This window comes from Ornithinibacillus scapharcae TW25 (assembly GCF_000190475.1).
GTDB lineage: Bacteria > Bacillota > Bacilli > Bacillales > Amphibacillaceae > Ornithinibacillus > Ornithinibacillus scapharcae.
In genome coordinates this window covers 1-100,723 of the sequence record NZ_AEWH01000046.1, presented here as the reverse complement: position 1 = coordinate 100,723, position 100,723 = coordinate 1, and the positions used below count along the sequence as shown (strand labels likewise).

The 100,723-nt window shown below is 35.7% G+C and carries 103 protein-coding genes, 6 tRNA genes, 8 pseudogenes, 3 riboswitches and 1 other annotated feature; of the genes and pseudogenes, 97 read left to right on the top strand and 20 right to left on the bottom strand.

What is annotated here, in order from left to right:
* Positions 1-28: 28 nt before the first annotated feature.
* The gene (gene rpsT, locus G5W_RS0112405) at positions 29-295 is read right to left on the bottom strand and encodes a 30S ribosomal protein S20 (protein WP_010097075.1); all 267 of its coding nucleotides are present in this window, start codon (positions 293-295) and stop codon (positions 29-31) included.
* A 201-nt stretch (positions 296-496) separates the two neighbouring features.
* On the opposite strand from rpsT, the gene gpr reads away from it, so the two are divergent.
* From gpr to G5W_RS0112205, 39 genes and pseudogenes are all read left to right on the top strand, one after another.
* Complete coding sequence (gpr, locus tag G5W_RS0112400; RefSeq protein ID WP_050801675.1) at positions 497-1,576, top strand: GPR endopeptidase; 1,080 nt, start codon at positions 497-499, stop codon at positions 1,574-1,576.
* A 118-nt stretch (positions 1,577-1,694) separates the two neighbouring features.
* Positions 1,695-2,858 carry a stage II sporulation protein P gene (gene spoIIP, locus G5W_RS0112395; RefSeq protein WP_010097072.1) on the top strand — a complete coding sequence of 388 codons (1,164 nt, stop codon included), beginning with the start codon at positions 1,695-1,697 and terminating at the stop codon, positions 2,856-2,858.
* Between the two features lie 14 nt (positions 2,859-2,872).
* Positions 2,873-3,205 carry a hypothetical protein gene (locus G5W_RS0112390; RefSeq protein ID WP_010097071.1) on the top strand — a complete coding sequence of 111 codons (333 nt, stop codon included), beginning with the start codon at positions 2,873-2,875 and terminating at the stop codon, positions 3,203-3,205.
* 193 nt (positions 3,206-3,398) lie between these two features.
* Positions 3,399-5,207: a translation elongation factor 4 gene (gene lepA, locus G5W_RS0112385; RefSeq protein WP_010097070.1), complete on the top strand. Its 1,809-nt coding sequence runs from the start codon at positions 3,399-3,401 to the stop codon at positions 5,205-5,207.
* A gap of 214 nt (positions 5,208-5,421) precedes the next feature.
* Positions 5,422-6,591 carry a radical SAM family heme chaperone HemW gene (hemW, locus tag G5W_RS0112380; RefSeq protein ID WP_010097068.1) on the top strand — a complete coding sequence of 390 codons (1,170 nt, stop codon included), beginning with the start codon at positions 5,422-5,424 and terminating at the stop codon, positions 6,589-6,591.
* A 66-nt stretch (positions 6,592-6,657) separates the two neighbouring features.
* Positions 6,658-7,689 (top strand): heat-inducible transcriptional repressor HrcA, encoded by a 1,032-nt coding sequence (gene hrcA / locus G5W_RS0112375; protein WP_010097066.1) that lies wholly within the window; start codon positions 6,658-6,660, stop codon positions 7,687-7,689.
* Positions 7,690-7,707: 18 nt separating this feature from the next.
* On the top strand, positions 7,708-8,280 hold the full coding sequence (gene grpE / locus G5W_RS0112370; protein ID WP_010097064.1) for a nucleotide exchange factor GrpE: 573 nt from the start codon (positions 7,708-7,710) through the stop codon (positions 8,278-8,280).
* Between the two features lie 29 nt (positions 8,281-8,309).
* Positions 8,310-10,139: a molecular chaperone DnaK gene (gene dnaK / locus G5W_RS0112365; protein ID WP_010097063.1), complete on the top strand. Its 1,830-nt coding sequence runs from the start codon at positions 8,310-8,312 to the stop codon at positions 10,137-10,139.
* Between the two features lie 266 nt (positions 10,140-10,405).
* Entirely contained in the window at positions 10,406-11,533 is a 1,128-nt protein-coding gene (dnaJ, locus tag G5W_RS0112360) for a molecular chaperone DnaJ (protein WP_010097062.1), read from the top strand.
* Between the two features lie 76 nt (positions 11,534-11,609).
* Positions 11,610-12,548: a 50S ribosomal protein L11 methyltransferase gene (gene prmA / locus G5W_RS0112355; RefSeq protein WP_010097061.1), complete on the top strand. Its 939-nt coding sequence runs from the start codon at positions 11,610-11,612 to the stop codon at positions 12,546-12,548.
* A 10-nt stretch (positions 12,549-12,558) separates the two neighbouring features.
* Positions 12,559-13,329: a 16S rRNA (uracil(1498)-N(3))-methyltransferase gene (locus G5W_RS0112350; RefSeq protein WP_010097059.1), complete on the top strand. Its 771-nt coding sequence runs from the start codon at positions 12,559-12,561 to the stop codon at positions 13,327-13,329.
* Complete coding sequence (gene mtaB, locus G5W_RS0112345) at positions 13,317-14,672, top strand: tRNA (N(6)-L-threonylcarbamoyladenosine(37)-C(2))-methylthiotransferase MtaB (protein WP_010097057.1); 1,356 nt, start codon at positions 13,317-13,319, stop codon at positions 14,670-14,672. Before G5W_RS0112350 ends, mtaB begins: the two co-directional genes overlap by 13 nt.
* 120 nt (positions 14,673-14,792) lie before the next feature.
* Positions 14,793-15,464 (top strand): deoxyribose-phosphate aldolase, encoded by a 672-nt coding sequence (gene deoC, locus G5W_RS0112340; protein ID WP_010097055.1) that lies wholly within the window; start codon positions 14,793-14,795, stop codon positions 15,462-15,464.
* 139 nt (positions 15,465-15,603) lie between these two features.
* Positions 15,604-15,780 carry a 30S ribosomal protein S21 gene (rpsU, locus tag G5W_RS0112335; RefSeq protein WP_010097053.1) on the top strand — a complete coding sequence of 59 codons (177 nt, stop codon included), beginning with the start codon at positions 15,604-15,606 and terminating at the stop codon, positions 15,778-15,780.
* 15 nt (positions 15,781-15,795) lie between these two features.
* Positions 15,796-16,242 (top strand): GatB/YqeY domain-containing protein, encoded by a 447-nt coding sequence (locus G5W_RS0112330; RefSeq protein WP_010097051.1) that lies wholly within the window; start codon positions 15,796-15,798, stop codon positions 16,240-16,242.
* Between the two features lie 268 nt (positions 16,243-16,510).
* Positions 16,511-17,845 (top strand): NfeD family protein, encoded by a 1,335-nt coding sequence (locus G5W_RS0112320; protein ID WP_010097047.1) that lies wholly within the window; start codon positions 16,511-16,513, stop codon positions 17,843-17,845.
* A gap of 47 nt (positions 17,846-17,892) precedes the next feature.
* On the top strand, positions 17,893-18,882 hold the full coding sequence (gene floA / locus G5W_RS0112315) for a flotillin-like protein FloA (RefSeq protein WP_010097045.1): 990 nt from the start codon (positions 17,893-17,895) through the stop codon (positions 18,880-18,882).
* A 35-nt stretch (positions 18,883-18,917) separates the two neighbouring features.
* Positions 18,918-19,442 carry a large conductance mechanosensitive channel protein MscL gene (locus G5W_RS0112310; RefSeq protein ID WP_010097043.1) on the top strand — a complete coding sequence of 175 codons (525 nt, stop codon included), beginning with the start codon at positions 18,918-18,920 and terminating at the stop codon, positions 19,440-19,442.
* A 99-nt stretch (positions 19,443-19,541) separates the two neighbouring features.
* Positions 19,542-19,823: a sporulation protein YqfC gene (yqfC, locus tag G5W_RS0112305; RefSeq protein ID WP_010097042.1), complete on the top strand. Its 282-nt coding sequence runs from the start codon at positions 19,542-19,544 to the stop codon at positions 19,821-19,823.
* A gap of 23 nt (positions 19,824-19,846) precedes the next feature.
* The gene (gene yqfD / locus G5W_RS0112300; RefSeq protein WP_010097041.1) at positions 19,847-21,085 is read left to right on the top strand and encodes a sporulation protein YqfD; all 1,239 of its coding nucleotides are present in this window, start codon (positions 19,847-19,849) and stop codon (positions 21,083-21,085) included.
* A gap of 2 nt (positions 21,086-21,087) precedes the next feature.
* Positions 21,088-22,056: a PhoH family protein gene (locus G5W_RS0112295; RefSeq protein ID WP_010097040.1), complete on the top strand. Its 969-nt coding sequence runs from the start codon at positions 21,088-21,090 to the stop codon at positions 22,054-22,056.
* A gap of 89 nt (positions 22,057-22,145) precedes the next feature.
* On the top strand, positions 22,146-24,278 hold the full coding sequence (locus tag G5W_RS0112290; protein ID WP_010097039.1) for an HD family phosphohydrolase: 2,133 nt from the start codon (positions 22,146-22,148) through the stop codon (positions 24,276-24,278).
* Positions 24,278-24,742, top strand: coding sequence for an rRNA maturation RNase YbeY (gene ybeY / locus G5W_RS0112285; protein WP_010097038.1), 465 nt, complete (start codon positions 24,278-24,280; stop codon positions 24,740-24,742). The genes G5W_RS0112290 and ybeY overlap by 1 nt, the downstream gene beginning before the upstream one ends.
* Complete coding sequence (locus G5W_RS0112280) at positions 24,732-25,085, top strand: diacylglycerol kinase family protein (protein WP_010097037.1); 354 nt, start codon at positions 24,732-24,734, stop codon at positions 25,083-25,085. The genes ybeY and G5W_RS0112280 overlap by 11 nt, the downstream gene beginning before the upstream one ends.
* 252 nt (positions 25,086-25,337) lie before the next feature.
* Positions 25,338-26,240, top strand: a complete 903-nt coding sequence (gene era / locus G5W_RS0112275; RefSeq protein WP_010097036.1) for a GTPase Era — start codon at positions 25,338-25,340, stop codon at positions 26,238-26,240.
* A 168-nt stretch (positions 26,241-26,408) separates the two neighbouring features.
* Positions 26,409-26,561, top strand: coding sequence for a YqzL family protein (locus G5W_RS23335; protein WP_010097035.1), 153 nt, complete (start codon positions 26,409-26,411; stop codon positions 26,559-26,561).
* Positions 26,562-26,587: 26 nt separating this feature from the next.
* Positions 26,588-27,331, top strand: coding sequence for a DNA repair protein RecO (recO, locus tag G5W_RS0112265; RefSeq protein ID WP_010097034.1), 744 nt, complete (start codon positions 26,588-26,590; stop codon positions 27,329-27,331).
* A gap of 119 nt (positions 27,332-27,450) precedes the next feature.
* Positions 27,451-27,626: a binding site (T-box leader), on the top strand.
* Between the two features lie 97 nt (positions 27,627-27,723).
* Positions 27,724-28,602: a glycine--tRNA ligase subunit alpha gene (glyQ, locus tag G5W_RS0112260; protein WP_010097033.1), complete on the top strand. Its 879-nt coding sequence runs from the start codon at positions 27,724-27,726 to the stop codon at positions 28,600-28,602.
* Positions 28,602-30,686 (top strand): glycine--tRNA ligase subunit beta, encoded by a 2,085-nt coding sequence (gene glyS / locus G5W_RS0112255; RefSeq protein ID WP_010097032.1) that lies wholly within the window; start codon positions 28,602-28,604, stop codon positions 30,684-30,686. The genes glyQ and glyS overlap by 1 nt, the downstream gene beginning before the upstream one ends.
* A gap of 170 nt (positions 30,687-30,856) precedes the next feature.
* Positions 30,857-31,497 (top strand): annotated as a pseudogene (ccpN, locus tag G5W_RS22255) (transcriptional regulator CcpN).
* 21 nt (positions 31,498-31,518) lie between these two features.
* Positions 31,519-32,319, top strand: coding sequence for a pyruvate, water dikinase regulatory protein (locus G5W_RS0112245; protein ID WP_010097027.1), 801 nt, complete (start codon positions 31,519-31,521; stop codon positions 32,317-32,319).
* Positions 32,320-32,864: 545 nt separating this feature from the next.
* The gene (gene dnaG / locus G5W_RS0112240; RefSeq protein ID WP_010097026.1) at positions 32,865-34,676 is read left to right on the top strand and encodes a DNA primase; all 1,812 of its coding nucleotides are present in this window, start codon (positions 32,865-32,867) and stop codon (positions 34,674-34,676) included.
* Positions 34,677-34,704: 28 nt separating this feature from the next.
* Positions 34,705-35,826, top strand: coding sequence for an RNA polymerase sigma factor RpoD (rpoD, locus tag G5W_RS0112235; RefSeq protein ID WP_010097025.1), 1,122 nt, complete (start codon positions 34,705-34,707; stop codon positions 35,824-35,826).
* Positions 35,827-35,905: 79 nt separating this feature from the next.
* On the top strand, positions 35,906-36,457 hold the full coding sequence (locus tag G5W_RS0112230; RefSeq protein ID WP_010097024.1) for a hypothetical protein: 552 nt from the start codon (positions 35,906-35,908) through the stop codon (positions 36,455-36,457).
* 76 nt (positions 36,458-36,533) lie between these two features.
* On the top strand, positions 36,534-36,896 hold the full coding sequence (gene cccA / locus G5W_RS0112225; protein WP_010097023.1) for a cytochrome c550: 363 nt from the start codon (positions 36,534-36,536) through the stop codon (positions 36,894-36,896).
* A 177-nt stretch (positions 36,897-37,073) separates the two neighbouring features.
* On the top strand, positions 37,074-37,787 hold the full coding sequence (locus tag G5W_RS0112220; protein ID WP_010097022.1) for a tRNA (adenine(22)-N(1))-methyltransferase: 714 nt from the start codon (positions 37,074-37,076) through the stop codon (positions 37,785-37,787).
* The gene (locus tag G5W_RS0112215; protein WP_010097021.1) at positions 37,768-38,889 is read left to right on the top strand and encodes a Nif3-like dinuclear metal center hexameric protein; all 1,122 of its coding nucleotides are present in this window, start codon (positions 37,768-37,770) and stop codon (positions 38,887-38,889) included. Before G5W_RS0112220 ends, G5W_RS0112215 begins: the two co-directional genes overlap by 20 nt.
* A 152-nt stretch (positions 38,890-39,041) precedes the next feature.
* Positions 39,042-40,349: a DEAD/DEAH box helicase gene (locus G5W_RS0112210; RefSeq protein ID WP_010097019.1), complete on the top strand. Its 1,308-nt coding sequence runs from the start codon at positions 39,042-39,044 to the stop codon at positions 40,347-40,349.
* A 15-nt stretch (positions 40,350-40,364) separates the two neighbouring features.
* On the top strand, positions 40,365-41,258 hold the full coding sequence (locus G5W_RS0112205) for a deoxyribonuclease IV (RefSeq protein ID WP_010097017.1): 894 nt from the start codon (positions 40,365-40,367) through the stop codon (positions 41,256-41,258).
* A 32-nt stretch (positions 41,259-41,290) separates the two neighbouring features.
* On the opposite strand, the gene G5W_RS0112200 is transcribed toward G5W_RS0112205, so the two are convergent.
* Positions 41,291-41,575: a DUF2624 domain-containing protein gene (locus tag G5W_RS0112200; protein ID WP_010097015.1), complete on the bottom strand. Its 285-nt coding sequence runs from the start codon at positions 41,573-41,575 to the stop codon at positions 41,291-41,293.
* Between the two features lie 175 nt (positions 41,576-41,750).
* Between G5W_RS0112200 and G5W_RS0112195 the strand changes: the two genes are divergently transcribed.
* The gene (locus G5W_RS0112195; protein WP_010097014.1) at positions 41,751-42,128 is read left to right on the top strand and encodes an MATE family efflux transporter; all 378 of its coding nucleotides are present in this window, start codon (positions 41,751-41,753) and stop codon (positions 42,126-42,128) included.
* A gap of 49 nt (positions 42,129-42,177) precedes the next feature.
* Here the strand turns inward: G5W_RS0112195 and G5W_RS0112190 are convergent, their stop codons facing one another.
* Positions 42,178-42,498 (bottom strand): hypothetical protein, encoded by a 321-nt coding sequence (locus tag G5W_RS0112190; RefSeq protein ID WP_010097012.1) that lies wholly within the window; start codon positions 42,496-42,498, stop codon positions 42,178-42,180.
* An 81-nt stretch (positions 42,499-42,579) separates the two neighbouring features.
* Between G5W_RS0112190 and G5W_RS0112185 the strand changes: the two genes are divergently transcribed.
* From G5W_RS0112185 to phoU, 13 genes are all read left to right on the top strand, one after another.
* Positions 42,580-43,206, top strand: a complete 627-nt coding sequence (locus G5W_RS0112185; protein ID WP_010097010.1) for an NfeD family protein — start codon at positions 42,580-42,582, stop codon at positions 43,204-43,206.
* A gap of 191 nt (positions 43,207-43,397) precedes the next feature.
* Complete coding sequence (locus G5W_RS0112180; RefSeq protein ID WP_010097008.1) at positions 43,398-45,026, top strand: Na/Pi cotransporter family protein; 1,629 nt, start codon at positions 43,398-43,400, stop codon at positions 45,024-45,026.
* A 280-nt stretch (positions 45,027-45,306) separates the two neighbouring features.
* A tRNA-Asn gene (locus G5W_RS0112175) sits at positions 45,307-45,381 on the top strand.
* 8 nt (positions 45,382-45,389) lie between these two features.
* Positions 45,390-45,466 (top strand) — tRNA-Met (locus tag G5W_RS0112170).
* Between the two features lie 27 nt (positions 45,467-45,493).
* Positions 45,494-45,569 (top strand) — tRNA-His (locus G5W_RS0112165).
* Between the two features lie 10 nt (positions 45,570-45,579).
* Positions 45,580-45,656 (top strand) — tRNA-Ile (locus G5W_RS0112160).
* Between the two features lie 9 nt (positions 45,657-45,665).
* A tRNA-Ser gene (locus G5W_RS0112155) sits at positions 45,666-45,758 on the top strand.
* A gap of 24 nt (positions 45,759-45,782) precedes the next feature.
* A tRNA-Phe gene (locus tag G5W_RS0112150) sits at positions 45,783-45,858 on the top strand.
* A 159-nt stretch (positions 45,859-46,017) separates the two neighbouring features.
* On the top strand, positions 46,018-46,629 hold the full coding sequence (sodA, locus tag G5W_RS0112145; protein WP_010097007.1) for a superoxide dismutase SodA: 612 nt from the start codon (positions 46,018-46,020) through the stop codon (positions 46,627-46,629).
* 119 nt (positions 46,630-46,748) lie between these two features.
* Positions 46,749-48,023 (top strand): MFS transporter, encoded by a 1,275-nt coding sequence (locus G5W_RS0112140; protein ID WP_010097006.1) that lies wholly within the window; start codon positions 46,749-46,751, stop codon positions 48,021-48,023.
* A 66-nt stretch (positions 48,024-48,089) separates the two neighbouring features.
* Entirely contained in the window at positions 48,090-48,494 is a 405-nt protein-coding gene (locus tag G5W_RS24695) for a penicillin-binding protein 2 (RefSeq protein ID WP_337445668.1), read from the top strand.
* A gap of 47 nt (positions 48,495-48,541) precedes the next feature.
* Complete coding sequence (locus G5W_RS22250) at positions 48,542-50,143, top strand: peptidoglycan D,D-transpeptidase FtsI family protein (RefSeq protein ID WP_337445667.1); 1,602 nt, start codon at positions 48,542-48,544, stop codon at positions 50,141-50,143.
* A 208-nt stretch (positions 50,144-50,351) separates the two neighbouring features.
* Positions 50,352-51,011, top strand: coding sequence for a phosphate signaling complex protein PhoU (gene phoU, locus G5W_RS0112130; protein ID WP_010097005.1), 660 nt, complete (start codon positions 50,352-50,354; stop codon positions 51,009-51,011).
* Positions 51,012-51,064: 53 nt separating this feature from the next.
* On the opposite strand, the gene G5W_RS22850 is transcribed toward phoU, so the two are convergent.
* Complete coding sequence (locus G5W_RS22850) at positions 51,065-51,631, bottom strand: hypothetical protein (protein WP_010097004.1); 567 nt, start codon at positions 51,629-51,631, stop codon at positions 51,065-51,067.
* A gap of 23 nt (positions 51,632-51,654) precedes the next feature.
* The gene (locus G5W_RS0112120; RefSeq protein WP_010097002.1) at positions 51,655-51,870 is read right to left on the bottom strand and encodes a hypothetical protein; all 216 of its coding nucleotides are present in this window, start codon (positions 51,868-51,870) and stop codon (positions 51,655-51,657) included.
* Positions 51,871-52,047: 177 nt separating this feature from the next.
* On the opposite strand from G5W_RS0112120, the pseudogene rpmG reads away from it, so the two are divergent.
* From rpmG to G5W_RS0112100, 6 genes and pseudogenes are all read left to right on the top strand, one after another.
* Positions 52,048-52,195, top strand: a pseudogene (gene rpmG / locus G5W_RS23330) (50S ribosomal protein L33).
* A gap of 227 nt (positions 52,196-52,422) precedes the next feature.
* Positions 52,423-52,653 (top strand): hypothetical protein, encoded by a 231-nt coding sequence (locus G5W_RS24690; protein ID WP_010097000.1) that lies wholly within the window; start codon positions 52,423-52,425, stop codon positions 52,651-52,653.
* Entirely contained in the window at positions 52,619-54,478 is a 1,860-nt protein-coding gene (locus tag G5W_RS22245) for a penicillin-binding transpeptidase domain-containing protein (RefSeq protein ID WP_010096999.1), read from the top strand. Before G5W_RS24690 ends, G5W_RS22245 begins: the two co-directional genes overlap by 35 nt.
* 80 nt (positions 54,479-54,558) lie before the next feature.
* Positions 54,559-55,116 (top strand): 5-formyltetrahydrofolate cyclo-ligase, encoded by a 558-nt coding sequence (locus G5W_RS0112110; RefSeq protein ID WP_010096998.1) that lies wholly within the window; start codon positions 54,559-54,561, stop codon positions 55,114-55,116.
* A gap of 71 nt (positions 55,117-55,187) precedes the next feature.
* Positions 55,188-55,385, top strand: coding sequence for a hypothetical protein (locus tag G5W_RS0112105; protein ID WP_010096997.1), 198 nt, complete (start codon positions 55,188-55,190; stop codon positions 55,383-55,385).
* 166 nt (positions 55,386-55,551) lie between these two features.
* Positions 55,552-57,105: a rhomboid family intramembrane serine protease gene (locus G5W_RS0112100; protein WP_010096996.1), complete on the top strand. Its 1,554-nt coding sequence runs from the start codon at positions 55,552-55,554 to the stop codon at positions 57,103-57,105.
* 133 nt (positions 57,106-57,238) lie between these two features.
* On the opposite strand, the gene G5W_RS0112095 is transcribed toward G5W_RS0112100, so the two are convergent.
* Positions 57,239-57,949, bottom strand: coding sequence for a hypothetical protein (locus G5W_RS0112095; protein WP_010096995.1), 711 nt, complete (start codon positions 57,947-57,949; stop codon positions 57,239-57,241).
* 121 nt (positions 57,950-58,070) lie between these two features.
* Here G5W_RS0112095 and G5W_RS0112090 point away from each other — a divergent pair, with 121 nt between their 5' ends.
* The 4 genes from G5W_RS0112090 to G5W_RS0112075 all read left to right on the top strand — a co-directional run bounded on the left by G5W_RS0112090 (position 58,071) and on the right by G5W_RS0112075 (position 62,849).
* Positions 58,071-59,528, top strand: a complete 1,458-nt coding sequence (locus G5W_RS0112090) for a spore germination protein (RefSeq protein ID WP_010096993.1) — start codon at positions 58,071-58,073, stop codon at positions 59,526-59,528.
* A 108-nt stretch (positions 59,529-59,636) separates the two neighbouring features.
* Positions 59,637-59,846: a YqgQ family protein gene (locus G5W_RS0112085; protein WP_010096991.1), complete on the top strand. Its 210-nt coding sequence runs from the start codon at positions 59,637-59,639 to the stop codon at positions 59,844-59,846.
* Positions 59,846-60,811: an ROK family glucokinase gene (locus G5W_RS0112080; protein ID WP_010096989.1), complete on the top strand. Its 966-nt coding sequence runs from the start codon at positions 59,846-59,848 to the stop codon at positions 60,809-60,811. The genes G5W_RS0112085 and G5W_RS0112080 overlap by 1 nt, the downstream gene beginning before the upstream one ends.
* A 157-nt stretch (positions 60,812-60,968) precedes the next feature.
* Positions 60,969-62,849: an LTA synthase family protein gene (locus G5W_RS0112075; RefSeq protein ID WP_010096987.1), complete on the top strand. Its 1,881-nt coding sequence runs from the start codon at positions 60,969-60,971 to the stop codon at positions 62,847-62,849.
* A gap of 36 nt (positions 62,850-62,885) precedes the next feature.
* Here G5W_RS0112075 and G5W_RS21070 read toward each other — a convergent pair whose 3' ends face one another.
* Positions 62,886-63,071 carry a DUF2759 family protein gene (locus tag G5W_RS21070; protein WP_010096985.1) on the bottom strand — a complete coding sequence of 62 codons (186 nt, stop codon included), beginning with the start codon at positions 63,069-63,071 and terminating at the stop codon, positions 62,886-62,888.
* A 175-nt stretch (positions 63,072-63,246) separates the two neighbouring features.
* Between G5W_RS21070 and G5W_RS0112065 the strand changes: the two genes are divergently transcribed.
* Positions 63,247-63,873 (top strand): MBL fold metallo-hydrolase, encoded by a 627-nt coding sequence (locus G5W_RS0112065; protein ID WP_010096983.1) that lies wholly within the window; start codon positions 63,247-63,249, stop codon positions 63,871-63,873.
* A 52-nt stretch (positions 63,874-63,925) separates the two neighbouring features.
* Here G5W_RS0112065 and G5W_RS0112060 read toward each other — a convergent pair whose 3' ends face one another.
* The 8 genes from G5W_RS0112060 to comGA form a co-directional block, all read right to left on the bottom strand.
* Positions 63,926-64,168, bottom strand: coding sequence for a DUF2626 domain-containing protein (locus G5W_RS0112060; RefSeq protein ID WP_010096981.1), 243 nt, complete (start codon positions 64,166-64,168; stop codon positions 63,926-63,928).
* A gap of 96 nt (positions 64,169-64,264) precedes the next feature.
* Positions 64,265-64,672, bottom strand: a complete 408-nt coding sequence (locus G5W_RS0112055; RefSeq protein ID WP_010096979.1) for a hypothetical protein — start codon at positions 64,670-64,672, stop codon at positions 64,265-64,267.
* Positions 64,641-65,057 (bottom strand): competence type IV pilus minor pilin ComGF, encoded by a 417-nt coding sequence (locus G5W_RS22845; RefSeq protein WP_010096977.1) that lies wholly within the window; start codon positions 65,055-65,057, stop codon positions 64,641-64,643. The genes G5W_RS0112055 and G5W_RS22845 overlap by 32 nt, the downstream gene beginning before the upstream one ends.
* Positions 65,041-65,376, bottom strand: coding sequence for a prepilin-type N-terminal cleavage/methylation domain-containing protein (locus G5W_RS0112045; RefSeq protein ID WP_010096976.1), 336 nt, complete (start codon positions 65,374-65,376; stop codon positions 65,041-65,043). The genes G5W_RS22845 and G5W_RS0112045 overlap by 17 nt, the downstream gene beginning before the upstream one ends.
* The gene (gene comGD / locus G5W_RS0112040) at positions 65,363-65,803 is read right to left on the bottom strand and encodes a competence type IV pilus minor pilin ComGD (protein WP_010096975.1); all 441 of its coding nucleotides are present in this window, start codon (positions 65,801-65,803) and stop codon (positions 65,363-65,365) included. The genes G5W_RS0112045 and comGD overlap by 14 nt, the downstream gene beginning before the upstream one ends.
* Positions 65,778-66,092, bottom strand: coding sequence for a competence type IV pilus major pilin ComGC (gene comGC, locus G5W_RS0112035; protein ID WP_010096974.1), 315 nt, complete (start codon positions 66,090-66,092; stop codon positions 65,778-65,780). The genes comGD and comGC overlap by 26 nt, the downstream gene beginning before the upstream one ends.
* A gap of 12 nt (positions 66,093-66,104) precedes the next feature.
* On the bottom strand, positions 66,105-67,157 hold the full coding sequence (comGB, locus tag G5W_RS0112030) for a competence type IV pilus assembly protein ComGB (RefSeq protein WP_010096973.1): 1,053 nt from the start codon (positions 67,155-67,157) through the stop codon (positions 66,105-66,107).
* Entirely contained in the window at positions 67,117-68,127 is a 1,011-nt protein-coding gene (comGA, locus tag G5W_RS0112025; RefSeq protein WP_010096972.1) for a competence type IV pilus ATPase ComGA, read from the bottom strand. Before comGA ends, comGB begins: the two co-directional genes overlap by 41 nt.
* A gap of 101 nt (positions 68,128-68,228) precedes the next feature.
* On the opposite strand from comGA, the gene G5W_RS0112020 reads away from it, so the two are divergent.
* Both G5W_RS0112020 and G5W_RS0112015 read left to right on the top strand, forming a co-directional pair.
* Positions 68,229-68,741: a shikimate kinase gene (locus G5W_RS0112020; RefSeq protein ID WP_010096970.1), complete on the top strand. Its 513-nt coding sequence runs from the start codon at positions 68,229-68,231 to the stop codon at positions 68,739-68,741.
* The gene (locus G5W_RS0112015) at positions 68,734-68,961 is read left to right on the top strand and encodes a YqzE family protein (protein WP_010096968.1); all 228 of its coding nucleotides are present in this window, start codon (positions 68,734-68,736) and stop codon (positions 68,959-68,961) included. The genes G5W_RS0112020 and G5W_RS0112015 overlap by 8 nt, the downstream gene beginning before the upstream one ends.
* 26 nt (positions 68,962-68,987) lie before the next feature.
* Here G5W_RS0112015 and G5W_RS0112010 read toward each other — a convergent pair whose 3' ends face one another.
* Together G5W_RS0112010 and G5W_RS0112005 are read right to left on the bottom strand one after the other, a co-directional pair.
* Positions 68,988-69,761, bottom strand: a complete 774-nt coding sequence (locus tag G5W_RS0112010; protein ID WP_010096966.1) for a YqhG family protein — start codon at positions 69,759-69,761, stop codon at positions 68,988-68,990.
* Positions 69,751-71,415: a DEAD/DEAH box helicase gene (locus G5W_RS0112005; protein WP_010096964.1), complete on the bottom strand. Its 1,665-nt coding sequence runs from the start codon at positions 71,413-71,415 to the stop codon at positions 69,751-69,753. Before G5W_RS0112005 ends, G5W_RS0112010 begins: the two co-directional genes overlap by 11 nt.
* Before the next feature lie 147 nt (positions 71,416-71,562).
* Positions 71,563-71,663: riboswitch (glycine riboswitch) on the top strand.
* A 2-nt stretch (positions 71,664-71,665) separates the two neighbouring features.
* A riboswitch (glycine riboswitch) is annotated at positions 71,666-71,753 on the top strand.
* A 134-nt stretch (positions 71,754-71,887) separates the two neighbouring features.
* Between G5W_RS0112005 and gcvT the strand changes: the two genes are divergently transcribed.
* The 3 genes from gcvT to gcvPB are packed head-to-tail and all read left to right on the top strand — an operon-like array spanning position 71,888 to position 75,819.
* Positions 71,888-73,000, top strand: coding sequence for a glycine cleavage system aminomethyltransferase GcvT (gene gcvT, locus G5W_RS0112000; RefSeq protein ID WP_029191110.1), 1,113 nt, complete (start codon positions 71,888-71,890; stop codon positions 72,998-73,000).
* 16 nt (positions 73,001-73,016) lie between these two features.
* A complete protein-coding gene (gene gcvPA, locus G5W_RS0111995; protein WP_010096962.1) occupies positions 73,017-74,366 on the top strand; it encodes an aminomethyl-transferring glycine dehydrogenase subunit GcvPA in 1,350 nt (449 codons plus the stop codon).
* Entirely contained in the window at positions 74,359-75,819 is a 1,461-nt protein-coding gene (gcvPB, locus tag G5W_RS0111990) for an aminomethyl-transferring glycine dehydrogenase subunit GcvPB (protein WP_010096961.1), read from the top strand. Before gcvPA ends, gcvPB begins: the two co-directional genes overlap by 8 nt.
* Positions 75,820-75,870: 51 nt before the next feature.
* On the opposite strand, the gene G5W_RS0111985 is transcribed toward gcvPB, so the two are convergent.
* The gene (locus G5W_RS0111985) at positions 75,871-76,779 is read right to left on the bottom strand and encodes a helix-turn-helix transcriptional regulator (protein WP_010096959.1); all 909 of its coding nucleotides are present in this window, start codon (positions 76,777-76,779) and stop codon (positions 75,871-75,873) included.
* Positions 76,780-76,856: 77 nt separating this feature from the next.
* Here G5W_RS0111985 and G5W_RS0111980 point away from each other — a divergent pair, with 77 nt between their 5' ends.
* From G5W_RS0111980 to G5W_RS0111945, 8 genes and pseudogenes are all read left to right on the top strand, one after another.
* Positions 76,857-77,312 (top strand): VOC family protein, encoded by a 456-nt coding sequence (locus G5W_RS0111980; protein WP_010096957.1) that lies wholly within the window; start codon positions 76,857-76,859, stop codon positions 77,310-77,312.
* Positions 77,313-77,607: 295 nt separating this feature from the next.
* Positions 77,608-78,519 carry a phosphotransferase family protein gene (locus G5W_RS0111975; protein WP_010096956.1) on the top strand — a complete coding sequence of 304 codons (912 nt, stop codon included), beginning with the start codon at positions 77,608-77,610 and terminating at the stop codon, positions 78,517-78,519.
* A gap of 232 nt (positions 78,520-78,751) precedes the next feature.
* Positions 78,752-79,744, top strand: coding sequence for an NADPH:quinone oxidoreductase family protein (locus tag G5W_RS0111970; RefSeq protein ID WP_010096955.1), 993 nt, complete (start codon positions 78,752-78,754; stop codon positions 79,742-79,744).
* 219 nt (positions 79,745-79,963) lie between these two features.
* Positions 79,964-80,406: pseudogene (locus G5W_RS0111965) on the top strand (GNAT family N-acetyltransferase).
* Positions 80,407-80,729: 323 nt separating this feature from the next.
* The gene (locus tag G5W_RS24890; RefSeq protein WP_010096953.1) at positions 80,730-81,068 is read left to right on the top strand and encodes a TIGR04104 family putative zinc finger protein; all 339 of its coding nucleotides are present in this window, start codon (positions 80,730-80,732) and stop codon (positions 81,066-81,068) included.
* Between the two features lie 118 nt (positions 81,069-81,186).
* Positions 81,187-81,747, top strand: a complete 561-nt coding sequence (locus tag G5W_RS0111955; protein ID WP_010096952.1) for a GNAT family N-acetyltransferase — start codon at positions 81,187-81,189, stop codon at positions 81,745-81,747.
* A gap of 86 nt (positions 81,748-81,833) precedes the next feature.
* Positions 81,834-82,100 (top strand): DUF4190 domain-containing protein, encoded by a 267-nt coding sequence (locus G5W_RS0111950; protein WP_010096951.1) that lies wholly within the window; start codon positions 81,834-81,836, stop codon positions 82,098-82,100.
* Positions 82,101-82,456: 356 nt separating this feature from the next.
* Positions 82,457-82,666, top strand: coding sequence for a hypothetical protein (locus G5W_RS0111945; RefSeq protein ID WP_010096950.1), 210 nt, complete (start codon positions 82,457-82,459; stop codon positions 82,664-82,666).
* Between the two features lie 47 nt (positions 82,667-82,713).
* Here the strand turns inward: G5W_RS0111945 and G5W_RS0111940 are convergent, their stop codons facing one another.
* Together G5W_RS0111940 and G5W_RS0111935 are read right to left on the bottom strand one after the other, a co-directional pair.
* Positions 82,714-83,202 (bottom strand): pyridoxamine 5'-phosphate oxidase family protein, encoded by a 489-nt coding sequence (locus G5W_RS0111940; protein ID WP_010096948.1) that lies wholly within the window; start codon positions 83,200-83,202, stop codon positions 82,714-82,716.
* Positions 83,203-83,438: 236 nt separating this feature from the next.
* Positions 83,439-83,810 (bottom strand): rhodanese-like domain-containing protein, encoded by a 372-nt coding sequence (locus G5W_RS0111935; RefSeq protein WP_010096947.1) that lies wholly within the window; start codon positions 83,808-83,810, stop codon positions 83,439-83,441.
* A 405-nt stretch (positions 83,811-84,215) separates the two neighbouring features.
* On the opposite strand from G5W_RS0111935, the gene G5W_RS0111930 reads away from it, so the two are divergent.
* From G5W_RS0111930 to G5W_RS0111835, 20 genes and pseudogenes are all read left to right on the top strand, one after another.
* On the top strand, positions 84,216-86,774 hold the full coding sequence (locus G5W_RS0111930; protein WP_010096946.1) for a vitamin B12-dependent ribonucleotide reductase: 2,559 nt from the start codon (positions 84,216-84,218) through the stop codon (positions 86,772-86,774).
* A 201-nt stretch (positions 86,775-86,975) separates the two neighbouring features.
* Positions 86,976-88,944: pseudogene (locus G5W_RS22240) on the top strand (S9 family peptidase).
* Between the two features lie 211 nt (positions 88,945-89,155).
* A riboswitch (FMN riboswitch) is annotated at positions 89,156-89,303 on the top strand.
* 626 nt (positions 89,304-89,929) lie between these two features.
* Positions 89,930-90,580: a riboflavin synthase gene (gene ribE / locus G5W_RS0111920; protein ID WP_010096945.1), complete on the top strand. Its 651-nt coding sequence runs from the start codon at positions 89,930-89,932 to the stop codon at positions 90,578-90,580.
* Positions 90,581-90,626: 46 nt separating this feature from the next.
* Positions 90,627-91,272: pseudogene (gene ribB / locus G5W_RS21055) on the top strand (3,4-dihydroxy-2-butanone-4-phosphate synthase); the annotation flags it as partial.
* A 71-nt stretch (positions 91,273-91,343) separates the two neighbouring features.
* Positions 91,344-91,811 (top strand): 6,7-dimethyl-8-ribityllumazine synthase, encoded by a 468-nt coding sequence (ribH, locus tag G5W_RS0111910; protein ID WP_010096943.1) that lies wholly within the window; start codon positions 91,344-91,346, stop codon positions 91,809-91,811.
* 187 nt (positions 91,812-91,998) lie between these two features.
* The gene (locus tag G5W_RS0111905; protein WP_010096941.1) at positions 91,999-92,190 is read left to right on the top strand and encodes a DUF6366 family protein; all 192 of its coding nucleotides are present in this window, start codon (positions 91,999-92,001) and stop codon (positions 92,188-92,190) included.
* 188 nt (positions 92,191-92,378) lie between these two features.
* Positions 92,379-92,567 (top strand): hypothetical protein, encoded by a 189-nt coding sequence (locus G5W_RS0111900; protein WP_010096939.1) that lies wholly within the window; start codon positions 92,379-92,381, stop codon positions 92,565-92,567.
* 106 nt (positions 92,568-92,673) lie between these two features.
* Positions 92,674-93,225, top strand: a complete 552-nt coding sequence (locus tag G5W_RS0111895; protein ID WP_010096937.1) for a hypothetical protein — start codon at positions 92,674-92,676, stop codon at positions 93,223-93,225.
* 31 nt (positions 93,226-93,256) lie between these two features.
* The gene (locus G5W_RS0111890; RefSeq protein WP_157998048.1) at positions 93,257-93,430 is read left to right on the top strand and encodes a hypothetical protein; all 174 of its coding nucleotides are present in this window, start codon (positions 93,257-93,259) and stop codon (positions 93,428-93,430) included.
* 54 nt (positions 93,431-93,484) lie between these two features.
* Entirely contained in the window at positions 93,485-94,399 is a 915-nt protein-coding gene (locus G5W_RS0111885; RefSeq protein WP_010096933.1) for an aminoglycoside phosphotransferase family protein, read from the top strand.
* Between the two features lie 286 nt (positions 94,400-94,685).
* Positions 94,686-94,841 (top strand): hypothetical protein, encoded by a 156-nt coding sequence (locus G5W_RS24065; RefSeq protein ID WP_202798744.1) that lies wholly within the window; start codon positions 94,686-94,688, stop codon positions 94,839-94,841.
* Between the two features lie 18 nt (positions 94,842-94,859).
* Positions 94,860-95,270 (top strand): annotated as a pseudogene (locus tag G5W_RS24060) (suppressor of fused domain protein); the annotation flags it as partial.
* Between the two features lie 78 nt (positions 95,271-95,348).
* Complete coding sequence (locus tag G5W_RS0111875; protein WP_010096929.1) at positions 95,349-95,528, top strand: hypothetical protein; 180 nt, start codon at positions 95,349-95,351, stop codon at positions 95,526-95,528.
* Positions 95,529-95,621: 93 nt separating this feature from the next.
* Positions 95,622-96,041 (top strand): transcriptional regulator MntR, encoded by a 420-nt coding sequence (gene mntR, locus G5W_RS0111870; protein ID WP_010096927.1) that lies wholly within the window; start codon positions 95,622-95,624, stop codon positions 96,039-96,041.
* Between the two features lie 59 nt (positions 96,042-96,100).
* Entirely contained in the window at positions 96,101-96,991 is an 891-nt protein-coding gene (locus tag G5W_RS0111865) for a patatin-like phospholipase family protein (protein ID WP_010096926.1), read from the top strand.
* 343 nt (positions 96,992-97,334) lie between these two features.
* Positions 97,335-97,577: pseudogene (locus G5W_RS0111860) on the top strand (ATP-binding protein); the annotation flags it as partial.
* Between the two features lie 250 nt (positions 97,578-97,827).
* Positions 97,828-98,028, top strand: a pseudogene (locus G5W_RS24885) (D-Ala-D-Ala carboxypeptidase VanY); the annotation flags it as partial.
* A 625-nt stretch (positions 98,029-98,653) separates the two neighbouring features.
* Positions 98,654-98,884, top strand: a complete 231-nt coding sequence (locus G5W_RS0111845; RefSeq protein WP_010096922.1) for a hypothetical protein — start codon at positions 98,654-98,656, stop codon at positions 98,882-98,884.
* A 172-nt stretch (positions 98,885-99,056) separates the two neighbouring features.
* Entirely contained in the window at positions 99,057-99,485 is a 429-nt protein-coding gene (locus G5W_RS0111840; protein ID WP_010096921.1) for an NUDIX domain-containing protein, read from the top strand.
* Positions 99,482-100,630 carry a hypothetical protein gene (locus G5W_RS0111835; protein WP_010096919.1) on the top strand — a complete coding sequence of 383 codons (1,149 nt, stop codon included), beginning with the start codon at positions 99,482-99,484 and terminating at the stop codon, positions 100,628-100,630. Before G5W_RS0111840 ends, G5W_RS0111835 begins: the two co-directional genes overlap by 4 nt.
* The last annotated feature ends 93 nt before the right edge of the window (positions 100,631-100,723 follow it).

Sequence of the window (100,723 nt, the reverse complement as noted above, 5' to 3'; positions counted from 1 at the left end):
CGTTTTTTTTATTTGGCAGTGTAAAAACTTATGCACCTAGACCGTTAACCTTTTTCGTTAGACGAGCTTTTTGACGGTTACCAGCATTTTTATGGATAAGTCCTTTTTGTACTGCTTTATCAATCTTCTTAATTGTTGTAGTTAATGCAGTTTTAGCATTTTCAACATCGTTTGCTTCAACAAATTTTTCTAGTGATTTTATTTGCGAACGCATTTCAGATTTGTCAGATTGGTTTTGTACGCGTTTCTTATTGTTTACATCAACACGTTTAATTGCGGATTTAATGTTAGCCATTATTTCACCTCCTAGGAACAAAAACGTTCATACCTCGAACAGATGATATTTTACCAAAGATGGAGCTTGTTTTCAATAACAATATATTTATATCCTATTTTAACTAGTATGATTTTAGCGAAAATGTGAAGGATAATTTTATATGGTGTGTATTTACACAAGGATGGAAAGGATGCGATTTTCTTGGAAACGAACGAAAATATGTTTCAAGTTCGTACTGACTTAGCTATTGAAGCAAAGGATATGTATGTAGAAAAAGAGACCCAAGCTGAAGAACAGATAAAAGGTGTTCAACTGAAAGAAAGAGAAGAAAATGGCATAAAAATTTCCTATGTGGATATCGACGAGGAAGGTTCAGGTTTAATTGGAAAAAAACCTGGTTCCTACGTAACGATTTATGCCGATGGAGTGAAAAAGCAAGATACAAAAAGCCAGGAACATGCTGCCAAAATATTAGCAAGAGAATTAGAAAATCTACTCGAGAAAAACAATATTCCAAAAGATGGTACTGGGTTGGTAGTTGGTTTGGGTAACTGGAATGTAACACCGGATGCGTTAGGACCGATGACAGTGGAAAAGGTATTAGTCACAAGCCATTTATTTAAACTAGAGCATCAATCCGTTTCAGAAGGATATCGACCAGTAGGTGCGGTAACGCCAGGTGTAATGGGAGTTACAGGTATTGAGACAAGTAATATTATTTTTGGGATAGTGGAGAAGTTTCAACCAGACTTTGTCATTGCGATAGATGCATTAGCATCTAGATCTATTGAGAGAGTTAATGAGACCATTCAGCTATCGGACTCGGGAATTCATCCAGGATCTGGAGTAGGGAATAAACGAAAAGAACTTAGTAAAGAAACGCTAGGTGTGCCGGTTCTGGCAATAGGTGTTCCCACAGTAGTGGATGCTGTGACAATTACGAGTGACACAATTGACTATATCTTAAAACATTTTGGAAGAGAATGGCGAGAAAAGGACCGACCATCAAAGTCGTTAGCACCTGCCAGCTTATCTTTTGGTGGAAAGAAATTTACAGAAGAGGATCTTCCTGATCAAGAGAAGAGGCAGACGTTTATGGGAATAGTCGGGAATCTATCAGATGAAGAAAAAAGAAAGCTGATATCTGAAGTGTTAACCCCAACTGGTTACAACATGATGGTTACACCGAAAGAAGTCGACGGTTTTATGATAGATATGTCACATCTAATTGCAAATGGTATAAATGCAGCATTACATGAAGCGGTTGATGTAGATAATTTTGCATCGTATTCCAGGTGAATTGTTTTAGTAACAGGAATGAATCTAGTAAAAGTTGTGAAAAATAGAGAATAACGGTTCTACCTTCTAAAGATTCGTCATAGATTTTAGTAAACATGAACTTGGAAGGTGGAACATAATGCTTGATGATAATAATAGAAATCGACAGGCTTTTTTATATGTGAAGAAAAGCATTCTATATGTTAGCAGTGTTCTAGTATTGTTTAGTCTTATTGGGTTATTTACATCCATTTCACCAGCTCTACGTTTGTCATCTCACACACTTACAGATTGGACAAACGAAATCGAAAGTTCTACTTTTATGTATTTATTAGGTATGGAAAATAGAGCTTTCAAAGAAGCGATCCCGCCTGATTCCGAGATTCCGGATATTTCTTCGGCTCTCTTTCAAGTAGCTACAAGTATCAAACCAGATGATCCTCGAAGTTTGTTAGGAAATGAATTACCAGGTTTTTCGATATTTGATAGTAAGATATTCATAGCGGGAGAAGGAACAGATTATACGAATCTACCCGTTGAGTCCTCTCCTCCACTTAAGGAAGTGTTAAAGGATAGGGAAGCGGTAGTAGAGGAAGAAATAGACCCAATTGAATCCAACGAGCAACCAAATGATTCCTTAACAACAGGTGATAAGAACGTTGTATTTATTTATAATACTCATAACTATGAATCTTTTCTACCACATCTACCTGACGTAACCAATCCTGATTTAGCTCAACATAGTGAGGTAAACGTAACGAATGTTAGTGATCGATTAGCACAAGGGTTACGAAATAATGGAATTGGCACTACGGTTGACAAAACAGATACGATGCAAATTTTGAATGAAAAAGGCTTGGATTATCCACATTCCTATGCAGCGATACGTGAAAATGTCCAAGAAGCCTTTGCGACTAATAAAGATATACAATATGTCATTGACATCCATCGGGATAGTCTTCGTAGAGATGCAACTACAATCGACATTAATGGTGTCTCCTATGCAAGGGTTGCCTTTGTTATCGGTGGAGAACATAAAGGATATGAAAAAAATCTGGAACTTGCATCCAAGCTGTATAAACTAATGCAAGAAAAATACCCAGGGCTTAGCAGGGGGGTATTACCTCCAAAGAAAGGGCCAGGTACAAACGGGGTATTCAATCAAGACCTACATGAGAATGCTCTTCTGATTGAAATCGGAGGAGTAGATAATAATATGGAAGAGCTATACCGAACAGCTGATGCTTTAGCTGAAGTGTTTAGTGAGTTTTATTGGGAAGCGGAGAAAGTAAATTCGGATTAAAGGAGGTTGTTCTAGTGTCTAAATTTATATCTGTTGTATTGTTACTTGTCATATGTTTTCTTGTAGGAGCAATCGTGGGCATGGAACATAATCCTCAAACGATTCTTGCCAATGAAACGGAAACGAAGACGCAATCTGTTGAATCTGATGAAAAGATTCAAGAAACAGTAGCTAAAGACTCTAGTGAAGTGGAGATAGTGAATGAAGATGCTGTAGCTCAGGAGATTGCTAATTCAAATGATGAACATCTTAGTCAAAAGACAGCATCCTTTTTGGAAGGAATGGTGCAAGGCTTCTATGATTTAGTTGTCGAAGTTCTCTACCAACTATCACAAGTGTTTTTCTAATGTGTACAATTGGGTCACTACTGATTATGGTGGTGGCTCTTTCTTTATTTCTTATTTACTAGCAACTCTTTCTTGAAACTCAGTGTGTCAATTGCTATAATCATCCTAGCAATTAAACGAATTTATATACATAGTTAGAATTAAATTTGTTCTTTTACTGTTTATGGTAAAGGATTAGGAGTGAACCGCACGAATGGCTAGAAAACAAGATAATGTACGTAATTTTTCTATTATTGCTCATATTGACCACGGGAAATCAACATTAGCAGACCGAATATTAGAGAATACCCAAACGGTATCAAAGCGTGAAATGAAGGAGCAATTGCTTGATGCAATGGACTTGGAAAGAGAACGTGGAATAACAATCAAATTAAATGCTGTACAGTTACACTATAAAAGCAAAAGTGGAGAAGACTTTACATTCCATTTAATTGATACGCCAGGACACGTCGATTTTACATATGAGGTTTCTAGAAGTTTAGCTGCATGTGAAGGGGCAATTCTTGTAGTAGATGCCGCTCAAGGTATTGAGGCGCAGACTTTAGCAAACTTATATCTTGCACTGGATAATGATTTGGAAATTATCCCGGTTATTAATAAAATTGATTTACCGAGTGCAGATCCTGATCGAGTAAAGAAAGAACTAGAAGACTTGCTTGGTATTGACCCGGATGATGTTATACTTGCTTCTGCTAAAGCAAATATTGGTATAGAAGATATTCTGGAGAGAATTACTGAAGCTGTTCCACCACCTGCTGGAGATCCAGAAGAACCACTAAAAGCATTAATATTTGACTCGTTATACGATTCTTATCGTGGAGTAGTAGCATATGTTTGTATTAAAGAGGGTTCTGTTAAAGTCGGGGACCGTATCCAAATGATGGCTACTGGTAAAGAGTTCGAAGTCAATGAAGTAGGTGTGTTTACACCGAAACAACTTCCACTAAAGGAATTGAACGTAGGGGATGTTGGATATATTACAGCGTCCATTAAAAATGTAGGAGATACGACAGTTGGGGATACGATTACGCTGGCAAATAACCCAGCAAAAGAGCCTTTACCTGGATATAGACGTCTTAATCCAATGGTCTTTTGTGGACTCTATCCTGTAGACTCCAACAAGTATAATGATTTACGTGAAGCATTAGAGCGTTTGGAGTTAAATGATTCTGCATTGCAATATGAAGCAGAAACGTCTCAAGCATTAGGATTTGGTTTCCGTTGTGGTTTTCTGGGTCTACTCCATATGGAAATTATTCAGGAACGAATCGAGCGTGAATTCAAAATTGACCTAATTACGACAGCGCCGAGTGTTGTTTATGAAGTAGAGCAAACAGATGGCGAATTAATTACGATTGATAATCCGTCGATGATGCCAGATCCACAAAAAATTCAAGAAATTAGAGAACCATATGTAAAAGCGACTATCATGGTACCAAACGACTATGTAGGAGCAGTAATGGAAATTGCTCAGAAAAAGCGGGGGCAATTTATTGATATGGAGTATCTAGATGATATTCGAGTTAATGTTATCTATCATATTCCACTATCTGAAATCGTATACGATTTCTTTGATCAGCTAAAATCGAATACAAAAGGTTATGCCTCATTTGACTATGAATTAATAGGGTACCAACCATCTAAATTAGTTAAGATGGATATTCTGTTAAATAGTGATACGATTGATGCATTATCGTTTATTGTTCATAAAGACTTTGCTTATGATCGAGGAAAACAAATAGTGGAAAAACTAAAGGAACTCATTCCAAGACAGCAATTTGAAGTGCCTGTTCAGGCAGCCATCGGGAATAAAATTGTCGCTAGATCAACCATAAAAGCCATGCGTAAAAACGTATTAGCAAAATGTTATGGTGGAGACATTTCCCGTAAGCGTAAATTACTAGAGAAGCAAAAAGAAGGTAAAAAGCGAATGAAGATGGTTGGTTCAGTCGAAGTTCCACAAGAAGCGTTCATGGCTGTGTTAAAAATGGATGATGAATAAGAAAGAAAAGTGGAAGAACTTTTTTGAAGTTTTTCCTTTTCTTTTTTTAGTCAGTTTGGAAAGTACAAAAATCTTTCTTGCCTGCTTAAGAAAAACTAGCACGATTGAAAAGAACGAGAGAATGCGAGTTCTTCTGAGAGCCCGAAACATCTGTTAGGAATAAATGTGAAAAAACTTGAGTTGTTAACCCATATTAGTTAGGAGATAAATCCATATGATTCAATCAGTATATATCCATATACCATTTTGTCAGCATATATGTCATTATTGTGATTTCACTAAGATCTTCTATGATGAACAAATGGCAACGGATTATTTAGATGCATTGGCAAACGAAATTAATACGCAGGTTCTAGGTGAGAAAAATCCTGTAAAGACAATATTTATTGGAGGCGGCACACCTACAGCGCTGACCACGTCTCAGCTAAGAACTTTACTATCGTTCATTGAGAAGAAATTTGATGTGTATAATTGTGAGGAATATACCATCGAGGCGAATCCAGGCGATTTTGATGAAGAGAAGGCGAAGTTATTAAAAGACTTCGGGATAAATCGAGTTTCTTTAGGGGTTCAAGTTTTTGACGATGTGATGTTAAAAGAACTAGGTCGTGCACATCGAGTAAAAGATGTATACAAAACTGTTGAATTACTACAAAAGTATGGTATTACGAATATCAGCTTGGACTTAATCTATTCTCTACCACACCAAACCGCCGAACATTTCGGGCGTACAGTAACAGAAGCCTTATCGTTCGGGCTTCCACATTATTCGGCTTATTCTTTACAGATAGAGCCAAAGACCATTTTCTATAATCGACATAAAAAAGGGCAGTTACATCGTCCACAACAAGAAGAAGAAGTTAGCATGTATGAAATTCTTAAACAGAAAATGAAACAAAGTGGTCTGAATCAGTATGAAATAAGTAATTTTGCGAAGTCGGGATATGAGAGTAAGCATAATTTAACATACTGGAATAATGATTACTACTGGGGATTTGGAGCTGGGGCTAGTGGCTATCTTCCAGGGAAACGTACACTTAATATACGACCAATCCCAGCTTATATCAAGCAAGCGAAAGAAGATGGAAAGCCGTTATTAAAAGTAGAGTCAATTGGATTAAAAGAACGAATTGAGGAAGAATTATTCTTAGGATTGCGAAAGTTAGAGGGAATTAATAAAGTAGATTTCCAAACTAAATTTGGTTTTTCGCATGAAGTATTATTTAAAGACGAGATTGCGCATCTTGTACAAAAAGGTTGGTTAATAGAAGACAAAGAAACGTTACATCTATCGGAACATGGGGTTCTGTTCGGTAATGACGTATTTGAGTACTTTTTGTTAGAAGATGAGGATTTAGAGGCAATAGCATTGACAAAAAAATAAGGATTTGATAATTTATTAGTATAATTAGCACTCGACATTCGAGAGTGCTAACAGGGGTGATCATTAATGTTAACAGACAGACAACTTTTGATATTGCAAGTTATTATTGATGATTTCATTGAGTCTGCTCACCCGGTTGGATCACGAGCTATATCAAAGAAAGATGAGATAAACTTTAGTGCGGCCACAATACGAAATGTAATGGCGGACCTGGAAGAAATGGGGTATTTAGTGAAAACTCATTCCTCTTCAGGACGTGTTCCTTCTGAAAAGGGATACCGTTACTATGTAGACCATGTGATAGGCCCGACAATTGATAATAGGAATCTCAATATTATGAAAGACCTTATCCATGGGGAGTTTATTGAATTTGAGAAGCTTGTACAAAAGTCGGCTGAGGTGTTGTCGGATTTAACAAATTATACATCCATCATCTTAGGTCCAGAAGTTTTTGAAACGAAAGTAAAGCAACTACAAATTGTAACACTAACCGATCACTCTGCTGTTGCGATTTTAGTGACTGATACAGGTCATGTCGAACACCGCTCATTTACGATACCGGCTGAAATAAGCCCGTCCGATCTAGAGAAAATAGTCAATATTTTAAATGAGCGATTAAAAGGTGTCTCACTTGCAAGACTGCCAGAGTTATTGACGACAGAGGTTGTATCATTAATGAGAAAATATGTGCAGGATTTTGAAAAGTCTTTTAATTATCTTCAATCAGCTTTCTTTCAAGAGCAACCTGTTAAACTCTACTTTGGAGGCAAGACCAATCTCTTAAATCAGCCTGAGTTTACGGATGTTAATAAGATTCGCTCCTTCTATCAAATGATGGAAAACGAGGACCAAGTGGTGAATTTATTAAAAACTTCACAACATGGTATTAAAGTAACAATAGGAAATGAGAATAAAATTGAAGAAATAAAGGATTTTAGTTTGATTACTGCATCCTATCAATTTGGTAGTGAAAAAATGGGTACTATAGCTTTAATTGGACCTACCAGAATGGAATATCGAAAAGTAATTACGTTGTTGAATGCATTATCAAATGAAATGACAGATGCGTTGTATTTATGGTATAAAAACAACGGATAGAAGTTGGAGGTGCTTGGAATGGAAGAGAAAGATGTAACAGAATCAGTTGAAACAGTCGAGGAGCAAGAACAGGAAATGGATGCTACTTCAGAAACAGAAGATCAAGATGAACTTTCTTCTGCACCAAAAGAAATAGAAAAACTAACGGAAGAAATGAACAGCCTTCAAGCAGAAAAAGAGGAATTGTATCAACGACTTCTTAGAACACAGGCAGAGTTTGATAATTATAAAAAACGCTCCGTAAAGGAGAGAGAAGCAGATCGTGTTTATAAAGCACAAGATTTAGCAACAGAACTTTTACCTGCAATTGATAACTTTGAACGTGCATTACAAGTTGAAGTCACAGATACTAATAAAAGTATTTTAGATGGAATTTCAATGGTGTACAGACAGCTTATTGATGCAATGAAATCACAGGGTATAGAACCAATAGAGGCAGTTGGGAAAGAATTCGACCCAAATCTACATCAAGCTGTAATGCAGGTTGAGGATGAAACAGCTGAATCTAATATTGTGTTAGAAGAATTGCAAAAAGGATATGTCATAAAAGATAGAGTTATCCGACCAGCAATGGTTAAAGTGAATAAATAAGTAGCTATGAATCAAGGAGGAAATTTTATATGGGTAAAATTATCGGAATCGATTTAGGAACAACGAATTCATGTGTTGCAGTTATGGAAGGTGGGGAAGCGGTTGTAATTCCGAATCCAGAAGGAAACCGTACCACTCCATCAGCTGTCGCATTTAAAAATGGAGAAAGACAAGTAGGGGAAGTGGCGAAGCGCCAAGCAATTACGAACCCGAATACAATTCTATCTGTTAAACGTCATATGGGAACAGATTATAAAGTAGAGGCAGAAGGTAAAGATTATACACCACAAGAAATCTCTGCAATTATTCTACAACACTTAAAATCATATGCTGAGGATTATATCGGAGAAAAAGTTGATAAAGCTGTTATTACAGTACCTGCTTACTTTAATGATGCTGAACGTCAAGCAACAAAAGATGCGGGTCGTATTGCAGGTTTGGAAGTAGAACGTATTATTAATGAACCAACCGCTGCGGCGTTAGCATACGGTATCGAAAAAGCTGAACAAGATCAAACAATCCTTGTATATGACCTTGGTGGAGGAACATTTGACGTATCTATCCTTGATATTGGGGACGGTACTTTTGAGGTTATTGCAACTGCTGGGGACAATCGTCTTGGTGGGGATGACTTTGATGAAGTTATCATCGATTACTTAGTTCAAGAATTTAAGAAGGAAAATGGCATTGATTTATCCTTAGATAAAATGGCAATGCAACGTCTGAAAGATGCTGCTGAAAAAGCGAAAAAAGACCTTTCGGGTGTAACACAAACGCAAATTTCCTTACCGTTTATTACAGCTGGAGAAGCGGGACCATTACACTTAGAAATGAATCTAACACGAGCTAAATTTGAAGAGTTATCTGCAGATTTAGTAGAACGTACCATGATTCCTACACGTAAAGCATTACGTGATGCTGATCTAACTGCTAGTGATATTGATAAAGTTATCTTAGTAGGAGGATCTACTCGTATTCCTGCAGTTCAAGAAGCTATTAAACGTGAAACGGGTAAAGAACCATCAAAAGGTGTAAACCCTGATGAAGTAGTTGCACTTGGTGCTGCTATTCAAGGTGGAGTTCTTCAAGGGGATGTCAAAGATGTTGTATTACTTGACGTAACACCACTTTCACTAGGTATTGAAACAATGGGTGGCGTATTTACGAAATTAATCGAACGAAATACGACTATTCCTACTAGCCATTCTCAAGTTTTCTCAACTGCTGCTGATAACCAAACAGCTGTAGATATCCATGTTTTACAAGGGGAACGTGAAATGGCTGCTGATAATAAAACACTTGGAAGATTCCAATTAACGGATATCCCGCCAGCACCAAGAGGAATTCCACAAATTGAAGTTTCCTTTGATATTGATGCAAACGGAATTGTTAATGTTCGTGCGAAAGACATGGGCACTAATAAAGAACAATCCATCACAATTAAATCATCTTCAGGTCTTTCTGATGAAGAAGTAGAACGCATGGTTCGAGAAGCGGAGGAAAATGCGGATGCTGATAAGAAACGTCGTGAAGAAGTAGATTTACGTAATGAAGCAGATCAACTAATTTTCACAACAGAAAAGACTCTGAAAGATTTGGCAGAAAAGGTTTCTGATGATGAAAAACAGAAAGCAGAAACTGCTAAAGATGAGTTGAAAAAGGCGTTAGAAGGTAATGACATCGAGCAAATCAAAGTGAAAAAAGATGCATTACAAGAACAAGTTCAACAATTATCTGTAAAACTATATGAGCAAATGGCTCAAGAAAATCAACAGGCTCAAGAACAAGACGGTAATAACACAGCTGATGATGTTGTGGATGCAGATTATCAAGAAGTAGACGACGAAGATAAGAAATAAGTGAATAGAGTTCTAATAAAAGTCAAAGTCAGGACCTCCTTGGCTTTGACTTTTTTGGCAGATAAGAAAGTATAAAATTCTTTCTCACCTGCATAAGAAAAACTAGCTCATTCGCAAAATGCAATCGGTTGTGAGTTTTTTACGTTGAATAGGAACCTTGAATTAAAGAAAAAGCTCATGAATTTGGGCTATAACCATTTGCCAGTAGAATGTTATTAATGTTATGATTTACTTTATGTGAAAGTGATTCGGGAGAGTGATACACAGTGTCAAAACGAGATTATTACGAAGTCTTAGGTGTCGAAAAAAGTGCATCTAAAGAAGAAATAAAAAAATCATATCGGAAGCTAGCTCGACAATACCATCCTGATGTAAATAAAGAGCCAGATGCTGCTGAAAAGTTTAAAGAAGTGAAGGAAGCTTATGAAACACTATCAAATGATCAAAAACGTGCTCAGTACGATCAATTTGGGCATGCAGGGATGAATGGTGGTCAAGGTTTTGGTGGCTTCAGTGGTGCTCAAGACTTTGGTGGGTTTGGTGATATATTTGACATGTTCTTTGGTGGCGGTGGTAGAAGAAGAGATCCGAATGCGCCACAACAAGGAGCAGATTTACAATATACAATGGTACTAGACTTTGAAGAGGCTATCTTTGGTAAGGAAACAGACATTGTTATACCAAAAGAAGAAGAGTGTCAAACGTGTCATGGTTCAGGTGCAAAGCCTGGTACAAAACCAACTACTTGTTCCCATTGTAATGGTAGTGGACAATTAAACACAGAGCAAAACACACCTTTTGGTAGAGTTGTGAATCGAAGAGCATGTCATCATTGTAGTGGTACTGGAAAGATTATTGCGGAGAAGTGTACTACTTGTACTGGAAAAGGTACGGTGAAAAAGAATAAAAAAATTCATATTAACATTCCTGCCGGTATTGATGAAGGGCAACAAATCCGTGTAGCTGGTAAAGGGGAGCCAGGTAAAAACGGAGGACCAGCTGGTGACTTGTATGTTGTGATACAAGTAAGAAAACATGACTTTTTCATGCGTGAAGGAGACAATATTTTCTGTGAGTTACCTTTAACATTTACCCAGGCTGCACTTGGTGATGAGGTAGAGGTGCCAACCGTTCATGGGAAAGTGAAACTAAAAATACCTGCTGGTACACAAACAGGTAAAACATTCCGTTTAAAAGGAAAAGGAGCACCAAATGTAAGAGGATATGGTCAAGGTGACCAACATATCAAAGTACGAGTAGTCACACCGACTAAATTATCAGAACGTCAGAAGGACCTATTACGAGAGTTCAATGAAATAGCTGGAAATAACTCGATAGAAGAACAAGATGATTCACTTTTCCAACGGTTTAAAAGAGCTTTTAAAGGGGATTAATTCTATCCCCATTTACATAATGTGTTTCAATTAGATTGAAGTACATCAATACAATTAGGAAAAGAGTGAGATTCGTTTGAAATGGTCAGAAATATGTATCCATACAACAAATGAAGCGATCGAACCAATTTCGAATATTTTACATGAAAATGGTGCTAGTGGAGTTGTTATTGAAGACCCTGTTGATTTAACCATTGATCGGGAGAATGTATTTGGCGAAATATATGAACTAAACGAAAATGACTATCCTGAAGAAGGCGTATATATCAAGGCCTATCTTCCTTTTAATAGTTTTTTAGGAGAAACGGTTGAAGAAATTAAGCAGTCCATCAATAATCTTATCACGTTTGATATTGATCTAGGTCCAAATCAAGTTACCTTAAGTGAAGTCAATGAGGAAGATTGGGCGACTGCTTGGAAAAAATATTATAAACCTGTTAAAGTATCCGAAAAGATTACAATAACCCCTACATGGGAAGACTATACACAAAAATCATCTAATGAAATTGTGATAGAGTTAGATCCAGGTATGGCATTTGGAACTGGTACTCATCCAACTACTGTGTTAACTCTACAAGCTTTAGAAAAGTATATAAAGGGTAATGAAACAGTTATTGATGTTGGATGTGGTTCAGGTGTACTTAGTATTGCATCTGCACTTCTTGGAGCAAAGGATATTTATGCATATGATTTAGATGAAGTAGCGGTTAAGAGCACCGAGTTAAACATAAAAGTGAATAAAGTCCAGGATGCTGTTAAGGTGAAACAAAATAATCTCATGTCGAACGTATCGATAAAAGCAGATATTGTTGTTTCCAACATCTTAGCAGAGATAATTGTACGATTTATCGATGATGCATGGACAAACCTTGTGGAAGGTGGATATTTTATCACTTCTGGAATTATCCAAACAAAAAAACAAATGGTAATAGAAAAGCTGGAAAATCAAGGTTTTGAAATTATAGAAATTAATGAACTAGAGGATTGGGTTTCTATAATAGCTCTTAAAAAGTAGGTGCTAATTCATGCAGAGATACTTTATTCCAGATGATCAATGGAAGAATAATCGAGTGACCATTACAGGTGACGATGCACACCATATTATTAGAGTAATGCGTATGCAACAAGATGATAGAATCATATGTAATCCGAAAAGCTCTAAAGGAGCCATCTGTAGGATAATTGATATAAAGGATAGTATGGTTATAGCCGAGGTGGAGGAATGGATTGAAAAAGAATCCGAACTACCTGTTTATGTTACAATTGCACAAGGTCTCCCTAAAGGAGACAAAATGGATCTAGTCCTTCAAAAAGGAACGGAGCTAGGTGCTTCAGGGTTTATCCCTTTTCAGGCAGAGCGGTCTGTTGTGAAATGGGATGTCAAGAAAGCAGAAAAAAAAATTACTCGCTTTGCAAAGATTGTGAAGGAAGCAAGTGAGCAATCGCATCGTAATCATTTACCGGAGATTAAACCTGCTATGGATTTACAAGAATTATTGGTTGAAAGTGAATCGTATCAGGTGAAAATCTTTGCTTATGAAGAAGAGGCGAAAACGAATGAATTTCAATCGTTTGCAACCGTAGTAAGTAAGCTTAATATGGGAGATAGGGTGTTGATTTGTGTAGGCCCTGAGGGTGGATTTTCCCCACAGGAGGTCATCACCTTAAAGAAGCACCACTTTATCCCGGTGCGATTTGGTCCTAGAATTCTAAGGACCGAAACGGCTGCTCTATACGGACTTGCGAGTATATCGTATCATATGGAGGAATTGGAGGGGCAATCATGCCAACAGTAGCATTTCATACATTAGGATGTAAAGTGAACCATTATGAAACAGAAGGAATATGGCGTATGTTTATGGATCAAGGATATGATCGTGTAGACTTTGATCATAACTCTGATGTTTATGTTATTAACACTTGTACAGTTACGAATTCTGGAGATAAAAAAAGTAGACAGATTATTAGACGTGCTGTACGGAAAAATCCAGATGCAATTGTTTGTGTTACAGGTTGTTATGCGCAAACTTCACCAGGAGAAATATTAGAAATCCCTGGAGTGGATATAGTTGTCGGTACCCAAGACCGTAAAAACATGATTCAATATATTGAAGAGCATAAGAAGACGAAAGAGCCGATTAATGGTGTGTCCAATATCATGAAAAACCGTGTGTTCGAAGAAATGGATGTACCAGAGTTTACGGATAGAACTCGTGCTTCATTAAAAATCCAAGAGGGTTGTAACAATTTCTGTACTTTTTGTATAATTCCTTGGTCAAGGGGATTACTACGCTCTCGTGACCCGGAAAGTGTTTTAAGTCAAGCGCAAAAATTAGTCGATGCGGGTTATAAAGAGATTGTTCTTACAGGTATACACACAGCTGGGTATGGTGAGGATTTAAATGATTATAACTTTGCCATGCTACTACGTGACCTCGAAACAAAAGTGAATGGACTAGAGAGAATTCGTATTTCGTCGATTGAAGCAAGTCAAATTACAGATGAAGTAATTGAAGTCCTTGATCAGTCGGAAAAAATAGTGCGTCACTTACATATTCCGTTACAATCTGGATCAGATTCAGTACTTAAACGAATGAGAAGAAAATATTCTACTGATTTCTACTATCAAAAAGTAGAAAAAATTAAAAGAGCATTGCCTGATCTAGCCATCACCTCTGATGTAATTGTAGGATTTCCTGGTGAGACTGAAGATGAATTCATGGAAACTTATCGCTTCATCAAAAAAGTTGGCTACTCAGAGTTGCATGTTTTCCCATTCTCCCGTAGAACTGGTACTCCTGCAGCAAGAATGGAAGACCAAGTGGATGAAGAAGTCAAAAATGAACGAGTTCAGCGCATGATTGACTTATCAGAAGAATTAGCTAAAATTTATGCTTCACGTTATGAAAATGAAGTACTTGAAGTCATCCCAGAAGAACGTTCACCGGAAGATGAAAATCCAAATATGTTAGTTGGATATACCGATAATTATTTGAAAGTTAAATTTGAAGGAACTCCAGATATGATTGGAAAAATAGTAAGAGTAAAAATCACAAAATCTGGATACCCATATAATAAAGGTACATTTGTACGAATCATGGATTTCGCTTCTCACGGTAAAATTAAATTAAATGCCTAGTCATACTGACTGGGCATTTTTCAAAGAAGCAATGTCTACACTACATTATAGTTAGCTTTTTCACCAATAAAATGCTATGATACCTAAGAGGTACGTACAACTAAAAAGGGAGTTTTGTTAATGGTAGAAAATTTAGCAAAATATATTGATCACACATTACTAAAGCCGGATACAACAAAAGAAAGCATCTTAGAAATAGTAGCAGAGGCAAAAGAGTTTGAATTTGCATCTGTTTGTGTTAACCCACATTGGGTTTCGTTATGCTATGAACAGTTAAAAGATACGAATGTTAAAGTATGTACGGTTATTGGATTCCCACTAGGAGCAACATCAACGGAGACAAAAATATTTGAAACAAAGCAAGCAATTTCTGATGGGGCTACTGAAGTTGATATGGTCATTAACATTGGGGAACTTAAGGCGGGAAATGATGAATTTGTTAAACAAGATATCCTAGCGGTTGTAGATGCTGCTAAAGGAAAGGCGTTAACAAAGGTTATCATTGAAACATCGTTACTATCTGATGATGAAAAAGTTCGAGCAAGTAAACTAGCGCAAGAGGCAGGAGCTGACTTTGTAAAGACTTCTACAGGCTTCTCTGGCGGTGGTGCAACTATTGAAGATGTTGCTTTAATGCGTAAAACAGTAGGACCTGATATGGGAGTAAAGGCTTCTGGTGGGGTTCGTGATTTAGCAGGTGCTAAAGCAATGATTGAAGCTGGAGCAACTAGAATTGGTGCTAGCTCGGGTGTTGCTATTGTTCAAGGGAACCAAGGTACTTCTGATTATTAATTAGCTAGTCTTCTTAAAAACGGGCTAATAAAAATTATCAGTTGACCGATGTGGTGCAATATATTATAATTACAAAAGGCATGTGACATACATATGCCTTTAGAATCTGTTTTTTTGCTTCGGAGGGAGGGAAATTAGCATGTCAAATACAACTCGCGTTCGTAAAAACGAGTCTCTTGAGGATGCTCTTCGTCGCTTTAAACGTAGTGTTGCAAAAAGTGGGACACTACAAGAATATCGCAAGCGTGAACACTATGAAAAACCTAGCGTTAAGCGTAAAAAGAAATCTGAAGCTGCTAGAAAGCGTAAATACTAAAGAAGGTGCTCGATAATGTCTTTACTCACACGTTTAAATGATGATATGAAGCAGGCAATGAAGAATAAAGACAAAGAAAGACTTAGTGTTATTCGCATGTTGAAAGCTTCTATTCAGAATGAATCGATTAAACTTGGTAAAAGTGATTTGTTAGAAGACGAAGATTTGACTATTTTATCAAGAGAACTGAAACAAAGAAAAGATTCCCTCCAAGAATTTAAATCAGCTGGACGCGAAGATCTTGTTGAAAAACTTGAAATGGAAATCAAAATTATTCAAGAATATATGCCTGCGCAGCTTTCTGATGAAGAGCTAGCGGCAATAGTTCAAGAAACGATTCGAGAAACTGGTGCATCTTCAAAGAAAGATATGGGTAAAGTAATGAGTGCAGTTATGCCTAAGGTTAAAGGAAAGGCTGACGGTGCTGCAATTAATAAACTAGTTCAAGAATTCTTGAATTAATTTATACCCAATGAACAAAACCCTTGCTCTCTTGCAAGGGTTTTTTATTGTTGTTTCCTTTGAAAAAAGTGGAATTATCCAACTGAAATGACATTCCCTCTCTAGAAGTATGTAGTCCCACGAAATTTCCAATTTCCCCACTTATTCCTATCATTCATTCCCATTCCTATGATACTATTTAGGTATATCTACACGTCCTTATAAATTTTTTTGAAACCTTAGTCTTAATTGAATCGTATTATAACTGTACAAAAAGGAGGTGGACTGGTTGCCAGGTAAACGTTTGGCTGTTTATTTTACTATATTTATTGCTTTCATCCTATCCATTTTTCCGCTAAACACGAATAGTGTAATCCATGCCGATAATCAAGGTGGAGGAAAAAGAGTATATATTATCCCGATTGAAGATGATATCGAACGAGGATTAGAGGCTTTTCTTTCAAGAACTACTAAGGAAGCTATAGAAGATGGAGCAGACCATATTATATTTGAAATCAATACACCTGGTGGAAGTGTAGAAGCAGCTGATAATATTGGAACTATCATTGCTAGTCTGGAAGTACCAACCACTTCATTTATTATTAGTCAAGCGTTATCAGCAGGGTCGTATATCGCCTTACATACGGACTCTATTTACATGACTCCACGAGCTACGATGGGTGCCAGTGGTGTTATCAATTCGGATGGAACAGAAGCTGACAAGAAAGCACAATCTGCTTGGCTTAAAGCGATGACGAGTGCAGCAGAGTCTGGTGGAAGAGACCCAATCTATGCTGCGGCGATGGCAGATAAAGATGTCGATCTACCTGATTTAGAGGCACCTAAAGGGAAGTTTTTGACCTTAACTCCTCAGGAAGCTGTAAAGGTAGGGTATTCAGAGGGGATAGTTTCCGATCGTACGGAGCTTTTATATGAATTGGGGCTTTCCAATGCGACAATTATTCAAAATGAGCCGACTCTCGCAGAGAATATTGCTAGATTTATTACAAATCCTATTGTTGTATCTATCCTACTTTCTTTGGCGGGATTAGGATTGGTTGTTGAGCTCTATTCACCTGGATTTGGAGTACCTGGAAGTATCGGACTCATTTCATTGATTCTATTCTTCTATGGTCATGTAGTAGCGGGATTAGCAGGGATGGAAGCTATTATTATCTTATTAATAGGTATCGCATTACTTATTGCGGAATTATTCTTGCCAGGTGGAATACTGGGATTGATAGGTATTGGAGCCATCATAGCTTCCTTATTTATGTCTGGGGCAAATGTTGGTGATATGATGATGAGTGTTTCCATTGCCTTTATTGTCGCGATTATAGTTGCAGTTATTTTATTTAGAAGAATAGGACTTGATAAAGGGATCTTCCGACATGTCATCTTAAAAGAGCGTACCACAACGGAACTTGGTTATGTTTCGAAGGAGAATCGCCTTGATTTGATAGGTAAAGAAGGTGTAGCTGTTACTGGTTTAAGACCATCTGGAGTTGCATTAATTGATAATGAACGAGTGGATGTTGTAACAGAAGGTAGCTTTATCCAAGTGAATACGAAACTGAAAGTTGTAAAAGTTGAGGGAGTTCGTGTAGTGGTAAGAGAATTATAAGGTTTTTTAAAACCTATAATATATAAATTATTTAGGAGGATTTATTGATGAATGAACAAATTATTATGCCTGTGATATTAATCGCAGTAATCCTGATTGCTGTTGCAATCCTATTTACATTCATACCTGTAACACTATGGATTAGTGCGCTTGCAGCTGGTGTAAGAGTTGGTATTTTACAACTAGTTGGGATGCGCTTACGTCGAGTAGTACCTAGTCGTGTAATTAATCCATTGATTAAAGCACACAAAGCTGGACTCGATGTAAAAACGAATCAATTGGAAAGCCATTACTTAGCAGGTGGTAATGTTGATAGAGTTGTCAATGCATTAATCGCTGCACATCGTGCAAATATCGAATTATCATTTGAGCGTGCTGCTGCAATTGACCTAGCTGGTCGTGATGTGTTAGAAGCAGTACAAATGAGTGTTAACCCAGAGGTAATTGAAACACCATTTATTGCAGGTATCGCAATGGATGGCATTGAAGTTAAAGCGAAAGCGAGAATTACAGTACGTGCGAACATCGACCGCTTAGTTGGGGGTGCCGGTGAGGAGACAATTATTGCTCGTGTCGGTGAAGGTGTCGTAAGTACAATCGGTAGCTCTGAAACACATGCGAAAGTATTAGAAAACCCAGATATGATTTCCCATACTGTTCTCGCTAAAGGATTAGATGCAGGTACAGCGTTTGAAATTCTGTCGATTGATATCGCTGATGTTGATATCGGTAAAAACATTGGTGCGATTCTTCAAACAGACCAAGCAGAAGCTGATAAGAAAATTGCCCAAGCGAAAGCAGAAGAACGTCGTGCAATGGCTGTTGCACAAGAACAAGAAATGGTTGCCCGTGTTCAAGAGATGCGTGCGAAGGTTGTGGAAGCGGAAGCTGATGTACCATTAGCACTTGCAGAGGCTTTACGCTCAGGTAAATTAGGTGTTATGGACTATCTAAATTATGAAAATATCAATGCGGATACAGACATGCGCGATTCTATTGGTAAACTTTCAAAAGAAAATAATGATGAAGATAAGTAATAAACTATCGGCCGAATAATGAAGGGGGGACTTCCGTGGAAGGGTTAATAGAATTTCTACCGATACTAGCTTTTATTGTTTTTGGAATAATAAAGGCAATGTCAGGAGAGAATTCGAATCAAAAAGAAAAGCAATCACCCAATAGGCCACCTGTACCAAGACCAGCTACAATACCTAGCCAGGCCCCTTCAGGAGAGACGCAGAAGCCAAAACAAACGGTTTATCAAACCACTCCTGAAAACGTATATGTAGAGGATCAGCAGAAACAGCAATTAGAGGAACTAGCTAGTAGGCTTAATACTCAGACAACAATTACACAAATAGATGATATTAATCAAGATGATTTATCTTTGGGAAGTGCTATTAAGGATGAGATAAAAAATCATTCCACCAGCAAACTCAATGAAAATCAGATTAAGTTTCGCAAGGAAGTAAAAAGCGGACTCAATCGTAAAGGATTAGTTCAAGGTGTTATTATGTCTGAAGTTCTAGGGCAACCAAGAGCTAGAAAACCATACAACACTGTTATTTCTGATAGAAGAAAAAGGAATATAAGATAATCATTAAAACCCAAAAGTATCAATACGATGCTTTTGGGTTTTTTAGTTCTTATCTGTTCCATTATTTCATAAATATGAATGTGAGAGGGGGCACTTTTTGTGAAAAAAATACAACAACGATTACGACCATGGCTAGTAAAATATCTTTCACTGCCTTCTGATGTTGTGATGGAACTACCAAGAATTACAATTATTGGTCAATTGCATGTATATATTGAAAATCACAAAGGGCTTGCTGTATTTACAGATACTGAATTAAGACTTAAAACAACGAAGGGTTACATCCAGATAAAAGGTTCTTCATTCGTTTTGAAAATGATGTTACCAGAAGAAATATTGCTGGAAGGAAAGGTAACAGATGTAAGATTTATTCCAGGATAATTAAGGGGAACTGGGAGGATGAAATGAAACAGATACAAGGGTCATATATTAAAGGTTATGTAACAATCATCGTCAAAGGACGTATGCCGGAGTTGTTTTTTCAACAATGTGTTAACAATGGTATTTCGGTATGGAATGTTAGGCGTGAAGGAAAGAGCTCCTGTAGTGGAAACATTAAATTAACCGATATCCCTCAAGTAAAGCAACTTAGACGTGAGGGAGATTATAAGATATCGTTTGATAAACGAAGAGGATATCCATTTTTGTTTAGTCGATTTTTAAGGCGAAAAGAATTTGTACTATCCTTCATTATGAGTGTTTTATTGATATTATTTATGTCTAATGTCATATGGAAGATTGAAATTACTGGTGAGCTACCGAAGGAAATTGAAGAAAAAATCGCCACTCAACTAAATGAATACGGAATTCATCCGGGTGCATTTCTTTTTACGATCGACGCACCAGGAAAAATTCAACAAAAATTGATTGATGATATACCAGAATTACTTTGGGTTGGTGTACACCAAAAAGGGACAACCTATCAATTAGAAGGTGTAGAGAAGATAGTTGTGAAGAAGGATGAGGTCAGCGGTCCACGAAACCTTGTTGCAACCAAAAAGGGTGTCATCAAGAAAATGTATGTGTCCAAGGGTGTACCGAAAGTGATGGTCAATGATTTTGTAAAACCAGGACAACTACTAGTCTCTGGGACTCTAAATGAGAACACTAATGAACAAGGTGATACGAATAAACAAGAGGACGAAAAAGAGAAACCGAATCCGATTCTTGTAGCTGCAGATGGCGAAATAGTTGCAAGTACTTGGTACGAGGTTGATGTAACCATTCCACTCAAGAAAAATTATGAACTTCTCACGGGAAATCAAGAGAAGCGGTATTATATTGGGATCAATAATTTTAAACTTCCTATTTGGGGTTTCGCATCTCCGGAGTATAAAGCGATTCATCAGGACAATAAGGAAACATCATTAAACTTTTTTAAATGGACGTTACCAATAAAAATTATCGAATCAACTCTAAGTGAGAAACAGTACCATGAATTGGAAAGATCAAGAGAAGAAGCCATTAAGGATGGAATAAAACAAGCAAAAGAGGAACTACAATTGCAACTAGGACCAGATGCGAAAATTACATCTGAAAAAGTTTTGCATGAATCAATAGAGAATGGTAAAGTTAAACTATACCTATATATTACAGTTGAAGAAAATATAGCAAAAGCACAACCAATAAATCAAGGAGATTGAAAATGCCCGAAAATTTAAATGCAATTGATATTGAACTTACTAATCCAGAAGAAGCCCTTGAGCTTTTTGGAAATAACGACAGATATTTAAAACATATCGAAGAAAAGTTGAACGTCTCTATCATTACTAGAGGTGAAAAAATTAGTGTCTCGGGTACTGATGGTGATATAGCAATTGTACAGGATGTTCTTTTGACCCTGCTTCAAGTAGTTAGAAAAGGAATTACGATTGCAGAACGTGATATCGTATATGCAATTGAACTGGCAAAGGAAGGGAAAATAGATCAGTTCGAAACGTTGTTTGAGGATGTCATTGCAAAAAATGTAAAAGGGAAATCAATCCGAATTAAAACATTAGGTCAGAAGAGCTATATCCAAGCAATAAAAGAAAATGATTTAGTTTTTGGAATAGGTCCTGCTGGAACAGGGAAAACATATCTTGCTGTTGTGATGGCAGTGCAAGCCCTTAAAAATGGTCATGTTAAACGAATTATCCTAACTAGACCTGCTGTAGAGGCTGGAGAAAGTCTTGGGTTCTTGCCAGGTGATTTAAAGGAAAAGGTAGATCCATACTTAAGACCATTATATGATGCGCTAAATGATGTTTTGGGAGCAGAACATACATTAAGATTAATTGAAAGAGAAACCATTGAAATTGCTCCATTAGCATACATGCGTGGTAGAACACTTGATGATGCATTTGTCATATTAGACGAGGCGCAGAATACAACCCCAGAGCAAATGAAGATGTTTTTAACTAGACTGGGGTTCGGCTCGAAGATGGTTATTACAGGTGATATGACCCAGATTGATTTACCAAAAGGTGTGAAATCTGGCTTACAAGTAGCAGACAAACTTTTCACGAACATAAAAGGAATCTCATTTATTTACCTAACCCAAACGGATGTAGTAAGACATCCATTAGTACAAAAAATCATCAACGCTTATGAAAAAGCAGCTACATTTGAGTAAGCATGAGACCCGTACTTTGGGTCTTATTTATTTATCAGAATTATTATCTATACAAGCATTTCATATGTTCAGGAAAAAGAGGTGATATGATGAACTCTATTAGAAGATTAGTAGAATATGTATTGAAAATTAGATCAAAGTGGTTTCGTATTTTTATACCCGTTGTCACACTTGCTTTAACTTTCTTCATATTAACTTTGAATAATGTGTTTACAGAGACTTACGATATAGAGCCATTAACGAATGCAAAGGAAACAATACGTTCACCTATCACGATTGAAAACCAACTAGAGACTGAACGAAAAACACGTGAAGCCGCACTGGCAGTGGAGGATCGTTTTGATATTTCTTCCGATATAGCAGAGGAACAAATTAGTTATATAGAGGAAATTTTTAATGCAATTGATAAATTAGAATCTGAAATTAAATTAGCTAAGGATTCAAAAGAGGCACCTACACAATTAAATAATCGTGAAAAAGTTCATAGATTAAAAGAACTATTATCGAATAATATTACGGAAAAATTGGATGATAGTGTTTTTTTACGATTAATTGATGTGCCGAAGGAGGAAAGAGAAAAGGGGGAAGAAACCTTAGTCTCTTATCTACAAGATACATATCAAGCAGGAGTCAGAACAGACAATATTAATAGTGCTGTAGAAAGTGTAAAAGAGAATATTCGCTATTCGACATTAGAGCAAAAACTAATAGAGGCACTGGAAGAGTTAACGGAGTTTGCTATTGTTGAAAATTCATTCTATGATTCGGAGAAGACTGCCGAAGCTAAAAAACAAGCAGCTAGCACCGTTGAGCCGGTGATGATTAGTGCGGGTGAGATTATTGTTCGTGAAGGTGAAACAATTACAAATGAAATCTATGAAAAGTTACAATTAGTAGGCTTATTAAATAAAGACCGTAATGTCTTTCCAGTAATCGGATTAGGACTATTAATTACCTTAATAGCTTGCATTATTGGATATGAAATGAATCGAATAGATAATCAGCGACGACTAGATAGAGGGAAAATCGCATCCATCCTACTGATTAGCCTACTAGTTGTTTCAATTATGAAAGTAGTGAGCTTATTTACAACGCAAGTAAATCAATTGTTTTTTATCGTTCCAGTCGCAACTGGGGTATTACTAGTTAAGCAGTTCATCAATGAGAGATTGGCAATTGTATTAAGCATTTTATATGCACTTCTTGGAGGAATTATCTTCAACGGACAAATACCTGGTACCATGAATGAGGAAGCACTTGTTTATTTCTTGTTCTCACAATTTGCTGCTATCGTATTCTTAATGAATGTGAAGGATCGTTTAGCCATCGTGCGATCTGGGGTAGGCATGTCCATCGTCAATATTATGGCTATACTTTTATTTGTATTCTTGTCCTTTGAAAAGTATTCATTAGGCGATGTATTTCTTCTTTCTAGTTATGGAATTGCATCTGCATTTTTATCAACTGTATTAACCATAGGGTTACTACCATTTTTTGAATCTGGACTTGGAATATTATCCGATATTAAACTATTACAATTGTCCAGTCCTAATCAGCCATTGTTAAAGAAAATCTTAACGGAGGCGCCTGGAACATACCATCACTCTATTATGGTAGCAAACCTAAGTGAGACCGCCTGTGATGCCATTGGGGCAAATGGATTGTTAGCACGTGTAGCAGCATATTATCATGACATTGGAAAAACGGTAAGACCACATTATTTTATTGAAAACCAATTGTCGATTAAAAATCCACATGATGTAATCTCGCCGGAGCAAAGCGCAGAAATAATTATTAGACATCCATATGACGGTGCAGAATTGTTGAAAAAACACCGTATGCCTAAGGAGATCATTGATATTGCAATGCAGCATCACGGTACAACATTATTAAAGTATTTTTATTTTAAAGAGAAAGAAACTAATAAAAATGTAAGGGAAGAAGATTTTAGATATCCAGGTCCGAAACCACAAACAAAGGAAGCAGCAATCATTTCTATTTGTGATTCGGTTGAAGCGGCTGTTCGTTCTCTAAAAGAGCCTACAGAAGAGAAGATTGATGAAATCGTATCTAATATCGTGAATGACCGTTTAATGGATGGCCAGTTAGATGAGTGTCCGTTAACCATCAAGGAAGTGAAAATAATCCATCGTACGATTTGTGAGGCACTGAAAGGCATCTTTCACTCAAGAATCCAATATCCTACAAAGGAGGAAAAATAGTGGAAATAGATTTTCATGATAATACAGAAACCGTTCCAGAAGAACATTTTGGATTAATTAAGGGTTTATTAGAATTAACTGCACAAAAAGAGAAGGTTAAAGAATCTGCAGAGGTCTCGGTGACATTTGTAACGAACGAAGAAATCCAACAAATAAATAGAGATTACCGTCATTTAGACAAACCAACTGATGTGATTTCCTTTGCCCTTGAGGAGACTGTAGAAGGCGAGGTAACAATTATTGGACAAGAAATTCCAGTAGCTTTAGGAGATATTATCATTTCCGTTGAAAAGGCTAAAGAACAAGCTGAGGAATATAACCACTCTTTTGAAAGAGAGCTTGGTTTCCTAGCAGTTCATGGATTTTTACATCTACTAGGGTATGATCATATGACGGAAGAAGACGAAAAGATAATGTTTACCAAACAAGAAGAAATACTAGGGGAATTTAAACTTGGAAGGTAAGAAAAAAGAGATAGGTTTTCGATATGCTTTCAATGGGCTGAGAGAGGTATTTAAATCAGAGAAGAACTTTCGCGTGCATCTTTTAGTCACGCTGATTGTGGTAGGATTTGGCCTCTATATGCATATTTCAGCTATGGAGTGGTTAGCAATAGTTATTGTTATTGGTTTAGTACTATCTGCTGAAATTTTAAACACCGCAATAGAAGAGATTATTAATTATCTGAAACCTGAGATTCATCCTACTGCAAAAAAGATTAAGGATATCGCTGCTGCGGGGGTTTTTGTAGCAGCGGTAAGTGCGGTGGTGGTTGGTCTAATCATTTTTATACCTAAATTAATCTGAAGGGTAAGGATGTATGAAGGGAGGAGATTTGGCCCATCATACATCCTTAATTTTATTTTTAACAAGTGCAGAAAAGGGGAATATAAGAAGAACGAACTTTATAAAACGAGTGGATTCGAGTTTTTTTATAGATATTTATCGAAGGAAATAATCTTTTTAAAGCTTTTGTCGATAACATGAAACAAGAAAGATTTTGTAGTATAATAGACCAAACTAGAAAGAATAATGGAAAAAACTTCTTGGAGGACCTACATGGACACTAATTACAAATCAGGTTTTATAGCAATCATTGGTAGACCTAATGTTGGTAAATCAACATTTATGAATAAAGTAATCGGACAAAAAATTGCAATTATGAGTGACAAACCCCAAACAACTCGGAATAAAATTCAAGGTGTGTTGACTCAGAATGATGCACAGTTTATTTTTATAGATACACCAGGGATACATAAACCGAAGCACCGTTTAGGTGATTTTATGGTTAAAATTGCCGAAAACACGTTAAATGAAGTAGATGCTGTTTTATTTATGATTAACGCAGATGAAGGATATGGTCGTGGAGACCAATTCATTATCGATCGTCTTGAAAGAGTAAAGAGCCCAGTCTTTTTAGTGGTAAATAAAATAGACTTAGTTCACCCAGACAAGCTATTACCATTAATAGAATTCTATAAGGATAAGTATGATTTTGAAGAGATTATCCCTATCTCTGCTCTTCAAGGAAATAATGTGAATCGATTACTAGATGTTTTGAAAGAACATTTACCTGAAGGTCCACAATTTTATCCTGCTGATCAGGTAACCGATCATCCTGAGCGATTTATCATTAGTGAGTTAATAAGAGAAAAAGTATTGCATTTAACAAGAGAAGAGATACCACATTCAATCGCTGTTGTGATTGAAAATATTGAAAAACGGGAATCAAATGCGATATTTATCCAAGCGGTTATTGTTACCGAGAGAAAATCTCAAAAAGGTATATTGATTGGTAAACAAGGAAGCATGTTAAAAAACATTGGTAAGGATGCGAGAAAAGATATTGAATCGTTATTAGGTTCAAAAGTCTATTTAGAACTTTGGGTAAAAGTACAAAAAGACTGGAGAAATAAGCAAAGTCAACTGTATGAATATGGATTCCGTAATGATGAATATTAAGTTGGTAAATTTTTTAACTAATTGTTTCAGCTTTAGTGGAAACCATAATAATATCCGGAACATAGGTTAGCATTAAAGCACTTTATGGATCCAGATTTAGAATATCATGTTCTAACTTATAGAAAGGGTTACTTCCCAGAAAAGTTATAAAGAAAGGTGTGTTTTCTTGTGATCGACTTAGTATGGAAATTATTTAGTCAAACAGGAAATATTGAAACCTATTTATTAATGAAAGAGTTAGAAAGTGAGCCACAGGAAACCGAACCAAACCAAAGTTCTACAAATAATCTGGAAAACTTGCCGGTGGATTCCAATTTGTAGCATGCAGTTGAAAAAGGGGAATATGTATGCTCGAAAAAATAGATGGTGTCATCATAAAAACAACGGACTATGGTGAAACACATAAAATTGTTACTATCTTTAGCCACAAGATTGGCAAATTCTCTGCTATTGCGCGCGGAGCAAAAAAACCTAAAAGTAGAATGGCTGCTGTTACGCAGCCATTCATTTATGGGCAATTTTTTGTTTACTTGAATAAAGGGTTAAGTACGATTCAGCAAGGAGAAATTATTAATTCCTTTCGAACAATAAGAGAGGATATCATTAAAACAGCTTATGCGGCATATTTAACAGAGTTAACAGAAAAGTTATTAGATGACCAAGTACCATTCGGTGAAATCTATACAGAATTTTTCCAAACATTAGAATGGATTAGTGAACATGATGATATTGATATTCCAATGATGATGTATGAAATGAAGCTTTACCAGGCTGGTGGTTTTGCACCGACGGTTGATAGATGTTCGAATTGTAGTAGTAAAACTAGTCCATTCGTCTTCTCCATTGTAGAAGGGGGACTTTTATGTTCAAAATGTCGACATTTAGACCCTGATGCAATCCACATTACCAATTCGGTCGTCAAGCTATTATTTCTATTCTCTACGGTTGGAATGGAGCGATTAGGCAATGTTTCGGTGAAAGAGGAGAACCGTACCTTACTTAGAGGTTTATTAGATCATTATTATGAACGTTATGGCGGATATTTTTTAAAATCCAAAAGATTTCTAAATCAATTGGATAAGTTTAAATAATGGGTTACGATTACGTTTTCTTAACTGCTTTTCAATCCTGTTAATCGTATGGTAAGGACTCTTTAAAAGTTGACAAATACTGTTCAAATAAAGTAATATGATACATATTTCAAAGTGAAGAAAATGCTATGAAAGAGAATAGTACTCTCTGATTTCAATAAAAGCGAGTTCAGGCAGGTGAGAGCTGGACATTGAGTCAGTTAGGAATGGCGCTCTGGAGCAAACTTTTATAAAGTGGCTTTACTAATTAGTAAAGCAAATAGGGTGGAACCGCGGATTAAAACCCGTCCCTATGTCTATAAGCGATTTATAGACATAGGGACGGGTTTTTGAATTTTGGTTCTTTTCCATGATTAAGTCAAAACCTATAAAAAGTAACGGAGGTTAAGTTAATGAATATCCAAAATATGATTTTAACACTGCAGAAATACTGGTCAGAGCAAAACTGCATTCTGATGCAAGCTTACGATGTTGAAAAAGGTGCAGGTACAATGTCGCCAATGACATTATTACGTAGTTTAGGTCCAGAACCATGGAGGGTTGCATATGTAGAACCTTCTCGTAGACCAGCTGATGGTAGATATGGGGAAAATCCAAATCGTCTATATCAGCACCATCAGTTTCAGGTGATCATAAAGCCATCACCAGATAACATCCAAGAGCTTTATTTGGATTCTTTGAAGGCGTTAGGTATTAACCCTTTGGAACATGACATTCGATTTGTAGAAGACAATTGGGAAAATCCTACTTTAGGTGCCGCTGGACTTGGTTGGGAAGTTTGGTTAGATGGTATGGAAATTACTCAATTTACATACTTTCAACAGATTGGTGGCCTAGAAGCAAATCCTGTTACAGTGGAATTAACCTATGGTATTGAACGATTAGCTTCTTATATTCAGGATAAAGAAAATGTATTTGATTTAGAGTGGACAGAGGGGTTCACTTACAAAGACATTTTTAAACAACCAGAATATGAACATTCTAAATATACATTTGAAGAATCTAATGTGGATATGTTATTCCAATTATTTACAACGTATGAACAAGAAGCACAAAAGACGATGGAAAAAGGGCTAATATTCCCTGCCTATGACTATGTCTTAAAATGCTCCCATACCTTTAACCTATTAGATGCAAGAGGGGTCATTTCTGTAACAGAACGTACGGGATATATCTCAAGAATCCGAAATCTAGCTAGAAATATAGCAAAAGCTTATGTGGAAGAACGAGAACGGTTAGGATTCCCGATGCTTCAGAAGGAGGATAAATAATGGCAAAGAATGTACTTTTTGAAATTGGTTTAGAGGAACTTCCTGCTAGATTTATTGATGATGCTTTAAATCAATTAGGTGAAAAAACAAAAACTTGGTTAGACGAATTAAGAATCTCTTATACAAAAATTGAAACATTTTCTTCTCCAAGAAGATTGGCTGTTCTTATCCATGATATTGATGAGGCACAAGCTACTATTGAAGAAGAAGCAAAAGGCCCAGCAATTCACATAGCAATAGATAGTGAAGGGGGCTGGACAAAAGCAGCAGTTGGCTTTACAAAGGGTCAAGGGAAGAACGTAGATGATATTTATACGAAGGAAGTTAAAGGAACAACCTATGTCTTTGTCAATAAAGTTATCGAAGGAAAACCAACCGTTAGCCTCTTACCGGAGTTTAAAGAAATTATTGAGTCATTACAATTTGGTAAAAATATGCGCTGGGGGGAAAAGACTCTTCGTTATGCGAGACCAATTCGTTGGTTAGTTGCACTATATGAGGATCAAGTAATTCCTTTTGAAATAGCTGGTGTAAAATCAGGTAATAGAACGTATGGTCATCGCTTTTTAGGAAGTGAAGTAAACATTCAAAATCCATTAGAATATGAAAAAATGATGGAAGAAAATTTTGTTATTGTTGATACACAAAAAAGAGAGAGAATGATTGTCGATGGTATTAAAAAGTTAGAAGCAGAAAGAAAGTTTCAAGTACCAATTGACCAAGACTTATTGGATGAAGTACGAAATTTAGTAGAATATCCGACGGTGTTTATCGGCTCATTCGAACAAGAATTCTTAGAATTGCCAGACGAAGTATTGATAACTTCCATGAAGGAGCACCAACGCTATTTTCCAGTATTAAATAAATCAGGCACATTACTTCCACATTTTGTTGGAGTAAGAAACGGAGATTCTAATGCCATTGAAACGGTCGTAAGAGGAAATGAGAAGGTTCTAAGAGCGAGATTGTCTGATGCACAATTCTTCTTTGAAGAGGACCAAAAGAACTCCATTGAATTCTATACGGCAAGATTGAAAAATGTAGTCTTCCAGGAGAAATTAGGCACCATCGGGGACAAAGTGGATCGAGTGATTAAATTAGTTCATAATATCTCAGAAACGTTAGAGTTTGACGACGTAACGGTGAAGAATGCTGAACGTGCTGCGATGATAAGCAAATTTGATCTCATGACCAACATGGTGAATGAATTTACCGAGTTGCAGGGCATCATGGGTGAGAAATATGCACGCATTTTTGGGGAAGAAGAGTCAGTTGCAACCGCAATTCGTGAGCACTATATGCCAACAAGTGCAGGAGGGGAGCTTCCTGAATCATTAGTTGGAGCTATTGTTAGTGTTGCTGACAAATTGGATACGATAGTTGGTTGTATCGGTGTAGGATTAAAACCTACAGGCTCACAAGATCCTTATGGTCTTCGCAGACAAGCAACTGGAATACTACGTATCATGAATGATAGGGAATGGAAAATTTCTGTCCAAGATTTATTTGAAATCGCGCTCAAACTCTATCAATCATTGCAGCTTGATGGCTTTAATTCAGAAAATATTGAAGCTGAATTGCATCAATTTGTCCAACAAAGAGTTGCATTTGTTCTTAAAGAACAAGGAATTGAACAAGATATTATACTAGCTATTACATCGAAACAAATCGGAATTATGTCAGATATGATGAAAAAAGCATCCATTCTTTCTGATAAACGCAATGACTCTTCCTTCAAACCAATTCAGGAAGCACTAGTTAGAGTTTTAAATCTGGCTGAAAAAACAGATGAGGTAGAAGTAAATTCTGACTACTTTGAAACAGAAACGGAGAGAAAGTTATTCTCCTCGTATGAAAGTGTGTATAACAACTACATGAAGAGTTTAGGAGAAGGAGATTTCAGTTCTGCGTTTATACAACTAGAGTCTTTAGCTGATCCAATCCATCTGTTCTTTGAACACAATATGGTAATGGCTGATAATGAACAATTAAAGAGGAACAGACTAGCACTATTAAATCGAATTGCACTATTACTTCATAGCTTCGCTGATTTAAATGCAATCGAATGGAAACAGCATTTTTAAGCTAGTAGGAAAGAAACAAAACTTTCTCACTTGCATCAGAAAAACTAACACATTCACACAGATTGAAAGGATGTGTTAGTTTTTCTAAGGAAATTGATATACTATTTCCCTAAAACAGTTAAATTAAGATATAATCTTATAGAATAGTATGTCTCTTTTTAAACCGTTGGGTGGTGAAAAATGTGGAATTATCCAATCGACAAGAAAAAATAATAGAGATTGTAAAGAATAATGGTCCAATTACAGGTGAGCATATTGCTGACCAATTGAATCTTACTCGGGCGACTTTGCGACCGGACTTGGCTATATTGACAATGGCTGGATTCTTAGATGCTAGACCACGTGTCGGTTATTTTTATACTGGTAAAACAGGGTCAGAATTATTAACTGAGAAAATTAAAAATATAAGGTTCATGAATACCAATCTATTCCAATTGTTGTACAAGAAGGTTCATCGGTATACGATGCTATTTCTACGATGTTTTTGGAGGATGTGGGAACACTATTCATTATTGATGAAAATTCGTGCTTAACAGGTGTCGTTTCTCGAAAGGATTTATTACGCGCAGCAATTGGAAAACAGGATTTAAATGCACTTCCAGTTCATATTATTATGACAAGAATGCCTAATGTGACAGTTTGTAGAAGAGAAGATTCGTTAATAGATGTTGCCAAGCATTTAATTAACAAACAAATCGACGGATTACCAGTGGTTAAAGATACGGATAAAGGGTTGGAGGTAATTGGTCGTGTAACGAAAACGACTATTACAAAGGTATTTGTAGAGCTTATCACTGAAAATCATATCTAGCTACATAGGGGGAAAGTGCGTATGACGATGAGAAGATCGGTTTTTATTTTGTCGGATTCTGTTGGGGAAACTGCAGAACTAGTTATAAAAGCTGGATTAAGCCAGTTTACACAGAATTATGAAATCCAACGTATACCATATGTTGAAGATGAGAAAACAATTGATGATGCATTGTATCGTGCCAAGGATGATAATGGCATAATTGGATTTACTCTAGTTGATCCCGTCATGAGGGATTACTTGAATAAGAAGGCATTGGAGTTAAACCTTGAAGCAATCGATATTATGGGACCGATGCTACAATCTATGGAAAGATTTTTCCATAAGAAACCTCGCCAGGAACCAGGTTTAGTGCATAAACTAGATGAAGATTACTTTAAAAAGGTTGAAGCAATTGAGTTTGCGGTTAAGTATGATGACGGAAGAGACCCTAGAGGAATTGCAAGAGCTGATATAATTTTAATAGGTGTATCCAGAACCTCGAAAACTCCACTTTCACAGTTTTTGGCGCATAAGCGATTAAAAGTAGCTAATATACCTATCGTTCCAGAGGTTGAGCCACCTGAAGAATTGTTTATGGTGGATCCGTCAAAATGTATAGGTTTGAGGATAATGCCAGAGAAATTAAATGATATTCGTAAAGAAAGATTGAAAGCACTAGGTCTCGGTGGTCAGGCAACCTATGCAAATATCAAACGAATTCACCAGGAATTGGATTATTTTGATAAAATTGTGGATAGAATTGGTTGTAGAGTAGTGGATGTGTCCAATAAAGCGGTTGAAGAAACAGCCAATCATATTCTTCGATTAATAAAAGAATAAACAGGGATAAAGGAGCATAACTGGGAGTTATGCTCCTTTATAACGGTATTAATAGTGATATTTGATTAATAAGTAGCATAAAGTTAATTGTTTAACTTTTGCAAATAACTGGCAATAAATCTTCCTGTAACGCCGCCGAGCATTTTTGGCATATGGTAGTATCACTTTATTAGTATTTTTCTAGAAAATGTATTATAATATTTTTTTTGTGTAAAAATAGAAGATATTGTATAGAATAGTATAGGATTAGTATATTGGATATTCTGAAAAATAAAACATTCATTTTTAAGAAGGAATCTGGGATTTTTTGTAGAATAGTATTATTAGACTAATCATTCATGTCTTGACATTGGTTAGTCGAACTTATAAGGATTAATTGTTTTTGCAGAATGATTCTTAATTATGATTACTTCTATATCCTTCTAAGATTTTACATGATAGAAGGAATTTTTTTCGACTTTCGTAAAAAAACTTGTCGAAATATGAAGGATTTTATTGGGGGAATATCGAATTATTATTATGTACTGTAAAAATGGTGATTATGTATGGTAAACCAAATACCAAATGAAGTTATCGAACAAATCCGAAATTCCAATGATATTGTGGATGTAGTTGGGGAATATGTTCAATTAAAGAAGCAAGGAAGAAATTACGTTGGACTATGTCCCTTCCATGGAGAAAAGACACCATCCTTTTCTGTAACTCAAGAAAAACAGATATTTCACTGTTTTGGATGTCATAAAGGTGGAAATGTAGTAACATTCCTCATGGAAATGGAGAGTTTCACGTTCTTTGAGGCAATTAAACATCTTGCGGATCGAGCGGGTATTGATTTGCCAAGTAATTCTCTAAAGGAAGAGTCATCACTATCCAAGGAGAGCCAACAAGTTCTATCTGCGCATGAATGGCTTACAAAGTTGTATCACCATCTCATTCGATTTACGAAGGACGGTAAAGAAGGGCTGGATTACCTTCAAGGAAGAGGGGTAAGTGATGAAGCAATAGATGCTTTCCAACTTGGCTATGCTCCTAATACGAAAGATTTTACAGCGACTTTCCTGGAAAAGAAAGGTTTTCATAATCAATTACTTGTTAAGTACGGATTGCTTATTCGAAATCAAGATAGCGATCTCGTAACAGACCGGTTCAGAGGTAGAGTGATTTTCCCTATTCGCAATCATCTCGGTAAAACAGTAGCTTTTGCTGGAAGAGCAATGGAGGGCCAAGAACCGAAATACTTAAATAGCCCAGAAACCGATTTATTTCAAAAGGGAAAGATTCTTTATAACTTCGATTTAGCTAGAAAGCATATTCGAAAGTTAAATGAAGTTATTCTTTTTGAAGGCTACATGGATGTCATATCGGCATACCAAAGTGGTATTGAAAATGTAGTTGCTACGATGGGGACAGCTTTAACGGAGAATCAGGCAAAGTTGTTAAAACGATATGTTGATACGGTAATTCTTTGCTATGACGGGGACAATGCTGGAGTAGAGGCAACTTATAAAGCCTCAAGGTTGTTACAGCAAGTAGGCTGTCAAGTGAAGATAGCTTATATCACAGACAAACTAGATCCAGATAGTTATATTAAGGAATTTGGAGGAGAAGCATTTAAACGAGAGGTTATTGGAGCAAGTCAAACCTTTCTCAGTTTCTATATGCGATACCTACGAAAGGATTTTAACCTCAGCCTGGAGAGTGATCGCCTCCAATATGTAGAAGAAGTGCTGAAAGAGATTGCTAAATTGGAAAGTTCTGTGGAAAGAGAATTTTATGTAAAAGAAATTAGTAATGAATTTTCCATTTCAGTTGATTCTCTTTTAGAGGAGATTAAGCAATTCCGAGAAAAATCAGGTAGCGAAAAGGATAAGAGAGAAAAAGACAGATATACTAAGAAGGTACAAAAGTCAAGTAGTAAATTGTTACCAGCTTTCCATAATGCCGAAAGAACTTTGTTAGCTTATATGCTTCAAAATCGTGCAATTGCGGAAAAGGTCCAAGATGAATTGGGCGCTTCATTTAATATAGATGCACATAAAATTATAGCTACCTACTTATATGCGTATTATGAAGAAGGAAATCCGGAAGATGTTAGTATATTTATGGATCGTATCACAGATGAATCTGTAAGACAGACACTCATACAATTAGCACTTATTCCGACTCAGACAGATATTAGTGATAAGGAAATTAATGACTATCTTAATATTATTCGAGCTGAAAGTAGTACTGGGGTAAATATAAAACAACTAAAGGCCGAACAGCGTTTGGCCGAACAACAAAATGATCCAATTAAAGCTGCTCAAATAGCAGTGGAAATTTTAGAATTACAACGACAAGTTAAACACTTAAATTGATTTAAGTAGTATGGAAGGAGGGGGACTCATGGCTGACAAGAAACCTTCACAAACAAAAGAGAATGAGCCTGAGTTAACATTAGAACAAGCGAAAGAACAGCTTGTTGAGATTGGTAAGAAGAGAGGCGTACTTGCCTATGAAGAAATAGCTGACCGCTTATCCAATTTCGTTATTGAACCCGATCAAATGGATGAATTTTATGAGCATTTAGCAGATCAAGGAATTGACGTATTAGGAGAATCAGATGATGACCCTAAAATGAAAGAAATTGAAAAAGAAGAGGAATTTGACATTAATGATCTAAGTGTTCCTCTAGGTATTAAGATTAATGACCCTGTGAGAATGTACCTTAAGGAAATTGGTCGTGTGGATTTATTATCAGCTACCGAGGAGATTGAATTAGCTACTCGTATAGAGCAAGGCGATGAAGAAGCTAAGAAAAGACTTGCAGAAGCAAACTTGCGATTAGTTGTTAGTATCGCCAAAAGATATGTAGGTAGAGGAATGCTATTTCTTGACCTTATTCAGGAAGGTAATATGGGTCTTATTAAAGCAGTTGAAAAGTTCGATTATCGAAAAGGCTTTAAATTTAGTACTTATGCTACTTGGTGGATTCGACAAGCCATTACACGTGCCATTGCAGACCAAGCAAGAACAATTCGTATACCAGTGCACATGGTTGAGACCATCAATAAATTAATCCGTGTACAACGACAATTATTACAAGATTTAGGACGCGAACCAACACCAGAAGAGATTGGTGAGGAAATGGATTTAACGCCTGATAAGGTTCGCGAGATTTTGAAGATTGCTCAAGAACCAGTTTCTCTAGAAACACCGATAGGTGAAGAAGATGATTCTCACTTAGGAGACTTCATCGAAGATCAAGAAGCAATTTCTCCATCAGACCATGCAGCATATGAACTATTAAAAGAGCAGTTAGAAGATGTATTAGACACATTAACAGATCGAGAAGAAAATGTTCTAAGATTACGTTTTGGTCTTGATGATGGTCGTACTCGCACTCTTGAAGAAGTAGGTAAAGTGTTTGGCGTTACTAGAGAGAGAATCCGTCAAATTGAAGCGAAAGCACTTCGTAAGCTTAGACACCCTAGTCGCAGTAAACGGTTAAAAGACTTCTTGGATTAAAATAGGTAGGTCATTGGTCAGGATATGGTCAATGACTTCCCTTTCTTTTTATGCTTATATCTGCATTGGGGTGAATAGATTGGCAGATGAACGTATTTCTACTATCGTAAAAGAGATTAAGTACTGGAAAGAACACAAATTACTACCAGAAGTTCATTGCGATTTTTTATTGGCATTGTATACACAAGGTGAAGATGAATCCGTCGATACACCAGTGAAAAGTAGATATAACTTTTTATTCTACTTACAGTTAATCTTATTAGTACTCATGGTACCGTTTTCATTTCTTGTAGTTTATTTTACTCAATTTAATTCTATTTTGCAACTTAGTATCCAAGTTCTTTTTATTGGGTATGCAATTTGGGTAGTACACTATTTACGGAAAAGAAACCATCCCTATGTACATATTCCAATTATTGTAACGTTGGCACTGGTGTTAATATTAACAGATTTTACTAGTAATCAGTTGCGGTTAAATCAATATTTAAATGTATTCGCATTTATGTTAAATTTTATTGGTTGGTATCTATTAAGCCGTAAATTTAGATATCGTTATTTAATGATATCTAGCATTTTAGCACTAGCAATATTATTATTCTTAAACTTTTCACATCTTTTTCCTTTTAACTAAAGCATTTTTAATATAGAATAGATATAGCTATGTGGAATAATCTCATATTCCGGGGATACATAAGGAGGAAATACAAATGAAACGAAACCCATTAATCCCTTACGCTCTTATTGCAATTGTTGGGATACTAGCAGTAATTGTTATTGCATTTGTAGGTAATGATCAAAGGAAAGAAATTGCTGGCGGTGACGAATCAGGGCAGGAAGAAGCAATTATGGAAAATCCAGAAGAAATCTATGAAGCAAGCTGTGTTGCTTGTCATGGTGCAGATCTTTCTGGTGGAATGGGGCCTGCGTTATCAGCAGTAGGTGCAGAATTATCAGTAGATGAAATCAAGGAAATTATTACGAATGGTAAGGGGCAAATGCCACCTCAATCCGGAACACTTAAATCGGAAGAAATTGAAATCATTTCAAAATGGTTAAGTGAGAAAAAATAAATAATCAAAGGGGGAAGCTTTCTGCTATAATACAGAAAGCTTTCTTTTGTAAAGATGGAAGATTTCTATACAAAAGAAGGACAAGAGCACTGTGCTAAGTATAGAGCGGAAGTAGTTGCTTTATAAGAAAATCAGGAAGCTGTCCTTTCAATACTATTAATTTTATGGAGGTACCTTATGACAGAGGACATAAAACTGTCAAAACGTTTACTACAAGTTGCATCATATCTACCTTTAGGAGCAACTTTTGCTGATATAGGATCGGACCATGCATATTTACCATGTTACGTTTGTAAAAGGGACCAAACGGCACGTGCAATAGCCGGTGAAGTTAATGAAGGTCCATACAATAGTGCACTAGAAACTGTGACGAAATATGAGTTAAACAACGTAATTGATGTTAGACTCGGTGATGGTTTAGCTGTGTTACGACAAGATGAGGTAAACCAGGTTGTTATTGCCGGTATGGGAGGTTCTCTAATCCGTTCGATATTAGAAAGTGGCAAAGATAAACTCCAACATGCCGAATTAATTATAGCGCAGCCGAATGTTGATGAGAGTAATGTACGGAGTTGGTTTATAGATAACTTCTACGAAATTACTAATGAAGTAATACTAGAGGAAAATGGCCATATTTACGAAATAATTGTTGGACGCAAAGTAAATGACTTGGTTAAGTTAACCGAGCAAGAATTACTCTTTGGTCCGATTTTATTGGAAAATCGTGATACAATATTTTATCAGAAGTGGAAATCCGAAAGGGAAAAGTTAGAAAGAGTAATAAATCAGATGAGAAAAGCAAAAGTTCAGCATGAAGAAAAAATTGCTAGTTTTACTAGGCAATTGGAATGGATAGAGGAGGTACTCTCTAATGGCTCAAAAGATTCATAACTCGGATATCTTTAGAATCATGGAAGCGTGGGCTCCAAAATCATTAGCCTATGACTGGGATAATGTGGGGCTACAGGTTGGTTCCCATAATAATCCAGTTAAAAAAATTATGGTTACACTAGATGTAACGGAAGCCGTCACCGATGAGGCAATCAAGAAAGATGTAGATTTAATTATTGCACATCATCCATTACTGTTTAGGCCTTTGAAACAAATTAATACAGATCATTTCCGAGGCAAGATTATCCAAAAGTTAATCCAACATGATATCACGGTTTATGCTGCACATACTAATCTTGACATTGCAAGTGGTGGTGTCAATGATATGTTAGCAGATTTATTATCTTTGAATAACCGAAAAAGCCTAGTAGATTTTCAGGATGAAAAATTGTACAAGCTTGCTGTTTTTGTACCTGAGTCACATATTCAAGCTATAACAAATGCCTTAGCAAAACATGGAGCTGGTCATCTTGGTAATTATAGTCATTGTACCTTCCAAACAAAAGGGACTGGGACATTCTTGCCATTAGAAGGGGCGAAACCCTTTATTGGAGAAGTTCATACAGTGGAGCATGTTAACGAGATTAAGGTAGAAACGATTGTTCAAGAGTCAATCTTACAAAATGTAGTTAGTGGAGTCATCAATGCTCATCCCTATGAGGAAGTTGCTTATGACATCATTCCCTTACAAAATAAAGGTAATCAATATGGATTGGGACGTATTGGTACACTAGAGCAACCCATGTCACTAAAGTCTTTTGTACAGTATGTAAAGGAAGCTTTTAAAATAGAACATGTTAGGGTTTCAGGTAATCTAGACAAGAAAGTGAAACGTATAGCTGTAGTAGGTGGTAGTGGGGAAAAATATATACAATCTGCGCTTATTCAAAAAGCTGATGTTTACATTACTGGTGATGTCAGTTTTCACTTTGCACAGGATGCTATCGAAATGGGGATACCAGTTATCGATGCTGGACATTATATAGAACAAATTATGAAATCAGGAACCAAAGAGTATTTAGAAGATAACCTAGCGAATCTCTCTTTTGAGATAGAAGTGATCGAATCAGAAACGAACACCGATCCGTTTCAATATTTATAAGTTTATACTAGAAAGTCAAACTTCAAATGTGGGGTTTGGCTCCTCCCCACAGAAATTCTTATATTCTGAAGGGTTTTATATTCTACTGCCTCTTACAAGCATAACGTGTAAGAGATAATTACCCGGTAATTTGACACAAAAGGAGAAATCACATGAATAAATCATTTAAAGAATTTTCGTTTAAACCTGTAATGATAGATGTTATTGAAAAGTTGGGGTTCAAGCAACCCACTGAAATACAATCGAAGGTCATTCCCCATGTACATAAAGGGAAAAGTGTTATTGGTCAATCCCATACAGGTTCCGGTAAGACTCATTCATTTCTTTTACCCATCTTTAATCAACTGAATGAAGATATAAATGAGGTACAATGTGTTATCACTGCACCGACAAGAGAACTGGCAACACAGCTTTATGATGAAGTGAAAAAAATAATTAAACTAGCTGGTAAAGAAAATGAATGGAAAGCAAAGCTCTTAGTAGGTGGAACTGATAAACAAAAAATGATGGATAAATTAAAGGAACCCCCACATATCATCGTGGGAACACCAGGGCGTATATTGGATATTGTGAAAGAAGAAGCGCTATCGATTTATAGTGCCAACTCCTTTGTCATAGATGAAGCAGATCTAATGCTTGATCTAGGATTTATTAATGATGTCGATCAATTATTAGTTCGTTCTAAGCGAGATATACAACTTATGGTCTTTTCTGCCACTATTCCTCAGCGTTTAGAGCATTTCTTTAAAAAGTATTTGGAGAATCCTATACATGTTAAAATTGCGAGTGAATTATCACCGGAAACGATGGAGCACCGTCTAATCGCCGTAAAGCATCGGGACGAAGTGGAGATTATTCAACAAATCTCTCAGGCGATAAATCCTTACTTAGCAATAATATTTACGAATGGGAAGGAAAATGCGGACAAGCTCCATGAGGGATTGTTAGATAAGGGATTAAATGTGGGGATTATTCATGGTGGACTAGCACCAAGAGAAAGAAAGAGAATACTGAAAGAGATTCAAAGCCTAAAATATCAATATATTGTTGCTACTGATTTGGCATCACGTGGAATTGATATTAAAGGTGTAAGTCATGTTATTAATGCACAACTTCCTAAGGAAGAAGAGTTTTATATTCATCGTGTTGGTAGAACGGCAAGAGCTGGAATGGAAGGGACTGCCATCAGTCTATACCAAGATGATGATCTCAAATTAATTGAAAAGCTAGAACAAAAAGGCCTTGAATTTGTTTTCTATGATGTAAAGAACGGTGAGTGGAAGGATGCAAAAGCTTGGAATGAGCGTAATCTTCGAACAAAAACTACTACCACTTTTGAAAAAGAAGCATGGAAACAAGTACGGAAACCTAAGAAGGTAAAACCAGGGTATAAAAAGAAAATGAAAAGGCAACAAGAATCCATTAAAAGAAGACTAGTGAAGAAAACGAAAAAGAAATAAACGGGGGAAGAAATGATGTTAAAAATTGGCTCTCATGTATCAATGAGTGGTAAGAAGATGTTACTGGCTTCGAGTGAAGAAGCCGTTTCATATGGTGCGAATACGTTTATGATTTATACAGGTGCACCACAAAATACAAGAAGAAAACCTATCGAAGAATTGAATATTGAAGCGGGTTTGGACCATATGAAGGCGAATGGGATTACGGATATTGTAGTTCATGCTCCTTATATCATCAATATCGGTAATACAACCAAGCCGGAAACGTTTGAACTCGGAGTAAATTTCTTAAGGAAAGAAATTGAAAGAACGGAAGCAATAGGTGCAAAACAAATCGTACTTCATCCAGGCGCACATGTTGGTGCTGGTCCAGAAGATGGGATCAAGAAAATTATCGAAGGTCTAAATGAAGTGTTAGAGAGAGAACAACAGGTACAAATTGCTTTAGAAACGATGGCCGGTAAGGGCTCGGAGATTGGAAGAACATTTGAAGAAATTGCTCAAATTATCGAAGGTGTAACACGAAATGAAAAGCTATCTGTATGTTTCGATACATGCCATGTTCACGATGCAGGATATGATATTGTCAATGATTTTGATGGTGTATTGAATGAGTTTGATAAGATAATTGGTGTTGAACGCATAAAAGTTGTCCATGTGAATGATTCCAAAAATGAACGTGGTGCTCACAAAGATCGTCACGAAAACATTGGATTTGGTCATATAGGATTTGATGCCCTGCACTATATCATCCATCACCCACAATTAACGGAATTACCTAAAATATTGGAAACTCCTTATGTTGGATTGGATAAAAAGGACAAAAAACCTCCATATAGATTTGAAATTGAAATGATTAAAAATGGAACCTTTAAACCAGATCTCCAAGATTTAATTATCAACCAATAACCTAAAAAAACCTCAGTGCCAGCTGAGGTTTTTTATTCTAATAAATGCTCTAGGCCATATGATTTAATCAGTTCATTAAATAATTGATTGGCCTTCATTGCGGTTTCTTGGTCTGTTATTTGACTCAAGTCGTATAACATCTTTTCCCGATCCCTCTTATTAAACGGATTTACTCGATTCTTTCTAACGTAATTAGATATTTCCACAGCCTGATTTTTCGTTATAGTAAAACCATATTGATTTGCATTCGAATACACATCTTCTGGTGTGATTTGTCTCATTTTATTCAAAATGATTTGTTTAATGAATAATGACATATAGAACAACTCCTTTTCGTTTTCACTATATGCGTAAGAGTTCAGAATATCAACTTGTTTTTATTATCATAGGAAAAAATAGGTCAACATCCTAATGGTAAAATGTAACATTATAGTTTTTCAAGAACGACATAAACTATAGTTGCACCTCATCATTTATAGAAGGAGGTCAATTATGGACGATAAGAATCGTACAAATGACGTTGAAAATGCTCCCAAGCATGGTGAAGAGGACTACTATACCTCGAGACATACGGATGGCATATTTAGTAGTCGTGGTGATGAAGAAACTGCAGCAGAATTAACTGCAGATGATTATAGAAGAAGTGTAACGATTGATGATGATGCAGAAAAAGCAAATACCTCAGTTGGGTGGATTGCTTTAGCATTATCTATTGCATCTTTCTTCTGGGCACCAATCCTTTTAGGAGGTGCGGGGATTATCGTTGGATTTATCGCTCGAAATCGCCATGCTAATACACTTGGTAATATTGCAATTGTTGCCGGAGCAGCTTCAATCATAATTACACTATTTATATTACCGTTTGTTTAACCATAGAGGCTAGGTAGGGACCTAGCCTCTTTTTTGATTGAATCCTTTTTTAGTACTGTGGGAAGAAATAGAAGCGGTTTATTTGCAGTTGGTTAGGATCTACAGTAGGATTTAGATAACGAAAATCTTCAACAATTTGATCCATATTTAACTCATTTAAACTGGGATTTAGTCGCTCTATGATGGTAATTAATGTATCTCCTTGTTCTATTTTAACTTTTATCGGACTAAATTGTTGAGAAATATTAGAATGGAATGGTTGCTTGTTTTCTTTTTGGTTAATGTTTGAGAAATTAGTGCCTGCTGTTAAGTCTTTATAGATACTCACCATGAGTAATACAATGAGAATAGAGATAATTATTTTTTTCATGGTATACTCCTTAATATGAAACCATTTTTTACAATCATACGTATATAAAGTAAGAAACTAGCGAGAGGGAGAAGAGTAAGAATGGAAATATTTTCTCAAGAATGGATTGCATTAGTCATTACAGGATTAGGTACGTTATTTTTACTAGGTGAAGTCCTAGTTAATATGCGAGGTATATTTGCTTTATTAGGTATTGGATTTATTACCGTTTATTTCACAGTATATTTAGAAACAAACTCCCTTATACTTATGCTTGCGATATATTTTATTGGAATCCTTTTAATTATAATCGATGGTAAAGTACTAAATGATGGAACACTGGCAACCATTGGTGCAGCTAGTATGTTGGCTGCAGTTGCCTTACCGGCTCCAAACATTGCCGCAGGTCTATATGCCGTACTAGGCGTATTACTTGGTGGAGGATTGTCTTTATTGTTTCTTAAGGTATTTAAGAGAAGAGAAATGTGGAATAAAATTACGCTAAAAGATCAATTAACTAGTGAGGCAGGCTATAATTCATTAAATGATGAATACCGTGCATTGCTAAATCAAGAAGGTATTACGCTAAATGACATGCGTCCGGTAGGGACGATTCGTGTTGGCACAAGAGATTATAGTGCTGTTTCTAATGGACAGTGGATACCTAAAGGAACCGAAATTACAATAACCCAAGTAGATGGAACCAAAATACTTGTAGAACCAAAATAACCCTAACGCGTACGTAGGGTTATTTTTTTTATTTTGACACACAATAAGTCTATTATAAATATCATTACATTCGTGTCTGTATGATTGTAAATTTTATGTAAAGAATTTAATAATTACTTTACAAACTAGAAATATTCTACAATAATGGTTAAGGTGTGCTAATACAAATAATATTTAGGGGTGAAGATCCATTGGAAATAGATGTTCAAAAACTGATTTTTGAATTCATCGGTGGTTTAGGTATTTTTCTATTAGGTATTAAATTTATGGGTGATGGACTACAAAAATCAGCGGGCGATCGTTTAAGGGATATATTAGACAGATTCACAAGTAATCCATTTTTAGGTGTACTTGCTGGTATTATCGTGACTGTATTAATTCAAAGTAGTTCCGGTACTACTGTCCTAACGGTAGGTCTAGTAAATGCAGGTTTTATGACACTTAGACAAGCTATTGGTGTTATCATGGGTGCGAATATTGGTACTACTGTCACGGCATTCATTATTGGTATTGATCTAGGTGCTTATGCATTACCAATTTTAGCAGTTGGAGCCTTCCTGATATTCTTCTTTAAACATCAGAAGGTCACAGCGGTGGGACAAGCAGTATTTGGCTTTGGTGCATTATTCTTTGGATTAGAATTAATGAGTAGTGGAATGAAGCCATTACGTACACTAGAAGCGTTTCAAGAATTAACACTAAATATGAGTGATCATTCCATATTAGGTGTAGTGGTTGGTACGTTATTTACTGTCATTGTTCAAAGTTCTAGTGCAACAATTGGAATCTTACAAGGATTGTATGCAGAAGGGGCAATTAATTTACAAGCCGCTCTACCTGTCTTATTTGGTGATAACATTGGTACAACCATTACAGCTGTATTAGCTGCATTGGGTGCATCTGTTGCAGCAAGACGTGCGGCAGCTGTACATGTTACATTTAACTTAGTGGGGACAACAATATTTTTGTTCTTGCTGCCATTTTTCACAAAATTTGTTCAACTATTACAAGATCAACTTTCGTTAAATGAAGAAATGACTATTGCGTTTGCACACGGAAGCTTCAATATATTTAATACAATTATTCAATTCCCATTCATTGGAGCATTAGCTTGGCTAGTAACTAAATTGGTACCTGGAAAAGATACAACTATTGAATACAAGCCACAGCATTTAGATCCTATCTTTATTCAGCAATCTTCAGCATTAGCTTTAGATCAAGCGAAGGCTGAAATCATTCGTATGGGTGAATATGCACATCAAGGCCTGGAAGAAACAAATTCATACTTAACTACGAACCAAACAAAGCATGCAGATATGGCAATGCAAATTGAAGGTGCATTAAATAGTTTAGACCGTAGTATAACGGACTATCTAATCCATATATCCGGTGGTTCACTATCGGAGTTTGAAAGTGAAAAGCATACGATGCTAATGGATACTGTTCGAGACATAGAAAGAATCGGAGATCACTTTGAAAATATTGTCGAATTGATCGATTACAAGATCTCGAATAAAGTAGTCATTACCGATAAGGCACAAGAAGATTTAAATAATATGTTTGACTTGACGATGTCGACTGTTAAACAAGCTGTTAAAGCACTTGAAACAGGAAATCGTGAAGAGGCACTTGCTGTTATGCAAAAAGAAGATGAGATTGACAAGATGGAACGATCTTATCGTAAGAAACACATTATTCGTATGAATGAGGGTGAATGTAGTGTTTCTGCTGGTATCGTATTCGTCGATATTATTTCTAACCTAGAGCGCATAGGTGACCACGCAGTAAACATCGCTGAGGCTATTTTAGAGGATAAATAATTTTTTATCGAAAACACCGCATTTATGCGGTGTTTCTTTTATTTTCTCCTAGTTTTAGGGGAAGAATAGACTTTATATCATGGATTTTAAAAAAAATATATATTTTTGTTGATTTTTTATGATAATGATGATAAAGTAAATATTGTCGTTTTCAAAGATACATAAAATAACTAGTAAAGTTTTTGGTTGACATGAAAATCACATTATGATATATTATATCTCGTGCCACTTAATAGATAGGTGAGATAAAATATACTAGATTCCTTATCTGTTTTATTATTCCACAGTAGCTCAGTGGTAGAGCTATCGGCTGTTAACCGATCGGTCGTAGGTTCGAATCCTACCTGTGGAGCCAATACAAATGGCGGCGTAGCTCAGCTGGCGAGAGCGTACGGTTCATACCCGTGAGGTCGTGGGTTCGATCCCCTCCGCCGCTACCATTTACATTTTATCTTTATAGCATCATGGCGGTCGTGGCGAAGGGGTTAACGCACCGGATTGTGGCTCCGGCACTCGTGGGTTCGATTCCCACCGATCGCCCCATCATAATTTAGGACCCTTAGCTCAGTTGGTTAGAGCTATCGGCTCATAACCGATCGGTCGCAGGTTCGAGTCCTGCAGGGTCCACCATAAAAACTCGGAGGTATACCCAAGTCTGGCTGAAGGGATCGGTCTTGAAAACCGACAGGCGGGTCAAACCGCGCGGGGGTTCGAATCCCTCTACCTCCTCCATTTTATTCAAACAATATATCTTATGGCTTGGTAGCTCAGTCGGTAGAGCAATGGACTGAAAATCCATGTGTCGGCGGTTCGATTCCGTCCCAAGCCACCATTTTGTACAAGCTATTTGAGCTTGTTTTTTTGTTTTTTAGGACTTCATGTAGAATTGTTACGGAGTGATAAGCAAAAAATTTGCAAGATATGGTAACGCGTGATAACCTTTCAAATAAAGGGTATTATATCCTTATATAATTTGAAGGAGGAATTCGTTATGGCAAAATTTGAATTACCTGAATTACCTTATGCATATGATGCATTAGAACCACATATTGACAAAGAAACAATGAACATCCATCATACAAAGCATCATAATACTTATGTCACAAACTTAAATGCAGCATTAGAGGGCAGTGCAGACCTTCAAGGCAAATCTCTTGAAGATTTAGTAAGTAACCTTAACAATGTTCCTGAGAATATCCGTACAGCTGTACGGAATAATGGTGGTGGCCATGCTAACCACAGTCTATTCTGGAAAGTTCTTTCTCCAAACGGCGGAGGAGAGCCAACAGGGGAATTAGCTGATAAAATCAATGCTAAATTTGGTAGTTTTGCTAAATTTAAAGAGGAATTTGAAAATGCAGCGAAAGGTCGTTTTGGTTCAGGTTGGGCTTGGCTTGTTGTGAATAATGGTGAATTAGAAGTGACAAGTACTCCAAACCAAGATTCTCCTTTAATGGAAGGTAAAACACCTTTACTTGGATTAGACGTTTGGGAGCATGCTTACTACTTAAATTACCAAAACAGACGCCCAGACTATGTTTCAGCATTCTGGAATGTTGTTAATTGGGAAGAGGTTACAAAAAACTATAACGAAGCAAAATAATTCTTGTAAAAAAAGGATATTACGTTAGAGAAAATTCTCTACGTAATATCCTTTTTTTCTTTTTGCATATCTGCATTTGAATTGTTCACACTAAAGAAGGAGAAAAGGGGCAATTCATCATGCATAAAACCTTAGAATTTGTACTCGGAAAAACACAAATAAATCGAAGTCTTATTTTATTACTAGTAATTGGAGGTCTGTACTCTTTAGGTATCTATCTATCCAACACTTTTGTTAATATTTATCTTTGGAAACAGGCAGATGGTAATTACTATACTATAGCAACCTATAACTTAGCAATATTCATTTTGCAAGCTATCACATTTATAGTTGCGGGGAAAATCGCGAAAAAAGTTGACCGGGTAATCGTATTGAGGCTAGGTGTAACATTTTTATCGCTATTTTTTTTAACTGTTCTCATGATTGGGGATAAATCCGCTTATTTTAATATCCTATTAGGAAGTTTATTAGGGATTGGTTACGGTTTTTACTGGTTAGCATTTAATGTATTAACTTTTGAAATAACAGAACCAGAAACAAGAGACTTCTTTAACGGATTTCTAGGTGTTTTACAATCATTTGGTGGAATGATAGGTCCATTTTTTGCAGGATTAATTATTTCTAAAATGGATGCCAATATCGGATATACCACCATTTTTACGGTTTCGTTTATTTTATTCATTTCAGCAGTTGTTTGTAGTTTTTTTCTAAAGAGGAGACCCGCTGAAGGAGTATATTTATTTAAACGAGTAGTGGAAGAAAGGAAAAATAATAAGAACTGGCATCGAATACTGAATGCTCATCTTTTTCAGGGATTACGGGAAGGGATATTTTTATTTGTGATAACGATATGGGTTTATATTGTAACGCAGAGTGAACTTTCTCTAGGTATGTTCAATCTATACTTCTCTGGTTTTTCTTTTGTGTTCTACTTTTTAGCCACCAAATTTATCAAACCGTCTAAGCGGAAAAAGGCAATACTAATTGGTAGCTTATTGTTATACCTATCTCTATTTATTATTTTAGCTCATGCTAGTTATTTAACTTTGGTCGTTTACGGAATACTTATCGGGATTGCTTACCCTATCATTAATGTACCATATATCTCCATGACTTTTGATGTGATTGGTAAGGCGTGGAAGGCTGGTGAATTAAGAATTGAGTATATTGTTGTAAGAGAATTATACTCCAATATTGGAAGAGTAATTTCGATACTTTTCTTTATTATTAGTATTTCCATATTTGATGCAGAGCGTATCATTCCAATATTACTAGTTGTGTTCGGTGCAATGCATTTAGGGGTCTATCTATCTGTACGTAATATTTATCTAACAGGTTCTAATAAAAATGCGGTAATGATAAAAGATCAAGTAACCGACGAAAAAAATCGTTAAATACATCGCTATTTGATGTTATAATAAGTAATTAGAGAAAAAACAAAAAGCAAGTGGGGGAGAGAAATGAAGAAGAATAAAAAGAAAAGAGCTCAGCTTCCCTTTCGATTAAATATATTATTTTTTGTAGTATTTTTATTATTTGCTGTATTGATCCTTCAATTAGGGGTTGTGCAAATATTAAATGGGGAAGATTTTCAGGAAGAGATTGAACGTACAACACAGGATACTACAAAATTACCAGTACCTCGTGGTGAAATATATGATAGAAATCATCAAGTCATTGCAAAAAACAAACCGATGTATGCTATTACCTATACACCACCTAAAGGAGTACAACCAAAGGATAGACTTGAGGTAGCGCAGTTGCTATCTGAGTATATAGATATGTTTGATCCTGATTCAGAGCAAAGAGAAAAACAAAAGAAGAGTATTACAGAACGTGATAAAAAGAATATTGGTATCTGTTAAATGAAGAAGAAGCATTAGATAAGTTATCGGCAACAGAAACTGCGGAATTGGAACCAGCTGACCAGTATAAAACCATATTAGAGAGAATCACAAAAGCCGAATATAACAATATTACGGAGCAGGATGAAGAAATTATATTGATTAAAAAAGAACTAGACCGTGCTTATGCCTTAACCCCACAAATCGTTAAGAGTAAAAATGTCACACCAGAAGAATATGCTAGGGTTGCAGAACATCTAGCTGTGCTCCCGGGAATTAACGCGACAACCGATTGGATTAGAGAATATCCTTTCGAAGGAACATTTAAAAACTTAATAGGTAATGTGACAACAGAGAAAGAAGGTATTCCGGCAGAGCGGGTTGATTTTTATTTAGCAAAAGGATATAACCGTAATGACCGAGTAGGAGAAAATGGTCTAGAAGCTCAATATGAAGATCTACTAAGAGGGAGAAAAGAGCAGGTTCAATACACAATGGATAAAAGTGGTGTCATTCTTGACTCAAAAGTTGTTGTTCCTGGAGAAAGTGGGAAAGACTTAATTCTAACCATTGATATGGAGTTTCAAAAGAAGGTAGATGAGATCCTACAGTCTGAGTTAAAAGAGGCTACAAAAGGTGGAAAAAATCGTCATTTACGAGAAGCGATTGCAGTTGTGATGGACCCGAATACAGGGGAGTTATTAGCTGTATCGGGGCAAAGATTCGATGAAAACCAGAATAAACTATCGGATTCTTCCTATAACGCATTGTATGCATCACACAGACCTGGTTCTACTGTAAAAGGTGCTACCGTTCTTGCTGGGTATGAATCTGGTGTCATATCTCCAGGTCACACGGAATATGACCGTCCCATCAAGGTTAAGGGAACACCTACAAAGGGATCCTGGAAAGACTTAGGTTTAGTAAATGACTTGGATGCGCTGAGAAGATCATCAAACGTTTATATGTTCCATATAGCGATGATGATGGGTGGCGAGTATAACTATTATGAAGGTAAGAAAATCCGCTTTAACCCACAAGCATTTGAAGATATGCGTAATTATTTCAGACAGTTTGGCTTAGGTGTAGAAACTGGAGTTGACTTTCCATACGAAGAAAACGGATTAGTTGGTTCATTAAAAGATGGTGGGCTACTAATGGACTTTGCTATCGGGCAGTATGATACCTATACAGCGATGCAGCTTGCCCAATACGTTTCTACTATCGCCAATGGGGGATATCGTGTACAGCCACATTTCCTAAAAGAAGTTCGTAATCCGACGCTTGAAGCGGAAACTCTTGGTTCTGTCTACAGAACTATGAATACCAATGTTCTGAATAAGATTGTTATGGATGAAAATCTTATCAAACGTGTACAAGAGGGATTCCGACAAGTATTTCAAGAGCCAGGTGGAACAGCTTATAGTTATTTTAGAGGTACTGATTTTAATGCTGCAGGTAAAACGGGAACTGCCCAGAACGATTTATATAAAAATGGTAACCACTATAAAACGGTTAATCTAACGATGGTTGCATATGCACCATATGATAATCCGGAGATTGCAATTTCTGTAATTGTTCCGAACTTGGATGAGACGACAACATCTCCAATTAACCATAATATTACCAAAAGAATATTTGAGACTTATTTCTCTTTAAAGGAGAAATAAGAGACTAGTGGCGAGCAAACTAATCAGGATTCTGATAATAATATCGAACAAACTGCAAACGAATAGATTGATCAAAACCCTAGGTCCACACGATAGCGGACTTAGGGTTTTATGCATACAATTTTTACAATCCGTTTACAACCCCTTAATATGAGCTTCATATAGGTAAGTTATGATTATGGTATATTCAGATAGGGAGTGCGTTAAAATGCCAAGTCGTGAGCAATTTCATTCCGAAATGGAAGAACTAAATCAGGATATTATACAATTAGCAAATCGTACGAAAAAAGCATTAAGTGATTCATTAGAAGCGTTATTTAATCAAGATATAGAATTAGCACAACAGATTGTAAGTGATGACAAATTAATTGATAAAGAAGAGGCAAGGATAAACGATAAGGTGATTCTTCTCATTGCAAAACAACAACCAGTTGCTACGGATTTGCGCCGGTTAATCATTGCACTACGCGTTGTTACGGATATAGAACGAATGGGAGATAATGCTAAGAATATAGCAAAATCTACTCTTCGACTAGGGGAGAATTATCATACAGGTTTACCAGTAGAATTGAAAGCTATGCGGGATACTTCATTAATTATGTTGGAAACAGCAATAAGTGCATTTCAAAATGAGGATATTACCGTAGCTCATAAATTAGCAGAAATGGATGATAAGGTAGACAAACTTTATAAACAAGTTGTAACTGATATGTTGGGTAAAACTGCCTCAAACTCAGAGGATATTCAGTATGTCATGCAAATTGCATTTAGTGCTCGCTATATTGAACGGTTTGCGGACCATATAACGAATATTGGGGAGAGTATCCTATTTTTAGTAAAAGGCGAGATTGTGGATTTAAATGATTAAGCAATAAAAAAGGAAGAGGAGATATGGGTTACTACCCACCAATCCTCTTCCTTTTATTTTGTTAATGCTTCAGCGATTTCATAATGACTCATATCACTTGTTAGCTTAAAATCACCGAGTTGGATCCGTACTGCATACCCTTCATCTTCTAAATAAGCAATAAACTCATCGGAATTATTTATAATTCCATTCGCCTCAAGTGCATTGCTAATTTCAGAAGATGGCATGCCTGATTTGATTGTTAACGTGTAGGACTTAACTTCTTCTTTTTTAGTACTATCTTCTTTTGCTTTTTTATCTGTAGCAGAGTTAGAAGAATCTTCTTCAGACTTCTTTGTAGTATCTTGTTTGGTATCTTTATCTGTATCCTTTTCAGTTTTTTGATTTGATTCAGAGGCTACTTCCGTTTTCTCTTTAGGAGCTTCACCCGTCATGGATAACGAAATATATTCCTTCTCTGTAAGGACACGGTAGCCCTGATCCGCCATTTGACTAACAACATCTTCTATCGGCATGTCTGATAAGCTTTCTTCCGAACCATTGGAAAAGTATTCGACTACTAACATGATTGCTGCAGCTGTAAAAAGACCAACAGCAAATCCGCGTAACGTTTGTTTCATTTTTTTCACCTAACTTTATAAGATTAATAGTAATCTGTTTCTTGAAAGTCCTCTGTCAGTAATTCTTCCTCTAGAACTTTAATCTTTTTCTTTAATTGATAGCTTTCCTGCATTGTAGAGATTGACAATTGTTCTAGTTCACCTTCGATTTTCTCAAAGCGGTCACGAATGAAGAACGAAAGAACAAATAGAGCAATTGCAATTGCCACAATGGTTATTCCAGAAATAAGTATTCCCATTCCATTTACCTCCATTTCATTTACATTACTAGTTATATCACACATTTCGACAAGAAGGAACCATAAATTTTTTCCATACACTTGATTGATTGGCAAACATCTGCTATTATTAATAAGTCTGAAAAGAACTAATACATGTGATTAATGTAAGTCATTATAAGGTTTGGAGGGAAAAACATGCGCGTAAACATCACTTTAGCTTGTACTGAAACAGGAGATCGTAACTATATTACTACAAAAATAAGCGTACAAATCCTGAGCGTATTGAGCTTATGAAATATTGTCCACGTCTTAAAAACACACTTTACACCGTGAAACTAAATAATTAATTTTTCACGAATCAAAGCTTGCTCTTCCAATGATGGAGGGCAAGCTTTTTTATTTGTTAAGGATACTTACAATCTGTTAATCGGTATTTCTTGCGATATTGATGTGTTAACGCACGAACCATTAGATTTAAATAATATTACAATTTGAATTTATCTGTTTATTGGAATATAATGGCTCTGTAATGTAAGTGTAATCGTAATTTGAATCTATTGGGGGATGGGGATGAAGAAAGTCAAGACGAAAAAAAATCAGATTTTCTTTCGTTTGAATTTATTGTTTATTGTTATATTTATCTTGTTTGCTGCTTTAATCGTACAGTTAGGGGTCGTCCAGATTCTCAACGGAGAAAGTTTTCAAGGTGAGATTGATAAAACAACACAAGACTTAACAAAAATACCAGTACCTCGAGGAGAAATTTATGACCGTCATTATAATACAATTAGTAAAAAATAAGCCTATGTATGCTATAACATATACGCCACCAAAAGGAGTACAGGCAAAGGATAGGCTGATAGTAGCAGAGAAGCTTTCACAATATATTGATATCTTTCATCCTGATGAAGAGGAACGTAAAAACCAAATTGGCCGTATAACTACACGAGATAAGAAGGAATACTGGTATTTATTAAATGAAAAAGCTGCACAGGACAAGTTAACTGATAAGGAAGCGGTAGAGTTAAAACCTGAAGTGCAATATAAAGAGATTTTAGAGCGAATTACGGAAGAGGAATTTGATAACTTATCAGAAAAAGATATCGAAATCCTCCTTATAAAAAAAGAACTAGATCGTGCATATGCTTTATCTCCACAGATTGTAAAAAATGAGAATGTAACCACGGAAGAATATGCAATGGTTGCAGAAAATATTGCTGAACTACCAGGAATTAATGCAACAACCGATTGGGTGAGAGAATATCCATATGGAGATACATTTAAAAGAATGGTTGGGAATATAACAACAGAAAAAGAAGGGGTACCAGCTGAAAATATTGATTATTATTTAGCGAAGGGCTATAGCCGTAATGATCGTGTAGGTGAAAATGGTCTTGAATTACAATATGAAGAACTGCTAAGAGGAAGAAAAGAGCAAGTTAGCTATACAATGGATAGTAATTTCGTTATTCTTGAATCGGAAGTTGTTGTTCCAGGGGAAAGCGGAAAGGATTTAATCCTGACAGTTGATATGGAATTTCAAGAAATGGTGGATGAAATTTTACGAGAAGAACTGAGAGAAGCCACGGCTGGCGGTAGAAATAAACTACTGCGTGACGCCTTAGCAGTTGTGATTGACCCGCATACTGGTGAATTATTAGCTGTATCTGGTCAAAGCTTCGTTGATGAAAACCAAGATAAGATATATGATTCTGCTTTTAAAACAATCTATGATCAAAACAATCCCGGTTCCATAGTAAAAGGGGCAACCGTTCTTGCAGGATATCATTCCGGTATTATTTCACCTGGTAATCGTGTGTATGATGAACCAATACATATTAAAGGTACACCGATTAAGGGATCATGGACAGATTTAGGCTGGGTTAATGATTTGGATGCTTTGAGGCGATCCTCTAACGTTTATATGTTTTATATTGCGATGAAAATGGGAGGCGAGTACAATTATTATCCTGGTAAGAAGATAAGTTTTAATCCTCAAGCTTTTCAAGAAATGCGTAATTACTTTAAACAATTTGGATTAGGTACTAAAACGGGAGTTGATTTTCCAAATGAATCTCCTGGTTTAACAGGTGCATTACAGGATGGCGGATTATTAATGGACTTTGCAATTGGTCAGTACGATACTTATACTGTTATGCAGCTTGCTCAATATATATCCACTATAGCTAATGGAGGAAATCGTGTTCAGCCACACTTCTTAAAAGAAGTTCGTAATCCCTCTATGGGTGAGGATTTAGGAACAGTTTATAGAAGTATCAATACTAAGATATTAAATAAAATTGTAATGGATGAAACGTATATACAAAGGGTTCAAGAGGGGTTTAGACAAGTGTTCCAAGAACCAGGTGGAACTGCATTTAATTATTTTCGAGGTAATGAATATAAAATTGCAGGTAAGACTGGAACAGCTGAGAGTGATCATGGTACCATCAATTTAACAATGGTTTCATACGCACCGTATGATAATCCGGAAATTGCTGTTTCTGTTGTCATACCAAGACTAGACGAGGACATGACTAGTAATAATCATCAAATTACTAGTAAGATTTTTGATGCATATTTTACCTTAAAAAAGGAAAGGGCGAATAATGTGCCAAATGAGTAAAAACATTATGACATAAGCGTTCAAATAACTAATTGATACGGACGATTCTACATCTATATAAGTAAATAGGAGTGTAAGAAGTGGGGAAGAAAGAGATCCGAGACAGTATAATAAAATCACTACAAGATCTTTCTGATGAAGATAAACGTATAATTGAACTACAATTGTACCAGCATCTATTTGAATCGGAAGCATGGAAGAATTCCACTCGTATTGGTATTACAATCTCGAGAGGAATGGAATGGGATACTAGGGCAATCATAGAAGAGGGATGGAAGCAGGGAAAAGAAATAGTAGTCCCTAAGTGTATTCCGGGAGAAAAGAAGCTCCTATTCTACCGATTGCATCATTTTAGTGAATTAGAAACAGTTTATTATAATTTATTGGAACCAAAGCCTTTAGATGCGAATCTAGTTTTGAGTGAACAGATTGAACTTGTTATTGTCCCAGGTGTTGTTTTTAATAAAAAAGGATACAGGATTGGATTTGGCGGGGGTTACTATGATCGATTTTTGTCAACTTATAACGGTCATACACTTTCGTTGTTAAGCCGTCTACAGTTAATGGATGATATCCCCATTGAATCTCATGATATTCCAGTTAAACAGTTAATTACGGAAGCTGGAATTGTAAAATAATGTTATCCCGCATATTTTACCTCTGACTTGAAACACTATTAGTACCAAGCCTTTGGAAAGGGTGTTTTTAGATGAGAGCTCTAGTTATCATTACCACTATTGTTGCAGGGATATCCATGATTTACAAATGGCGCTATAAACTAATGAATGCCATATTGGCTGTTAGTTTTTTACGAAGAATGGCAGTATCCATTTCCATGAATATGCCTTCCATTCGAAACAAAATTCTGCCTAGTATCTTTAAACAGGAAACTAGTTCGACAAATTAATCCACTATTTTATGTTTTATCGATTAAAAGATAGCTGTTTTGGCAGCTTCTTTTTTTGTTTCAAGACCTTATTATAAAACCACCATAGAAATTAAAAATTATTATTGAATATGGAAAAAGCAATTGATGATTATTTCTGGTATGATAAATGAGGGGAGGGAAGTTTATGGAGAATAAATCCCAGCTTACCATGTATACTATTGCACATCAATTAGCCATGAACCATGGCTTCGATGTACTATATATGAATAATAATGTTCAGGAAATTTGGTTAGAGAAGGTAGTCGATAAAACTTCTAGAATTGTACGAATCTCAACGATTGGGTTTGATTGGAAAAATCACTTAAAAAAGGATGTTGCTATCGTATTTCAAAAAACGAAAGCAATGAAAAAATTGTTACAAGGTAAACATGTCGAGGTACATAATGTGTATATTTCTCCACATTCGCCAGTCGATAGTTGGGAAATCTTAAAAAAACCGATGATTGTCCAAGAGAAGAATCCGATCAAGATGAATGTATACTATTTATCAGGTGAGGAATGGGATTCGGAACAGAATCGTCTCGAGGAAAATATCGGCATTGTATTGGAGGAGAACATTCCATCACAATTTGATGAAGAATTAGAGAAAGAGATTCATCGATATAAAGTAGAGCTATATCAAAAAATCCAAGAGAAGAAGAAGAGAGAGGAAGGACTATTCTCGAATGGAAAACCAATCGTAACTTATTTGTTAATAGCGATAAATGCAATTTTATACCTTCTATTAGAGTTTAATGGTGGTAGTGAATCTAATGAAACATTAATCGAATATGGAGCGAAATTTAATCCACTAATACTAGACGGAGAGTGGTGGCGAGTTGTCACTTCTATGTTTTTACATATAGGATTATTCCATTTTATCTCGAACATGCTCTTTTTATATTATTTCGGATCGTTAGCTGAAAAAATATATGGTTCGCTTCGTTTCTTTTTCATCTATATGTTGGCTGGTATCGCAGGTAGTGTTGCTAGTTTTGCCTTTGTTACCAATTTATCGGCTGGTGCATCAGGAGCTTTATATGGATTGTTTGGAGCGTTTATTTATTTTGGACTGTTCCATAAGAAAATATTCTTCCGGACTATTGGTAAGGATATCCTAATGCTTTTGGGAATTAATATTGTGCTAGGTTTTGTCCTGCCACAACTAGATGTGACTGCTCATATGGGCGGCTTAGTTGCCGGTTTTATCGCAGCAGGAATTGTACATTTTCCGAAGAAAAGGAAGCTTGGAATACAAGCACTAGCATTTATCATATACGCTATTGCCATTTACTCTGTACTAATGTTTGGTGTAACGAACAATCAAACAAATCCGACCTATCATTTGATGAATATTGAAACCTTAATACAGGAAGAAAGATATGAAGAAGTAATTGATAGTGCAACGAAGGGGTTAGAAAACCCTGGGGAGTATGAGTCATTATTGCTGTTTCAACGTTCCTATGCTTATATTAAGTTAGAACAGATAAATGAAGCAATTACAGACTTGGAAAAGTCCATCAAGATAATGGATGATCCATCAGAGCTACCAGAGTCTTATTATAATCTAGCCCTTCTCTATCAAGAGATTGGCGATGAGAGGGCAGAAGAAATGATTCGAATAGCGTTTGAGACGAGTCCTTCAAACAAGCAAATTAAAGAATTGTACCAAAATATTACGGGAGAAATAGGTGATTAACTTTGGAGTTAATCACCTATTTTTTGGATTAGTTTTTCTTTTTTACCGTTCATTTCAAAAAGTACGATTAATTCTTTTCCATCTTTAGAGAGCAAGATTAATGGTGTATAACTGATCAATTTTATCTCTGAGTCTATATAAGGTAATAAGTAGTTTTTATAGAGCCCTTCCCATAATTGTCCAATAATACGATCGGTTTTTCTTGGTTTATTGTAGGAAATGGTTTCTGTTGATAATTGGCTAGATCTGTTAACGGGATACTATGATATTCATTAATGTTGATATGAAAATGGGTGATGAGGTCTTGCCAATGTTCCAATAGTTTCTTCATTACTTTAGCATCTTTACTTGCCTGATATTCGGATTGTTTATTTCCGACTGCATCTTGAAAGGATTGAAAAGATGCTCCATCATGGAACACGTACAACTTATTAGCTGTCATTTGCTGTATACTATTTATATCATCTCCTGAATGAATCTCTCCATAATGAAATGTGATTGCTTCCCACTTTTGGTTGTGATTGTCCGTTATTTCTTCTGAATAACGAATCAAATCCGTATTTTCTCTCCACTGGCTCCTCATTCCTTTTAATTCACCATCACCGAATAACAAAGAAATATCCTGTCTTAAATACATTGGAACTTCTGATTCCGACAGAACCTCCCAGGTAATCTTGTAGTCTGTTTGATTTAAAGTAGAAGTCAGGTCTGTACTAGCAGATTTAAAGCTTGTCCCATAGTCAATTGGAAAATATGTGATAGTAGGTGCAACCTTTAAATTCAAGGTGAAAAAGACGCCTAAAATAACAACGAACACAAAAGATAGAATGATTAACTTTTTCATTTTATTCACCCTTACTAGAGTTAATAGTTATTCATATGTATGTGCAATAGAAGAAGATTATGAATAGAAATGTAGACCTAGCAAAAACTAGAATAAGTAATATGCACTATCTGGAGGTATTATGGAAAGAGAAAAGCAACCGTTATTTACTTCTTATGAGCAGAACAATCGTTATTTGCAAGATAGGCTACAAGTAGATAAAAGTTTTGACATTGTAAATTTAGATTTAGAGTATGCTGGTAGAAAGATGTCAATGTTTTTCATTGATGGCTTTGTAAAAGACGATATAATGCATTTATTGATGAAACTTTTAGCTAAGCTTGAACCCGAAGATTTGGAACCAGACCCATTAAGTAAATTAATCAAAACCTATTTACCTTATGTTGAACTAGACCAAGTGGCCGATTTAAATCAGGCTGCTGATACTGTATTGGGTGGTCCGACTGCATTACTTGTCGAAGGAGTTAACAAAGTCATTATTATTGATGCTCGTACATACCCGGTTCGGTCACCCGGTGAACCAGACTTAGAAAGGGTTGTTCGAGGCTCAAGAGATGGTTATGTTGAAACTATCGTCTTTAATACTGCTTTAACGAGAAGAAGAGTTCGCGATCGTTCATTAAGAATGGAATATATGCAAATTGGCAGGCGATCATTGACCGATATTTGCATTTGTTATCTGGAAGATATTGCAGATATGAAACGAGTAGAAAACTTGAAAAGTAACTTGCAAAAAATTGATACTGATGGGCTACCGATGGCAGAAAAAACAGTAGAAGAGTATATTAGTGGAAGACATTGGAATCCATTTCCAACTGTTCGGTATACAGAAAGACCTGATACAGCTGCTTCGCATTTATATGAGGGACATGTGCTAATATTTATTGATGGCTCTCCAAGTGTCATCATTACTCCAACAACTTATTGGCACCATTTACAACATGCTGAAGAATATCGACAAAAGCCTCTTATTGGAGCTTATCTTCGGATGGTTCGTTTCATAGCGGTTTGGGCATCCATCTTTATTTTGCCACTATACTATTTGTTTTCTACAAATCCAGATTTATTACCAGAAGGTCTAAAATTTATTGGTCCAAATGAAATGGGAACCATTCCTATTTTATTGCAATTTGTCATTGCAGAAATAGGTCTTGATATGTTAAGAATGGCTGCCATTCACACCCCGACCTCACTCGCAACGGCCATTGGCTTAGTGGCTGCTATTTTAATTGGACAGGTAGCAATAGAAGTAGGGCTATTTTCATATGAGGTTATTTTATATTTAGCTGTTGCAGCGATTGGTACCTATGCAACACCGAGTTATGAATTAAGTCTAGCTAATCGGATCGTACGATTATTCCTTTTACTCGCTACAGCTTCATTTGGTGTAATTGGCTATATGGTTGGGACACTCTTATGGATTCTGTATACAGTAAGGATGAAGTCATTTGAAATACCGTATTTTTGGCCAGTATTACCATTTTCCTTCCGAGCGTTTCGAGATGTATTTATTCGAACACCAATACCACTGAAACGAGAACGTCCAAGTGTTTTACATCCACAAGATCCAGACCGATAAAAGGTTTGGTTTTTTTTTAGCTTCTTGCATTATGCGAATAGTTGATTAACCATATAAAACAATATATCTTTTGATAAAATTTGGTATATAATATTAGTTGGTGATATGATGAATTCAGTATATGATGTACAACAGATATTAAAAAGTTTCGGCACGTTCATTTATACCGGTGATCGTATAGCCGACATGGAACTTATGTTAAATGAGATAAAGGAACTTTATAACGCAGGTATATTGGATGCAGAAAAGTATAAGCTTTCTGTACTAATCCTACGACATGAAATGAACAGACTACAAGTTGAAAAAGGTGAAAAATGATGAATAAAAATGTAATTGTCGGAGTAGATATAGGAGGTACTACTGTTAAAATTGGTCTTTTACAGAACAGTGGACAAATTATTGAGAAGTGGGAAATCCCAACTAAGAGATCAGAGCAAGGTACAGATGTTATAGATGATATCTGGTCATCTGTTGTAAGCCGTTTAGAGGAGCAAGATATAAATTTAGAGACAGTTCTCGGCATAGGAATCGGAGCACCTGGTTTTATTGACAGTGAAAATGGGTATGTATTTGAAGCTGTTAACATTGGATGGAAAGATTTTAAGTTAACAGAGTATATGTCCAGCTTATCGGGTTTACCAGTTTATGTTGAAAATGATGCTAACATTGCTGTATTAGGGGAAAATTGGCTTGGTGCAGGTGGTCAAGCAAAAGATGTTATCGCTGTCACATTAGGAACTGGTGTAGGTGGCGGTATTATTGCGTCTGGGAAAATTTTAAATGGTGATAATGGAACCGCTGGAGAAATCGGTCATATTACTGTTGATCCTAACGGTTATACATGTAACTGCGGTAGAAAAGGATGTCTAGAAACGATTGCTTCTGCAACTGGTATTGCTCGTCAAGCAATGAATGTAATCCATGAAAAGCCTACTAGTCCACTAGCTGAAGTGTATCAGGTGAACCAAACCATTACATCAAAGGATGTTTTTGAACTAGCAGCTACAGGGGATGTAGATAGTATCGAAATTGTAAACCATACTGCGGATGTGATCGGCTTTGTATTATCCAATCTTGCAGTAACACTAAATCCATCCAAAATACTAATTGGTGGAGGTGTCTCAAAAGCTGGAGATGCTATATTACAACCAATTAAAAATTATTTTACAAAGTATGCACTGCCACGTACTAGTGAAGCTTGTGAACTCAGAATTGCAGAATTAGGAAATGATGCTGGAATCGTTGGTGCTGCTTATCTAGTTAAAATATCTTTCAATCAATAAATCTAATTTTCTCCTAAGTGTTGTCATATTTTTGAAACCTTTTTGTGTTTTAAAACGTCTTATAGAATAGTATGTTTATTCTGTATTATGGTTGTGCCGTTACAGCCGACAAACGAAAGCATAGAGTAAAGTAGTAGTATTTTTAGGAGGATTTGTTATGAAAGGTAGAGGAATTAGGCTTCCTTTATATGTAACTGTTACATTATTATTTGGGCTGAAAACCTATATTGTTTATCGTTTTTTATTTAGTCTGGAATTAGAAAATTCGATGCAGGAGTTTATTCTCTTTATCAATCCATTTGTCTCTGCTTTTCTTATTTTTGCCATAAGTGTTTGGATTAAGAAGCCAGTAAGACAAATGAAGTACCTTCGCTATATGGCGTTAATAGGGACGCTAATTATTTATGCGAATCTAGTATTCTATCGATCCTTTTCAGACTTTATAACCATTCCACAATTAATGCAAGGTGATAATGCTGGCGATTTAGGATCCAGTATTTTATCCCTTGTAAAATTCTATGATGTATTCCTGTTTGCTGATGTCATTTTTATTTGGTATTTAAGTAAAAAATACCAGGATAGAGTTGTAACGAATTATCCTAGAAGTGGAAAGGTTTGCGCTTTAGCACTCTCTTTAGCATTAATGGTAGGTAATTTCTTCTTGGCAGAGATGGAAAGGCCACAGTTATTTACTCGTGCATTTGATCGAGAGTATTTAGTTAAATATATCGGATTATTTAACTATCATGTGTATGATGCGTTTCTTCATTCCAAAGTAAAAACACAACATGTCTTTGCTGACGGTAGTGAGCTGCCAGCAATAAAAGAATATGTTGATACTGTAATTGACCAAGATGGCCATTCGGAGCTTTTTGGAGTTGCGGAAGGGAAGAATGTAATTTTTATCTCCGCCGAATCATTACAAAGCTTTGTCATTAACAATACGGTTAATGGGCAAGAAATAACGCCATTTTTGAACAGTTTGGTGGAGGATGAAGATACGTATTACTTTGAGAATTTTTATCATCAGACGGAACAAGGTAAAACTTCCGATTCTGAATTCTTAGTGGAAAACTCTTTATATCCTTTACCAAGAGGAGCAGTTTTCTATACACATGGTCAAAATGATTATCACGCACTCCCGGAAATACTAGGAGAAGAAGGGTACTACTCGACTGTGCTACACGCAAACAATGATAGTTTTTATAATCGTGATCAAATGTATCCAAGCTTAGGATTCGATTATTTCTATGATCAAGAGGCTTATGAAGTTACAGATGGTAATAGTATTGGTTGGGGACTGAAAGATAAGCCATTCTTTGAACAATCGATGAAATATCTAGAAACGCTTGAAGAACCTTTTTATGCAAAATTTATTACTTTAACGAATCACTTTCCGTTTGAATTAGACGAAATGGATATGTCGATTGATCGTTATGATTCAAACTCAAACACGCTTAATAATTACTTCCCGACTGTAAGGTATATGGATGAATCCATTGAAGATTTCTTTACACTTTTAAAGGAAGAAGGAATTTATGATGATTCCATCATTATTATCATGGGTGATCACTATGGTATCAGCTCTAACCACAACAAGGCAATGAGTATGTATTTGGATAAAGAAGAGATTACACCATATGACCATGTTCAATTGCAGAGGGTTCCTTTGTTTATTCACATTCCTGGTCACGGTGAGGGAACGGTAAAATCAACTATTTCAGGTCAAATAGATATTAAACCAACTGTTCTTAGTTTACTAGGTATTGAAGCGGATGATATATACTTCGGAAATGATTTATTTAATGATGATCGAAAAGAGTATATCGCTTTACGGAATGGTGATTTTATTACGAAAGACTATATTTACACAAATGATAGTTGTTATGACTTTACTAATGGAGAGGTATTAGATGAAGAAACATCTACTTCTTGTATGGAGATGAGTGAAACAGTTAAAAAAGAATTGAGCTACTCCGATGATATTATTTACGGAGATTTATTTCGATTCATAAAATTTAATAAAGAAAAATATTAAAAAAGCTGCCCCTCGAGGCAGCTTTTTCGTTCATTTTTATAATGAATCTTTTAAAACAGAAATAATCGTACTAATGGAGAAGAATCCAAATGCAAGTACTGATAGTACAGAGAATGCTAGTGCAAGATAATTTCTAAACTTTAATTGTCTGATGACAGATACAACCGATACAATCGCAACAATTAAAAATAGAATTCCTAATACAATATGTGGTGATACCATGTTTCGATTAACCTCCTTACATTCATGCAATTCATCATTGTTTGTCTAATCAAATCATTTATATTAATATGTATCATACTGACACATTTATTCTAGTATAAAATATGCCTTTTGTCGAGGAAATCACTTAATGTTTCTAATTTCTTTAATTAATGAAAATATAGGAGGTAATAACGTGATATTAAAAAGCTTTTCATTAGGTCCATTAGGTACAAATTGTTATATCGTTTATCACGATAAGGAAGCTTTAATCATTGATCCTGGCGCAGAAGGGGAGAAGTTAGTCGACTGGTTAACAAAACAAGAGCTTGAGCCCCTCGCTATCCTTCTAACACATGCACATTTTGATCACATTGGTGCAGTGGATCATTTGCGTAACCACTATGCAATACCAGTTTATATGCATGAAGCAGAACAAGACTGGCTAGAAAGTCCAACATTAAATGGATCGGAGCTTTTTATTGGAAATGGTATATCCACAACTCGACCAGATTATTTATTAGAGCACGGTCACTCTTCAATTGGAACATTCGATTTCGAGGTTATGTATACCCCAGGTCATTCACCTGGTAGCATTAGTTTTTTATTCCGCGATGATAATTTAATTATTAGTGGTGATGTCCTATTTAATCAGGGGATTGGTAGGACAGATTTAACTGGTGGAGATTATCATGTCCTTCAGGATTCTATAAGAAATAAGCTATACAAGCTTCCAAACGAGCTTATTGTTTATCCCGGCCATGGACCTCAAACGACCATTGGGGTTGAAAAACTTCATAATCCGTTTGTTAGGGAAAATTAGTCAACAAAAAAACCCTGCGATAAATCATGTATGTAAGCAGGGTTTTTTGCTTTTAGTGACCGAATCCAGGCACTAAAATAAATTCTGAATACCAAGTAAAACCTATAAAGAAAACAGTACAATAAGCTCCGAACAAGTACATATACATACGCTCAGATAGTTTCAAATAACTTACTGTAAGGAAAAATACCGTTTGAACTAGGAATAGTAATGCAGTGTTAAACATATCTCCAACATAGAACATTACTGTAAAAATCCCAGTCCAAAAGGCAAGGACACGAAACATTCGATCCATCATTTCCCCTCCTTTTCGCTGACGTCATCAATGTTATTATATACAAGTATTCGAATAATGTAAATCAAACATCATATTTACTTCGGATGATTGGGTTTAGTCATCTAGAATAGTATTCTCGTTAACGCTGGATTTATGTGAATCGAGAGGAAGGTCAAAATGCTTTGTGACAAAATAGTGAAAATCATTATTAGTCTGAATAGCGAAATGTAGTAACGGGATATCTCCAGTATCCACTAGTTTTATATCCGCTTTTCCATCGGGATAAACATAATCTGTAACAGGTGTTACACCCTGAAGATAATTCTCTACATACTGCGTATAACTCATTTGAAATATCGTCTGAGCTTTTACTTGTTCGATGAGGTTTTGAGTTATTCTTATATCGTGATTGTATGCTAGGAGGTTGTTTGTGAAATATAATAACACAAACGTTGTTAAGAACAGTACGGAAGGTAACACTAATCCTTTTTCATGATGATTGATATTGGATCGTTTTTTCATATTGTTCTCCTTTTATCGAAGTTATCTGGATACGTAGTCCATTTGTAACTGGTATGATGCTCCAATTTTTAATATCCCTTAGATAAATTTCATGGCCTAATTTATTTACTTGTCGTCTGATGAGATTACCGTATTGTTCGAAGGAGACTCTTTCGCCACCGGGGGATATCATCAGAATCTGATGTTTTTCAGAATAAACAGTGGTAGATTTATTACACTCTTGTTGTAGAAAATGGAAAAACTGTTGAATGGAAATTTCCTGATCATATGATTTATCTGGGATTGCTCGAATAATTACACCATATATAGGTATACATATAATTAACACCGTGATGATTAATAGTAGGGTGAAAAATGTAAAACCTCTTTCACTTCTGAACCCCATATAAGCACACCTCTTCCTTTCGGTTCACAATGCTATTCCATGTTGCACATCCTTTTACTATCGATTGATCCAGCATAATAAACTCAAATGTTACCTTTACTGATTTATATGTTATTTGACTGGCTTTTGGGGACGAATGATTCTGAATAACTTCATATAAGTCATCGTGTAATTGATACGTAATATTTCTTTTATGACTTAGCGCTTCTCTTTCTTTTGTGATGAAAGATGAAAGTGGGAGTAGCATCATTGCGACTACCATTAGAACCAATAGAGCCACTAGCACTTCTGTAATAGTAAACCCTTTATTGTTTGACAATGTATCCACGTCCCTTTCCAAGTGGAAAGATAATATTATACTGATTTTTTGGGGATCTGATTTGCAAAGTACCAGCCTTACGAATTGTCCCGTTTTGGTTAAAAGAGATATTATCTAGTGTACGCTGTTTAATCTCCCACCCGTCTGGTAACTTTCTCTCCAAAAGTTGTTTTTGGTTATCAATTATTTGATAGGTGCCATCAGAAAAAAACATCCGTAAATACCTTTCCTGTCCGATAGATTCATTTTGTAAAAATAAGATATCATACTGAAACTGTTGTAATACTTTTTCTTCTGTCTTCTTTTCGAGTAGTCCAATTGCTGTTGGAATTGTAATGGTTAGGATAATCGCAACGATAGATAATACAGCTAATAATTCGATTAGCGTAAAACCATACTGTTTAGTTTGCTTTTGCTTTTGGTGCATAGACTTTACCATCCCGATATTCAAGTTTTGCATCAGAGCACTTCATTTGGTTTTCACGGATGTAATTTTCCTTTACTAATACTTGAAGACTGGAAGGGTACTCATAATACTCTAAGTAATAAGCATCGACCTGAGTTTGAACAACTGATACTAGGGCTTCGCATCCTTTGTTTTGAACATCCTTACTCTTACTTCCTAAATTGGGAATAATAAGAATCATCAAGATGGAAACAATCATCAATACAATTAACATTTCAATTAAGGTAAATCCTTTTTGATTTTTGAACATACGTATTCTCCTTTATAGCGTTTCGATAAATTGATACATCGGAAGCATCAATGACATATAGATTAGGATGATAACAAAACCTAATCCGGTGAAAAAAATAGGTTGGATGTAAGTAATAGCCTTTTGGACATTTTGATTCATTTCATCTGTTAAATAACTAGCATAAATGCTCAGATCTTTCTCCAACGTTTCTGCATCAATGTTTTTTTGGAATATAGAGGCAAGTTGTGGATTAATTAAGCCTAGTTGATCCATTAAACTGTGAAGGGGAAAACCTTTTGTAAGACCATCTGTTAAAATGTTGGCATAATGGGTTAAGATGGGGAGTTTATGTTGCCGGGCTAATATAGCAAGTACATCTTTGATGGATAATCCTGTTTTTAATAGAGAGCTCACATGGGTTGAGAATAAAAATGATGTATTAAGTCTTATATAATCCCGGTAAAAAGGTATTAACTTAATGAAGTATAATTGGCTCTCGATAGGTATTTTATTTCTGGAAACAATCCATATCCACCTCATAATTAGTAAGCAAGACACAAGGACTATAAATGTGTAGTAGATGGTGGTAGTTAATGTTAGTGCGGCAGTGAGAAATGGAGTATCCTGGTTACTTTGCTGAAGGAGGTTGAGGAGGTTAGGAAGTACGGAATACTGAATAAAGAAGAACAGTATAGAAAAAATACTAATCAAAATGATTGGGTATCGAATGACTTGGGTGAATTTTTTCGTGTATTCTATTCGTTTTTCATATATGTCCACACATTTCAATATGCTTTCTTCTAAGTCACCATATTCCTTCGCAAAATAGAGGTAAGTGGAAATGATAGGGTGAAATTGTAGCTTTTCAAATACATGGTCAATTGGGTGACCATTCTTCAATAGGTTAATCGCATCAATGGCAATTGGCCGTAACTGATTATCCCATTTTAGCGTTTCTAATGCAGATAATAAGGTATAGCCATTCGATAACGCTCGAGCTAACCGCTTTAAAAGTGTAAGCTGTAAAGAAGGTTTTAATTGCTTATTCCAGATTTTCATACGTAGCCTTTGAAATAAAGCCATAACAATATGCTTTCCTCCTTAAATAATGAAAAGATTGTTTATTTGTGATGGATGAGTGTTGTTGATTTATAACTGCTTCTAGTATACGACCATCTAAGATTTCTAGGATGGCTGCTCTTCTTTTATTATCATTGTTCGTGACAATCGGAAGAAGTTCTATGGATGCCACGCCAATTAAAGATTGGTTTAATTCTGTAGCACTTAATCCCATTTCAAACAGTCTGTGGATTGTTCCAGCGGCATGCTTTGCATGAATCGTGCTTAAAACTAGATGCCCTGTTAAGGAAGCCTCAAAAGCGAATTGAGCTGTATGCCGATCACGAATCTCACCAACCATGATAATGTCAGGGTCGTGTCTAAGTGCTGCCTTTAATCCTGATTGGTAGGTTATACCTGCTTTTTCATTTACTTGAACCTGAAGGATATCTTGAATGTTCTTTTCAATTGGATCCTCTAATGTTATTGTCTGATAGGACTCTTCTTTTATAAATTCTTCTAATAAGGCATATAATGTTGTCGTTTTCCCACTTCCGGTCGGTCCGGATAGAAGAATCAATCCAGATTTATGTTTCATCCACTTTTTGAGTGTTATTAACTGATTTTGGAAAAGGAAAAGTTGATCCAGTGTGAGTGCTTGATCTTGCGGAAGTATTCGGATGGCTAGGCTTTCGGAATGATTTACTGGTAGTGTTGAAAGTCTTAAGGAGAAATGATGGGAGTTTTTGTGAAAGGGTATCGTACCATTTTGAGGTTTTCTAATTTCACCAATGTCCATACCTGATGTAAACTTATAATAAGTTAAAATTAAATCGTACTGTGAAGTGGTAATAGAATCAAATAATAATCGTTTACCATGGATTCGAAAGTAAATGTCGGTCTTGGTTTCGAGGGGATAGAAGTGTATATCTGTGGCATTACGTTGAACTGCTTTGCTAAGAATTCTTAGAGAAAGTGATTCTGTTGCGCTCAATGAAATATGACCTCCTTATTCTATTGTCTTTTAGTATATTCGACAGATAAATACTAATTCCTTCTTTTCTTACCAAATATTTTTAAAGGTTGTTGAAATTAATGAAGCATATATTTTTAATAGGATTTATGGGAAGTGGAAAAACAACTACGGCCGTAAAACTTAGTAAAACATTACAGACTAGTTATATAGATACAGACAAATTAATAGAAGAATTACGAGGAAAAACAATCCCTTCCATCTTTGCAGAAGAAGGAGAAAGTGCATTTCGAAATTATGAGAGTGAAACTCTGCATATGATAGAAAATAAGCTTATCGTTTCAACTGGCGGTGGAATTGTTGAGCGTGAAGAGAATATTCAATTTATGCAAGACAATGGAGTAATCATTTATTTAAAAACATCTCTTGACGTTATTACCAATAGATTAGAGCAGGACAAATCCAGACCTCTTTGGAAAGATGAAGAACGAAACACAAGATTATATCGTAAACGTCAAGCTTTATATGAATCGTGTGCAGATTTGACGGTTCATTGTGACGGACTTTCCGTTGATTCCATCACCAATGAAATATTATCCTTCGTAAGGTATAAAGGAATTTTAAGAGGTGAATGATAATGGTAATCCTACAAACAAAGAGGTGATGGGAATTAAAGGGAATGATTATGTGAAATTTATGACGCAACAAGTTGTCTCGTATATAGACCTGCCGAAAGAAGAGCGGAAACAACGCAAATTAAACCAAAAGGCAGAAAAACAATATCCTGTTTTAGGGAACAAGTGGTTTGGTGTTTTACCATATGCCATTAAATCCATCTTCAGGAGAGCACAATAGCAGGTTTCCTTCGCGAACCTGCTATTTTAATTATTTAAATAGAACAGCCCACCATTAATAACGGTTAACTGAATTTTTGGCTGATATCGTTCAATTAGATCTTGTAATTCTTTCTCCATTTGATCCAAATCATTATCTTGGTAACCTTCATAGAAATGCTTCAATAAATTGATTTCATTTTGAAGCTCCTCTAGGGATTCCTTTGCCCATTGATGGTCTAAATCCTGTATATACTGGTCGATAACGGACAGAATTCGCTTATAGCCACTTTGTGGCTTGATAATTGGGGTTATCGTATAACAAAAATCAGAAATTTGCATTTGAAGTTCTATATTCTTAAGCAAATCCATCATTTCTGTTTTCATCATGCCATTTATTAAATTTAATCCAATCGAAAAGACCTCATCTTTTTTATGCTTCCCGATATAGCTTATTTTAATATTAATGACAAGCCATGGGTGAAGAGCTGTATTTTGATCGGTATTGACGACCTGGAATAACCTTGTAAATCGTTCATTCTCTCTTAGATGTTTTAGAATTTGTTGAAGTCTAGGACTACCAAAATGGATCTTTTCCCCTTTATCTACTTGTGCGTTTGGATTGGTAATGAGAGAGAGCTGCATTGGATCTCCCTCTCTACCCATTTGTTTCATATAATGCCAATAAAAAGGGCGATTCATTAAGGCTCTGTCCATTTTTTCATTTAACTGTACTTGTAGAACGCCATTTTGATTGGAAATGATGTCACAATGATGAGCGGTGAAATAGTTCTCTAGAAAAGAATTTAAATTAGTTACCATATCGAGGCTCCTCTTGTGCTGTATTTTGATTCGCGTTGTGTATGATTGCAGCTAAATTATCTAATTTAATTTTTACTTCTCCTGTTGAGGAGGATTCATTCATAATAGATTTTACTTCGTTCTCAAAGCTTTCAATGTTTAATTCTGCCAAAATGTCATCTAAATGGCCGATAACTTTTTCAAAAAGGGCAATTTTTTCATAGAGAAGTTTCATAATATGCTCTTCAAGGGTATTGCGAATAGCGAAATTATAAATATATACATCATTTTCTTGACCATAACGATGAATTCTTCCTATTCGCTGTTCTAATCTCATTGGATTCCAAGGAAGATCATAGTTGATCATATAATGGCAGAACTGTAGATTAATCCCTTCACCGCCAGCTTCTGTAGCGATGAGTACTTGTGCTTTATCCTGGAAAAGTTGCTTCATCCAATCTTTTTTACCACGTTTAAAACCTCCACGGAAGGGTACTGAGGTTATACCATGTTGTTGTAAATACCATTGTAGGTACAGTTGAGATGCTCGGTATTCCGTGAAAATGATGATTTTTTCGTCACCGATTTGCTTGACTAGGTCTACAACCTTCTGGGCTTTTGCGTGATGGGGAAGTTGGCCAATCTTATCAATAATCGGTTGTAATGCTTCTCTACCATGATGCTCTTCATCATTTACAAATTTTTTTAGTGACAGATAACATGCTTCTCGGGAAGAACATAATTCCCGCAGAAAGGTGATTTTTGAAAAGGATGAAAATGGTTGGAATGTCTTATCTAATTCGTTGTAAACCTCATATTCTTCTGGGGTAAAGTCAACCCAAATGGTTTCAATATGACGTTTAGTCGTATCAAGCTTCGTGTCCTTCCTCGTGTTTCGAACCATTACCTTTTGTACAAGATGTTTTAAGTAAACATCTTGATTGATCTTTTTACGGTCGCGCCCATATTTTTCTAAAAAGGATTCGTAATTACCAAGATGTCCCGGTTTTAAAATAGAGACTAAATTAAAAATCTCGATTAACTGATTCTGAACTGGGGTAGCGGTTAACAATAAACAATATTTCTTCTTTAATGCGCGAACAAAAGCATAGTTTTTTGTTTTATGGTTTTTAATTTTATGTGCTTCATCGATTAGAATTAGATCATAATGAATATTTAATATTTCTTCTCGGTGTGGTGAACGTTTAGCAGTATCAATCGACGTAACAATGATATCGTATTGATCCCACGGATAACTTTTTCGAAAAGAAGCCGCTGGGATATAGAATTTTTCATTTAATTCTTTTACCCACTGATTAACTAAAGAAGCTGGAACTAGAATTAGTATTTTTTTTGCGAGTCCCCTTATCATGTATTCTTTCATAATTAATCCAGCTTCAATTGTTTTTCCTAACCCAACCTCATCTGCTAGAATAGCGCGTCCATTCATATCCTCGATAGCTTGTCTCGCAGTTTCGATTTGATGTGGAAGAAAATTCATGTGTGGTAAAAACTCTAACGCTCGCAAACCATGAAAATCCTGTGTGATAGTTGTTAGCTCTGAATCATATGCCATTTTAAACAAATCCCAAGACGAAAAAGGACCATCCTGGTCTAATTTTTCTTCAAGTGATTCAATAAAGCTTGTGTCATGGGTGATATCGATGTTTTTCATTGAATACTTCCTTTATCAATAGTTTCATAATAGGACAAATATAAAGGATACATTTTACTAGTAGTGTGATATAATGTAAGCGAATTATTCTTCAAAAAGAGTTTTGATACATAGTATAACCATAAATTCAAAATTTCATGAAAGCGATTGAGTACAAGGGGAGAGATTACGAGTCGCACTAGCGATACGTAACGCCGAAGGAGCAAGCAAAATGCGAATCTCTCAGGCAAAAGAACCTTTGTAGGACGCACCTCTGGAGAGTGTTTACCAATGTGAGCCACCCACGAAGCACGCATCTGTATAGGGAGATGCTAAACTTTCTGGTTAAAGGACAGGGGCAGAATTATTAGAAGACTAATCATCTTCCAAATAATTCTGCCTCTATTTTTATTTTGAGGTAAAGGGATTCTCTACTAAATGAGGTAAGAATTATATGGTTAATAATTTGAAAATTAAAAAGGGAGTGGAAATTGTGAGTGAGCTGAAAAGAACCCCAATCTATCCCGAATATGAAAAGTATGGGGCGAAGACAATTGATTTTGGTGGCTGGGATTTACCAGTCCAATTTTCAAGCATCAAAGAAGAACATGAGGCAACAAGAACAAAAGCAGGTTTATTTGATGTTTCCCACATGGGAGAAATAATGGTCACAGGTCCAAAAAGCTTGGATTACTTACAATATCTAACGACAAATGATGTTTCTAAACTAGTACCAAACAAAGCACAATATGCTTTTATGTGTTATGAGGATGGCGGTACGGTTGATGACTTTCTGATTTATATGATTAAAGATAATGAGTACTTAGTTGTGGTGAATGCAGCTAACACGGAGAAGGACTATGAATGGATGGTAAAAAACAACCATTATTCTTCCAATGAGGTGAACATAGAAAATGTTTCCTCTAAATATGCACAATTAGCCTTGCAAGGTCCTCTGGCGGAAGAAATACTTCAGACGCTAACGACAACGGAGCTAGGTAGCATTAAGTTTTTTAGATTCGAAACAGAAGTTTACTTCACCGGTATTCCAACACCGGCAATTGTTTCCCGTACTGGATACACAGGCGAAGATGGATTTGAAATATATATTGATCATGAACAAGGACCAGCACTTTGGAACTTAATTCTTGAAAAAGGAAGAGATATTGGAATACTCCCAGTAGGGCTTGGAGCTAGGGATACTTTACGCTTTGAAGCAAATCTTCCTTTATACGGTCAAGAACTATCCGCGACGATTACACCCATAGAAGCGGGACTAGGGTTTGCGGTAAAGGTTAAAAAAGATGCTGATTTTATTGGAAAAGAAGTATTACAGAAACAAGTTGAGAATGGTACGGCAAGAAAAATTGTTGGCATTGAAATGATTGATAAAGGTATACCTCGACATGGTTATGAAATTTTCCATTGTGATGAAGAGATTGGTGTTGTGACTTCAGGTACACAATCACCTTCTCTACAAAAAAATATTGGTCTAGCATTAATTAAATCAGAATTTGCCATTGAAGGAACAGAGTTAGAAGTACAAGTTAGGAAACGCAGACTGCGTGCGAAAGTAGTACCTAGAACATTTTTAAAACAGAATTAATCGGGGAGGGAATATAATGGATTTTCGTTATTTACCAATGACTGAACAAGATAAACAAGAAATGCTTGATACGATTGGTGTAAACTCAACAGATGAATTATTTTCGGATATTCCAGAGAAAGTACGTTTGAAGCAACCTCTATCCTTAAAACAACCAAAAAGTGAGCATGATTTGAAAAAAGAATTAGTGCAAATGGCAAACAAAAACTACAACGTAAAAGAATATACGTCATTTTTAGGTGCGGGAGTTTATGATCACTTTATCCCATCTGTAGTCGATCATGTTATTTCACGTTCCGAATTCTATACTGCTTATACACCATATCAGCCTGAAATCTCACAGGGTGAGCTACAGGCGATATTTGAATTCCAAACGATGATTTCCGAACTAACGGGTATGCCTGTCGCTAACTCTTCAATGTATGATGGCGGTACATCACTTGCAGAGGCTGTGAATTTAAGTGCTGGCCATACTAGAAAGAAAAAGGTATTAGTTTCTAAAGCGATTCACCCTGAGTCTCAGGCCGTTATTGAAACTTATGGTAGAGGACCAAATCTCGAAATTATTTACATTGATCATGTAAACGGGAGAACGGATTTAGAGCAGCTGGCTAGTGAATTGGATGAAGATACAGCAAGTGTTGTAATTCAGTATCCAAACTTTTTCGGTCAAATCGAGCCGCTAGCTGAGATTAGGGAGATATTAGATCAACAAGCTAAAACAATGTTTATCGTATCCAGTAATCCACTTTCCTTAGGATATTTAACTCCTCCTGGAAAGTTTGGAGCAGATATCGTTGTAGGGGATACACAGGTATTTGGGATTCCAGCACAATTTGGAGGACCACATTGTGGGTATTTTGCTACTACGGAAAAATTAATGCGAAAAATACCAGGCCGTTTAGTTGGTCAAACAACGGATGAAAATGGAATCCGTGGCTTTGTATTAACTTTACAGGCAAGAGAACAGCATATTCGAAGAGATAAAGCTACATCAAATATATGCTCCAACCAAGCACTAAATGCTCTAGCAAGTTCCGTAGCAATGAGTTCCATTGGGAAACACGGATTGAAGAAAATGGCTGAACTAAATATGCAGAAAGCTCGCTATGCGAAACAAAAGTTTGTTGAAGCTGGATTTGAAGTTATATCTAATAGCTCATTCTTTAATGAATTTGTTGTTAAGTTACCAGTACCGGTTAAAGCAGCAAATGATAAGTTACTAGAAAAAGGTTTCATCGGTGGTTATGACCTAGCAACCTATTATCCAGAACTAGAAGGTCATATGTTAGTTGCTGTTACAGAAATTCGTACAAAAGAGGAAATTGATGCTTTTGTAAAAGAATTGGGGGATATCCATGAGTAATCAAGATTTTCCATTGATTTTTGAACGTAGTAAAGAAGGAAGAGTTAGCTTTAATTTACCAGAAATTGATGTGCCAGAAATCGATTTGGAAGCAGAACTAACCGAGACATATGTAAGACAAGAAGCTCCAGAGTTACCTGAGGTTAGTGAACTAGATATTATCCGTCATTATACAGGCCTATCGAATCGAAACTATGGTGTCGATTCAGGTTTCTATCCTCTAGGTTCTTGTACCATGAAATATAATCCTAAAATTAATGAAGATGTTGCACGTTTGGATGGATTTAGTCATATCCATCCATATCAGGATCCAAAAACGGTCCAAGGTGCACTTGAAATGATGTTTGATCTGCAAGAAGCCCTAAAGGAAATTACTGGTATGGCTGGAGTGTCCTTGCAATCTGCTGCAGGTGCTCATGGTGAATGGACAGGACTGATGATGATTCGTGCATTTCATGAAGCCAACGGGGATTTCCACCGAACAAAGGTCATTGTTCCTGACTCTGCTCATGGTACTAACCCTGCATCCGCGACAGTTGCTGGTTTTGAAGCGGTAACGGTTAAATCCAATGAAAATGGATTAGTAGATTTAGAAGATCTAAGACGCGTTGTTGGGGAAGATACAGCTGCACTAATGCTAACTAACCCAAATACACTAGGATTATTCGAAACCGAAATCTTGGAAATGGCCGAGATTGTCCATAATGCAGGTGGTAAGTTGTACTATGACGGTGCGAATTTAAATGCCATTATGGGATATGCTCGTCCAGGAGATATGGGATTTGATGTGGTTCATTTAAACTTGCATAAAACATTCACAGGCCCACACGGTGGTGGCGGACCTGGTTCTGGTCCAGTAGGGGTATCCGCGGAATTAGAGCCATATTTACCGAAACCAGTAATCGTAAAAGAGAATGATTTCTATAACTTTGAATATGACCGTCCACAGTCAATCGGTCGAGTTAAACCTTATTACGGTAACTTCGGTATTAATCTACGTGCCTATACGTATATTCGTACGATGGGTGGGGAAGGTCTTAAGAAGGTAAGTGAATATGCGGTACTTAATGCTAACTATATGATGCGTAAGCTAGAGAAAGCATATGACCTACCATATACACAACATTGTAAGCATGAGTTCGTTCTTTCTGGTAGAAGACAGAAGAAATTAGGAGTAAGAACACTTGATATTGCGAAACGACTGCTTGATTTTGATTATCATCCACCAACCATTTACTTCCCATTGAATGTGGAAGAGGCACTGATGATCGAGCCGACTGAAACAGAATCGAAAGAAACATTGGATGGTTTCATTGATACGATGCTACAAATTGCTGAGGAAGCGGAAAACAATCCAGAGATTGTTCAAGAAGCACCTCACCATACAATTGTTAAACGGATGGATGAAACAACAGCAGCTAGAAAGCCAATACTTCGTTATTATAAGTCTTAAAAAGAAAACGTCATAGGAGCTACCTATGACGTTTTCTGTTCGTTGACAATTCTATTTGTATAGCTTTACTGTTTCCTCTAGAAAATTTAAATATTTTGTAATAAAAGTTTCTGGCTTCAAAATCTTAACTTTATTACCGAATCCAGCTAAAAATTGGTAGGAGAATTGATTATCAGGCAATTCAATTGTCGCATAGTATTCTTTTGTATTCATTTTTGAAACGGATTTTTTTCCGTATCTCTCAATAAATTGATCTCTTACAGCAACATCTATCAATAACTGTACTTTAACTAATCGTTGTTGTTCATTATGTTGTTTTTTTTCTACCATTATCTTATCGGATCTTGGAACATAAAAACCGTCTTTTTGGATATTTGTTATCCTAGTCAATTTAAACGTTCGATAGTCTTCCCGTTCTAAACTATAACCATATAGATACCAATGCATTTCGCTTAAATGTAGCTTATATGGTTCAACGACCCTATAAGTTATGTTTCCTAATTGGTCTACATACTCAAACTTTAGTAACCAATGCTTTTCAATTGCTTGCTTAATCAATAGAAGATCTTCCTTAATTTGACTTCTTCCTACCCAATTATAAAAAGTTAAATCAAGTTTTGGGGAAATATCCGCAATGCTCATTCCTTTGATTTTTTGAATAGTGGTTTGAACCTCATGATTCGTAATCAGTTGTTCAAAACCACCTAAAGCTACGAGAATATTTTCAATATCCTTGTGAGTTAATAATCGCTTATCAAATTTATACTCTTCCATTAGCGCATATCCGCCTTCAGCGCCATATTCCGCATAAATAGGGATGTTTGCATAACTTAATGTTTCCATATCACGTTGGATAGTTCGTCTAGTTACATTAAAAAGTCGACTAAACTCAGATGCCGAAACAACTTCTTTTTGTAACAAAATCATTACTATTGAGATAAGTCGTTCAATTTTTTTCATATTTCCCTCCCATATACGACACACGGTTGTCGTCTATGTCCTATTATACTTCAAATATGAAAAGGAGGAATTAACTAATGAAAGCAATATCTTATCTACAATTTGACGGAAGAGCAGAGGAAGCATTAGTTTTTTATGAAAAGGCATTACAAGCAACTAATGTTAAAATGGTGAGATTCGGTGCTTTTGGTCAAAATCCAAATGCCCCATTTACAGAAGAAGAACAAAACATGATAATGGAATCTCGAATTGAGTTTTTAGGTAATATAATCATGATTTCTGATGTCCCACCTTTTATGCAAGCAGGGTTAGGCCAAAACAAACAAGGGACTAACGTCATAATCAGTATTATTGACGCTGATCAAGAAGTGAATAAACGATTATTTGAAGGTCTATCAGAAGGTGGTACTGTAATCATGCCGATAGCTTCCACGCCATGGTCAACGAGTTTTGGAATGCTAGTTGATCAGTTTGGAGTAATGTGGAAATTTAATGGTGAAGCGAGTAAATTTCTAGATAGTTTCGTTAGTTAAATCTGATGAGGGTCTCATCAACATTTTAACACGAAGAAAGTGATTCCATCACAGCCTCTGAAGTTCTACCATGATTGGAGAATTTCAGGGGCTGTTTTATTTCTGCTTTTCTTGCAGAAAGAACCATACTAACTATAACCTGATACTTCAACATCTCCATATTCAACGTGTTTTCATTGGTTAATAAAGGTGAATATTAAAATGCTCCGATTAATTTGGGAAAATAAAATAGTGTTATTGGAATATTATGTTAGTATGGTAAGTGGAACTCCCTAACTATTAAAGGAGACTGAATATGATCAAATATACTGAATTTGATTGGGTTAAGAAAATGATTAATAGTAATTTTAATAACATGAAAGTTAATCATATTATAAAACTTGGTGAGGGCTGGATGAGTCGTGCCTATCTGATCAATCATGAGGTCGTATTTCGATTTCCTAAGGAAAAAGCTGGAGCCATCGATACAGAAATAGAAATAAAAGCGTTACCGAGCTTAAAAAAGCATATTTCTCTAAACATACCGGAATTTATTTTTTTGGGGAAACAAGATAACGGTTTTCCTTTTGTCGGATACAGATTATTACCTGGAGAGCCCATGAATGAACAACTATTTTGCTCACTACCGCCAGAAACAAAGAACAAAATCGCCCATCAAATTGCTGAATTTATGGATCAAATCAGTTCATTCAGTGTTGCCCATGCAAAAAACTTAGATATCCCAGTAAAGAATTTCTATCAATCTTACTTAGAGACTTTTTATGAGGTGAAAGAAAAAGCCTTTCCAGAAGTTAATCAAGATTTGCAAACATATATTTCTTATCGATTTGAAATGTACCTGGAAAATAAAAACAATTTTAAGTATTCACCTAAGCTCCTTCATGCTGATTTATCGATGGACCATTTATTATTTGATCAAAAGAGGCAAGAGTTAACAGGAGTCATCGATTTTGGTGACATAAAGATTGGCGACCCTGACTATGAATACTTGTACTTATTAGAAGAGTGTGGAGAAGCATTTGCTAAAATAGTGATGGGACTGAGAAAGGAAGAAAATGTTCAACATAAGTTTGAAAAGCTGTCTTTTTTCCTTACAGCTGATAACGTTGTACTATTATTAGAAGGGCTAAAAAGGAATAATAAAGAAATGATAGAAGAAGCAATAGATATTCTTCAGTATGAAATGAAGACAATACACCTTAGATGAACCTTAATAGAACGCTACTGATACTGTACCAAACCATTTGATCGTATCAATCATAATGAGGGCCTGCTCTGTACCTGTTTGATAAGATAGATGTGAATTAAGGAGTTTTGCAACAGGGTGGCATTATTTTAACATGACTAGAAGTTATCTTACTAATGTAACTGCTGACATGAAAAGATTGATATATTAAAATTAAAATTAAAATGTCTTATTCAAATAAGGAGTAATAACAATGATACAGCCATTTGATGCACTAGTTGTAAATAAACACAAAGACCAATTTTCTGTAAAACTTCAAAAGTTAGCGATTGAGGATTTACCAGAGGGAGAAGTATTGATTCACGTCCAATATTCGGGTATCAATTATAAAGATAGTCTCGCTACAATTCCTAATGGAAACATTGTCAAGACTTATCCATTGGTACCTGGTATCGATTTAGCGGGGGTCGTTGTATCGTCTAAGAATCCTCGATTTCAAGAAGGTGACGAAGTTATAGCTACTAGCTATGAGATTGGTGTTTCCCATTTTGGGGGGTATAGTGAGTATGCTCGTATTCCTGCAAAATGGGTTGTCCCTCTTCCAAAAGGTCTTACCTTAAAAGAAGCAATGATAATTGGAACAGCTGGTTTTACTGCAGCATTATCAGTTTTACGACTTGAAGAAAATGGTGTTTCCCCTGAAAAGGGAAGGCTGCTTGTCACCGGTGCTACTGGTGGTGTTGGTAGCTTTGCTGTCTCTATTCTCTCAAGTCTTGGGTATGTAGTTGAAGCGAGTACAGGTAAAGACTCGGAACAGGAGTATTTAAAGAATCTCGGAGCAACTTCCATTATTTCACGCAATGAAGTATATGATGGCAAAATCAAAGCGTTAGGTAAACAGAAATGGGCTGCTGCTGTAGATCCAGTTGGTGGCGAACCACTTGCATCCTTATTAAGTCAAATTCAATACGGCGGCTCTGTTGCTGTCAGTGGTTTAACTGCAGGAATAAATCTTCCAACAACAGTATTTCCTTTTATTTTACGAGGGGTAAACTTACTGGGAATCGATTCTGTCTATTGTCCAATGGAAGTACGATTGGAAGTGTGGAACAGATTAGCTACAGATTTCAAAACAGCAAACATAGAAGGTTTTGTTCAACAAGAAATATCACTTCAGCAACTTCCAGAAGTGTTACCTACTCTACTTAAGGGCCAAGCACGTGGAAGAACAATCGTGAAATTATGACTAAAATGACGAAGAGGGATTTAGTATTTATCTAGGGATGCTAGCATCCCTTTTGTTCATTAAAGATTGTACTTAAGATATAGAGGTAGTTTAGGTTATATTTTTGTCTTAGTTAATTTTTGTGTGATTAATGGTTACATTAGATGGACTTTTAGAAATGGGGACCCTTTTGCATCTCCTTCAAAAAGCATTTGCAACAGGAAATAAGAGGTGAATTTTATGAGTTGGAAACTAAAAAATTTGATGAGTTAACAAATAAGGAACTATATAATCTTTTAAAAGAAAGAACTTTAGTTTTTGTAGTTGAACAAAATTGTCCTTATTTAGAAGTTGATGGTAAAGATCCTTATTCTTATCATCTTTTTAAAGAAGATAATGGACAAATCATTGCATATTTAAGAATTGTTCCTGCAGGTATTACTTATCCAGAAACTTCTATTGGAAGAGTCTTTGTAAAGAAAGAATACAGGGGACAAGGTATTGCGGAAGAACTTCTACAAAGAGGGCTGGATATTATACAAAATGAATTGAAAGAAACAACTGTTAAAATTCAAGCCCAAGATTATTTGAGAAAATTCTATGGTTACTTTGGATTTCAAGCCATATCCGAAATATATTTAGAAGATAATATCCCCCACGTCGATATGCTTTTACAAAGATAATACATATAGGCAATGGGATTCCCCTCAGACTTCACATCACACCATCGTTAAACGAATGAATGAAACGATAGTAGCTAGAAAACCAAACTACGTTTTTGTAAGTCATAAATGGAAGCGTCATAGGTATGAATAACCTATGACTTTTTTTGTGTTTATTGGAATATAGCTATTAGATAAAACGCCTTACGATTTAATGTATATATTATTCCGATAATTACAAAATATGTTATGATTATTAATAGAAGCGTTGTAAAAAGGGTACACATACTAGCAAGGATCAGAGAAAAATTAGGGATGGAAATATGTGTTAGGAGGTAATTAATATGCAAAAGTGCGAGAAGTGTCATACAAGGTTTAAGTGGATAGAAATTTATAAAACAGTATGGAAGTCTTTAAGATATAGCAACACAGTGAAATGTAGAAAATGCGATACGGAACATAGTTTAAATCTTGAATCAAAAATAATAAATTCAGTATTACTATTTATTACGGCATTTATTAGCGGTTATATTGTACTTAATCATCTAGATACTTCCGATATTTTATCTCTATCCTTGTTTTTAATAATTTATTTTTTATTAAGTACTGTGGTCTTTATGATATCTCCATTCTTCTTTCAATTTTATTCTAAATACCATTCTAATTATAAAGTATTGAAATAATAGAAAACACCTTAGATTATATGTTGCAAATCAACCTAAAAAGATGATTCAATGACTATATTTAGAAAGAGGTTCATAGGTTAATAGGGAAGATTATAAATTGTTAAGGAGTCGTCTAATGAGTAAACAGAAAAAGTTCCCGAATATAGAAACAGATAGGTTATTATTGCGAAATGTAAATGATGAGGATGTTGATTTTATTTATAAGCATTTTAGTGATGAAAGAGTATGTGAGTTTTTATATGATGAAGAATTATTTACAAATAGAAATGATGCAATAAATTTTGTGAAGTGGAATAAAAATCCAGAAGAGAAGGGATACAACCGTTGGGTAATCATTAAAAAAGGTGCAAAGCAAGAACCAATTGGAACGTGTGGCTATGATAATTGGGACAGAATGAATAATATTGCAGAAATAGGCTATGATCTATGGCACGAATATTGGGGACAAGGGTACATGAAAGAAGCGTTAATTCGTGCAATTGAAAGTGGATTTAAACATATGAATTTAAATAGAATTAACGCTTATGTTGCTTTAGAAAACGATAATTCTATAAAACTATTAGAAAAGCTTGGATTTGTAAATGAAGGAGTATATAGAGATAAGCATTTATTTAGGGGTTCATATTATGATCATTATTCCTTTTCCTTATTAAAAAGAGATTGGAAACATAGCTAATGATTATTGTTAACTTAAAATATTATATTGCTGAACGGGATGTTTATTTAGGAAAAGGAACAGATTGAAAAGAGGAGGGGGTATATTTGGTTGAAAAAACTAACACCAATACTAAATCTGTAATCTCTTTAACTATCGGAATTCTCTCCATTTTAATACCAATATTCGGTTTAATCCCCGGTATTATCGGGGTTATCGTATCAAGAAAAGCAGCAATGGAGATTAAACAAACGAATGAAGATGGAAGGGGTCTAGTGACTTCGGGTTTAATTTGTAGCTCATTAGGAATTATCATACAAATCTTAGCAGTGATAGGTCTAGTAGCTTATTATTCTGTAACTACTGTCAATTAACAATATGAGGTAAATCTTTATAGAAAGGTATTACTAAACTAATGGATATATTACAACGTGTAGGTATTTGAACAAAGGTAGCGAGTGATATACTAAAAGAATTAAACCTGTTAGGGAATTGGTCTTATATTGGAGACGCTTATCTCAAGATACCCACGAATTTTTGGAATGGGTAAATAAACAGGAGATTGATAAGCTGACAACTTGGAAACCTCATACAATGTGATATTAACAGTTCTATAATTATGGGCTAGGTTATGTTATAATGAGTTGCTATGATATTACTACTTTTTCTTATAAATGGACGGATGCCTAGAATAGCCTCCGCAATGGATACCACATGGAGGTGTATGTGAATGAATAAACGATGGACGATCGGTGAAATAAAAAAATTTGTTGAGACCAATTCGGAAAGTAAATTGCTAACGACAGAATATCATGGTTATTCTCAGAAGCTGTTATTTAAGTGTGCATGTGGCAACAACTTCGAAAAAACATTTAAGAAGTTTAAAAATAATAACCAACGGATGTGTGACGTATGTCAACCTCCAAAGGTCTCACGCTAACCAGTGTTTAAAAAAATGGGTTGTCCTGTAACTAGACAACCCATTTTTTAATTATTAAATTCTACCGTCTCATTAACATCTGTCGATTTTGAATCTTGTCCTGTCATCCGTTTATAAAGATAGGCGACTTTTTTTGTAAGATTACCTGTATCCCAATATTCGGCTGCTTCCACTTTGACCTTAATTAAAACAACGTTAGGATCATCATAAGAAGTTTGCATGATCTTCTCATAAGCTTTGCTCCATAACTCCTTTTTCTTATTTAAATCCTCAACGATTTCAGTTCTTCCACGAATAGAAACATACGATTTACCAACATACGCCACATTAACATCTTGATCATGTAAAATTTCTTCATATTTACTAGTATCCTTTTTGGTGAAAAACCACAAATCACCATCAAACTCTACTTCTTGAGTTTTCATTGGACGAGAAACAAGCCCTTCTTCTGTTACGGTAGTCAACATGGCAGTGTCTATGTCCTTAATTAGTTCTCTAATTGTTTCCAAATCTTCTTGTTCCATCATGTTAAACATTCCTATCACCTCATAAATATTAATAGGCGTAGATTATCCAGACTATAGCATTTTATGCAGACTAATTGGACAATAATATAGATAGGGAATGTTTCATAGTAAAAAGGCTAACAGAAAGGCGAAAAAACGCTTGGTTTAGGAATTAACTCTTGAAAGTTACATTGATTAAGCTAACATTCATGGGTCTCACCTTGTCCAAGCGTTTTTATTGTATGTCTTTGGTCAGAAAAGATATATTAACCTTTTTTAACCTTACCAGTCCATTTTTTAAATCCACCTTTTAGCTGATTGATATCTTCATAGCCTTGTTTTTTTAGCAACTGTGCAGCACGCTGAGAACGGGCACCACTTGCACAATAAAGATATACTGGTTTATCTTTACGAATTTCAATTAATCGTTGTTTCATTTGAGTAACCGGAATATTTCTAGCACCTAGAATATGACCATTCTTAAATTCTTGAGGTTCTCTCACATCAATTAATTGTGCTTTACGGTATCCTTCACGGAATTGGTCCTCTGTTAGTGTTTTTAAGTAAGTTCGCTGTCTAAAATAGCGAAACACTGATAGTACAATAATGATAATTAGTGCTAATAATAGATATTTCATCTAATTAATCCCCCGTCATTCACATAGTTCTATCTTATTATAGGATGAAACTATCTATTTTTCAAAGTATTTCTCCATGTAATATGTGGACAACTTCAACGAGTTCTTGTCGAATCGTGTTGAGGAGATTTTATATACCATACTAGAATATATTTAGGCAATTTTAGTATTTGTTTATTTTTCCTTAGAAACGATTATTTTTCACTTATTATCTTTCATTTTCTTTATTTTATTCTTATTATTGTTCGTTGACAAAAATGATTCCATGTGCATCTGCTACTATATATTGTGTTATTTAAATATATATATTCAATATGTTGTAATCTATTATCCGGATGTGGTATGTTATTACTAATGAAATTCTAGAATAATAGAATTTGTATTTATGTCAAAAGGAGAGATAAAATGTCAACGGTTGTCGAATCGAGAACAAATATTAATGTGGAAATGCTTAATGAAGACATTAATCAATTTCCTCAAGTACACCCAATTACACCTGATATGAAATTATTACATAAGGGTGTGTCTAGACTCGTCATGCTAGACCGTTATTCCTTTAAGGATACAGAGAAAAAGACATTAAAAGAAGGCGATTTTGTTGTCTTGACGGTAAAAGCTGATCCAAAATTCCCTGCCAGAGGACTTGGGTTTATCAAATCTATCGACAAATTAACTAATGAGGCATTCGTACAAGTAGAACCTGATTATGTTTCTGTACTAGAAGGTGAAGAGGCAGAAACAGGTATTGTCAAACGCGGATTAGATAGCATTGATAAGCCACTAGAAGTATTTTACGAACAAATTGCGAAGCGTAATGCAACAGGTCTAGCGAGTGTGGAGCCTACTGAAGAATTACGTAAAAAGTCGTTTGAGAGATTCTATCAGGAATTGGCGAACTTGAATTTCATTCCCGCTGGACGAGTTTTGTATGGTGCAGGTTCTGATACGGAAGTTACTTATTTTAATTGTTATGTAATGCCATACGTAAAAGATTCGCGCGAAGGTATTTCAGAGCATCGTAAGCAAGTAATGGAAATTATGAGTAGGGGTGGAGGAGTTGGTACGAATGGCTCCACATTACGTCCTCGTAATGCACTTGCTAGAGGTGTAAATGGAAAATCATCTGGTTCGGTTTCATGGTTAGATGATATTGCTAAATTGACTCATTTGGTTGAGCAAGGTGGCTCAAGACGTGGAGCACAAATGATAATGCTCGTAGACAATCATCCCGATATCATAGAATTTATTATTTCTAAAATGCAAAACCCAAGAATTCTACGTTATCTAATCGAGAATACAGAGGATGAACAAATTAAAAAATTGGCACAAGAAAAGCTTAAGTTTACTCCATTAACAGAAACGGAAGCTGATCTCTATCAAGGAATACTAAACTATAAAACGATACCTGGCCAAGGGGGATTTACGAATCAAGTCATTAGAGAAGCAGAGGAAAAACTACGAACTGGTGGAACATACTCTGTTCATAATTCCGAATTCCTAACGGGGGCAAATATCTCTGTTTGTATTACAAAAGAATTCATGGAAGCGGTAGAAAACGATACTTGGTACGAACTTAAATTCCCTGATGTCGAGAATTATAATGAAGAAGAAATGAAGGCTTATAACGAAAAATGGCATGAAGTTGGTGATGTCCGTCAGTGGGAAGAAATGGGCTATGGTGTCCGCGTATATCGTCGCATCAAGGCGAAAGAGCTGTGGAATTTAATTAATATTTGTGCTACGTATTCGGCAGAGCCTGGAATCTTCTTTATCGATAATGCAAATGACATGACTAATGCGAAGGCTTATGGTCAACAGGTGGTTGCTACAAATCCTTGTGGGGAACAACCTCTTGCACCATTTTCTGTCTGCAATTTAGCAGCAGTTAATCTTGGTGAAATGGCAAATAAAGAAACGAAAACCGTTGATTTTGATAAATTAAAACAAACTGTTCAAACCGGTGTGCGTATGCAAGATAATGTAATTGATGCAACACCGTATTTCTTAGAAGAAAACAAGAAGCAAGCCTTAGGGGAACGTCGTGTAGGGCTAGGAGTAATGGGACTTCATGACCTACTTATTTACTGTGAAACAGAATATGGATCTAAAGAAGGTAACGAGTTAGTTGATAAGATTTTCGAAACAATCGCAACTACTGCTTATAGAGAATCTATTGAACTAGCAAAAGAAAAAGGTAGCTTCCCATTCTTAATCGGCGAAACAGAAGAAGATACGATGAAGTTACGTGAAGCATTTATTAATACTGGTTATATGAAGAAAATGCCAGCAGATATTCGTGAAGACATTCTGAAGTATGGCATTCGAAATTCACATTTATTAACTGTTGCACCAACTGGATCTACAGGAACCATGGTTGGCGTGTCCACAGGTTTAGAACCTTACTTCTCCTTCTCGTATTTTAGAAGTGGAAGACTAGGTAAATTTATTGAAGTAAAAGCAGATATTGTTCAAGAATATATGGACACACATCCAGAAACAGATTCAAACAATCTACCAAATTGGTTTGTAACTGCTATGGAATTATCACCAGAAGCACATGCTGATACACAATGTGTTATTCAACGTTGGGTAGATAGCTCTATTTCTAAAACGGTTAATGCTCCGAAAGGGTATACAGTAGATCAAGTAGAGAGTGTCTATCGCAGATTGTATCGTGGTGGTGCAAAAGGTGGTACAGTTTATGTAGATGGAAGTCGTGATTCACAGGTTCTTACACTAAAAGCAGAAGAAAATACTTTCGAGCAAACAGAACTATTTGAAGAACAAGAGCAACCAAGAAAAGTTGTCCTAATGGATACAATCCAAGAACTGAAATCAACGGATGTAACCATTGGTTCAGAGGTTGGCGATACTTGTCCTGTTTGTCGTGAAGGTAGTGTAGAAGATATTGGTGGATGTAATACTTGTACAAGTTGTGGAGCACAACTTAAGTGTGGTCTGTAATAATGGTAAACTGACATAGTGTAGAGTTTCCTAGTTTAACTGAATAAGTATGATCAGTAAAAATGATTGATTAAAAATAACCTCTTCGGTATAGTCGTCCGTAAGGGGTTATTTTTTATATTTCTGATAGTTGTGAATTAATATGAAATACCTTCGAGTCGGACAGATATGACATACCAATAGAAGGGGCTTATTAAGATTATGAATGAAAATACTTATCTAAGTATAGAAGAGATTATATCTTTACCAAGTCTATCCGCTACAAATATAAGTGAAGATGGTAAAAGAATTGCATTCGTTAAAAAAACGGCTAACTGGAAGAACAATACGTATAACAATCAAATTTGGATATATGAAAAAGAAAAGGAGCAGTGTTACCCTTTAACAACAAATTATATCGATAGTACTCATCCAAAATGGTCTCCAGATTGCAGAAATATCGCTTACCTCAGTCCAGTTGGTATCGGGGAGAATCAGAAGAATCAAATCTTTGTTAGGTCGATAGATAGAGATGTTGGGGTTCAAATTACAGATGAAGAAGAAGGAATAAGTCACTTCAAATGGGATCCTAAGGGTGAGGGTTTTTATTATGTTTCCCAATTAAAAGAATCTGACGCGATTAAGAAACGCAAGAAATTTTATGGGGACTACCAACTAGTAGATAGGGAATACCGTAATAATTGCTTATTTTACATAGAATTAGAAAACACGCGGCAATACGATAAAATTGGATTCAAAAAGACTATTGTCTCTCAACTAACGGATGCTGAGGAATTTCATATACATGAATTTGACATTTCAAATAATGGGGAAAAGGTTGTATTTATCGCTACGCCGAGTCCGAACATGGAAGATCTCATGAAGGCAGATTTATACATTCACGATATGATATCAGGAGAGCTAAAAAAGCTGAATATAGATAAATGGTTAGGAGAAAGTGTTTGCTTTTCTCCTGAAGGGAACAGGTTATGTTACATAGCAAGTATTAAGGAGAGGGATTACTATGAGACCCATATACAAGACGGCACAATAGAAATATATGATTTACAAAATCAAAAGATCATACAACCTTTAACGGATTTTGATAGTACGGTTACTCCTCTAAGGTGGACATCTAAAGGAATATTAATTAGATGGCAAAATAAAACGAATTATCTTATTGGCCTATTGTCTTTGGACGGTAATATAGAGATATTAAGTGAACTAGAGGATACCTTTGTAATGGATGCTTCGATAACAAGAGATGGAAAACATATTTCTTATAATAAAGCTAAAACAAATGAAACCTTTGAAATCTATTTTGACGATAGAAAAATCACAAACGAAAATAGCTTTTTCAAAGGAAAGAAGAAAAGTAACAGGAGTGTAATTTCATGGCATAGTAGTGATGGGCTAGAAATTGAGGGGATTTTATCAACCCCAGTAGAATTTGACGAAAATAAGAAATATCCATTACTGGTGGTAGTCCATGGTGGTCCGGCCTGGGCTTCTTATCCGATATTTTCAGATTGTTTTAATGAGAAATATCCAATTGAACAGTTTATCGAAAAAGGCTTTATCGTTTTAGAGCCGAACTACAGAGGAAGCTCTGGCTATGGTAATGAGTTCTTAAAAGCAAACTATAAAAAACTAGGTATTGCCTACTACGATGATATCATTTCTGGAGTGGATAAACTAGTTGACATGGGGATTGCAGATAACGATAGAATTGGAGTTATGGGGTGGAGCAATGGTGGAAACATATCAGTCTTTTTGTTCTACATACAGTACTAGATTTAAAGCTATATCAGTAGGTGGCGGAATTACGAATTGGAGAAACCATTATGTCTATACAGATATACCAAATATTATTAGGACTTATTTCGGTAGTAATCCATGGGACAATCCCGAAATATATTCAGAAGCATCACCAATGACCTATATTAAATCAGCCTGTACTCCCACTTTAATTCAACATGGCGAAGTAGATGCAAGAGTTCCAATTACCAATTCATATGAGCTATATAAAGGGCTAAAAGATAGGCAAGTTGATACAGAATTTGTTATTTTTAAAGGAATGACATATAGTCCAGACCAGCCAGGAATGAACGTGGCTATTATGAAGCAAAATTTGATATGGTTTTCGCATTATATACTTGGAGAAAGTTTGGAAGATATTAGGGTTTTATAAAGAACAATCTTCACAAGTTTTTTTCTTTTTTTGGCTGGGATTCTAATGGTAGCCCTATAATATTCGTGTGAATTTCCCTTGTTTAAAACTCCAGTAATTCCCCTTTTAAAAGGACATGGGGGAATTCCTACTAAGGAAAGTTTCATTAATCACTAAAACGAAATCCTTGTATATATGGTTTTGTTTTGTTATTATTTTTTTAATTCAATAGGATTTCCTTCGGGGTCGGGTGTAATTCCCAACCGGCGGTGATGAGGCATGCCTCTAAGTCCGTGACCCGGGTTCATAGAAATATGAAAACGGTGGATTTGGTGAGATTCCAAAGCCGACAGTAATAGTCTGGATGGGAGAAGGAAAAAAATTGTTCAAAATGCTGTTTTTGACGGTTTTTTGCTATGCTTTTTTTCTCCCTTGCCAAAATAGGTAAGGGAGATTTTTGTTTAAATGGAGAGGTTATTAGAAAAGGGGGAAAGAATAATAAAGGATAAATGAACCTTGTTCATTCATTAAGTTTTCACTACTGTCGCTCTAGCAGGTTCAGAGTGTAAGTACAGTGTTGTCAGAGACAGCTAATTGGAGGGAACAAACAAGTAGTTGTAGAAAATCGAATCAATGAAAGATAGTTGTTTATTTTATTCAAACTAAAACTCCATTCGTTACAATTACAGCTAGCATTACAATTTCACAAGTATAAATATCAGCAAAATTAGGAGATGATAATGGTTGATATCTCCAAAGTCACGACAAGATCTATTTCAATTTTCTCGCAAGCATATTGGAATGCAAGTAATCAAACAGTATAAAGTTAACCCTCTTTTAACCACCAATAGACCCCGAGGTGGAAGAAATCCCATTCGAATTTATTAGACATCGAAAAAAGTAAATTCATTGTCTAAAAATATAGTTCAAAAATTGTTATTAAAGATAGAACTAGGTCCACATATTAATATTAAACGAAATCTCTTAAAGGGGATGAAAGGGAAGAATGTTTACTGGAATCATTGAGGAATTAGGTACCATTCAACGGATAAAAACCCAAGGAAACACACTCGCACTAGATATAAAGTCAAAGAAAGTCTTAGAGGACATAAATCTAGGTGATAGTATCGCCGTGAATGGTGTTTGCTTAACCGTAACAGATCATAATCATGATTCATTTTTAATGGATGTAATGCCCGAAACCTTTCACAGTACTTCGCTATCTAACCTGCAACAAGGTTCACTTGTTAATTTAGAAAGAGCAATGAGTCCCAATGGACGGTTCGGAGGTCACTTAATTAGTGGCCATGTTGATACAATTGGTCAAATTGTCAAAAGAGAATTAAAAGAAAATGCCATATATATTGACATTCAATATCCAAGCAAGTTCAGTCGTTTTTCTCTGTATAAAGGCTCTATTGCAATTGATGGCACCTCTTTAACTATATTTGGGACAACCGATAATCAACTGACGGTGTCCATCATCCCTCATACCGCAAAGGAAAGTATTCTAGGCATGAAAAAGGTTGGGGAAAAAGTTAATATCGAATTCGATATGATTGGCAAATATGTACATTCTTATTTTGAAAGGAATGACCATTCCAAAGTCAAAGATAGTATTTCAATTGATTTACTCAAAGATAACGGATTTATGTAAATAGGGGAGAATTTTATTTGATTCATTAGGAAGGAGTGTTCATATTATGTTCCATAAAATAGAGGCTGCATTAGAAGATTTAAAAGCTGGAAAGGTTATTATTGTTTGTGATGATGAAGACCGTGAAAATGAAGGAGACTTTGTGGGGCTTGGTGAGTTTGCAACCCCCGAAATGATCAACTTTATGGCTAAAGAGGGCAGAGGGCTCATTTGTGTTCCAATTTCCGAGTCATTTGCAGACAGACTTGACCTCATACCAATGGTAGAAGTCAACACAGAAAGTCACCAGACAGCTTTTACCGTTAGTATTGATCATATTGAAACAACAACAGGTATTAGTGCATATGAGAGGGCATTGACAGTGCAAAAATTATTAGATGAAGAAGCTCATCCAAGTGATTTCAGACGACCTGGACATATTTTTCCTCTTGTGTCGAAGGAAGGTGGAGTATTGAGGCGTGCTGGTCATACGGAAGCTGCTATTGATTTAGCTAGATTAGCAAAATCAAAAGAAGTAGGTGTGATTTGTGAAGTCATGAATGATGATGGCACAATGGCACGTGTCGACGACTTAAAAAAAGTAGCAAGTGAATTTGATTTAAAAATGATAACCATTAAAGATTTGCAAGAGTATCGCCTAAAGCATGAGACATCATCAGAAAAAAGTGGGATTCAATCTACCTTCTGATTTTCAGGGGGTGAACTATCGGGTTTAAAACAAAATAAATAGTTGGAGATAAAAATAAAGGAGTGGAATAATATTATGAAAAAAGAACTTGAAGGATACTTAGTTGGAAGTGGTCTAAAAATTGGAATTGTAGTTTCGAGATTTAATGATTTTATCACAAGCAAATTACTGAGTGGAGCCGAAGATGCCCTTAAGAGACATGGTGTCAATGAGAATGATCTAACCGTCGTATGGGTACCAGGGGTATTTGAGATTCCTCTTGCAGCTAAGAAATTAGCGGACAAAGGTGGCTTTGACGCTATTATTACACTGGGAACTGTAATACGAGGTGCTACACCGCATTTTGAGTATGTGAGTAGTGAAGTAGCGAAAGGTGTCGCTACTATAGGACTTCAAAGCGGAATCCCTATTATTTTTGGTGTACTTACAACAGAGTCAATCGAACAAGCTATAGAACGTGCAGGAACTAAAGCTGGAAATAAAGGCTATGAAGCAGCTGTTGGAGCAATAGAAATGGGTAATCTTTACAAAAACTTCAACTAAGATTACTACAAGGAGGCGTTAAACCACATCGAGGTTGCGCTTCCTTTTTTGTCTTTTTTCTAGGAATAATTTTTCTTCTGTTTATTGATTATGTTTTTGGAATATTATGTTAGTATTGAGATAGCAAATATGATACAAAGCGTTCTGTATGGTTTATTAAAAAATGTAAAAAGGAGGCTCAAAAAAGATGGATAAAGAAAGAGAAACTCCTGAAGTAAGAAGAGAGAAGATGAGACAGGAAGAATGGAAACAGAATCCTACTGGCAGTGTTCACGGTGGGGGGTTACCGGATTTAATCGGTGGCTTAGGGTGGAGATTGTTTGGAATACTTATTCTTGTCTTGATAATAGGGTTTGTAATTTATAGCCTCTTTAAATAATACCATAGAATTATGGAGGTAAGTGATGACCGATAAGGAATTACTCGACTTGGTTAAGTTAATCACCCGGGGAAAACGCCAACGCTTTACAACAGTCATTAATTCTCACTTTACCTACAATTCGTTCATCAGTTATTAATGAATTAAAACAGGAATATTAGTGGATGAAAAGGAGACTGAATGTACTCATGGGTCCTATATTAGTTTTGATACTCATTATTTTAACAGTAATTATTGATGTCTATTGGTTAGACCGAGACAGTAAGAGATGGGGTTGGGTGAAAAACTGGTCTAACAGGAATAAGGCTATATTATTAATTGGATTTATTGTGATTTCTGGTCTAGTTTATTTAGGATTAAGCAGTAAATTTTTATAATACTTCTAATTGATCCTATAGAAATAGAAGCGATAGCATTACTTTTCTTGTAAGTGTCTTATTTGTCATTCTTGATTCAAATCTTGGAGATCAGGAGGATAATGACATGAGTCCTAGTGAGTTAATATATTTTCTTATTATTGGATTAATATTACTGCTCGTTTTAATAGTTATTGGCTTTATTCTTAGAAAACGAAAAAAATGGATGATTACATTGATGACGTTAGTCGTTCTTTGTTATGTGGGATATTATGTATACTTTTTTACTTCACAAGTGAATATCCATGCTGAGCGATACGAAATAGTAACGGAGTACTTGGAAGATAGGTACCCAGATAAGGAATTTACTGTTCTACCAAAACATTATGTAGAAGGATATACGGTAGGCCAGTTTCAGGTGAATGATATAGAGAACCCGAACATGGGTGTAACATTAAATGTAGATAAAAAAGAGCGAGTGTCACAAACTGGGTATTGGTCAGATCATGAATATCCAACTCAACAGGAGCTTTGGCGAGTTGTACAATATCAGTACGGCGAACCCTTAACGTTAGATAAAGAAACATCAGTAATAGTTAAGATAGATGAATGGATAGATGGTGAGTTAACGGCATTTGCATTGAAAATTGATTGGAAACCCAGCTATTGCAATATTTAATTACTCATCAGCTAGTTATAGTCTAATAGAAATGAGAGAAGGAGAACCGGGTGGAGTAGTTTCTGTTGAACTAGAGGATTATGTCTTTGTACACATTGATGAACGGTACCAAGGGGAGACGAAGACGATTCATTTAAAGAATGGTGAAGAGTACGAGTTGGCGGTCAACGAGTACAAAGGTAAGCTATTTGTAAAGAAGCATTAATTTTCGTTTAAAGTGCCCTAGTTAAAATAATTGAAAGTTACAGGTGGGAAGAGCATGCGGTACAACATTAAAAATGTAATAGATAACATATCCTTCTTCAATGGTTTTACAAGTGTGGAGAAAGTGAAAAAGGGTTATTCACCTGATGATAAATACATAGTTTTGGAGGGGAGAAACAAATATCTATTACGTATTTCAGACTATACATATTATCAAAAAAGGGAAGCGGAATATAAGTTACTACAGGAGTTAGAAGAGAGGGAGATTCAATCACAAAGACCAATTCTATTTGGAAATATAGAAAGAGATAACATTTGTTATATGGTAATCGAATTTATGGAAGGAACTCCAGCAGTTGAAGCATTTAATAACTGTTCTAGTAACATACAACATCAAATTGGCATCCAAGCTGGAAAAGAACTATATAAAATTCATCAAATAGAAGCCCCTTTACATATACCTATTTGGAAAGAGAGCCAGAGAAAGAAGTTTAACTATTACCTCAATGAGTATAAGAATGGTCATTTCAGACATGAACAGGATAAAAGGATTATCAGCTTTATTGAAGAGAATATGGAGTTATTAGGTGATAGAACGAATACGTTATTACATGATGATTTTCATTTAGAACATATTATCCTCTCGGGTGATAGATTTAAAGGAATAATTGATTTTAATGGACACGATTACGGTGATCCGTATCATGACTTTTACAATCTAGCATTATTTAGTAGGAGAATTAGCATACCTTATTGTATCGGACAAATAGAGGGATATTTTTCAGGTCAGCCGGATGACTATTTTTGGAAAGTGTATTCCTTATACGCTGCAATGAATATCTTTTCCACGATAGTTTGGACGACAATGCATGATCCAGCCTCATTCGAGGATGCTTTAGAGAGAATTGAGATTATTTTAGAGGACCACGATAACTTCGAACGTATTAAACCGAAGTGGTATAAATCATGAATATCTATAAACACTTACCCTATTAAGATACATAAGAAACTTATTCTGAAGAAATAGAATCTAATTTCCGATTATCTAACGGATAGTAAAGCCTATGAGCTCCTTGAGCGATACGTTAGAACACCAGCAAAATTTAAATTGCAGAGTAATGTTGGTAACAGAAGATTTGTATTGAGATAACTTAGCATTTCCGAAAAGAGGGGAACATGAAATGAATCTAGATGAATACAAAAAACGAGCAAATGAAGAGGAAGATTGAGCACCAGGGTGGGATGCTATAGATAGTGTGTTTGAAGCGTTATATCCCAATCACAGACCTGAACAATTCGGGACGAATATACATGCCAGATCTGTCTTTGGTGGTGATCAATATTTAGAGGGATATAGTATGTATCAATTACAAAATGGATATAAACATATACTCTCATATGGTCTTACATAATTATACACAAATGAGGAATCTTTTGGCGGAGAGTGGAGCGGTTGGGGATATGAATTAACAATAAAGTTTAAGGAAGATTCAAGTGAAAATTGTATGTGGGCGCTAGATATATTTGCCAACCTTGCTCGTTATACATATACCCAGAAAAGATTTTTTGAACCGTTACAAATTATTGGTGGAAATGGAACTCCTATTAAAATTGGTTCTGCATCAAAAATAACTGCTTTATTGGTAGTTCAAGATACAGAAGCTGAAGGTATTGACACGGTTCACGGTAGAGTTGATTTCCTTCAATTGGTTGGAATCACGGAAAAGGAGTTAGATGCACTTAAGGAGGACCGAAGTCAGGCTGCTATTTTAGTAGAAAAAATGAGAAAAGAAAATCCTTATTTGGTTACGGATATGAATCGGGTTAACTCATTTTTGTGAAGAATTACCCATAAATGAAACAAAACATTGCCTTATTTCGTATGAAAACTACATATGAATAACTAGGAGAGATGTTAAATGACAGAATGGTGGAAGAGAAAAAAAGAAAAGACAAGAAAACATCGTCATGGTGATCGTTATACGTTTGGCGATTTTTTAATGGACGTTCTATTTTGGATACCCGAACTAATCATTCTTCCATTCCGAATTCTGTTTTGGGCGGTTCGTGGTCTTTGGAGAATTATAGATATAACGTAAAGGCTTGTTTCCGATTGGTATTTCCTGTATCCTTTATATAGAAACAGTTTTGCCTTAGATAAAAAAATATTCTTGTGAAACGAGGAGAACAGGATGCCGACACCAAGTATGGAAGATTATATTGAAATTATTTATAACTTAATTGAGACAAAGGGCTATGCCCGTGTTTCTGACATAGCAGAATCATTAGAGGTCCATCCATCATCTGTAACAAAAATGGTACAGAAATTAGATAAAGGTGAATATCTAATTTACGAAAAATATAGAGGTTTTATCTTGACTGAAAAAGGAAAAGAAGTTGGTGAACGATTGGTATTTCGCCATGAGTTATTAGAGGACTTCTTGGAGATAATTGGTGTCGAAAAAGATAATATATACAATGATGTTGAAGGAATTGAACACCATTTAAGCTGGAATTCAATCGATAGATTAGGTGACTTAGTGAGATATTTTAAAGAAGATGAGAAGAGAGTTTCAGAACTTAGAGAAGTTCAGAAACGAAATACTAATTAACGTTCTAACCTTCCCCCTTATTGCTTACATTTAATAAAAAAGCGATAAGGGGATTGTTTATGAAAATAGACGGTGTTTTCTCTGGGGGCGGTGTAAAGGCTTTTGCTTTTGTCGGAGCTTTAGAAAGTATTGAAGAACGGAATCTTCATTTCGAGCGTGTTGCAGGGACATCTGCTGGAGCGATTATTGCTGCTTTACTATCGGCAGGTTACCACTATAAAGAAATAAAAAATCTACTAAATGATCTCGAGCTAAAACAATTTTTAGATCCACCTAGTATAACCAAGTATATCCCCGTTAGCAGGTGGTTACTTTTGTATTTTCAGATGGGGATTTATAAGGGGGATAAATTTGAAAGGTGGATTTATAATCAACTTGCCGAACGAAATATTTATACGTTTGGAGATCTGCCGGTAGGTTATTTAAAAGTAGTAATTAGTGATTTAACACTGGGAAAACTAGTCGTTTTACCAGATGATTTAGAAGGAGTTTATGGGATTAATCCTGTTGATTTCCCAATTGCTCGGGCTGTTCGGATGAGCGCTGGTTTTCCTTATTTCTTTGTACCAAAGAAAATAACAGGGAAAGGCAGGGTGAAAAGTGTGATAGTAGATGGAGGGCTGTTGAGCAATTTTCCAATTTGGGTCTTTGAAAGTGAAACCAATAAGCGCACAAGGCCAATACTTGGAGTAAAGCTAAGTGATTCCCCTCAACAAAACAATCCAAAGCAAATAAAAAATGCCCTTGATATGCTACACGCGTTATTCTCTACTATGAAACAGGCTCATGACGCGAGATACATTGCTAAAAGTGAGAAGGCAAATATCATTTTCATCCCAGTTCAAGATGTAGGAACAACAGACCTTATGATCGATGATGAGGTAAAAAAGAAACTAATGAAGAGCGGTAAAGAGAGGGCGGCTGAGTTTTTAAAGAATTGGACGTATTGACAGAATGTGGTTGTCAGAGGAGGGAACATTTTTTTATAACCGATAGCAAAATAAAGGTCATAGATTTAGATAGACCAGTCCACATTGGAAATTTAAAAAATAATTAATGTAGTGCTATATCACTTTGTGTTTAGCACTACATTTTTTTAGTTAAAACAGTAATGTATATGAATAAACAGTGTCAATAAACATAGGACATTATACATTTAATAATAGATTGACGGCTACATGCATTGCGAATTGGTATGTTAATCCTTCGTTAATTGTAAGTTAGTTTAGAATTTAATGATGAAATTGATGATAGGTTAAGAGATTGCGAAGAAATGTTATTAAACTAGCGGGGGAAGTTGTTGTTCAAGTTGTGAATTACGGAGATTACATTCTTCCAGAGGACCTCCCGCATGTCTTTGATATGCTCTATACTGGAGACAAAGCAAGAACTCAAAACAAAAACAGCACTGGTCTTGGCTTGTTCATTGCGAAGAATATTGTGGAGCAACACAGCGGTTCAATTACTGTTCAAAGTAGTGTAACACAGACTGTTTTTGAAGTCCGATTACCAAAGGAAAGCGAAACATTAACGTAATAAGGAAGAGAATAACTTCAATTACTTGATTTAAGAAAAATTTAAAATTTACCCCACTCTTTTTTAAAAAGTTTTAGCTAATCTTTTAAGCAAGGAAGAATTAGGAGGAAGTTAAAAAATGAAAAAGTGGGGATTTTTAAATTTATTTCTAGTGTGTATGTGTATTGTTTTCATAAATAATGACTCTTTTTTTGAATCAATCGTAGATTTACCAGGCGTGGAAGTACAAGAATATGAAAATGATAAAGTAGAGGATAGTATGACTGATAATATCCAAGAAATAACGATTACAGAGGAACAAATCTTTCAAGGAAATCTGCTTTTAGTTAATAGTGAATATCCTGTTCGCCAAGCAGGTATTAAATCAGATGTCGTCAATCTTTTTACACATAATGAATTGGTAAAGGGATACGGATTGTTATATAACGATACTTATTTGTTAGAATATGTGATTTCAGGTGACAATATGGGTGGAGTAATGGTGACAGTTAACGAATCTATTAAATAAAACTTCTAAATAAAACTTCAAAAATAACTCGAAATTCCTTACTTCTGTTGATTACCTTTTTGGTACTTATTTATCAGGAAATTCAATACCTACAGACAGTAATAAGGCATCTTGGGTGTTAACTAACTACGATGCCTTTTTTTTACTCCCCTTTAAACGAGATTGTAGTAACGGTGCAGCTTAATTTGCAATAAATGATAACCCGAGTCAGGTTATTGAAACAATTGAAGTGGTAAGGAGCATTGGTGGAAAAATAGGATACTAATGAGGGTTTTCGTTCTGCGTCTTTTGCTGGCCCTGAAAATAATATTTGGGAAATTGCGTATAACCCAGATTCTACTTTTGATGAAAGAGGAAAATTCAATAGAAGAAGTGGATGAGATTTTAAAAAAGGCAAAATTATCAGGGGCTAAAATCCAAAAGGAGCCTTTTTATTATGATTTAAATACTTCATTTATTATTGGAATATTATGTTAGTATTTAGATAGAGTTATTATGCTAACGGGCTAGTTTAAATGAATTATAAAGGATTGAAAGAAAATAATTCGAAAAAAGGGAGGTATAAAAGGTGGACTTATTACTCTGGATAGCGATTGGTTTCATAATAATCGGATTTGTTGTTCTCATTTCTATGAAAAAAGGTATGGAGAGTAAGCTGGCTTTTATAACAGCAAATATGGAAGACAAGGAAAGTTTTACAAAAGCCAAATCCATAATTTGGTGGATAGTGAGTACTGTTGCTTGGGGAATAGTGAGTATGATTCTTATTGTTTGGTGGTTTCATAAGAACTTTGGATAACAGTCGGTTCCCCATGTACTTAAATAAACGTGTTCAAATGTTAAACAAGTTGTTCCATTCGGCGTCGCCTTTTTCTTATGCTTAGAGTCTTTTTGTTTTTTGTAATATTATGTTTATGTTTAGAAGGGGTAGAAAAGTTGAATTACTAGGGCTCATTAAAGGGGGGACCAAATTGCTCATCACCAAAAATAATGGCTTTGAATTCGTTGATTATCTAGATGTTAAAGAAACTGAAATATATGATTACCACCGTTTGGCTGGCTCTTATGCACTAATAAAATGTAATGACAAATACCTCTTATGCTATAACAAATGGAGAAAACAATGGGAAATACCAGCAGGAAAAAGGGAAAAGAATGAATCACCAAAGGATTGTGCGATAAGAGAGCTTTATGAAGAAACTGGGCAAAATATTTCGGAGTTAGTATTTAGCGGTTTGTTAAAAGTTAAAAATATAATCAGTGGCGAAATTAAGTATAATCCTGTATATTTTGCTACCATTGAAGAGCTCAAACCTTTTCATGAAAATAACGAGACATCTGAGATACTATTATGGGACCTCAAACAACAAATCGGTTTAAATGAGGGGGTAGATAGGTGAAAAACTTAGTGTTAAAGACTATCGCTATAGTCAGTGCTTCTTTATTTTTTATAATAAGTGATTCTGATGTTACAGAAGCTGCTCCAATTAAATTAGAGCATAGAACAGAGCACATGGAAAGTGATACTACAAGGCAAGTCAGAACTATAAAGCTACCCTTCTTTTATGGTGTAAAGAGTGTAACTGTAAACAATGGTACAATTGAATACTCTATGAACGGGGATAAGATGACTATTATTGCTGATAATGGTACCTGGAATCCTTATCAATATAGTCAATATGTAACCGACTCTAGGACAGGGAGTAGTAGTAGTTTTCCATCGACTATCTATTACTCGAGAGACAAATATACGGGGAATCTTTATGCAGTAGGGGGAAGTTATGTAATAAGTGGAGAATATATTCCTTCTCACAGCAAACAAGCTACAGATAGTAAACCAGGATGGGGAGAAAGTTATTGGGCGTGCTTTGAACATGGTAATGGTTATTATGGATGGTCTAAAACTGGTGATGCTGGAACTGACCAAAGAGCGCCTATCTGGTATGATGACGGTGTATATTCTGGTTGGTTGTACAGAAGTGGTTATACTACACACCGTTCAGACCCTCCTCCTTCGGCAATCTACGGGAGCTGTGATGAAACGACTGCAGGATCTACTTATACTCAGAGAACAGAGCACACTGGATATTGGAGTGGTACCGTTACTAAACCACCTGTTGATACTAGGGTATGGCAGCAAGATTATGCTGGTACAGTATATAAGGGTGGGACGTACTATATTGTTGATATTGAATACTATTCTTTTACATTTGACCCTATGGTTGATCATACTGAAAAGTGGAAAGAGTATCATAGACAATTAGGACATCCAAACGAATACTTTTATTCGGGTGAAAAGTTTATCTTGAAGGCTGATGTAAATGATATATATGATGTACAAAGTGTAACTGTTAACTTTATAGGAGAACAAGTTAATGGTAATATGCTTAGGTTATCAACGGAGTTATCGCCATTATCAGGATATACGGATAAGTATATTGGAGAGTTATATGATTCTTCTATGTCGAAACCGGAAACTTTTCTTAAACCAACAGTAGATGATAGTGAAAAGTCTGTATACTTTTGTTTACTACTGTATGGGTAGATTTCGAAGGAAATCGACTTGAAGAAGAAGAATTAGTAAAGGTAGAAATATTAGATAACGTTTTTCAACCTTTAGATTTTTATAGAAGCAACT

What these genes read in the sequence shown, in the direction of transcription:
- rpsT (WP_010097075.1), bottom strand. Translation starts at nt 295, where the DNA reads ATGGCTAACATTAAATCCGCAATTAAACGTGTTGATGTAAACAATAAG.
- gpr (WP_050801675.1), top strand. Translation starts at nt 497, where the DNA reads ATGTTTCAAGTTCGTACTGACTTAGCTATTGAAGCAAAGGATATGTAT.
- spoIIP (WP_010097072.1), top strand. Translation starts at nt 1,695, where the DNA reads ATGCTTGATGATAATAATAGAAATCGACAGGCTTTTTTATATGTGAAG.
- lepA (WP_010097070.1), top strand. Translation starts at nt 3,399, where the DNA reads ATGGCTAGAAAACAAGATAATGTACGTAATTTTTCTATTATTGCTCAT.
- hemW (WP_010097068.1), top strand. Translation starts at nt 5,422, where the DNA reads ATGATTCAATCAGTATATATCCATATACCATTTTGTCAGCATATATGT.
- hrcA (WP_010097066.1), top strand. Translation starts at nt 6,658, where the DNA reads ATGTTAACAGACAGACAACTTTTGATATTGCAAGTTATTATTGATGAT.
- grpE (WP_010097064.1), top strand. Translation starts at nt 7,708, where the DNA reads ATGGAAGAGAAAGATGTAACAGAATCAGTTGAAACAGTCGAGGAGCAA.
- dnaK (WP_010097063.1), top strand. Translation starts at nt 8,310, where the DNA reads ATGGGTAAAATTATCGGAATCGATTTAGGAACAACGAATTCATGTGTT.
- G5W_RS0112350 (WP_010097059.1), top strand. Translation starts at nt 12,559, where the DNA reads ATGCAGAGATACTTTATTCCAGATGATCAATGGAAGAATAATCGAGTG.
- mtaB (WP_010097057.1), top strand. Translation starts at nt 13,317, where the DNA reads ATGCCAACAGTAGCATTTCATACATTAGGATGTAAAGTGAACCATTAT.
- deoC (WP_010097055.1), top strand. Translation starts at nt 14,793, where the DNA reads ATGGTAGAAAATTTAGCAAAATATATTGATCACACATTACTAAAGCCG.
- rpsU (WP_010097053.1), top strand. Translation starts at nt 15,604, where the DNA reads ATGTCAAATACAACTCGCGTTCGTAAAAACGAGTCTCTTGAGGATGCT.
- G5W_RS0112330 (WP_010097051.1), top strand. Translation starts at nt 15,796, where the DNA reads ATGTCTTTACTCACACGTTTAAATGATGATATGAAGCAGGCAATGAAG.
- floA (WP_010097045.1), top strand. Translation starts at nt 17,893, where the DNA reads ATGAATGAACAAATTATTATGCCTGTGATATTAATCGCAGTAATCCTG.
- yqfD (WP_010097041.1), top strand. Translation starts at nt 19,847, where the DNA reads ATGAAACAGATACAAGGGTCATATATTAAAGGTTATGTAACAATCATC.
- G5W_RS0112295 (WP_010097040.1), top strand. Translation starts at nt 21,088, where the DNA reads ATGCCCGAAAATTTAAATGCAATTGATATTGAACTTACTAATCCAGAA.
- G5W_RS0112290 (WP_010097039.1), top strand. Translation starts at nt 22,146, where the DNA reads ATGAACTCTATTAGAAGATTAGTAGAATATGTATTGAAAATTAGATCA.
- era (WP_010097036.1), top strand. Translation starts at nt 25,338, where the DNA reads ATGGACACTAATTACAAATCAGGTTTTATAGCAATCATTGGTAGACCT.
- recO (WP_010097034.1), top strand. Translation starts at nt 26,588, where the DNA reads ATGCTCGAAAAAATAGATGGTGTCATCATAAAAACAACGGACTATGGT.
- glyQ (WP_010097033.1), top strand. Translation starts at nt 27,724, where the DNA reads ATGAATATCCAAAATATGATTTTAACACTGCAGAAATACTGGTCAGAG.
- glyS (WP_010097032.1), top strand. Translation starts at nt 28,602, where the DNA reads ATGGCAAAGAATGTACTTTTTGAAATTGGTTTAGAGGAACTTCCTGCT.
- G5W_RS0112245 (WP_010097027.1), top strand. Translation starts at nt 31,519, where the DNA reads ATGACGATGAGAAGATCGGTTTTTATTTTGTCGGATTCTGTTGGGGAA.
- dnaG (WP_010097026.1), top strand. Translation starts at nt 32,865, where the DNA reads ATGGTAAACCAAATACCAAATGAAGTTATCGAACAAATCCGAAATTCC.
- rpoD (WP_010097025.1), top strand. Translation starts at nt 34,705, where the DNA reads ATGGCTGACAAGAAACCTTCACAAACAAAAGAGAATGAGCCTGAGTTA.
- cccA (WP_010097023.1), top strand. Translation starts at nt 36,534, where the DNA reads ATGAAACGAAACCCATTAATCCCTTACGCTCTTATTGCAATTGTTGGG.
- G5W_RS0112220 (WP_010097022.1), top strand. Translation starts at nt 37,074, where the DNA reads ATGACAGAGGACATAAAACTGTCAAAACGTTTACTACAAGTTGCATCA.
- G5W_RS0112215 (WP_010097021.1), top strand. Translation starts at nt 37,768, where the DNA reads ATGGCTCAAAAGATTCATAACTCGGATATCTTTAGAATCATGGAAGCG.
- G5W_RS0112210 (WP_010097019.1), top strand. Translation starts at nt 39,042, where the DNA reads ATGAATAAATCATTTAAAGAATTTTCGTTTAAACCTGTAATGATAGAT.
- G5W_RS0112205 (WP_010097017.1), top strand. Translation starts at nt 40,365, where the DNA reads ATGTTAAAAATTGGCTCTCATGTATCAATGAGTGGTAAGAAGATGTTA.
- G5W_RS0112200 (WP_010097015.1), bottom strand. Translation starts at nt 41,575, where the DNA reads ATGTCATTATTCATTAAACAAATCATTTTGAATAAAATGAGACAAATC.
- G5W_RS0112195 (WP_010097014.1), top strand. Translation starts at nt 41,751, where the DNA reads ATGGACGATAAGAATCGTACAAATGACGTTGAAAATGCTCCCAAGCAT.
- G5W_RS0112190 (WP_010097012.1), bottom strand. Translation starts at nt 42,498, where the DNA reads ATGAAAAAAATAATTATCTCTATTCTCATTGTATTACTCATGGTGAGT.
- G5W_RS0112185 (WP_010097010.1), top strand. Translation starts at nt 42,580, where the DNA reads ATGGAAATATTTTCTCAAGAATGGATTGCATTAGTCATTACAGGATTA.
- sodA (WP_010097007.1), top strand. Translation starts at nt 46,018, where the DNA reads ATGGCAAAATTTGAATTACCTGAATTACCTTATGCATATGATGCATTA.
- G5W_RS0112140 (WP_010097006.1), top strand. Translation starts at nt 46,749, where the DNA reads ATGCATAAAACCTTAGAATTTGTACTCGGAAAAACACAAATAAATCGA.
- G5W_RS24695 (WP_337445668.1), top strand. Translation starts at nt 48,090, where the DNA reads ATGAAGAAGAATAAAAAGAAAAGAGCTCAGCTTCCCTTTCGATTAAAT.
- phoU (WP_010097005.1), top strand. Translation starts at nt 50,352, where the DNA reads ATGCCAAGTCGTGAGCAATTTCATTCCGAAATGGAAGAACTAAATCAG.
- G5W_RS22850 (WP_010097004.1), bottom strand. Translation starts at nt 51,631, where the DNA reads ATGAAACAAACGTTACGCGGATTTGCTGTTGGTCTTTTTACAGCTGCA.
- G5W_RS0112120 (WP_010097002.1), bottom strand. Translation starts at nt 51,870, where the DNA reads ATGGGAATACTTATTTCTGGAATAACCATTGTGGCAATTGCAATTGCT.
- G5W_RS24690 (WP_010097000.1), top strand. Translation starts at nt 52,423, where the DNA reads ATGAAGAAAGTCAAGACGAAAAAAAATCAGATTTTCTTTCGTTTGAAT.
- G5W_RS22245 (WP_010096999.1), top strand. Translation starts at nt 52,619, where the DNA reads ATGACCGTCATTATAATACAATTAGTAAAAAATAAGCCTATGTATGCT.
- G5W_RS0112105 (WP_010096997.1), top strand. Translation starts at nt 55,188, where the DNA reads ATGAGAGCTCTAGTTATCATTACCACTATTGTTGCAGGGATATCCATG.
- G5W_RS0112100 (WP_010096996.1), top strand. Translation starts at nt 55,552, where the DNA reads ATGGAGAATAAATCCCAGCTTACCATGTATACTATTGCACATCAATTA.
- G5W_RS0112095 (WP_010096995.1), bottom strand. Translation starts at nt 57,949, where the DNA reads ATGAAAAAGTTAATCATTCTATCTTTTGTGTTCGTTGTTATTTTAGGC.
- G5W_RS0112090 (WP_010096993.1), top strand. Translation starts at nt 58,071, where the DNA reads ATGGAAAGAGAAAAGCAACCGTTATTTACTTCTTATGAGCAGAACAAT.
- G5W_RS0112085 (WP_010096991.1), top strand. Translation starts at nt 59,637, where the DNA reads ATGAATTCAGTATATGATGTACAACAGATATTAAAAAGTTTCGGCACG.
- G5W_RS0112080 (WP_010096989.1), top strand. Translation starts at nt 59,846, where the DNA reads ATGAATAAAAATGTAATTGTCGGAGTAGATATAGGAGGTACTACTGTT.
- G5W_RS0112075 (WP_010096987.1), top strand. Translation starts at nt 60,969, where the DNA reads ATGAAAGGTAGAGGAATTAGGCTTCCTTTATATGTAACTGTTACATTA.
- G5W_RS21070 (WP_010096985.1), bottom strand. Translation starts at nt 63,071, where the DNA reads ATGGTATCACCACATATTGTATTAGGAATTCTATTTTTAATTGTTGCG.
- G5W_RS0112060 (WP_010096981.1), bottom strand. Translation starts at nt 64,168, where the DNA reads ATGGATCGAATGTTTCGTGTCCTTGCCTTTTGGACTGGGATTTTTACA.
- G5W_RS0112055 (WP_010096979.1), bottom strand. Translation starts at nt 64,672, where the DNA reads ATGAAAAAACGATCCAATATCAATCATCATGAAAAAGGATTAGTGTTA.
- G5W_RS22845 (WP_010096977.1), bottom strand. Translation starts at nt 65,057, where the DNA reads ATGGGGTTCAGAAGTGAAAGAGGTTTTACATTTTTCACCCTACTATTA.
- comGD (WP_010096975.1), bottom strand. Translation starts at nt 65,803, where the DNA reads ATGCACCAAAAGCAAAAGCAAACTAAACAGTATGGTTTTACGCTAATC.
- comGC (WP_010096974.1), bottom strand. Translation starts at nt 66,092, where the DNA reads ATGTTCAAAAATCAAAAAGGATTTACCTTAATTGAAATGTTAATTGTA.
- comGB (WP_010096973.1), bottom strand. Translation starts at nt 67,157, where the DNA reads ATGGCTTTATTTCAAAGGCTACGTATGAAAATCTGGAATAAGCAATTA.
- G5W_RS0112020 (WP_010096970.1), top strand. Translation starts at nt 68,229, where the DNA reads ATGAAGCATATATTTTTAATAGGATTTATGGGAAGTGGAAAAACAACT.
- G5W_RS0112010 (WP_010096966.1), bottom strand. Translation starts at nt 69,761, where the DNA reads ATGGTAACTAATTTAAATTCTTTTCTAGAGAACTATTTCACCGCTCAT.
- G5W_RS0112005 (WP_010096964.1), bottom strand. Translation starts at nt 71,415, where the DNA reads ATGAAAAACATCGATATCACCCATGACACAAGCTTTATTGAATCACTT.
- gcvPA (WP_010096962.1), top strand. Translation starts at nt 73,017, where the DNA reads ATGGATTTTCGTTATTTACCAATGACTGAACAAGATAAACAAGAAATG.
- gcvPB (WP_010096961.1), top strand. Translation starts at nt 74,359, where the DNA reads ATGAGTAATCAAGATTTTCCATTGATTTTTGAACGTAGTAAAGAAGGA.
- G5W_RS0111985 (WP_010096959.1), bottom strand. Translation starts at nt 76,779, where the DNA reads ATGAAAAAAATTGAACGACTTATCTCAATAGTAATGATTTTGTTACAA.
- G5W_RS0111980 (WP_010096957.1), top strand. Translation starts at nt 76,857, where the DNA reads ATGAAAGCAATATCTTATCTACAATTTGACGGAAGAGCAGAGGAAGCA.
- G5W_RS0111975 (WP_010096956.1), top strand. Translation starts at nt 77,608, where the DNA reads ATGATCAAATATACTGAATTTGATTGGGTTAAGAAAATGATTAATAGT.
- G5W_RS0111970 (WP_010096955.1), top strand. Translation starts at nt 78,752, where the DNA reads ATGATACAGCCATTTGATGCACTAGTTGTAAATAAACACAAAGACCAA.
- G5W_RS24890 (WP_010096953.1), top strand. Translation starts at nt 80,730, where the DNA reads ATGCAAAAGTGCGAGAAGTGTCATACAAGGTTTAAGTGGATAGAAATT.
- G5W_RS0111955 (WP_010096952.1), top strand. Translation starts at nt 81,187, where the DNA reads ATGAGTAAACAGAAAAAGTTCCCGAATATAGAAACAGATAGGTTATTA.
- G5W_RS0111945 (WP_010096950.1), top strand. Translation starts at nt 82,457, where the DNA reads ATGAATAAACGATGGACGATCGGTGAAATAAAAAAATTTGTTGAGACC.
- G5W_RS0111940 (WP_010096948.1), bottom strand. Translation starts at nt 83,202, where the DNA reads ATGTTTAACATGATGGAACAAGAAGATTTGGAAACAATTAGAGAACTA.
- G5W_RS0111935 (WP_010096947.1), bottom strand. Translation starts at nt 83,810, where the DNA reads ATGAAATATCTATTATTAGCACTAATTATCATTATTGTACTATCAGTG.
- G5W_RS0111930 (WP_010096946.1), top strand. Translation starts at nt 84,216, where the DNA reads ATGTCAACGGTTGTCGAATCGAGAACAAATATTAATGTGGAAATGCTT.
- ribE (WP_010096945.1), top strand. Translation starts at nt 89,930, where the DNA reads ATGTTTACTGGAATCATTGAGGAATTAGGTACCATTCAACGGATAAAA.
- ribH (WP_010096943.1), top strand. Translation starts at nt 91,344, where the DNA reads ATGAAAAAAGAACTTGAAGGATACTTAGTTGGAAGTGGTCTAAAAATT.
- G5W_RS0111905 (WP_010096941.1), top strand. Translation starts at nt 91,999, where the DNA reads ATGGATAAAGAAAGAGAAACTCCTGAAGTAAGAAGAGAGAAGATGAGA.
- G5W_RS0111900 (WP_010096939.1), top strand. Translation starts at nt 92,379, where the DNA reads ATGGGTCCTATATTAGTTTTGATACTCATTATTTTAACAGTAATTATT.
- G5W_RS0111895 (WP_010096937.1), top strand. Translation starts at nt 92,674, where the DNA reads ATGAGTCCTAGTGAGTTAATATATTTTCTTATTATTGGATTAATATTA.
- G5W_RS0111890 (WP_157998048.1), top strand. Translation starts at nt 93,257, where the DNA reads ATGAGAGAAGGAGAACCGGGTGGAGTAGTTTCTGTTGAACTAGAGGAT.
- G5W_RS0111885 (WP_010096933.1), top strand. Translation starts at nt 93,485, where the DNA reads ATGCGGTACAACATTAAAAATGTAATAGATAACATATCCTTCTTCAAT.
- G5W_RS0111875 (WP_010096929.1), top strand. Translation starts at nt 95,349, where the DNA reads ATGACAGAATGGTGGAAGAGAAAAAAAGAAAAGACAAGAAAACATCGT.
- mntR (WP_010096927.1), top strand. Translation starts at nt 95,622, where the DNA reads ATGCCGACACCAAGTATGGAAGATTATATTGAAATTATTTATAACTTA.
- G5W_RS0111865 (WP_010096926.1), top strand. Translation starts at nt 96,101, where the DNA reads ATGAAAATAGACGGTGTTTTCTCTGGGGGCGGTGTAAAGGCTTTTGCT.